The organism is Agathobaculum butyriciproducens (genome assembly GCA_003096535.1).
GTDB lineage: Bacteria > Bacillota > Clostridia > Oscillospirales > Butyricicoccaceae > Agathobaculum > Agathobaculum butyriciproducens.
The window spans coordinates 57,672-173,014 of sequence record QEKJ01000004.1 but is presented as its reverse complement, the minus strand read 5'-3'; the positions used below and the strand labels follow the sequence as shown (position 1 = coordinate 173,014).

At 56.3% G+C, this 115,343-nt stretch carries 98 protein-coding genes and 4 tRNA genes (2 of these 102 cut by a window edge); 87 read left to right on the top strand and 15 right to left on the bottom strand.

Annotated elements, in window-relative coordinates:
• The 10 genes from C7386_RS05625 to lysS form a co-directional block, all read left to right on the top strand.
• Positions 1 to 866, top strand: partial view of a magnesium transporter CorA family protein gene (locus tag C7386_RS05625; protein ID WP_116704996.1) — the 3' portion only. 76 nt of this gene lie to the left of the window's left edge; the window shows 866 of its 942 coding nt (coding positions 77-942); its start codon lies beyond the left edge, outside the window; its stop codon occupies positions 864 to 866.
• An 89-nt stretch (positions 867 to 955) separates the two neighbouring features.
• Positions 956 to 1,444, top strand: a complete 489-nt coding sequence (locus C7386_RS05620; protein WP_116704995.1) for a DUF4830 domain-containing protein — start codon at positions 956 to 958, stop codon at positions 1,442 to 1,444.
• 181 nt (positions 1,445 to 1,625) lie between these two features.
• Entirely contained in the window at positions 1,626 to 2,339 is a 714-nt protein-coding gene (locus tag C7386_RS05615) for a pseudouridine synthase (protein ID WP_207655849.1), read from the top strand.
• Between the two features lie 230 nt (positions 2,340 to 2,569).
• A complete protein-coding gene (locus C7386_RS05610; RefSeq protein WP_110437201.1) occupies positions 2,570 to 3,661 on the top strand; it encodes a PucR family transcriptional regulator in 1,092 nt (363 codons plus the stop codon).
• 208 nt (positions 3,662 to 3,869) lie between these two features.
• A complete protein-coding gene (gene ftsE / locus C7386_RS05605; protein WP_110436343.1) occupies positions 3,870 to 4,550 on the top strand; it encodes a cell division ATP-binding protein FtsE in 681 nt (226 codons plus the stop codon).
• Positions 4,547 to 5,434, top strand: coding sequence for a permease-like cell division protein FtsX (gene ftsX / locus C7386_RS05600; protein ID WP_116704994.1), 888 nt, complete (start codon positions 4,547 to 4,549; stop codon positions 5,432 to 5,434). The genes ftsE and ftsX overlap by 4 nt, the downstream gene beginning before the upstream one ends.
• 29 nt (positions 5,435 to 5,463) lie before the next feature.
• Positions 5,464 to 6,720: a murein hydrolase activator EnvC family protein gene (locus C7386_RS05595; RefSeq protein WP_116704993.1), complete on the top strand. Its 1,257-nt coding sequence runs from the start codon at positions 5,464 to 5,466 to the stop codon at positions 6,718 to 6,720.
• A 61-nt stretch (positions 6,721 to 6,781) separates the two neighbouring features.
• Positions 6,782 to 7,945, top strand: a complete 1,164-nt coding sequence (locus tag C7386_RS05590) for a S41 family peptidase (protein WP_116704992.1) — start codon at positions 6,782 to 6,784, stop codon at positions 7,943 to 7,945.
• A gap of 130 nt (positions 7,946 to 8,075) precedes the next feature.
• Positions 8,076 to 8,549, top strand: a complete 474-nt coding sequence (gene greA, locus C7386_RS05585) for a transcription elongation factor GreA (protein WP_110436347.1) — start codon at positions 8,076 to 8,078, stop codon at positions 8,547 to 8,549.
• 97 nt (positions 8,550 to 8,646) lie between these two features.
• Positions 8,647 to 10,170, top strand: coding sequence for a lysine--tRNA ligase (gene lysS / locus C7386_RS05580; RefSeq protein ID WP_417188751.1), 1,524 nt, complete (start codon positions 8,647 to 8,649; stop codon positions 10,168 to 10,170).
• A 42-nt stretch (positions 10,171 to 10,212) separates the two neighbouring features.
• Here lysS and C7386_RS13280 read toward each other — a convergent pair whose 3' ends face one another.
• Complete coding sequence (locus C7386_RS13280; RefSeq protein WP_133241576.1) at positions 10,213 to 10,533, bottom strand: hypothetical protein; 321 nt, start codon at positions 10,531 to 10,533, stop codon at positions 10,213 to 10,215.
• Positions 10,534 to 10,658: 125 nt separating this feature from the next.
• Here C7386_RS13280 and C7386_RS05575 point away from each other — a divergent pair, with 125 nt between their 5' ends.
• From C7386_RS05575 to C7386_RS05565, 3 genes are all read left to right on the top strand, one after another.
• Positions 10,659 to 10,835: a tyrosine-type recombinase/integrase gene (locus C7386_RS05575; protein WP_116704991.1), complete on the top strand. Its 177-nt coding sequence runs from the start codon at positions 10,659 to 10,661 to the stop codon at positions 10,833 to 10,835.
• Between the two features lie 14 nt (positions 10,836 to 10,849).
• A complete protein-coding gene (locus tag C7386_RS05570) occupies positions 10,850 to 11,032 on the top strand; it encodes a hypothetical protein (RefSeq protein WP_318261195.1) in 183 nt (60 codons plus the stop codon).
• A 104-nt stretch (positions 11,033 to 11,136) separates the two neighbouring features.
• Positions 11,137 to 11,937 (top strand): DUF4866 family protein, encoded by an 801-nt coding sequence (locus tag C7386_RS05565; RefSeq protein ID WP_116704990.1) that lies wholly within the window; start codon positions 11,137 to 11,139, stop codon positions 11,935 to 11,937.
• A 66-nt stretch (positions 11,938 to 12,003) separates the two neighbouring features.
• Here C7386_RS05565 and C7386_RS05560 read toward each other — a convergent pair whose 3' ends face one another.
• The 3 genes from C7386_RS05560 to C7386_RS05550 all read right to left on the bottom strand — a co-directional run bounded on the left by C7386_RS05560 (position 12,004) and on the right by C7386_RS05550 (position 17,188).
• Positions 12,004 to 13,332, bottom strand: coding sequence for a threonine/serine exporter family protein (locus C7386_RS05560; RefSeq protein ID WP_116704989.1), 1,329 nt, complete (start codon positions 13,330 to 13,332; stop codon positions 12,004 to 12,006).
• A 330-nt stretch (positions 13,333 to 13,662) separates the two neighbouring features.
• Entirely contained in the window at positions 13,663 to 13,920 is a 258-nt protein-coding gene (locus tag C7386_RS05555) for a hypothetical protein (RefSeq protein WP_116704988.1), read from the bottom strand.
• A gap of 346 nt (positions 13,921 to 14,266) precedes the next feature.
• Positions 14,267 to 17,188 carry an S-layer homology domain-containing protein gene (locus tag C7386_RS05550; protein ID WP_116704987.1) on the bottom strand — a complete coding sequence of 974 codons (2,922 nt, stop codon included), beginning with the start codon at positions 17,186 to 17,188 and terminating at the stop codon, positions 14,267 to 14,269.
• A 313-nt stretch (positions 17,189 to 17,501) separates the two neighbouring features.
• Here C7386_RS05550 and C7386_RS05545 point away from each other — a divergent pair, with 313 nt between their 5' ends.
• The 4 genes from C7386_RS05545 to C7386_RS05530 all read left to right on the top strand — a co-directional run bounded on the left by C7386_RS05545 (position 17,502) and on the right by C7386_RS05530 (position 21,136).
• On the top strand, positions 17,502 to 19,433 hold the full coding sequence (locus C7386_RS05545; protein ID WP_318261194.1) for an ATP-binding protein: 1,932 nt from the start codon (positions 17,502 to 17,504) through the stop codon (positions 19,431 to 19,433).
• 266 nt (positions 19,434 to 19,699) lie between these two features.
• Positions 19,700 to 19,852, top strand: coding sequence for a hypothetical protein (locus tag C7386_RS13685; protein ID WP_318261193.1), 153 nt, complete (start codon positions 19,700 to 19,702; stop codon positions 19,850 to 19,852).
• Positions 19,845 to 20,156: a type II toxin-antitoxin system RelE/ParE family toxin gene (locus tag C7386_RS05535; RefSeq protein WP_116704986.1), complete on the top strand. Its 312-nt coding sequence runs from the start codon at positions 19,845 to 19,847 to the stop codon at positions 20,154 to 20,156. The genes C7386_RS13685 and C7386_RS05535 overlap by 8 nt, the downstream gene beginning before the upstream one ends.
• A 662-nt stretch (positions 20,157 to 20,818) precedes the next feature.
• Positions 20,819 to 21,136, top strand: coding sequence for a DUF4866 family protein (locus C7386_RS05530; protein WP_110436412.1), 318 nt, complete (start codon positions 20,819 to 20,821; stop codon positions 21,134 to 21,136).
• A gap of 67 nt (positions 21,137 to 21,203) precedes the next feature.
• On the opposite strand, the gene C7386_RS05525 is transcribed toward C7386_RS05530, so the two are convergent.
• The 9 genes from C7386_RS05525 to C7386_RS05485 are packed head-to-tail and all read right to left on the bottom strand — an operon-like array spanning position 21,204 to position 27,778.
• Complete coding sequence (locus tag C7386_RS05525) at positions 21,204 to 21,530, bottom strand: threonine/serine exporter family protein (RefSeq protein WP_110436413.1); 327 nt, start codon at positions 21,528 to 21,530, stop codon at positions 21,204 to 21,206.
• 25 nt (positions 21,531 to 21,555) lie between these two features.
• Positions 21,556 to 21,954 carry an ATP synthase F1 subunit epsilon gene (atpC, locus tag C7386_RS05520; protein ID WP_110436414.1) on the bottom strand — a complete coding sequence of 133 codons (399 nt, stop codon included), beginning with the start codon at positions 21,952 to 21,954 and terminating at the stop codon, positions 21,556 to 21,558.
• The gene (gene atpD, locus C7386_RS05515; RefSeq protein WP_110436415.1) at positions 21,954 to 23,351 is read right to left on the bottom strand and encodes a F0F1 ATP synthase subunit beta; all 1,398 of its coding nucleotides are present in this window, start codon (positions 23,349 to 23,351) and stop codon (positions 21,954 to 21,956) included. Before atpD ends, atpC begins: the two co-directional genes overlap by 1 nt.
• Before the next feature lie 17 nt (positions 23,352 to 23,368).
• The gene (gene atpG / locus C7386_RS05510; RefSeq protein WP_110436416.1) at positions 23,369 to 24,322 is read right to left on the bottom strand and encodes an ATP synthase F1 subunit gamma; all 954 of its coding nucleotides are present in this window, start codon (positions 24,320 to 24,322) and stop codon (positions 23,369 to 23,371) included.
• On the bottom strand, positions 24,310 to 25,818 hold the full coding sequence (gene atpA / locus C7386_RS05505) for a F0F1 ATP synthase subunit alpha (protein ID WP_110436417.1): 1,509 nt from the start codon (positions 25,816 to 25,818) through the stop codon (positions 24,310 to 24,312). Before atpA ends, atpG begins: the two co-directional genes overlap by 13 nt.
• 14 nt (positions 25,819 to 25,832) lie before the next feature.
• Positions 25,833 to 26,339 carry an ATP synthase F1 subunit delta gene (gene atpH, locus C7386_RS05500; protein ID WP_110436418.1) on the bottom strand — a complete coding sequence of 169 codons (507 nt, stop codon included), beginning with the start codon at positions 26,337 to 26,339 and terminating at the stop codon, positions 25,833 to 25,835.
• The gene (gene atpF / locus C7386_RS05495) at positions 26,336 to 26,827 is read right to left on the bottom strand and encodes a F0F1 ATP synthase subunit B (protein ID WP_110436419.1); all 492 of its coding nucleotides are present in this window, start codon (positions 26,825 to 26,827) and stop codon (positions 26,336 to 26,338) included. The genes atpH and atpF overlap by 4 nt, the downstream gene beginning before the upstream one ends.
• 15 nt (positions 26,828 to 26,842) lie before the next feature.
• A complete protein-coding gene (gene atpE, locus C7386_RS05490; protein ID WP_110436420.1) occupies positions 26,843 to 27,058 on the bottom strand; it encodes an ATP synthase F0 subunit C in 216 nt (71 codons plus the stop codon).
• 33 nt (positions 27,059 to 27,091) lie between these two features.
• The gene (locus C7386_RS05485; RefSeq protein WP_116704985.1) at positions 27,092 to 27,778 is read right to left on the bottom strand and encodes a F0F1 ATP synthase subunit A; all 687 of its coding nucleotides are present in this window, start codon (positions 27,776 to 27,778) and stop codon (positions 27,092 to 27,094) included.
• Between the two features lie 197 nt (positions 27,779 to 27,975).
• On the opposite strand from C7386_RS05485, the gene C7386_RS05480 reads away from it, so the two are divergent.
• The 8 genes from C7386_RS05480 (at position 27,976) to C7386_RS05445 (ending at position 41,716) form a co-directional block, all read left to right on the top strand.
• Entirely contained in the window at positions 27,976 to 29,598 is a 1,623-nt protein-coding gene (locus C7386_RS05480; protein ID WP_165815474.1) for an ATP-binding protein, read from the top strand.
• Positions 29,599 to 29,610: 12 nt separating this feature from the next.
• Complete coding sequence (locus C7386_RS05475) at positions 29,611 to 30,285, top strand: response regulator (protein ID WP_116704983.1); 675 nt, start codon at positions 29,611 to 29,613, stop codon at positions 30,283 to 30,285.
• 422 nt (positions 30,286 to 30,707) lie between these two features.
• Complete coding sequence (locus C7386_RS05470) at positions 30,708 to 32,564, top strand: ABC transporter substrate-binding protein (protein WP_116704982.1); 1,857 nt, start codon at positions 30,708 to 30,710, stop codon at positions 32,562 to 32,564.
• Between the two features lie 6 nt (positions 32,565 to 32,570).
• The gene (locus C7386_RS05465; RefSeq protein WP_116704981.1) at positions 32,571 to 35,519 is read left to right on the top strand and encodes a hybrid sensor histidine kinase/response regulator; all 2,949 of its coding nucleotides are present in this window, start codon (positions 32,571 to 32,573) and stop codon (positions 35,517 to 35,519) included.
• Between the two features lie 229 nt (positions 35,520 to 35,748).
• A complete protein-coding gene (locus C7386_RS05460) occupies positions 35,749 to 37,623 on the top strand; it encodes a diguanylate cyclase (RefSeq protein ID WP_116704980.1) in 1,875 nt (624 codons plus the stop codon).
• Positions 37,620 to 39,299, top strand: coding sequence for a sensor domain-containing diguanylate cyclase (locus tag C7386_RS05455; protein ID WP_116704979.1), 1,680 nt, complete (start codon positions 37,620 to 37,622; stop codon positions 39,297 to 39,299). Before C7386_RS05460 ends, C7386_RS05455 begins: the two co-directional genes overlap by 4 nt.
• Positions 39,296 to 41,209 (top strand): GGDEF domain-containing phosphodiesterase, encoded by a 1,914-nt coding sequence (locus C7386_RS05450; RefSeq protein WP_116704978.1) that lies wholly within the window; start codon positions 39,296 to 39,298, stop codon positions 41,207 to 41,209. Before C7386_RS05455 ends, C7386_RS05450 begins: the two co-directional genes overlap by 4 nt.
• Before the next feature lie 129 nt (positions 41,210 to 41,338).
• Positions 41,339 to 41,716 (top strand): hypothetical protein, encoded by a 378-nt coding sequence (locus tag C7386_RS05445; RefSeq protein ID WP_110436430.1) that lies wholly within the window; start codon positions 41,339 to 41,341, stop codon positions 41,714 to 41,716.
• A 116-nt stretch (positions 41,717 to 41,832) separates the two neighbouring features.
• Here C7386_RS05445 and C7386_RS05440 read toward each other — a convergent pair whose 3' ends face one another.
• On the bottom strand, positions 41,833 to 44,202 hold the full coding sequence (locus tag C7386_RS05440) for an HD domain-containing phosphohydrolase (protein WP_110436431.1): 2,370 nt from the start codon (positions 44,200 to 44,202) through the stop codon (positions 41,833 to 41,835).
• A gap of 244 nt (positions 44,203 to 44,446) precedes the next feature.
• Here C7386_RS05440 and C7386_RS05435 point away from each other — a divergent pair, with 244 nt between their 5' ends.
• From C7386_RS05435 to C7386_RS05205, 47 genes are all read left to right on the top strand, one after another.
• Positions 44,447 to 45,259 (top strand): substrate-binding periplasmic protein, encoded by an 813-nt coding sequence (locus C7386_RS05435; RefSeq protein WP_110436432.1) that lies wholly within the window; start codon positions 44,447 to 44,449, stop codon positions 45,257 to 45,259.
• The gene (locus C7386_RS05430; protein WP_252197262.1) at positions 45,249 to 47,819 is read left to right on the top strand and encodes a hybrid sensor histidine kinase/response regulator; all 2,571 of its coding nucleotides are present in this window, start codon (positions 45,249 to 45,251) and stop codon (positions 47,817 to 47,819) included. Before C7386_RS05435 ends, C7386_RS05430 begins: the two co-directional genes overlap by 11 nt.
• A gap of 204 nt (positions 47,820 to 48,023) precedes the next feature.
• Positions 48,024 to 49,496, top strand: a complete 1,473-nt coding sequence (locus tag C7386_RS05425; RefSeq protein ID WP_165815473.1) for a sensor histidine kinase — start codon at positions 48,024 to 48,026, stop codon at positions 49,494 to 49,496.
• Positions 49,490 to 50,215 carry a response regulator transcription factor gene (locus C7386_RS05420; RefSeq protein WP_110436434.1) on the top strand — a complete coding sequence of 242 codons (726 nt, stop codon included), beginning with the start codon at positions 49,490 to 49,492 and terminating at the stop codon, positions 50,213 to 50,215. The genes C7386_RS05425 and C7386_RS05420 overlap by 7 nt, the downstream gene beginning before the upstream one ends.
• Before the next feature lie 182 nt (positions 50,216 to 50,397).
• The gene (gene dctP / locus C7386_RS05415) at positions 50,398 to 51,399 is read left to right on the top strand and encodes a TRAP transporter substrate-binding protein DctP (RefSeq protein WP_116704977.1); all 1,002 of its coding nucleotides are present in this window, start codon (positions 50,398 to 50,400) and stop codon (positions 51,397 to 51,399) included.
• Positions 51,400 to 51,491: 92 nt separating this feature from the next.
• Positions 51,492 to 52,643 carry a TRAP transporter substrate-binding protein gene (locus C7386_RS05410; RefSeq protein ID WP_116704976.1) on the top strand — a complete coding sequence of 384 codons (1,152 nt, stop codon included), beginning with the start codon at positions 51,492 to 51,494 and terminating at the stop codon, positions 52,641 to 52,643.
• 62 nt (positions 52,644 to 52,705) lie between these two features.
• Entirely contained in the window at positions 52,706 to 53,248 is a 543-nt protein-coding gene (locus C7386_RS05405) for a TRAP transporter small permease subunit (protein ID WP_110436437.1), read from the top strand.
• Positions 53,245 to 54,618, top strand: coding sequence for a TRAP transporter large permease (locus C7386_RS05400; RefSeq protein ID WP_207655848.1), 1,374 nt, complete (start codon positions 53,245 to 53,247; stop codon positions 54,616 to 54,618). Before C7386_RS05405 ends, C7386_RS05400 begins: the two co-directional genes overlap by 4 nt.
• A gap of 703 nt (positions 54,619 to 55,321) precedes the next feature.
• Positions 55,322 to 56,692, top strand: a complete 1,371-nt coding sequence (locus tag C7386_RS05395; RefSeq protein ID WP_286050330.1) for a TrkH family potassium uptake protein — start codon at positions 55,322 to 55,324, stop codon at positions 56,690 to 56,692.
• A 91-nt stretch (positions 56,693 to 56,783) separates the two neighbouring features.
• The gene (locus C7386_RS05390; protein WP_110436438.1) at positions 56,784 to 57,440 is read left to right on the top strand and encodes a potassium channel family protein; all 657 of its coding nucleotides are present in this window, start codon (positions 56,784 to 56,786) and stop codon (positions 57,438 to 57,440) included.
• The gene (locus C7386_RS05385) at positions 57,437 to 58,204 is read left to right on the top strand and encodes a TrmH family RNA methyltransferase (RefSeq protein WP_133241574.1); all 768 of its coding nucleotides are present in this window, start codon (positions 57,437 to 57,439) and stop codon (positions 58,202 to 58,204) included. The genes C7386_RS05390 and C7386_RS05385 overlap by 4 nt, the downstream gene beginning before the upstream one ends.
• A 13-nt stretch (positions 58,205 to 58,217) precedes the next feature.
• Positions 58,218 to 59,462, top strand: a complete 1,245-nt coding sequence (gene dprA, locus C7386_RS05380; RefSeq protein ID WP_110436440.1) for a DNA-processing protein DprA — start codon at positions 58,218 to 58,220, stop codon at positions 59,460 to 59,462.
• A gap of 235 nt (positions 59,463 to 59,697) precedes the next feature.
• Complete coding sequence (gene topA, locus C7386_RS05375; RefSeq protein WP_110436441.1) at positions 59,698 to 62,184, top strand: type I DNA topoisomerase; 2,487 nt, start codon at positions 59,698 to 59,700, stop codon at positions 62,182 to 62,184.
• Positions 62,181 to 63,485, top strand: coding sequence for a methylenetetrahydrofolate--tRNA-(uracil(54)-C(5))-methyltransferase (FADH(2)-oxidizing) TrmFO (trmFO, locus tag C7386_RS05370; protein ID WP_110436442.1), 1,305 nt, complete (start codon positions 62,181 to 62,183; stop codon positions 63,483 to 63,485). Before topA ends, trmFO begins: the two co-directional genes overlap by 4 nt.
• Position 63,486: 1 nt before the next feature.
• Entirely contained in the window at positions 63,487 to 64,503 is a 1,017-nt protein-coding gene (gene plsX / locus C7386_RS05365; RefSeq protein ID WP_110436443.1) for a phosphate acyltransferase PlsX, read from the top strand.
• Between the two features lie 22 nt (positions 64,504 to 64,525).
• Positions 64,526 to 65,194 (top strand): ribonuclease III, encoded by a 669-nt coding sequence (gene rnc, locus C7386_RS05360; protein WP_110436444.1) that lies wholly within the window; start codon positions 64,526 to 64,528, stop codon positions 65,192 to 65,194.
• Positions 65,195 to 65,334: 140 nt separating this feature from the next.
• Positions 65,335 to 68,910, top strand: a complete 3,576-nt coding sequence (smc, locus tag C7386_RS05355) for a chromosome segregation protein SMC (RefSeq protein ID WP_110436445.1) — start codon at positions 65,335 to 65,337, stop codon at positions 68,908 to 68,910.
• Between the two features lie 22 nt (positions 68,911 to 68,932).
• Positions 68,933 to 69,136 (top strand): hypothetical protein, encoded by a 204-nt coding sequence (locus tag C7386_RS05350; protein WP_110436446.1) that lies wholly within the window; start codon positions 68,933 to 68,935, stop codon positions 69,134 to 69,136.
• Positions 69,137 to 69,178: 42 nt separating this feature from the next.
• The gene (ftsY, locus tag C7386_RS05345; protein WP_110436447.1) at positions 69,179 to 70,147 is read left to right on the top strand and encodes a signal recognition particle-docking protein FtsY; all 969 of its coding nucleotides are present in this window, start codon (positions 69,179 to 69,181) and stop codon (positions 70,145 to 70,147) included.
• Entirely contained in the window at positions 70,134 to 70,859 is a 726-nt protein-coding gene (gene rph, locus C7386_RS05340; protein ID WP_110436448.1) for a ribonuclease PH, read from the top strand. Before ftsY ends, rph begins: the two co-directional genes overlap by 14 nt.
• Complete coding sequence (gene rdgB / locus C7386_RS05335; protein ID WP_110436449.1) at positions 70,859 to 71,434, top strand: RdgB/HAM1 family non-canonical purine NTP pyrophosphatase; 576 nt, start codon at positions 70,859 to 70,861, stop codon at positions 71,432 to 71,434. The genes rph and rdgB overlap by 1 nt, the downstream gene beginning before the upstream one ends.
• A 166-nt stretch (positions 71,435 to 71,600) precedes the next feature.
• Entirely contained in the window at positions 71,601 to 71,900 is a 300-nt protein-coding gene (locus C7386_RS05330) for a YhbY family RNA-binding protein (RefSeq protein WP_110436450.1), read from the top strand.
• Positions 71,897 to 72,490, top strand: a complete 594-nt coding sequence (nadD, locus tag C7386_RS05325) for a nicotinate (nicotinamide) nucleotide adenylyltransferase (protein ID WP_110436451.1) — start codon at positions 71,897 to 71,899, stop codon at positions 72,488 to 72,490. Before C7386_RS05330 ends, nadD begins: the two co-directional genes overlap by 4 nt.
• A 170-nt stretch (positions 72,491 to 72,660) precedes the next feature.
• Entirely contained in the window at positions 72,661 to 73,224 is a 564-nt protein-coding gene (gene yqeK, locus C7386_RS05320) for a bis(5'-nucleosyl)-tetraphosphatase (symmetrical) YqeK (protein ID WP_158557386.1), read from the top strand.
• Between the two features lie 18 nt (positions 73,225 to 73,242).
• Complete coding sequence (locus tag C7386_RS05315) at positions 73,243 to 74,751, top strand: LCP family protein (protein WP_110436453.1); 1,509 nt, start codon at positions 73,243 to 73,245, stop codon at positions 74,749 to 74,751.
• A gap of 67 nt (positions 74,752 to 74,818) precedes the next feature.
• The gene (rsfS, locus tag C7386_RS05310) at positions 74,819 to 75,184 is read left to right on the top strand and encodes a ribosome silencing factor (RefSeq protein ID WP_110436454.1); all 366 of its coding nucleotides are present in this window, start codon (positions 74,819 to 74,821) and stop codon (positions 75,182 to 75,184) included.
• A gap of 85 nt (positions 75,185 to 75,269) precedes the next feature.
• Positions 75,270 to 77,678, top strand: coding sequence for a leucine--tRNA ligase (gene leuS, locus C7386_RS05305; RefSeq protein WP_110436455.1), 2,409 nt, complete (start codon positions 75,270 to 75,272; stop codon positions 77,676 to 77,678).
• 170 nt (positions 77,679 to 77,848) lie between these two features.
• A complete protein-coding gene (rpsU, locus tag C7386_RS05300; protein ID WP_031472056.1) occupies positions 77,849 to 78,031 on the top strand; it encodes a 30S ribosomal protein S21 in 183 nt (60 codons plus the stop codon).
• 984 nt (positions 78,032 to 79,015) lie between these two features.
• The gene (locus C7386_RS05295; protein WP_116704975.1) at positions 79,016 to 79,546 is read left to right on the top strand and encodes an LOG family protein; all 531 of its coding nucleotides are present in this window, start codon (positions 79,016 to 79,018) and stop codon (positions 79,544 to 79,546) included.
• Between the two features lie 631 nt (positions 79,547 to 80,177).
• On the top strand, positions 80,178 to 82,172 hold the full coding sequence (locus tag C7386_RS05290; RefSeq protein ID WP_110436457.1) for a DNA gyrase/topoisomerase IV subunit B: 1,995 nt from the start codon (positions 80,178 to 80,180) through the stop codon (positions 82,170 to 82,172).
• 23 nt (positions 82,173 to 82,195) lie between these two features.
• On the top strand, positions 82,196 to 83,203 hold the full coding sequence (locus C7386_RS05285) for an acyltransferase (protein ID WP_165815472.1): 1,008 nt from the start codon (positions 82,196 to 82,198) through the stop codon (positions 83,201 to 83,203).
• Positions 83,203 to 85,419, top strand: a complete 2,217-nt coding sequence (locus tag C7386_RS05280) for a DNA gyrase subunit A (RefSeq protein ID WP_110436459.1) — start codon at positions 83,203 to 83,205, stop codon at positions 85,417 to 85,419. The genes C7386_RS05285 and C7386_RS05280 overlap by 1 nt, the downstream gene beginning before the upstream one ends.
• Before the next feature lie 1,182 nt (positions 85,420 to 86,601).
• A complete protein-coding gene (locus C7386_RS05275; RefSeq protein ID WP_110436460.1) occupies positions 86,602 to 86,916 on the top strand; it encodes a YerC/YecD family TrpR-related protein in 315 nt (104 codons plus the stop codon).
• Positions 86,909 to 87,646: a class I SAM-dependent DNA methyltransferase gene (locus tag C7386_RS05270; RefSeq protein WP_116704973.1), complete on the top strand. Its 738-nt coding sequence runs from the start codon at positions 86,909 to 86,911 to the stop codon at positions 87,644 to 87,646. Before C7386_RS05275 ends, C7386_RS05270 begins: the two co-directional genes overlap by 8 nt.
• 3 nt (positions 87,647 to 87,649) lie before the next feature.
• On the top strand, positions 87,650 to 88,531 hold the full coding sequence (gene hslO, locus C7386_RS05265) for an Hsp33 family molecular chaperone HslO (RefSeq protein WP_116704972.1): 882 nt from the start codon (positions 87,650 to 87,652) through the stop codon (positions 88,529 to 88,531).
• 110 nt (positions 88,532 to 88,641) lie between these two features.
• Positions 88,642 to 88,718: transfer RNA gene (locus C7386_RS05260), tRNA-Asp, on the top strand.
• Between the two features lie 30 nt (positions 88,719 to 88,748).
• Positions 88,749 to 88,824 (top strand) — tRNA-Phe (locus C7386_RS05255).
• A gap of 267 nt (positions 88,825 to 89,091) precedes the next feature.
• Positions 89,092 to 89,167 (top strand) — tRNA-Gly (locus C7386_RS05250).
• Between the two features lie 3 nt (positions 89,168 to 89,170).
• Positions 89,171 to 89,244 (top strand) — tRNA-Cys (locus C7386_RS05245).
• Between the two features lie 153 nt (positions 89,245 to 89,397).
• On the top strand, positions 89,398 to 89,979 hold the full coding sequence (locus C7386_RS05240) for an S-layer homology domain-containing protein (RefSeq protein ID WP_116704971.1): 582 nt from the start codon (positions 89,398 to 89,400) through the stop codon (positions 89,977 to 89,979).
• 134 nt (positions 89,980 to 90,113) lie between these two features.
• Complete coding sequence (locus C7386_RS05235) at positions 90,114 to 90,800, top strand: response regulator transcription factor (RefSeq protein WP_165815475.1); 687 nt, start codon at positions 90,114 to 90,116, stop codon at positions 90,798 to 90,800.
• Between the two features lie 2 nt (positions 90,801 to 90,802).
• On the top strand, positions 90,803 to 92,854 hold the full coding sequence (locus tag C7386_RS05230; protein WP_165815471.1) for a sensor histidine kinase: 2,052 nt from the start codon (positions 90,803 to 90,805) through the stop codon (positions 92,852 to 92,854).
• Between the two features lie 146 nt (positions 92,855 to 93,000).
• Positions 93,001 to 93,348: a cupin domain-containing protein gene (locus C7386_RS05225; RefSeq protein ID WP_116704968.1), complete on the top strand. Its 348-nt coding sequence runs from the start codon at positions 93,001 to 93,003 to the stop codon at positions 93,346 to 93,348.
• Between the two features lie 1,013 nt (positions 93,349 to 94,361).
• Positions 94,362 to 94,742, top strand: a complete 381-nt coding sequence (locus C7386_RS05220; RefSeq protein WP_110436467.1) for a GntR family transcriptional regulator — start codon at positions 94,362 to 94,364, stop codon at positions 94,740 to 94,742.
• Positions 94,739 to 95,587 (top strand): ABC transporter ATP-binding protein, encoded by an 849-nt coding sequence (locus C7386_RS05215; RefSeq protein WP_110436468.1) that lies wholly within the window; start codon positions 94,739 to 94,741, stop codon positions 95,585 to 95,587. The genes C7386_RS05220 and C7386_RS05215 overlap by 4 nt, the downstream gene beginning before the upstream one ends.
• Positions 95,584 to 96,240 carry an ABC-2 transporter permease gene (locus C7386_RS05210; RefSeq protein ID WP_110436469.1) on the top strand — a complete coding sequence of 219 codons (657 nt, stop codon included), beginning with the start codon at positions 95,584 to 95,586 and terminating at the stop codon, positions 96,238 to 96,240. The genes C7386_RS05215 and C7386_RS05210 overlap by 4 nt, the downstream gene beginning before the upstream one ends.
• A gap of 51 nt (positions 96,241 to 96,291) precedes the next feature.
• On the top strand, positions 96,292 to 96,741 hold the full coding sequence (locus tag C7386_RS05205; RefSeq protein WP_110436470.1) for a TspO/MBR family protein: 450 nt from the start codon (positions 96,292 to 96,294) through the stop codon (positions 96,739 to 96,741).
• 278 nt (positions 96,742 to 97,019) lie between these two features.
• Here C7386_RS05205 and C7386_RS05200 read toward each other — a convergent pair whose 3' ends face one another.
• Positions 97,020 to 97,775, bottom strand: a complete 756-nt coding sequence (locus C7386_RS05200; protein ID WP_110436471.1) for a DeoR/GlpR family DNA-binding transcription regulator — start codon at positions 97,773 to 97,775, stop codon at positions 97,020 to 97,022.
• 593 nt (positions 97,776 to 98,368) lie between these two features.
• Between C7386_RS05200 and C7386_RS05195 the strand changes: the two genes are divergently transcribed.
• The 15 genes from C7386_RS05195 to C7386_RS05125 form a co-directional block, all read left to right on the top strand.
• A complete protein-coding gene (locus tag C7386_RS05195; protein WP_110436472.1) occupies positions 98,369 to 99,220 on the top strand; it encodes a transketolase in 852 nt (283 codons plus the stop codon).
• Between the two features lie 15 nt (positions 99,221 to 99,235).
• Positions 99,236 to 100,207 (top strand): transketolase family protein, encoded by a 972-nt coding sequence (locus tag C7386_RS05190; RefSeq protein WP_110436473.1) that lies wholly within the window; start codon positions 99,236 to 99,238, stop codon positions 100,205 to 100,207.
• Between the two features lie 180 nt (positions 100,208 to 100,387).
• Positions 100,388 to 101,002: a hypothetical protein gene (locus C7386_RS05185; RefSeq protein ID WP_110436474.1), complete on the top strand. Its 615-nt coding sequence runs from the start codon at positions 100,388 to 100,390 to the stop codon at positions 101,000 to 101,002.
• Positions 101,003 to 101,038: 36 nt separating this feature from the next.
• A complete protein-coding gene (locus tag C7386_RS05180; protein WP_110436475.1) occupies positions 101,039 to 101,671 on the top strand; it encodes a hypothetical protein in 633 nt (210 codons plus the stop codon).
• A gap of 95 nt (positions 101,672 to 101,766) precedes the next feature.
• Positions 101,767 to 103,125: an MATE family efflux transporter gene (locus C7386_RS05175; RefSeq protein WP_116704967.1), complete on the top strand. Its 1,359-nt coding sequence runs from the start codon at positions 101,767 to 101,769 to the stop codon at positions 103,123 to 103,125.
• Between the two features lie 504 nt (positions 103,126 to 103,629).
• Positions 103,630 to 104,802: an NAD(P)-dependent malic enzyme gene (locus tag C7386_RS05170; protein ID WP_116704966.1), complete on the top strand. Its 1,173-nt coding sequence runs from the start codon at positions 103,630 to 103,632 to the stop codon at positions 104,800 to 104,802.
• 246 nt (positions 104,803 to 105,048) lie between these two features.
• Positions 105,049 to 105,981 (top strand): myo-inosose-2 dehydratase, encoded by a 933-nt coding sequence (gene iolE / locus C7386_RS05165; RefSeq protein WP_110436478.1) that lies wholly within the window; start codon positions 105,049 to 105,051, stop codon positions 105,979 to 105,981.
• A gap of 429 nt (positions 105,982 to 106,410) precedes the next feature.
• On the top strand, positions 106,411 to 107,133 hold the full coding sequence (gene pyrH, locus C7386_RS05160) for a UMP kinase (RefSeq protein WP_110436479.1): 723 nt from the start codon (positions 106,411 to 106,413) through the stop codon (positions 107,131 to 107,133).
• On the top strand, positions 107,133 to 107,687 hold the full coding sequence (frr, locus tag C7386_RS05155) for a ribosome recycling factor (RefSeq protein WP_110436480.1): 555 nt from the start codon (positions 107,133 to 107,135) through the stop codon (positions 107,685 to 107,687). The genes pyrH and frr overlap by 1 nt, the downstream gene beginning before the upstream one ends.
• 372 nt (positions 107,688 to 108,059) lie before the next feature.
• Positions 108,060 to 108,734, top strand: a complete 675-nt coding sequence (uppS, locus tag C7386_RS05150; RefSeq protein WP_252197265.1) for a polyprenyl diphosphate synthase — start codon at positions 108,060 to 108,062, stop codon at positions 108,732 to 108,734.
• Positions 108,735 to 108,757: 23 nt separating this feature from the next.
• Positions 108,758 to 109,576, top strand: a complete 819-nt coding sequence (locus C7386_RS05145) for a phosphatidate cytidylyltransferase (protein WP_110436481.1) — start codon at positions 108,758 to 108,760, stop codon at positions 109,574 to 109,576.
• Between the two features lie 148 nt (positions 109,577 to 109,724).
• Positions 109,725 to 110,858, top strand: a complete 1,134-nt coding sequence (locus tag C7386_RS05140; protein WP_116704965.1) for a 1-deoxy-D-xylulose-5-phosphate reductoisomerase — start codon at positions 109,725 to 109,727, stop codon at positions 110,856 to 110,858.
• 17 nt (positions 110,859 to 110,875) lie between these two features.
• Positions 110,876 to 111,916, top strand: a complete 1,041-nt coding sequence (rseP, locus tag C7386_RS05135; protein ID WP_165815470.1) for an RIP metalloprotease RseP — start codon at positions 110,876 to 110,878, stop codon at positions 111,914 to 111,916.
• A gap of 114 nt (positions 111,917 to 112,030) precedes the next feature.
• The gene (gene ispG / locus C7386_RS05130) at positions 112,031 to 113,086 is read left to right on the top strand and encodes a flavodoxin-dependent (E)-4-hydroxy-3-methylbut-2-enyl-diphosphate synthase (protein ID WP_116704963.1); all 1,056 of its coding nucleotides are present in this window, start codon (positions 112,031 to 112,033) and stop codon (positions 113,084 to 113,086) included.
• A 2-nt stretch (positions 113,087 to 113,088) separates the two neighbouring features.
• Positions 113,089 to 115,343, top strand: partial view of a PolC-type DNA polymerase III gene (locus C7386_RS05125; RefSeq protein ID WP_318261190.1) — the 5' portion only. The gene runs 2,119 nt beyond the window's last position; only the first 2,255 of its 4,374 coding nucleotides appear in the window; it begins with the start codon at positions 113,089 to 113,091; its stop codon lies off the right edge, out of view.

Genomic DNA, 115,343 nt, shown 5'->3' with positions numbered 1-115,343 from the left:
TGGTGCATCCCAGCTCGGACGAGCTGGAGCAGATCGCGCAGGCGGCTCAGGTTGAGGAAGAGTTTGTTCGCGCGGCGCTCGACCCGGAGGAAAGCTCGCGTGTCGATACCGAGGACGAGCAGCTTCTCATGATCGTCGATATCCCGATGGTGGAGAAAAGTTCGGTCGAGGACGGCGGACAGATGTTTACCACCATTCCTATGGGTATTGTCGTGGCGCAGAATGCGGTCATCACGGTTTGTCTGGAGGACAGCATCATCCTGCGCTCCATCGCGGAAGGCGCGGTAAAGGGCGTGCATACCTCACTCAAGACGCGCTTTGTGTTCCAGATTCTGCTCCGCATCGCGGGCCGGTTCCTGAAAAACCTGCGTATGATCGAGCGCGACTTTACCCGCATCGAGAAGCGCCTGTACGACTCCCTCAAAAATGAGGAGCTCATCCAGCTGCTCGGACTGAGTAAATCGCTGGTTTACTTCTCCTCGTCCCTCAAGGGCAACGAGGTTACGATGGAAAAGGTGCTGCGCGGCCGCGTGCTCAAGCTGTACGAGGACGATCGCGACATTCTGGAGGACGCGCTGATCGAGGTCCGTCAGGCCATCGAGATGGCGAATATCTATTCCAACATTATGGCGGGCACGATGGATGCTTATGCTTCCGTCGTTTCCAACAATCTGAATATCATCATGAAGGTTTTGACCATCCTGACCATCATCATGACGATTCCGAATATTGTGTTCGGCTTCTTCGGTATGAATATCGGTGAAGGACGGATACCGGGCGACTGGGTCTGGTGGATGCCGCTGGCCATTACAGTGGTCGGCTGCTTCTTTGCATGGTGGATGCTGAAGAAGAAAAATCTGGACTGATACAAGCTGCGCTTCCGAGAAATACTCGGAGGCGTTCTTTTTTGCCTTCTGTACGCATAGAATGAAGCAAAAGCAGGAGGGACAATGCCATGATCGTTTTTGCGGCAAAGGTGTCGGTGAGGAAAATCGTAGTGGGTGTGCTGGCGGTCGGGCTGGTGCTGGTCGGCGCGGCAGCGCTGCTGCCGAAAACGGCAGAGGCGGATACCGCGGTCAGCGCTGAAGGTGCAGCGCTCAGTGCAAAGCTGAAAACCAACGAGGACAGAGTAGCGCTGCTGACCGCATGCGGATGGTCGGTGGAGAGTGAACCGGTCGGCACACAGGAGGTGCAGATACCCGACACCTTCGACGAGGTATATGAGCAGTACAACGCTATCCAGCAGGCGCAGGGACTGGATCTTACGCCGTATCAGGGCAAGCGCGCTATGCTGTACACCTACGCGCTGACCGCCTATCCTACCGGAGAGCAGGGCGTGACCGCCAACCTTTTGGTGCGCAGAAACCGCCTGATCGCAGCGGATATCACATCCGCACAGACGGATGGATTTGTGCATGGCCTGCTGGATATGCCGCAGACCTGACAGCGGCGGGCAATGACTTCCGGAAACTGCATAACTGTGCAATTCAACGAAAAAGTTATCATAGGTTTATGGTATCTATTGGTAACTTTCGGGGGATTGCACTTTTTTTGCATTTAGCTATTGTGCAATTTGCGAAAAAGTGTTATCCTTATAAAAGAAATGTATTGGCGGAGGGGACAAAATGCCACAGATGCGATTGGACAAATTGCTGTCCCACCTGAACTGCGGCAGCCGCAAGGAAGTGCAGGCGCTCATTCGTGCGGGACGCGTCTCGGTGGACGGCACTGTGCACAAGGATCCGGCGTTCAAGGTCGATCCCGACCGGTCACAGACGGCGGTGGATGGCACCGTGCAGCGCTACCGCGCACAGCGGTACTACATGCTCAACAAGCCGATGGGCGTTATCACGGCAAGCCGCGATGAGCGCCATGATACCGTGCTCGAGCTGTTTCCGGACGAGCTGCGGCGCGGCCTGTTTGCGGTGGGAAGGCTGGACAAGGACACCGAGGGATTGCTGCTCATCACGGACGACGGCGCGCTCAGCCATGCGCTGATGAGTCCGAATCGCCATGTCGAAAAGGAGTACGAGGCGGTTGTGGACGGCGCGCTGGCAGCGGATGCAGTCTTGCGTTTTGAACAGGGCATGACCCTGCGGGACGGCACGGAATGCAAGCCAGCGAAGCTGGAAATCCTCGAGACTGAACCGGAGCTGCGCGTGCGTGTGACGCTTAAAGAGGGCAAATATCATCAGGTCAAGCGCATGATCGCGGCAGTCGGCGGCACGGTAACGGCGCTTAAACGTCTGCGGCTGGGTGGTCTCTGGCTGGATAAAACACTCGCGCCCGGCGAATTTCGGGAACTGACGCAGGAAGAATTGGAAAAACTTACCTCGTAAACCTGAAAAACTTAAAAAATCTACAAATTTTTTTGAATTTTTTGTACAAAAATGCGCGGACATGTGATATAATGACTTAAAATGTATAGGGAACTTTTGGCGTTCTTGTGAAGAATGTCATAGGCAGAATCACCATTAGCGGTGAGAACGCCATAAGGAGTAAGCGTTTCGGCGGACGGATGCGGAGAAAGGCGCCGGGGCGCGTGAAAAAGACGGGAAAGGTGATGGAAATGGCTTCGAGATTGTTCCAGTCGATTGTTTTGCAGATGAAGGATACGGTGGATCGTACGATCGGCATTGTTGACGCAAGCGGTGCGGTTGTAGCATGTACCGATCTGCCTCGTATCGGTGAAATGCGGGAGGAAGCAATCACTGAGCTGGGCTTCGCCGGCGAGATCGTTCGTTTCGGCGGTTATACTTATCATACAACGGGTGACCGTGCGTCGCGTCTGGAATACGCCGTATTCGTACAGGGCGAGGACGAGCTGGCGCGCAGCATCTGCTCGCTGGTTGCGGTTTCGATCAACAATATCAAGACGCTGTATGACGAAAAGCACGACAAGGCTACCTTCGTAAAGAATATCATTCTGGATAACATCCTGCCGGGCGATATTTATATCAAGTCCCGCGAGCTGCACTTCGGCAACGATGTGCCGCGCGTGGTATTCCTCGTGCGCCAGCAGGCGCCGGCCGATGTTGCTGCGATCGACGTGGTAAACGGCATGTTCCCGGACAAGCAGAAGGATTTCGTGCTGCATATCTCCGAGACGGACATCGTTGTTGTCAAGGAGGTCAAGGCAGGCAGTGAGATCAAGGATCTGATCAAGCTGGCAGACTCTATCGAGGAGACGCTGCTCAGCGAGCTGTCGGTCAAGTGCCTGATCGGCATCGGCTCGGTATCCTCCCAGATGAAGGATATCGCAAAGTCCTTCAAGGAGGCTACGACCGCAATCGAGGTCGGTGCGGTATTTGACACCGAGAAGAACATCATCAGCTTCGAGAATCTGGGCATTGGCCGTCTGATCTATCAGCTGCCGATCACGCTGTGCGAGATGTTCCTGTCCGAGGTATTCCGCAAGGGTTCGATCGACTCGCTCGATCAGGAGACGCTGTTCACGATTCAGAAGTTCTTCGAGAACAACCTGAACGTATCCGAGACCTCGCGTAAGCTGTTCGTACACCGCAATACGCTGGTGTACCGCCTTGAGAAGATCAAAAAGCTGACCGGTCTGGACCTGCGTGAGTTCGATCACGCGATCGTATTTAAGGTAGCGCTCATGGTTCGAAAATACCTTGCAAGCCGCGAAGAAGGTACCAGATAATCGTTGTCTGTTCATAAAATCTACACAGAAAAAACGTAAATTGTGCAATAATGCCACAGTTTGTCGGCTTGCGCATAAACATGATATCTGTTATAATAGACAAAGGTGTATATGTTTACACCTTTGTCTTTTTTGTTTGCTGGAAGGCGAAAATGTCCAATCCGGGGCATTCGCACGCCTTCTGCGTTGGCACCGAGGAGGATTGCCTGTGATACGAATGAGTGAAGCCACCGTGGTTTACGAAAACGGGACCCGGGCGGTGAACAAGGCGAGTCTGCGTGTAGACGAGGGAGAATTTGTCTTTCTGGTCGGCGCGTCCGGCTCGGGTAAAACCACGATCATCAAGCTGCTGACCGGTGAGGTTCGGCCGAGCGAAGGCCGCGTTATCGTCAACAACTACGATATCGGCAGAATGAAAAAGCGGCAGATTCCGTATCTGCGCCGTACATTGGGCGTTGTCTATCAGGATTTTCGCCTGATCAACACCAAAACCGTTTACGAGAACGTCGCATTTGCCATGCGCGCCATCGGCGCCAAGGGCAAGGCCATCAAGCAGCGCGTGCCGTATGTGCTCGATCTGGTCGGTCTGGCCGACAAGGCGCACGAGAAGCCGATGAATCTTTCCGGCGGTGAGCAGCAGCGTGTCGCAATCGCGCGTGCGCTGGTCAACAACCCGCGCCTCATCATCGCGGACGAGCCGACCGGCAACCTCGATCCTGCGCGTTCGCTGGAGCTGATGACCCTGTTTGAAAAGATCAACGAGCTTGGCACGACCGTGCTGATCGTAACGCACGAAAAGGGTCTGGTAGACGAATTTGAAAAGCGCGTTGTTGTGATCGACAACGGTGAAGTCATCAGTGATCAGACAGGTGGGTATTATCAGATATGAGATCAATCGCTTACTATTGGAAGGAAGGCCTGCGCAACATTTTCAAGCACGGCTTCATGTCCGTGGCGGCCGTGGTGATCATGGTCGTAAGCCTGCTGCTGACAGGTACGGTTACGCTGGTGGCCTACAACATTACGAATAACATTACGAGACTGCAGCAGTCCAACCAGATCGTAGTCTGGATCGACGATTCGCTTACCACGCGTGAGGCGAAAACGCTGCAGACGCAGTTCGAGAAGATTGACAACATTGCGTCGATCGCCTTCGAGGATCGCGATGTCGCGCTGGAGCAGTACCGCAAGGAGCTGGGCGACGACGCAGACATCCTCGATGATTACAACGCGGACAACAATCCGCTGCGCAACAGCTATGTGTTCACCCTGAGTGATTCCATGCAGGCGGACGCAACCATCAAGGAAATCGAAGCGGTTGACGGCGTTGCAAGCGTGCGTGCGGATGAGGATGTTATCCGCAAGCTGATTCAGATTCAGCGCGTGTTCAACATGATCGCGGCAGCTATGATCGTCGGTCTGGCTGTTATCTCGATCTTCATCATCTCTAATACGGTAAAGCTGGCCATGTTTGCCCGCCGTGAGGAGATCTCCATCCAGAAGATGGTCGGTGCGACCAACTGGTTTATCCGCTGGCCGTTTGTCATCGAAGGCATGGTGCTCGGTCTGGTTGCCGGCGGACTGGCCTTCCTCGCGGAATGGGGTCTGTACACCGAGCTGTACAACGTGGCAGGTACGGTTTCGCTGTCCTCGTTTCATCTGCTCTCGTTCGATGTGCTGCGCTGGTGGGTGCTCGGCGTGTACTGCGGTGCAGGCGCGTTGTTCGGCATCGGCGGCTCGGTAACGAGTATCCGCAAGTTTATGGATGTATAACGACTGCATAAAGGAGCGAATGTTTCAATATGATGAAAAAGAAAACCGTGCGCCTGATCTCCTGCATTATTGCGGGCATCCTGGTTGCAGCGATGGTGTTCTCGATGATCGCCTCCGGTCTGGTTTATGCCGGTGCGGTGAGCAGTAAGGAACTGAAAAGCAAGCTGTCCGATCTGGAGGATCAGAAGGCATCGGTCAAGGCGGAGCTGGATAGTCTGGCAGGCAAGGTGGATGAGGTTGCAAAGACCCGTGCCGCCCTGCAGAAAGAGATCAAGCTCACCAAAGAAGAAATTACGACGGTAACCGCGTATATCGACCGCCTGCAGGACCAGATCGACGTCAAGACGACCGAGCTGGATGCTGCGATCAAGGCGCTGGACAGCAAGAAGGAGCGTTTTTCTGAGACTGTCCGCACGACGTATGAGCAGGGCGAGACCAGCTATCTGGAGGTTCTGCTGAACGCGTCCAACTTCTCTGATCTTCTCAGCCGTCTGGAGATTGTTTCCGCGATCATGGATGATAATAAGAAGATCGTAGCGGAGTACACCGCTGCCAAGGAGGATATTCAGCAGAAGCGCGATGATCTGCAGGCTACCCAGGACGAGCAGGTACAGTATCAGGAAAACCTGAAGTATAAGGCTGAGGAGCTGAAATCCAGCGAGGAGCAGCAGAAGGCACTGCAGAAGAGCCTGCAGGCGTACCAGAAGGAGCAGAAGGCCGAGTACGAGCGCATCACCAGCGAGATGGACACCGTAAGTGACCAGATCGCAGAGCAGTCCCGCAAGGAAGCTGCTGCGGCAGCAGCAGCGGCAGCGGCCGCAAAGAAGAAGGGCGGCAGCTCGTCCTCGTCGAGCAGCAGTTCGGCGGGCAATCTGAGCAGCGCAACGCTGACAAGCGGCACGTTCACCTGGCCGCTTCCGGGTTACACCAATAATTCGAGTGCCTATGGCTGGCGTGTACATCCAATCTACGGTACCCGCAAGTTCCACAAGGGCGAGGATATTCCGGCACCGACCGGCACACCGATCGTAGCAGCTGCATCCGGCACGGTTACCACCGCAGGCTGGGTTTCCGGCTACGGCAACTATACCGTTATCAATCATGGCGGCGGCGTCATGACGGCTTACGGCCATCAGTCTGCCATCCATGTTTCGGTTGGCCAGAGGGTAACCGCCGGTCAGACCATCGGTCTGGTAGGCTCCACCGGCAACTCGACCGGTCCGCATCTGCACTTTGAGGTATATGTAAACGGTTCGACGCAGAACCCGATGAGCTACTTCAACTGACGCAATCATATAAAAGGGGAGAGTGTAACGCTCTCCCTTTTCTCGTGGAGGAGGACAAACCATGAAAAAACTGCGGGAGAGACAGGTCTCTCTGCGGATGGCGCTGACCATGTGTGCCGCGGCAGGCGCGATAACGGCAGTCATCTGCCTGATTTCCACCGGCTGGAACACCAACGAGGTCGGAAAAAAGCTGCGCGAGATCGACCGGCTGGTGTCGGACAAATACGTTGGTGAGCTGGATGCGGACAATGTTGCGGATTACGCTGCGGCAGGCTATATTACCGGTCTGGGAGACAAGTGGTCGTCGTATATTCCGGCGGAAAACTACGAAGCCTACCGCATGAGCGGTGAGGGCAAGGGCTGCGGCATCGGCGTTTCGGTGACGAGCACCGAGACGAGTATTCGCGTTACGCTCGTGTACGATGATTCGCCTGCGGCGAAGGCCGGCATCGAAAAGGGCGATTACATTCTCGGTACGGGAGATCTGACGACTGAAAAGGACGGCTCGAGCGCGGTTATCAGTGCGATTTCCGGCAAAGAGGGGACCGATGTGACCGTCACGGTCAAGAAGGCGGACGGCTCCGCCAAGGAGCTGACCATGCAGCGTGCCGTTGTCACGCAGAAGATGGCATGGGGCAAAATGCTGAATGATAAAATCGGCTACATCCGCATCGAGAATTTCCACGACGGCTGTGCCGATCAGTTCAAGACGGCGCTGCAGTCGCTGACCGACAGCGGCGCACAGTCGCTTGTCATTGATGTGCGCCACAACGGCGGCGGCCGTGTCAAGGAGATGAGCGCGGCACTCGACCCGCTGCTCGGCGAGGGCACCATTATGACGCTGCGCATGAAAAACGGCTCGGAGACCGTTTATACCTCGGATGCGGACTGCATCGACCTGCCGATCGCGGTGCTCATTGACGACCAGAGCATTTCGGCGGCGGAATTCTTCGCGGCAGCCCTGCAGGAGTACGACCGCGCGACGCTCGTCGGCACGCACACCACCGGCAAGGGACGCGCTCAGCGCACCTACCAGCTGAGCGACGGCTCGGCGGTCAATCTGTCTGTTGAGGAATACTTTACGCCCAAGGGCAAAAGCCTTGCAGATGTCGGCATTGCGCCGGACATTGAGGTGAAGCTGACCGATGAGCAGACACAGAACTTTTTCTTTCTGACGTCGGAAACCGATCCGCAGCTTCAAAAAGCGATGGAAACTGTGGGATAATCGAGCGCTCCGGCAGAAAATCGGACAGAAAATGGTCGAATCGCTTGACATGGCATTGGTGCTTAATTTATAATATAATGTACTGTACGGCTCGAAAGCCGATGACACTGAGTAAGAAGGGTTTGCAAACATGGCAAAAGAAATTAAACTGACACAGGAAAGTCTGGACGCATATAAGGACGAACTGGAATATCTGAAAACTACCCGTGCGGATGAGGTTGCAGAGCAGCTGAAGGAAGCACGCTCCTTCGGCGACCTGTCCGAGAACGCCGAGTACGATGAAGCCAAGAACGAGCAGGGCAAGCTGTATTCCCGCATTGCCGAGCTTGAGGAGATCATCAAGCACGCAGTCGTTGTAACCGGCGACAGCTACGCTGCAGACGAGGTTTCTCCCGGCTGCCGCTTTATTGTTAAGGATCTCGAGGAGGACGAGGAAGAGGAGTACCACTTCGTCGGCTCTCAGGAGGCCGATCCGATGGACGGCAAGATCTCTGACGAGTCTCCGTTCGGCAAGGCTATGCTGGGCAAGAAGGTCGGCGATGTTGTTGAGGTCGAGGCACCGATCGGCATTGTAAAGTACGAGATCCTCAAGATCGAGAAGTAAATTACCTTTATCGCAATTTAAAAGCGAAGTCACTATTTCAGGTAACACCAAACAATTTGATAAAGGCGAGTTGTTTGGCGCTGCCGTCAAAAATTTTATGAAAGATGGGGAAGATATGGCAGAACAGCATCAGGCGCAGGATCAGCACGAGCAGACCGCGGAGGAACTGCACGAGCTGAAGCGCATTCGCCGCGAAAAGCTGGCAGAGCTGCAGGCTGCGGGCAAGGACCCGTTCCAGCAGGTGCGCTTTGAGCGCGATCACTATACCACCGATATTCACGAGCATTTTGACGAGCTGGAAGGCAAGACCGTCCGTCTGGCAGGCCGCATGATGTCCAAGCGCATCATGGGCAAGGCTTCCTTCTCGGATATGCGCGACCGCTACGGTCGTCTGCAGCTTTACATCAAGCGCGACAACGTAGGCGAGGACGTATACAAGGGCTACAAGAAGTTCGATATCGGCGATATCATCGGTATCGAGGGCGAGGTATTCCGTACCCAGAAGGGTGAGATTTCGGTTTCCGTAACCGAGCTGACGCTGCTCTCCAAAAACCTTGCACCGCTGCCGGAGAAGTGGCACGGTCTGAAGGATACCGATATGCGTTACCGTCAGCGCTATGTTGACCTGATCGTCAACCCGGAGGTACGCGATACCTTTGAGAAGCGCTCCGCTATCGTGCGCGAGATCCGCAACTTTATGGATTCCCGCGGTTTTATGGAGGTTGAGACCCCGTGCCTGAACACCATTCCGGGCGGTGCGGCGGCTCGTCCGTTCATCACCCACCACAACGCGCTGGACATTGATATGTATCTGCGTATTGCGACCGAGCTGCACCTCAAGCGCCTGATCGTAGGCGGTCTGGAGCGCGTATACGAGATCGGCCGTATTTTCCGCAACGAGGGCATGGACACCCGTCATAACCCGGAGTTCACCACCATCGAGCTGTATCAGGCATACACCGATTACCACGGCATGATGGATATTACCGAGGACATGGTAATCCATGTCTGCGAAAAGGTCCTGGGCAGCACCAAGGTGATGTATCAGGGCGTGGAGATCGATTTCTCCAAGGGCTGGAAGCGCATGACGATGGCTGAGGCTGTCAAGGAGTACGCCGGCATCGACTTTATGGCGCTGTCGCCGGAAGAGGCACTGGAGGCCGTTAAGGCCAAGGGCCTCGAGATTGAAAAGGGCAAGGAGAGCTGGGGCGACCTGATGGCGCTGTGCTACGACGAGTACGTCGAGGCAAACCTCATGCAGCCGACCTTTATCACCGATTATCCGGTCGAGATCTCTCCGCTGGCAAAGCGCAAGCCGTCCGATCCGCGTCTGACCGAGCGCTTCGAGTGCTTTATTTACGGCCGCGAGCTGTGCAACGCATTCTCCGAGCTGAACGACCCGATCGACCAGAAGGAGCGCTTCGAGCGTCAGGTTGCTCTGCGCGCCGCAGGCGACGAGGAAGCCGGCATGATGGACGAGGATTTCATCAATGCGCTGGAATACGGTATGCCTCCCACGGGCGGCATGGGCATGGGCATCGACCGTCTGGTCATGTTCCTGACCGATGCGGCATCTATCCGCGATGTGCTGCTGTTCCCGACCATGAAGCCGCTGGACTAAAAAGTTCGAAAGTTTGCCGTGTTTGCAGGGTTTTCTGCATGATTATGATACAGAAAAGCCGGGCTGTGTGCCAACGTGTGCCAAGCGTATGCCAATCCGTGTCGAAGTCGGCAGAATGCCCCAAAAATCACACATTTGCAAAAGTTTTACCGCCGCATCAGAGTAATCTGGTGCGGCGTTTTTTGCGTTTATAACTGATTTTGGGTGCCGAAAAGTAATACAGGAAAGCGGGAAATCCCCATGCTGACAGAAGTGAGGGACACGCTGCTGGCGCTGTATGAAAGAAGAAATGATTTCAATGCAGATAATCAGATTGTCGTTGATGGCTATACGAATTTCGCCTTTCGTGATCTGTACGGTCACGTTTACTCCAACCATCGAATCAACCGTCAGCTTAAAAGAATTACGGCGAAATATAATCAAGAGGAACACGCCGAGGCAGAACAAGAAGGCCGAGAGAAAATCCCCTTCCCCCGATCACATGTCATATGTTGCGGCATACGTTCTGTACGAGGATGATTCTGGGCGGAATAGACTTGAAAACAGTTCAGATTATCATGGGGCACGCAGATGCCGAAACAACCATGCGCGTTTATGCAAACGTGACCAAAGCGCAAGCCCAGAATGAGATGATGCGAATGGAGGGAAAGATGAAGCTGAAGTAGAATTAAGTGGACTTTTGAATGAAGAAAAAGTGGATATGGGAAATGCGAAAGTGGATATTGAGAATGAAAAAGTGGACATTGAAAGCGTGCTTCCCGAGAAAGACAGTAATTTCTCAGTAAAAACGACGGTTCATATTCATAGACTCTTTTGTGAATGCTATCCTAATAGTTGGCCACAGGAGATGCGGGAGGTTTGACGGTTACGTTATAATTTGAAAAATACGATTGACATACGAGATAAACAGGGCTATGCTTGTATTGCAAAAAGCAAGCTCTTGACAGTGCATAAGGAGGAATTATCATGGCATCACTTTTTCCAAGAGAGGAACACGCCGAAGCACTGTTCCACAGAATTCTGAGCAATCCGGGTGCAGAGCAGCAGTTGTACGAAACCTTCTGCATGGAGCAGGAGAATGCATCGTTTGAGGATGGCGGCGGTGCAGAGTGCAGCTTTGCGAAAGCGCTTTTGCAGGCTTACGAGAACCGCGATATTTCCGCGCTGACGATTGCGCTATGCAATAACACGATGTTCGATCTGCTGCGCACAGCCTATCTTATTCCGTATCGCTTTCATGGCAAAAACGGCGGGAATCCCAGACTGCTGACCGATGCGAACGGTGAGGTGCGCGAGGAATACCGCAATGCCGTCTCGGCACGAGAGCTGCGCAAGTTCCACGATATTTACCGTCAGCACCTGCCTGTGCCGCGTGCGGCGCTCTATCTGGCCGATGGCAGTCATCTGCGCCACAAGTACACCAAAGACATGCAGGTGCGGGAGATGTATTCGCCGTCCCGCCGCGGCGTGCTGACGCTGTACGCGCTGCCGGATACGGTCGAGCAGGGTCTGACCGAAGCACAGGCGTACAACATCGTCTGGGACGCATTCAATGAAATCCAGCAGAGGTGTCCGACCGCGATGGTATTCTACGGTCAGGACACCGGCTACAAGTTGCAGAAAAGCCACGATGAACTGGGCGTTCTGCTGCCGCTTAAGGAGTTTGAACATAACATCCTGCACCATCTCGAGCAGGTGGACGGCATTGTGCTGCGCTGTCGTGAGGAGATGATCCATCAGGCTGGCAAGGACTCGCTGCCGCTGTAAAAAGCATAACAAAACCGCTGCTATGAGGAAAACTCACAGCAGCGGTTTTGGCTTGTCTGCAGAAAATCAGGTGCAGTAACGGAACATCTTATCCGTCATAATGCGGGCGAAGATCAGTCCGAGCGGAAGCGCGAAAATGATCAATGTGGCAGACGCGAACCACGAAGCGGAAATGCTCAGGTTCATCATACCGAGATTGTAAATTGCGCGGTAGAGATACAGGCCGGGCACCATAATCACAATAGACGGCACTGTAATCGCGATGCGCGGAAAACCGGAGTGCTTTTTGTACGCAGAAGCCAGCAGTCCGGCGATCATGGCCGCGAAAAATGCGGCAGCCGCAGGCGGCAAAGATGCAAGGTCAACCAGCTCCAGACGCAGCGTGTTGGATATTGCGCCGATAACCGCGGCGGACATCGCCAGTGGTACCGGGCTGTTGAACATGATCGAAAAGCCGAACACACCGCAGAAGCTGGTGAGCAGGCGGAATACGATATACTGCAGCATGCTGAGGTTCAGCGGCAGAAAATCTACCGGTTTGAGGTGCAGCGCGAGCGCCATCAGCCATGCGGCCATCGTGGCAATCAATACGATCATTACCGCGTAGCTGAGCCGTTCGAGACCTGACCGCATATCCAGCTTGGCCATGTCGATGCCGCTGGTGATGAACGGAAATCCGGGAATGATGAACAGCATGGAGCAGATGTAGCCGGCTTCGTGCTGGACATTGATGCCGCAGGTCATCTCGGCAATCTTGAGACAGCCCGCGTACACCAGACAGGCTGCTGCGACCGAAACAGTCGTGCAGAGCACAAGCGTCAGATGGTGCTTAGACAGCTTGCAGCGCACGGCGTTGCCGATACCCGCGCCAAAGAATGCGAGTATCATCTCGACCCAGCCGCCGCCGAGCAGAAACGTAAATGCACCGCAGGCGAGGGCAGCCGCCAGGCCGAGCATCAGTGGCGAATACAGTCCGTGCACCTGCTCGATTTCGTCAAGGTGGGTGTGCAGCTGCTCGCCGGTCATACGGGAGCAGATGTCGGTAAACTCAGCGACGAACTGCTCGAGTCGGTTGAGCTTTGAGGTGTTGACGCCTGTGCTGGTCAGCGTGAGCGTTTGCGAAAATGCCTGTTCACCGTCAAAGCAGGTGTATTCGATTGAGGTCAGGCCAATGTCTGCTGCACAGACCAGCCCCAGCTCCTCCGCGAGCGTGTTCATCGAACTGCGGACACGCCATGCACCGGTGCCGCATGAGAGCAGCATCAAGCCGGTGCGGCCGATGACGGAGGCCTTCTCGCGCAAGGGCGCGGCAGAGATCGGTAGAGTAGTATCATGTGATGTGTAATCGTGCCATGCAATGTGCATGTGGTTGGGGCGAAAAGCAGTTTGCGGCATAGTAATGCACTTCCTTATATGGCTGTATTGTAGTCGTTCTGTGCAGTAAAGTCAATAGATGAATGTAGAAAAGGATACCAAGAAACACGAATGCGTAATTGAAAAAGTGCAGAAAACGTCGTAACCGCTACAGGCTGTTGTTAAAGAGGTCTGTTTTTATACTCTCGTATTCTTGATGCCTGTAAACGGATCCGTCTATTCGATCGTCATTGTCTGGTCGCACATTTGTAAGCGTTAACCGGAGGATTTGTCTATCTTAAGCGCCAAGAAAAAATGGGTTCTGTGAGCGTTGATGCCACAGAACCCATTTTTTATTGTGTAGATAAGTGATTATGCGGAAAAGGCAGGACGAATATCTTGCTTAATACCTGTCAAAGATTCCTGTTCTTTTGCCCAAGTGACACGAGTAACTTCCTCTACAAATGCCTTTACTTTAGGCGTAGCAGAATAATACCGGATGCCGAATTGCTGGCAGATGTCGAACAACAGGTCAGTATAAGCCATGTCGTCTTGGAAAGGCATAGCAAAGTATCCGCCAGCCTGCTCTGCTAATTCATCAATTATATACATGGAATCATTTTGCTTCATCTTCGTTGACCTCCTCCACAAGATACTTTGAGAAAAGTTGCCAAGCTGCCTCATCAGCAAGCATAAAGCGCTTCGGACCACCGTTGGTTATGATCGGAATACGCATAGCACCAAAGTCTTCTGCGTAATGCTTCGCAAGTTCATCGGTTTATGCATCGAACACAACATCACCTCGGCAACCGTTGTCTATGGAATACTTGATGCCAAATGCAATTAGTGCAGCGCCGATACCGCTGTATTTGCGCTCGGATTTTTCGGTGAGGCCTGGATTGCTATGCGGAGCGCTTTCTGCATACAAGACATAGACATATGGTAGACAACAATAATGTCTGCCGTTTTGACTTTTTTACTGATACCGCGTCCAGTCGGGGACGCTCGTCAGCTTCGTCCAGCTTTCGCCGACCTCGCCCTGACGGTTGAAGTCATGGCTGTTCGTGGCCTCCTGTACGGCGAGATAGTGCCAGTCGGACGGCTTGTTGTCCGGCCACGTTACCATGCTGTCCAGCAGGTCGCTTTCGCTCTGCGGCATACGGCAGAGCACGCGGTTGATCATCGTCATAGCCTCAGCGCGGGTGATGCGGGCGTCGGGGCGGAACGTGCCGTCCGGATAGCCCGAAATCCAGCCGAACGCAGCCGCTCTCTCGATCTCGTTTTCCGCCCAGTGACCGGAAATATCGGAGAAGCTGCCGCTGTTCTCGACCGTTCTGGTGCTGAAGCGCGCACAGATCGCCGCAAACTCCGCACGGGTGATCGAGGCATTGGGGTCAAAGCTGTCCGCACGGCGGCCCTTGACGATACCGAGCTTTGCCATCGTGGAAACCGCCTTGTTGTGCCACTGGCCGTCCGAAACATCGGAAAATTCGTTGTCAGCGGTCAGATTTCCGTCGCGGATGTCCGCTTTGAGCAGTCTAAAGAAGATTGTCGCCGTTTCCGCGCGGCTGATATTGCCCTCCGGGTGTACCTTGCCGTCCGGATAGCCGATGACATAGGCGAAATGGTCATCGCCGTTGAGCTTGTCCGGCACGCCGGTCGCCTCCCATCCTGCGTAGACCGTCTTGTCGCCGTTCATCGTCACGCTTGTGATCTTCTGCGTCAGCGCCTTGTCCGCATACCAGCCGGTAAAGGTATAGCTCTCGCGTGTCGGGGTCTTGTCGAGCGTCACCTTCGTGCCGGAAGAACAGCGCTCATCCTTGTAAGCCGTGCCGCCGTTCGACTCGTAGTGCAGGGTGTACCGGGTCGAATGATGGGAGGAGGAGCTGTTTCGGGTGTTGGTAAAGACCGCCGCTGCGGTGTTATTCTTGATGATACTGCCGCTGGCGTTGACAGACGTTGTGGTGTAGCCGTCCTTATCTGCCTCCGCCTCGGTTACGGTATAGGTGATTCCTGCAGGCAGGCCGACAGCAGTCTTGCTCTCACCGTGCTTCAGAACGAAGGTTGCGACTCCATTGGCAAAAGTCATTTCACCAAATGTGCCGTTGATGCCGGTATCACCGAGCGTCACGGTGAAGTTGAACGCCTTTGAGGTATCTCCGTTGTTTCCGGCTACGGTCTTGGCAACGGACAGTTTGCCGTGCTCCGCCTCCCAGAGACCGTAAAGAACCGTATCCGTATTCAGAACAGTACCATCCACAAACGGCTGCGTGCATTCCTCATCCTTGTACCAGCCATCAAATTTCAGGTTCAGGTCCTTCCCGTCCACTGCGTTCTGCAGCGGCGAGGCAGGCTTGTACGTCGTTGCGCGCGCGACGTACTCTGGCTTGGGCGGATTAAAGTCCGGCGTCAAGGGCTTGACCCATTGATAGCTGATGCAGATCGGGCCGGTGATGGTGATGACGACCTTCTCGCCGTAATTCGCGCCCCTGATCTCGCCCGCCGGCGCCTGCGGCGGAATCGGCAGAATGTTCAGAGAGGTCTGGATGGCGTCGTCGTTGTCGTCGTCGTTGTTGTTGTTGTCGTCGATGGCCGCAAGGTTCTGTTCGGTATGGCGGTAGGGCGTCGACTTGAACTGCGGCGTTCCGCTGTTGTCGTCATAGCCGGTGAAGTGGTAATAATCCACCGACGCGACCTTGGCGGACAGGATATGGTCGACGTCCTTCAGCTGATTCCAGCTGTATGGCTCGCCCGCGCCATCGGTGAAGCTGTTCACACGAATGCTCAGCTTCTCGGCTGTGCCCTCGCCGACATTGGCGTCGATTTGGGTTATCAGCTCTTTGAGCGCATCGTTGATGTTGTTCACCTGACTGAGTCCTTTGAAATAGTCCGCGCCGTTTGTTGTAGACGCATTGCCGCAGATGGACGCCATGGTGGAGTTGAAGTTGTCCCGCTGCTTGTCGACGTCGTGCAGAGGATTACTGCTTTCCAGGTTCAGCTGGTGGAAATCGCCCAGACCGAAAATGGTCGCGTCATAGGTTTCCTTGAGCATGTTCGCCGCCTCGATCGCCGCGTTCGGGCGCAGCTGCTGATAAGTGCCGCTGTTCTGGTAGGGGAGCGAGCTGGCGGCGATGCAGACGATCAGATTTCGATCCTCACCGGTTGACTTGTGCGCCTTGGCGATCGAGGCAAGCCGCTCCGTGATGGTCAGACCGGCGTCCATGCGCGCCGCACCGGCGTACCACGGCACCATTGTATTGGCGTCGATGACCTGCTTGGCGTCGCTGACCGACAGGAACACATCCTCATAGTCATCTGTCAGATAGTTCGACGGCAGCTGCGGCAGGGACGCGTCATCTTGAAAGTCGCATTCCGTCCAGCCGCTCTGCGAATGAAAGACACCTTTGGTATCGTCTTTGGTATAATAGCCGGTGTTCAGGCTGGCATTACTGCTCGACAGCGTGCCGGGGTAGAGCGCGGCATCATAGCTGTCGCCGATGCCGGGGTTGTTGATGCGGCCGTAACCCGCGATCGCAATGCGGTGCTTGCCGCCGGTGGTCGGCTGCGGCATCCCGTCCAACAGGCGGTCTATGGCGCTCAGGATTTCCGCGCGCTCGTCGCCGGAATTGGCCGAGCCATTCTGCGTATTCATGAATTTTGACTGCTCGATCAAAAAAATGATGTCGCAGGGCTTGACCGTCCGGGTCTTGTTGGCCGGATCGGTCATGTAAGCCTCGATCTGCGCGGTGATCTGTCCGGTCTCTGCGTGCTGCACGGTGGCCTTGACGGTCGGCGCCGCGTTTTCTGCGTTTTCTACCGCCTGCGCCGGTGCCGGAAGCAGGGCGAAGATCATGCAGAATGCCAGAAAACAGGATAAAATACGTCTTTTCATATCCATATCATTCCTTTCTCAGCATGAGATATACTGTACATTTTCACAATTATAACACTGGAGCGGAGCGTATTCAAGGAATAAACTGGAACGAAACGATGCAGAAAAACCGCAGAAAGTGTATTTTTCTGCACAAATTTTATATTGATGCTATATTCTAATTTATCTGTGCGCTTTGCTTGACGATGATACATTACTTTGTTAGAAAGTAATGTGTGAATGTTGAGCGAGGTGATAGCATGAACAACATATGCTATATTGAAGACTGCATGAAAATATGCTATGATAAAATTGGTAAATTAGGATTTAGAGGATGTGAATGAGCAGCATGAAGCAACCGAAAAAAGGAGTTAATTTGAAAAAACTCCTTAGGCTGAAGAATACAGGCAGTATCTTTGTGATTGCTGGGCTTTTGATCATTTTTGTAATAGCGTTGTACACATTTATTCTGCAAAGTTCTTACACTAAGACCGCCCTTGAAACAGAAATCACACGTGACACAGCGAGTGCAGATGCAGTACACAAACTTGTGGATGGAAGAATCGGCAAAGAAGATTTTGATCAAATCAACGATCAATCTGATGAAAAGAATCCATTATATAAGGATATTTCTTCATATTTCAATGAAGTCAGAACACTGAATTCTACTCGATATATTTACACCGCTAAAAAAAATGAAGAAGGAAAACTCGTTTATGTGGTAGACGGTTTGGACCCGGATGCGGATGATGTAAGACACCCCGGAGATTATATTGAGGACGAAATGGTTCCGTATATTAATAGGGCTATTTCTGGAGAGAATGTGTACTCTCAGGATATCATTGATACAACATGGGGGCCGATTTTTACGGCTTGCTATCCTGTAACCGCAAATCATGATGGAACAGGAGAAATCATTGGCGCATTTTGCATTGAAATGGATATGCAGTCAGCTTATGGAATGGTTGAAAAGACGAATCATATTTCCATCATCTGCGGTTTAGTCGCAGGAGCTGTATTGCTTTTAATTTGTCTATATACCTATTATGTTTACCAGAAAAGCAAGGCAGAAGAGCAAAAACAAAAACAACTATTAATGAACGCCGCTGAGGAAGCAGATGCTGCCAACAAAGCAAAATCTGCGTTTCTGCTTAGTATGAGCCATGACATCAGAACGCCGATGAATGCCATTATTGGATTTACAAACATTGCGCTTCACCAGAACATGGTTTCAGATATTCATGACAGCTTGAAGAAAGTTCAACAAAGTTCGAATCATCTTCTCTCTTTGTTGAATGACGTTCTGGATTTTAGTCGCATTGAAAGCGGAAAAGTTACTATTTCGCCCGAGCCAGTGGACATGAATCAATTGGCAGATAACGTCCAGGCGATTATGAATGGACTTCTTTATAATCGAGATCTTCAGTTTGAAGTACATCGAGAAAACCTAAAGAACCCATATGTCCTTGCGGATGTTGTGCGTATCCGAGAAGTTTTGGTGAATCTTCTTGGCAATGCTGTCAAATTCACAAAGGACGGCGGAGCGATTACTTTGGATATCAGCAGTTACCCAGGAGCGGATGAGAAACATATCATAATTCGTTATGTTGTTCGAGATAACGGTATTGGCATGAGCGAAGAGTTCCAGAAAAAATTATTCGATCCGTTTTCACAAGAAGATGATGCTAATGCCAGAACCCAATATAAGGGAACCGGTCTTGGTATGGCCATCACAAAAAAATATGTGGATATGATGGACGGTTCGATTGCTGTTGAGAGCAAAAAAGGTGTAGGTGCTACATTCACAGTAGAGATCCCGCTGGAGTTGCCAGAACAGGTTATTCCATCAGAACAAAAACAACATCTGCATAGAGATTTGACGGGTATTCATGTTCTTATGGCTGAGGATAATGATCTAAATGCTGAACTTGCTACGATAATGCTGGAAGATGCTGGTATGATCGTAACACGCGCATCAGACGGAAAAGAAGTTGTGGATTTGTTTAAAAATAATCCACGAGGCACATACGATCTTATTTTGATGGATATTATGATGCCAAACATGGATGGACACCAAGCAGCAAAAGCCATTCGAGCCTTGGGTATAGAGCGGTCCGATGCAGTTACGATTCCAATTATAGCTTTGTCTGCAAATGCTTTTATAGATGATATTCAGGAATCCCTGGATTCAGGCATGAATGACCATATTTCCAAGCCGATTAACATAGAGGAATTAATCGATACGATCACTAAATACATTAAACGCGATTAGGAAAACAAAGAAGTTAATTCTGATGAAAAGTTTGCACAAGTATGCGGAATATTTGCTCGATAATGATTTACGCAGCATTTGCAGGTTATATTGATACTTTAGCATAATTGAGCTGAAATAATATCAAGGAGGTTGATGGTATGAATATGATTAGACCGGTATCGGATTTGCGAAATAATTTTGCGGACATTTCTAAGACGGTGCGCGAAACGGCTCAGCCTGTCTTTTAACCCCCAAATGGGTATGGTGATATGGTCGTTTTGAGCATGGAAGCGTTTAAAAACCTGCAATTTGAAAGTGAGGTTTACTTCAAGCTGCAAGAGGCCGAGCGAGAAGCAGAGCTGACAGATCAGCGATATTCCTCCAAAGATGTATTGAAAGCGATGAAAGTCGCTATTGGAGGGGAGCAGGGTGTATAAGCTGGAGTATCTGCTTGTTGCCCAGAGAGATATGGTTGAGATTGTGCGCTATATCAGTGGGAAGTTACAAAAACCTGATGCGGCAGATTGTTTGGTGATGGAGCTGGTGAACGTTGCGGAAAGAGTAATCACATTTTCGTATGCGCTTCCGGCGTATCAACCAATTCGCCTGTTGAAGCGTGAGTATCGAAAAATCTTAGTTCAGAATTTTTTGATGTTTTACTGGGTGGACGAAGAAAAGAAGCTGGTGACAGTCGCTCGTGTAATGTATGCTAAACGAGATATTGGCAGATTGCTGGAGTGATGAAAGGTCGAATGGCTAAGACGATTAAGGAAATTGTGGATAACTGTGGAGTGCCTGAACAGACTGTACGCGGTTGGTGTAGGTGAAACCATGTTGCGAAAGAAAGTTTCGCATTTAGTAAAAGCCCCAAAGCTCGATATAGTATCTGTCATACGGGAAGCGCCTTTTGCAATATTGAGCGAATGGGTTCAGTTGAAATTTCAAGTAGCAGAGCGCCGAAAAAGTGGTATAATGAATAAGTAAAAGAAAGACAGATGCGAACAAAGCGTAGGTGCAGGCGGTATTTCGCTGTGTATGCCGCGTATGCCAAAGCGTGTGCCAGTGAGAGGATTGTAAACAACCAGGAATCGCAGACTTTTAATCGAGGCCGATTTAACCGCTGTTGAGCGACTGTAGAGGGTCAACAGGGGGTTGCAGACCTTTGTCCGTTCAGGTCATAATTTCCCGACTTGGTTACTGTATGGTGTATATTTTCTTGTGATAGTAGTGCTGCTTATTGCTCCTAAGATGAAGAAGTGAGAAACTTCAAGTTTGTCAACTTGCTCTTTGAGAGAGGAAAAATCCTTTTCTCAAAGGGCTTTCTATTTATCCGGATATTCGCAAACTGCAAGATCAAGCTAAAACTTCATATACTCTAAGCACAAGGAGGTTGAGGTTTGGCTATGAATAACAGTTTAGCAAAAGTACACCCGGAGCTTGTTTCGGAGTGGTCGGAGAAGAATTTAACGCTTACGCCTGTAACATTACGTTCGGTTCAAATCAAAAATGAAATCCAGCAGAGGTGCCCGACAGCGATGGTATTCTACGGTCAGGACACCGGCTGCAAGCTGCAGGAAAATCACGATGAGCTGGGCGTTCTGCTGCCGCTTAAGGAGTTTGAGCATAACATCCTGCACCATCTCGAGCAGGTGGACGGCATTGTGCTGCGCTGTCGCGAGGAAATGATCCATCAGGCAGGCAAGGACTCGCTGCCGCTGTAAAACGAATAACAAAACCGCTGCTATGAGGAAAAACTCACAGCAGCGGTTGTGGCTTGTCTGCAGAAAATCAGGTGCAGTAACGGAACATCTTATCCGTCATAATGCGGGCGAAGATCAGTCCGAGCGGGAGCGCGAGAATGATCAATGTGGCAGATGCGAACCACGAAGCGGAAATACTCAGGTTCATCGTACCGAGATTGTAAATTACACGGTAGAGATACAGACCGTGCACCTGCTCGATCTCGTCAAGATGGGTGTGCAGCTGCTCGCCCGTCATGCGGGAGCAGCTGTCGGCAAACTCAGCGATGAACTGCTCGAGTCGGTTGCGTTTTGAGGTGCTGGTCAGCGTAAGCGTCTGCGAAAACGCCTGCTCCGATGTTCCATCTGACAACATCGGAGCAGGCGATTAAAAAGGGGAGTCAGCGGGTAGCCTTCAGGCGTGCCATAGCACGGGCCAGAGCCGCTTTGGAGAGATGATATTCACGAATACTCTGCTTCTGGCGCAGCCGTTCTTCCGCGCGCTCTTTGGCGCGTTCGGCACGCGCACGGTCGATTTCGTCAGGACGTTCGGCGCTGGATACCAGAAGAATGCAGTAGTCCGGCATAATTTCTGCGAAGCCGTCGCTGACAACGACCTCGTGCGGTGTGCCGTCTGTCTGGAACCGCACCGTACCCGGACGGAGTGCGGTAACGACCGGCTCATGTCCCGGCTGCACGCCGTATTCACCGTCGAGTGCAGGCATAGTCAAATTGGTTGCCGGTCCGGTGTAAAACTGCCGGTCTGGCGTGATGATCTCCAGATAGAAGGTGTTCTCCATCAGAGTGCCCCCATATCCTTGGCCTTTTTGTGGACCTCGTCTACCGTGCCGACCATGGAGAAGGCAGCCTCCGGATACTGGTCAAGTTCACCGCCGAGCAGCGCTTCAAAGCCACTGATGGTGTCCTCAAGCGTTACATAGCGCCCTTCCAGACCGGTAAACTGCTCGGCAACCGAGAACGGCTGCGAGAAATACTGCTGCATGCGGCGGGCACGATCGACAATGCGGCGGTCGTCTGCACCAAGCTCCTCCATACCGAGGATGGCGATGATGTCCTGCAGTTCGCGGTAACGCTGCAGCAGCTCCTGTGCGCCGCGTGCGACCTTGTAATGCCGCTCACCGACAATATCCGGCTCGAGGATACGCGAGGTGGAATCCAGCGGGTCAACGGCAGGGTAGATGCCCTGCTCGACAATCTTACGGGAGAGGACTGTCTTGGCGTCCAGGTGGGTAAACGTGGTCGCCGGAGCCGGGTCGGTCAGGTCATCCGCCGGAACGTAGACCGCCTGCACGGACGTGATTGCGCCGTCCTTGGTGGAGGCGATACGCTCCTGCAGAGCACCGACCTCATCAGCCAGCGTCGGCTGGTAGCCGACCGCCGAGGGCATGCGGCCCATCAGTGCGGAAATCTCCGAGCCTGCCTGTACATAGCGGAAAATATTGTCGATAAACAGCAGCACGTTCTGCTTTTTCACATCGCGGAAGTATTCCGCCATGGTCAGACCGGTCAGTGCAACGCGCATACGCGCTCCGGGCGGTTCGTTCATCTGTCCGAACACCAGCGCGGTCTTGCTCAGCACGCCGGATTCCGCCATCTCGCGCCACAGATCGTTGCCCTCGCGGGTGCGTTCGCCGACACCGGTGAAGATGGAGTAGCCGCCGTGCTCGGTGGCGATGTTGTGAATCAACTCCTGAATAAGTACGGTCTTGCCGACACCGGCGCCGCCGAACAGACCAATCTTGCCGCCCTTGGCATACGGCGCGAGCAGGTCGATGACCTTGATGCCGGTCTCGAGAATCTCGGTCGTCGGGTTCTGCTGTGCAAAATCCGGCGGCGCACGGTGGATGGACCACTTTTCCGGTGCGTTTACATCGCCCTTTTCGTCGATCGGCTGACCGAGCACGTTGAACATGCGTCCAAGGGTCGCTTCACCGACCGGCGCTTCAATCGTGTGGCCGGTGGACAGCACCTCGTCGCCGCGGCCGATGCCCTCACTCGGGGAGAGCATGATGCAGCGCACGGTGTCGCCGCCGATGTGCTGTGCGACCTCCATCATGCGCGGCTGTCCGTCCGGTGCAACGGTAAGCGCTTCATTTATCTCAGGCAGGCTGCCGCCGTCAAAAGCAACGTCCACAACCGGACCTGTTACCTGTACCACGGTACCTTTGCGTTTCATAGTAATTTCCTCACTTTCTATGCGCGTCTGCCGTCTGCGAGAAAGCGGACGGTCCGCGTCGGAATCGGACGGCGGGGCTGCGGTGTTTCCGCGGCGCTGCCCTGTGTGCCGCCGACGATCTCGGTGATCTCCTGCGTGATGGCGGACTGCCGTGCGCGGTTGTAGTGCAGTGACAGCGATTTGAGCATATCGCGTGCGTTGTCGGTCGCGGAGTCCATTGCTGTCATGCGGGCATTCTGCTCGGCACAGAAGGACTCGACCAGCGCGCCGAACAGCTCACCCTTGACATAGCCGGGCACGAGATGCTCGAGTACGCGGTCTGCCGAGGGCACATACTGCACCATCTGATGATACGGTCCGTGTTCACTCGGGCGCGGCTCCCATGGGAATGCGTCAATGTCGAGCGGCAGCAGCTTCTGCACGCGCGGCTCAAGCCGCATAGGCGTTACCATTTCGGTGTAGACGACATACACGTCGTCGAGCTGACCTTCGCGGAACAGACGGATGAAAATATCCGCAATGTCCCGCGCACGGGCAATCGTCGGGTCCTGCACGGTGAACATGAACTCGCCGTCCACGCGAATGTCGCGTTCGGCGAAGTACGCGCGGCCCATCTGACCGATGAGGAACAGCGTTGGATCGTCCTCCTGCGCAAGATGCTTCTCGGCCAGACGCAGCACGTTGTGATTGTACGCACCGGCCAGTCCCTTGTCGCCCGTGATAACGATGTAGCCGGATTTGCGGCGCTTGACCTCGGGCCGCTTGTCGAAATAAATATGCTCGATTTCAGGGGAATGGTGCAGAATATCGGCAATCGTGGAGCTGATCTTGAGAAAATACGGCTGCACATTGTTCAGCTGCTGCCTTGCCTTGCGCAGCTTGGAGGACGAGATCAGGTACATCGCGTTTGTGATCTTGAGCGTTTGCTGCACACTGTCAATGCGGGTGCGGATCTCCTTTATGCCTGCCATGCTGCACTCACCTGATCTTTATAGGTTTTCAGGGCTTCCCGGATCTGCTCGGCAGCCGTGCCGGTCAGGGTACCGGTGGACTGAATCTCTGTCAGCAGGGAATCGGGCAGACTGTCGGCAAATTTCTGCACAAAATCGCGTACCCGGTCGAGCGGAACATCGCTCAGCAGACCGTTGGTCGCCACATACAGGATAACCGCCTGCCGCCATACCGGCATCGGGTGGCACAGCGGCTGCTTGAGGATTTCCATCAGGCGTTTGCCGTGCTCGAGGGCCTGCTGAGTGTCCTTGTCCAGATCCGAGCTGAACTGGGTGAATACCTCCAGCTCGCGGAAGCGGGCAAGATCGATACGCAGCGTACCGGCGGTTTTCTTGATGGCCTTGGTCTGTGCCGCACCGCCGACACGCGATACCGACAGGCCAACGTTGATTGCCGGACGCTGACCGGCAAAGAACAGGTCGTTTTCCAGATAAATTTGACCGTCCGTGATGGAAATGACGTTGGTCGGAATGTAGGCGGAAACATCGCCTGCCAGCGTTTCGATAATGGGAAGCGCGGTCATCGAGCCGCCGCCGTACTCCGGCGTCAAGCGGCAGGCACGCTCGAGCAGACGGGAATGCAGATAGAATACATCGCCCGGATACGCCTCACGGCCGGGCGAGCGGCGCAGCAGCAGCGACAGCGTGCGGTAAGCGACCGCGTGCTTGGACAGATCATCATACACGATGAGCACATCGCGGCCCTGACTCATGAAATACTCGCCAATAGCGGCGCCGGCATACGGCGCGATATACTGCTGCGGCGCACCGTCTGCTGCGGTGGCGGAAACAATGATGCTGTAATCGAGTGCGCCGTATTTCTCGAGCGTGCCGCGCAGGCGCGCCACTGTAGATGCCTTCTGGCCGATGGCAACGTAAATGCAGATCATATCCTGCCCCTTCTGGTTCAGGATGGTGTCGATGGCAATGGACGTTTTGCCGGTCTGGCGGTCGCCGATGATCAGCTCGCGCTGACCGCGTCCGATCGGCACCATCGAGTCAATGGCAAGGATGCCGGTCTGCATCGGCTGGTTTACCGGTTCACGCGATACCACACCCGAAGCCTCTCGCTCGATCGGACGGCGCTCGGTCGTTTCAATCGGTCCAAGGCCGTCAATCGGTTCACCGAGGGCGTTGACCGTGCGGCCGATCATCGCATCGCCGACCGGAACGTCAGCCGCACGTCCGGTGCGGCTGACCGCCGAGCCTTCATGCAGGCCGTCCTCGCTGCCGAGCAGTACCACGCCGACGCTGTCACGTTTAAGGTCGAGCACGATGCCGTGCACACCGGTGTCAAACTGCACCAGTTCGCCGTATACAGCGCGGTTTAGACCGTAAACGGTGGCGATACCGTCGCCGACCTCGATGACCGTGCCGGTTTCGTCGCAGCGCGTGCGGTTGTCATATTGTTCAATCTCCTCGCGGAGAATAGATAAAATCTCATCTGAATGGTTCAATGGTTTTCACCCCTTTACAGGTCATGCGCCAGTGCGCGAAGCTGTCCGCGCACGCTTTTATCGTAGGTTACGCCGTCGATTTCGGCAGTAAAGCCGCCGAGCAGCGTGTCGTCCTGCACGATTTCAAACGTAACTGCACAATAACTGTGTCGTGCGCACAGCAGTTTGGCAAGCGAACGCAGCGATTCATCATCCGGTTCGCGGGCACAGCGAAATACGCACAGGCCCTCACCGCTGTCGCGCAGCTCAAGCAGACGAAACTGCCGGACGATCTCCGGCAGGAGCGCAAAGCGGTTTTTGTCCGCCAGCAGCAGATAGAAGTGCTTCAGCTCGCCCATCGCATCAAAATCGGGCAGGCGGGACAGCACAGCCTTTTTCTCCCGCGCGGAAACGGCAGGCGAGCACAGTGCATCCCATAACGGCGCACAATCGGTCAGATAATCGGCGGTGTGCTGCAGATCGCTCAGCGTGCAGCCGGTATGGCGCAGTGCACCGGCATACTGTACGGCGGTCGAGCTCATCGTGCGGCCTCCGTTTCTTCACGCAGAAAATCGTCGATCATGGCGCGGTCGGTGTCGCTGTTCAGCTTCTGCCGGGATACCTTGGCGGTGGTCAGCAGAACGAGAGCGGTAATTTCCTTTTTCGCCTCACGGAGCATCTGCGTCCGCTCGGATTCCCGACGGCGGGCAGCCTGCTCATCGAGCCGCTGCACAGCGGTCTGCGCCTCTGCGACAAGACGATCGTACTCCTGCTGACCGCGTGCGCGGGCCTCCTCGATGATCTGTGCGGCCTCCTGCTTTGCGGAAGCAAGCTGCGCGGCGTGCGCGGTCTGCTGCTGCTCGGCCTCGGCGAGACGCTTGTCCGCCTGATCGAGCGTGTCCGACACCTGCTGCGCACGGTCATCGAGCATTTGGGTAATGGGGCCGAACAGGAATTTCTTCATCAGCACGAACAGGATGAGCAGATCAACAAACACCCAGATAATCTGCGAATTTAGATTGAGGATCATTCGATCTCACCCCGATCAATTCATGAAAATCAGCAGGATACCGATCAGAAAACCGTAGATGGCGGTTGCCTCGGCCAGTGCACAGCCGAGGATCAGGTTTTTGCTGATCTGGCCGGAGGCCTCCGGCTGACGCGCAATGGCTTCCGAGGATTTCGCGGTTGCATAGCCGATACCAAGACCGGCACCGATGCCGGTCATAACTGCAATAGCTGCACCAATAGCAATACTCATTTTTTTGTGGTCCTTTCTCAGATAAAACAGTGCTTATTCAAGGGATTCCGACAGGAAAAGTGTTGTCAGGAATACAAATACGATCGCCTGTATCATGCCGTCGAATACATCGAAATACAGGCTCAGCGGGATGGGGACAACGACCGGAACGGCCATTTTGACCAGCTCCATGATAACGAATCCGGCGAAAATGTTGCCGAACAGTCGCATGCAGAGCGACAAAGGCCGAATGCCGATCTCCATAATGTTGAGCGGCGTGACGACCGAAACCGGTTCGCTGAACTTTTTCAGTCCGCCGCGCAGACCGTGGAACCGGAACTGCGAGCCGTAGATCAGCAGGGCGCTCATGATCGCCAGACCGGCGGTGACGTTCAGGTCTTTGGTCGGCGGCGTAACGCCGAACAGACCGGCCATGTTCGCCAGCGCCAGATACAGACCTACCGTGCCGAGGTACGGGGCGAAGGTGCGCCAGTATCGGTCGCCCAGTGTGTCGCGGCAGAAATTGTTGATGAAGCCCACCAGCATCTCTGCGGCGATCTGCTTTCGCCCGGGACGCTTGCGCAGTCCGTGCGTCAGCCAGATGGCAAGCAGGGTCAGTACAACTATGATTGCCCAGCTTACCACAGCGGATTCCGGAACCGGTATTCCGCCGAACAGCGGAATCTCGAACGCAATATGGGTTTGCAGTTCGGCATTCAATTCCGCTTTGATTTCACCCAAAGGGCATCACCTCGTTTGTCTATAAGTTGGTTTACGCGCTTATTGTAAAAACCTGTCGGAGTTTACGCAAGCTTATGAAACTAAAAAAAATTAACACGCGCAATTTGACAGATTTGCATAAATCTGCAGAGGGGATTTGATGAATGTTGACCAGTGTGTTATGATATGAAGTATCTTCTTAAAAGGAGTGGATGAATTTGATAAATGCACGTTCTTCCGGCTCACTGCACCGGCAGGTGCGCCGGATGCTGATCCTGTGCATTGCGGTGGTGGTGCTGCTGTCCACGTCGGTCGGTTTGGGCATCGGTCTGTATCAGGAGGTGCGGACGCGCGACCAGCTGCTGTCCAATGCGGCGCAGATGGCGGCAGATGCGCCGCTGCTGATCGAGGATATTCGGGCAGATAACGCACAGCAGTATTTGGCGCGGACCGTACAGCGTGTATCTGAAGTGGATATGCTCGGCGTGTATGATATTAAGGGAAAGCCGACAGTGTTTTACGATCTCGTGTCCGGTGCAGGCGACGCATCTTTGCTGCCCGAACTGAAAGCGGATACGGTCAGCCGCCTGTGCAGCGAGGAAAAGCCGGTGCTCTCGAACGATGAGATGCCGGACGGCGCGGATCGCTGTGCCTATGCTGTCATGCGCGATGAAAACGGGCAGGCGACCGGTATCGTCATGGCAGGGCTGTATCTGCGCTCCTACCATCGGACGGTGCTGCGTGTGCTGCTGTCGTATCTGCTCATCACGCTGTTCGCGCTTGGCATCGGCAGTCTGCTCAGCGTACGGTTTTCTAAGCGGGTCAAGCGGGAACTGCTGGGCTATGAGCCGGACGCGTTCCGTCAGCTGTTTCTGCAGCGCATGGATATTCTGGATGCATTGGATGAGGGCCTGATGGCGATCGACGAACACAGCATGATCACCTATATGAACCGTGCGGCAGCGGATATCCTCAAAATCAAGGTGAAGGATGCACTCGGTCAGCCGTTACAGACGGTCTATCCGCGCTCAACGATGGCGCGCGTGCTGCAGACCGGTAAAAGTGAATACAACATCGGTCTGGAGTCCATCAAGCATGTTTCGGTCATTTCTGACCGTATGCCGCTCTGGCGGGACGGCAAGGTGGAGGGGGTTATCGCTATTTTCCGCAACCGGACCGAAGTCACGCGGCTAGCGCAGGATTTGACCGGCGTGCAGCACATAGTCGGTGCGCTGCGGGCGTATACGCATGAGTTTACCAACAAGCTGCATGTGATCCTCGGTCTGCTGCAGCTGGGCGAGGACAAGCAGGCGGAGGAGTATGTGCTGCATTTGACGCAGACGCGTGCGCACTCGATCGGCTATATTTCCGAGCGTATTCGGGAGCCGTCGGTTGCGGCGCTGCTGATCGGCAAGGTATATCGTGCGGCGGAGCTGGGTATCCGGTTTGTGCTCGACCCGGCGAGTGAGCTGCATGGAGACGGACGGTATCTTCCGGCGAGCAGTCTGATCACCATTCTTGGAAACCTGATTGAGAATGCGTTCGACGCACTGCGGAACGCACCGGAGACTGCACAGAAGGAAGTGACGGTCAGCATCCGCGAGGGAGAGCACGGCATGCTCATCAGCGTGGACGACAGCGGTGCAGGCATTGCTGCCGATAAGCTGGACCGCATTTTCGAGCGCGGCTTTTCCACCAAAGGAGAGGGCAGAGGCACCGGTCTGTCACTCGTCAAGGAGACCGTGGACGCGTTCCACGGCACGATTCGCGTCGAGTCCGAGCCGGGAATCGGCAGCTCGTTCATCATTACGGTTGCGGAATCCGCAAACAGACAGCAGTAGGGAGGAAATCCGATGTACACAACGGTTATTATTGAGGATGACCCGATGATCACACGGCTCAACCGCCGGTATATCGAGCAGGACAGCCGGTTTGCCGTCGTGCAGACGTTTTCGGCGGCGCATCCGGCGCTGTTCTGGCTGCGGCGCAACCCGATCGACCTGATTATTTTAGACGTTTACATGCCGCAGATGAGCGGCACCGAGCTGCTGCTGCAGCTTCGTGCGGAAGGCGTGGACGCGGATGTCATCATGGTCACATCTGCGAATGACGCAAAAACGGTTAACGATGCCGTGCGATTGGGAGCAGTGGATTATCTGGTCAAGCCGTTCGCGTATGAGCGGTTCCGGCAGGCGCTTGATGTGTTCTGCCGCCGGCGAGAAAGCGTGCAGCGCGACAGCTTCAGTCAGGATGTGCTTGACCATACGCTGTTTCAGGCGGCTACGCCGACACCGCCTGTCACGCCGCCGAAGGGTCTGCAGAGCCAGACGCTTTCGCGCATTGAGGCATATCTGCGGGCCGCGCCGGAGACACGGCATACCAGTGATGAGATCGCATCGCATGTCGGTCTGTCGGTCGTGACCGTGCGGCGGTATATGAATTATCTGGCAGAGCAGCAGGTCATCGGCAGTGAGATGGATTACCGCACCGGCGGACGGCCGTGTCTGGTGTATTTTCTGAGAAAGTAACGATTTTCTCAAAACGAAGGATTTGTATAGCTCAAGCGTCAAGAAAAATGGATTCTGTGAGCATTGACGCCGCAGAACATCGAATTTGAACAATCGACCCGTCGAGAAATCGGCGGGTCTTTTTTGCCCATCGGAGGTGCGGCGCGGTGTGTTCCTTTCGCAGCCTTGCAGCTGCACAGCGTCTCACGCCGGTATCCCGCCTCAATCTGTTTTACAGGCACATTCGCACAAAAGCGCTCCGAATACGGCGTATAGTCTGTGTTTTCGCCTGTTTTAGCAGGAAAAAAGGCGAAATTCCTTGAAATACCGCCTGTGAAGTGCTATGCTATTCTTATATAATGCCGTTTCGCGGCGAGAAATGAGGAAAAAGAAGGGCAGTCTGTCGGGGAGAGGCGGCTGTCACGGGTAAGGAGAATTGGTTGATGAAAACGAAAAAGCGGAAGCGGGGTCTGTCCTTCCTGCTCGCGGTGCTGGTAACAGCGGCATGTCTGCTGACCGGCTGCGGCACACAAAAGAGCGAAGCGCAGGAGGATGCGGAGACCATTCAGGTCTATCTGTGGAACACCACGCTGTATGAAAATTACGCCCCCTACATCCAGTCGCAGCTTCCGGATGTGAATATTGAGTTCATTGTCGGCAACAACGATCTGGATTTTTACAAATTTCTGAACGAGAACGGCGGCCTGCCGGACATCATTACCTGCTGCCGTTTCTCGCTGCATGATGCCGCGCCGCTGAAGGACAGTCTGATGAACCTCGCCACGACCAACGAGGCAGGCGCGGTCTACAACCCCTACCTCAGCAGCTTCAAAAACGAGGACGGCAGCATCAACTGGCTGCCGGTCTGCGCGGACGCGCACGGCTTTGTGGTCAACCGCAGTCTGTTCGAGAAATACGGCATTCCGCTGCCAACCGATTACGACAGCTTTGTTTCCGCCTGCAAGGCGTTTGCAAAGCACGGTATCCGCGGCTTTGATGCGGACTATACCTACGATTACACCTGCATGGAAACCCTTCAGGGACTTTCGGTTTCCGAGCTTTCCTCGGCGGAAGGCCGCAAATGGCGCGCCGCGTACAGCGACCCGGCCAGCACCGAGAAAGTCGGTCTGGACGACACCGTCTGGCCGACCGCATTCAAGAACCTCGAGCAGTTCATCCGCGACACCGGCCTGAACGCCGCTGACCTGACACTGAACTACGACGACATCATGGACCGGATGCGCAGCGGCGAGCTTGCCATGTGCTTCGGCACCTCGGCTAACGTTAAGATCCTGCAGGATGAGGGTATCGATACGACTTTCCTGCCGTTCTTCGGTCAGGACGGGCAGCAGTGGCTGATGACTACCCCGTATTTTCAGGTTGCGCTGAACCGCGAGCTGGAACAGGACAGCGCACGCCGCGACAAGGCGATGCAGGTGCTCCATGTCATGCTCTCCGAGGAAGCACAGAACCACATCGTTTATGACGGACAGGACATCCTGAGTTACAGCCAGAACGTCAGCCTTCGTCTGACCGATTATCTGGAGGACGTGCGCCCGGTGGTCGAGCAGAACCATATGTACATCCGCATCGCCTCCAACGATTTCTTCTCGATCTCCAAGGATGTGGTCTCGCGCATGATCGCGGGCGAATACACAGCAGAGCAGGCGTATCAGGCGTTCAACGCGCAGCTGCTTGCGGACGAGCCTGCCCCGGATGCGGCTGTGCTGACCTCGGACAAGGGCTATTCGAACGTTTTCCATGCGGACAGCGGCAACGCTGCCTTCTCCGTAATGGCGAACACGCTGCGCGGCGTGTATGACACCGATGTGCTCATCGCTGCGGCGAACAGCTTTACCGGCAGCGTTCTGGCGGCAGACTACACCGAGAAGATGGCGGCCTCTATGATCATGCCGAACAGTCTGCTCGCGTATCAGCGCACGATGAACGGTGCGGAGCTGACCGAGACCGTCCGCGCCTTTGTCGAGGGCTGTGAGGGCGGCTTTACGCCGTTCAACCGCGGCTCTCTGCCGGTGGTCAGCGGCATCGCCATCGAGGTCAAGGAGGAAAACGGCGGCTTTACGCTGACCGGGATCAAGCGGGACGGCAAACCGCTCCGCGAGGACGATAGCGTAACCGTGACCTGTCTGGCGACGGCGGACGGCATGGCGCCGCTGCTCGCGGACGAGAGCCGCGCCTTTGAGGGCGGCGACACGACGGTCCGAGACACCTGGAGCGCATATGTTTCCGGGGGGAACGCCGCGCTGGCGGAGCCGGAAAACTATATCAAACTGAGGTAAACAGGAATGACTGACAAAAAACGCGGAGGAAAAACAAAATACAGCCTCCCGCAGCGCTGGCGCAGCACCGCTGCCGCCCTGCTCGTTCTGTTCGCGCTGATCGGCGGCAGCTGCGCCCGGTACGTCCTGTTCGTTTCGCAGACGGTCTATCAGGAGAGCACCTCGCATCTGTCCGAGCTTGTGCATCAATCCGACGATATGCTGAACCAGCTGTTCAGCCGCAACCGGATGATCCTGCATCTGTGGGGCGGTTTGCTGGAAATCGCCTCGAGCGAGGAGCAGATCCGCTCCGGCATGGACAAGATGCAGAAGGAGATCGATTGCGCCGCTCTCTACTTCCTCGCCTCGGACGGCAGCTGCATGACGCAGGACGGCGAAAAGAGCAGCCTTGGCTCGCAGACCGGGCTGGGCACGCATCTTTCCGACGGAGAGGACGTCGTTGTGAACGCGGCGCTGCCCGGAAAGCCGCAGATGCTCGTGTTCGTCTGCCCGGAGGCGAAAGGCACCTACCGCGGCTTCAACTACGATGCGATCGCGGTCGCCTACTATAATGATACAGTGCTGAGCGCGATCGACAGCTCCGCCTTCGACGGCGCAGCCCACAGCTATGTCATCTACTCGGACGGGCGTGTTGTGCTCGACAGCAATGCCGACAGCGACGACCCGGTCTATAACCTCCTCGCGGAGCTGCGCGGCAACTCCAATCTGTCCGAGAAAAAATTCGATGCGCTGAGCGACGATTTCGCGCAGGGCAGGAACGGCAGTATGATGCTGACACTGCGGGGAACCCGGTATTATCTGGTCTACGAGAACATGGGTATCCAGGACTGGATCATGCTCGGGCTCGTTCCGGTCAGCGTTGTTAACGCCGGCATGGATACGCTGTGGCGCCGGACGGTCGAGATCGTGGTCGTTATCGCGTGCCTGCTTATGGTGCTGCTTATCGCGCTCATCGTGCACAGAAGCCGTGACGCGCTGCGTCGGAGAGATACCGAGATTCTGTACCGGGATGAGCTGTTCACCCGGCTCTCACGCAACGTGGATGACGTTTTCCTCATGATGGACGCCGAAACCTCCCGCGTGGACTATGTCAGCCCGAACATCGAGCGGCTGCTGGGCGTGCCGCTCGAGCAGGTGCAGCAGGACATCCGAGCACTGCGGGCGCTGCACCCGAAGGATTCTCCCGACCACGATAAGAACTTCTTCGCGGGGATTCAGTGCGGCGAGCAGTGCGAATGGAACGCCGATTTTGCCCATCAGCAGAACGGTGAGCGCCGCTGGTTCCACATCGTCGCCATGGGCAGCGAGGTCGCAGGCCGGACCAAGTACATCCTCGTGATGTCCGACCGCACGGCTGACCGGAAGATCAATCAGGCGCTTTCCGAGGCGGTTGCGGCCGCCGAAGCCGCCAGCCGCGCCAAGAGCACCTTCCTGTCCAATATGTCGCACGATATTCGCACACCGATGAATGCGATCATCGGCTTTACCACCCTTGCGGTCAGCAATATCGATAATCAGAAACGGGTGAAGGACTATCTGACCAAAACCCTCTCCTCGAGCCGCCACCTGCTCGCGCTCATCAACGATATTCTGGATATGAGCCGCATTGAGAGCGGCAAGCTCCAGCTGGAGGAAACCGAGGTCAACCTCCCCGAGATGCTGCACGATATCAAGACCATCGTCAGCGGACAGATACACGCCAAGCAGCTCGAGCTTTATATGGATGCGCTTGACGTTACCGACGAGGACGTCTACTGCGACCGGACGCGCATGGGGCAGATCCTGCTCAACCTGCTGTCCAACGCCATCAAGTTCACGCCGGCGGGCGGCACGGTTTCCGTGCGTGTCCGGCAGTTTGCCGGAACCGTGCGCGACTGTGCACAGTACGAGTTCCGCGTCCGCGACAACGGCATCGGCATGAGTCCGGAGTTCGCGCAGAAGATCTTCGAGCCGTTTGAACGCGAGCGTACCTCCACGGTCAGCCGGATACAGGGAACCGGCCTCGGCATGGCCATCACCCGGAACATCGTTGAGATGATGGGCGGCACGATCAAGGTGCAGACCGAGAAGAACCGGGGCACCGAGTTTATCATCTGCCTGCCGCTGCGCGTGCAGACCGGAACCCGCCGCGAGGAAAAGATTGCGGAGCTTGCCGGCCTCAAGGCGCTGGTGGTGGACGACGATTTCAACACCTGCGACAGCGTGGCAAAGCTGCTGACCCGTGTGGGAATGCGTGCGGAGTGGACGCTTTCCGGCCGGGAGGCTGTGCTGCGTGCACGGCAGTCCATCGAGCTGGGCGACCCCTGCCGCGCCTATATCATCGACTGGCGGCTGCCGGACATGAACGGCATCGAGGTCACACGCCAGATTCGCAGCCTGAACGACGATACTCCTATTATCATCCTGACTGCCTACGACTGGTCGGATATCGAAGGGGAGGCGAAGGCGGCGGGCGTGACGGCGTTCTGCTCCAAGCCGATGTTCCTGTCCGACCTGCGCGACACCCTGCTGACAGCCATCGGACATACGCAGACGGAGGCGCAGGACATCCTGCCCGGGAAAAACGCCGACTTCCGCGGACGGCATATCCTGCTGGTCGAGGATAACGAGCTGAACCGTGAGATCGCGGTTGCAATCCTGCACGAGTACGGTTTTCTGGTCGATACCGCCGAGAACGGCGCGGTCGCGGTGGAAAAGATCTGCACCTCGGACCCGGGCCGCTATGATCTGGTGCTGATGGATGTGCAGATGCCGGTTATGGACGGCTGCACCGCCACCCAGCGCATCCGTGCGCTGGAGGACCCGGTGCGCGCCGCCGTCCCGATCGTTGCCATGACGGCTAACGTGTTCGAGGAGGAGCGAAAGCGGGCGTTTGACTGCGGCATGAACGGCTTTTTGTCCAAGCCGATCGTGATTGAGGAGCTGATCGACGCCCTGAAGGACATTATACACTGACCGCGCCATGTGGATATACAAAACCCGGAGTACTGGCCGAAAACGGCTGACGGTACTCCGGGTTTTTCGGATATGCAGAGGCCGCAGCGCGGTAAAGGATAAAAAGGTGATAAAACAGGGAAATAAATGCCGCTGCACCGCAATCTTCGCTTTCTTTTTGGGTCGGGAAATAGTATAATTGTGGTATAGGAAATGGAATGAATAAATTTCACCGAAGGAGGGGCAGAACATGAAAAAGCGATCAAGCATTGCTCTGCTGACCGCACTTCTCGCCATAGTGTTCGCGGCAGGCATTGGCGTTTACAGCAACTACATCGGAATGCAGATCTATGAGGAAAGCTCGAATCATCTGCTTGAAAGCTATGCGCAAATCTCCAAGACCTTCACGCTGTTCGTGCAGCGAAACTGGGTCGTGCTGAGCCAGTGGGACAGCCTGATGAAGAATATGCAGGAGGATGCGGATATTGACAGCATCTGGTCGGATGCGCAGAACAACAAGCTGTTGTGGCATTACAGCGACTTCTATCTGTTCAACGAGAGCACGCAGTATCTAACGGTAGATGGGCGAAAGGGCAGCGCCGACAGCATCGACGGCGTTTTTCAGGAGATGTACAGCAAGGGCGAGCCAATCGTCTCCACCTATACGGCAACCTACGGTGTGCCGAAGATCGCGTTTGCGATGCCGATGAGCCGCAGTCTGACGCTGGACGGCGTGACCTACACCGGTATCGCGGTCAGCTATGACACGGACGTGGTCGATGATCTGGTTGACGGCAGTATGTACGGCGGACAGAGCGACTGCTATGTGGTGCGCTCGAACGGCGATATCGTGCTGGAGCTTGAGCCGCAGACCGAGCTGTGCGAGGGAATGACCAACCTGTACGACCTGTCCGACCATGTTGACTGGAAATATGGCAGCATGGATGATATCAGGGACTGTATCCAGCTCGGCAAGAGCGGAAGCGCGCAGTTTACCTGCGATGGGGTGAGAAACTATCTGGTCGCGATTCCGACCGCGTTTTCGGACTGGTCGCTCGTCGGCGTCATCCAGACGGATGAGGTGGACGGCGCGATGCTCAGCGTGCAGCAGTCTACGATCATCGCGCTCGGCGCGCTCTGCATCTTCGCCGTCATCATCGTGGTGCTGGCGCTGGGCATGGAGGACCAGCTGCGCCTGCGGCGCGAGGAGGAGGAGCGGCTGAACCTCGAGCGCGAAAAGATGAAGAGCGACCGTTTCCTGCAAAGCATGAGCCGCATCGTCGATCGCTATATGGTCGTCAATCTGGATACCGGACGCTACCGCTATCATGAGCTGCGGAGCAGTGAGCCGCTCTATCCGACCTCCGGACAGTATTCGGAAATGGTCGAAATCATTTCTAAACGCTATGTCGCGCTGACCGAAACGGAAAACGCCAAGCTCTCGCGGCTGCTTACGCCGGACTATCTGCGCAGCGTGCTCCGGAAACCGGACGACAATCTCAAAATCGAGTATTGCAGCCGGACGGAAAACGCCTATATGGTGCTGACCGTCCTCCCGGTCGAGTGGCATGCGGACGGCACGGTCGCCGTGGTCATGCAGGTTGTGCAGGATATCGGACAGAAGGTCGAGCTGGAAAACATGGCAAACACGGACAGCCTGACCGGCCTGTTCAACGAGCGCTATTTCAGCAGGGTCCTGAACATCTGTGAGGCGAAAAAGCTGCCGTTCGTGCTGTATTACCTCGATCTCGACCGCTTTAAGCCGGTAAACGATACCTACGGTCACGCCATGGGCGACCGGCTGCTCAAGGAGATCAGCGCGCGGCTGCTGCGCTGCATCCGCAGCCGGGACTACGCCTTCCGCATCGGCGGCGATGAGTTCGCGCTCATCGTCAGCGCCGATATGGACGAGAAGCAGCGCAGCCGCATGACCGAGCGCATCCAGACCATGCTCTCTGCGCCTATCGTTATCGAAGAAAAAGTGCTTTCGGTCGGCGTCAGCTGCGGCTGCGCCTGCTATCCGGAGGACGGTGACGCTTCGCAGGTGCGCATCACGGCGGACAGCCGTATGTACGCGGAAAAGCAGCACCATCACGAAGACGACCGGACGGAGGAACAGTCATGAAACACAAAACCCTGCGGTGCACCGCAGAGACGGCCGCCCTGCTGCTGACCGTGGCAATGCTGGCGTTCCTCATTGCCGGACTGCATCAGCACGATCCGGACAGGGTGCTTTCCCCCCTTAATACCGGCTGGTATCAGCTGACGGACGGCGTGCGGCGCGAGATTACGCTCCCCGTCACGCTTCCGGCTGAGCCGGGGCAGACGCTTACCCTGTATAACGACACGCTGATCGCCCGCGATGCCGGAAAGATGCTGAGCGCGCGCGGCGTGGAATACGGCATCGAGATCCGTGCGGGCGAAACGCTGCTCTATCGCTACGAGGACAACGCTTTTCCGAAAAACACGCAGATGAAGGGTCGCCTGTGGGCGGATGCGGAGCTTCCGGACAATATCGGCGGACAGACGCTCAGCCTGACCTTTACGCAGCTTTCCGACCGGACCGGCAGGTTTGACGCGCCTCTGCTCGGCTCGGTGCGGAGCATCACCGGCCACCATATCCAGACCTCACTGTTTTCCCTGGTCATGATGCTCGCCATGGTCATCCTCGCTGTGCTGGCGCTGCTGATCTTCTGCTACATGAGCAGCGGCGGCATCCGTGAGCGCCGCTTCCTCGATGTGGCGGTCTTTCTGCTGCTGTGCAGCCTGTGGTGCCTGACCGATTCCGCTCTGTATCAGATTTACGGACGGGATACTGCCGCCGGAAGCGTCGTTTCCTTTTACGCCTTTATGCTGATGTCTATTCCGATGGTGCATTTTGTCCGCAACACGATAAGCGGCAGACGGCGGCTCGTTCCCGATGTATGCATTGCACTGTTCTGCGCCAACGCGCTCGCACAGGGCGCGGCGTACCGGCTTTTCGACATCCGGTTTATTGATATGCTGCCGCTGACGCACCTGCTTCTGGCGGCAGGCGTCGCAGCGATGCTGACCGTGCTGCTTCGGTCGTACCGCGAGCAGCCTTCGCAGCAGCTCCGGCTGCGTATTGCGGCGTTCGCCGCACTGGGCGTGTTCGGCGTGGCAGCGCTCGTCCTGTACGGCCTGCTGCACATCTACTGGTACGATGCAATATTCCAGTTTGGCGTGCTGCTGTTCATCATCCTGCTCTTCCGTGAGCTACTCGGACAGGCGACCGAGGATATGCGCTTTCACATGGAGCACCGCATCAGCCATCAGATGCAGCGCGAGGATCGTATGACCGGTCTGCCGAATCGCCGCGCGTTTGAGGAATACATGGAGCGCATCCGCACCGGCGAGGTCGGATGCCGCGATGCGGTGCTGACCTATATCCGGCTGGAGGGCCTGAACGAGCGCAACGACCGCCTCGGCCTTCAGGCAGGGGATGAGGCGGTCATCGCCGCCGCACGGTGCGTTGCAGACTTCTGCCGCGCGTGCGAGGACGGAGGCGAAAGCGTATCGTGCTTCCGCACCGGCGGAAACGAGTTCGCCCTCATCCGTCCCGAGCCAAGGGCAAATTCGGGGCAGCTGCACCGGCAGTTCAGCGCGATTGTCGCGCGGTACAACCGCACCTGTGCGCCACGCGCCCGCATCACGATGACCTACGGCTTCAGCCGCCTGTGCGACGAGGACGGAAAATCGCGCAGCATCAGCGCATGGAAGGCGGAGGCGGACGCCTATTTGAAGAGAAATGAAACCAAACTGGGAGGGGACACGGAATGACAACCAATCTACATTATCTGATCGCCGGGATGGCGGTGCTGCTGGTTGTTCTGTGGCAGTATTCTCATCAGCGGCAGATGGATGACCGGAACAGCCTCATGTTCCGCCGCCTGCTGACTGTCGTCAGTCTGGACGTTCTCGCTGAGCTGGTCAGTACATGCTTCATTCTGTACGCTCCGTACAGCTTCGGCGTCGGCCGCATGCTCTCGAACACCGTGTTCTATCTGTTTCAGGCGATTCTGCCGCTCATGCTGCTGTACTATGTCTGTACACTGTGCTCGAGCCGCGTGATCTCCACCGGAACCGTGCTGCGCATGGGCATTCCGACTATCGCTCTGGTCTTTATCATTCTGACCAACCCCTTCACCGAAAAGCTGTTCTATTTCGACAGCACCGGTTACTGCCACGGTCCGTGGTATCTGCTGCTGTATATCAGCGCCCTGCTGCACATCGCGGCGGCAGCGATTTTTGTCGCGGTGCACCGGGATGCGGTCAGCCGCCGCAATCTGACGGCGCTGCTTACGGTCTTTTTGCTCGCCGCCTTCGGCATCGCCGCGCAGGCCGCCAATCCCGCGGTGCTGACGACCGGCTTCGGCCTTTCGCTCAGCATTCTCGCAATGTATCTGACCATCAACAATCCCTGCGCGTGCATGGACAGCCTGACCGGACTGAATGACAAGCAGTATCTGCTGCGCCGCATGAACGAGCTGACCGACGCGCATAAGGCCTTTCACATCATCACGGTCTACGCCTACCAGCTTGACCACATGAACAAAGTCTCGGGCGTGCAGAGCGGCGACGAATTTCTGCGCCGCGCGGCCGAGCACATGCAGGAGATCGCGGGCAGGAACGTGTTCCGCGTGACAGGTAAGCGGTTTCTGCTGCTGACGTTCTCGCTGCGCGAGTACGAAACCTGCCTGACGAGCCTGCGGCAGGTGTTCCACACGCAGCCGGACGACGCGCAGGCCGCTCCCTCGCCGGTCATCCTGTGCGGCGTGGTGGGCGCGGAAAAGCTGGGAACGGGCGGTCTTGTGCTGGATTATGCGGAATATCTCGAATCTCTCGCAGCACGCAGCGGCGGGACTGAGGTCATCCAGAACGACCGCAAGAACCGGGACAGCTTTTACTACAACAAGCAGGTCGAGCAGTTCCTGCACCGCGCGATCGACGAGGATCTGTTCGAGGTCTATTATCAGCCGGTCTATTCGCTGCATCAGCAGCGCTTTGTCACCCTTGAGGCGCTCAGCCGCCTGCGGCATCCCACGCTTGGCTGGATTTCACCGGATATTTTTATCCGCCTTGCGGAGAAGAACCGCCTTATCAGCCAGATCACCGAGCTTCAGCTGCGGCGCGTCTGCCGTTTTCTGCGCGAAAACCCGGCGCTTCGCGCGAGCATTGCGAACGTCAAGATCAATCTTTCGCCGCTCGATCTTATTCACAGCGATGGCGGAAACCACTTGATCCGCATTCTGGACGAATACGGTCTGCCGTACTCCTGCTTCCAGTTTGAGATTACCGAAACGGTTGCGACCGAGTACTCCGCGAGCCTGACCCGGGTGGCGGAGAGTTTTCAGGCGGTCGGCATCGGCCTGTGCCTGGACGATTTCGGCTCGGGCTACGCCAACCTGAATACGGTCATGCAGCTGCCGTTCTCGGTCATCAAGCTCGACCGTTCGCTGCTGTTCCACATCTGCACGGACAAAAACGCCGCGCTCTTCTACCAGAGCATCGTATCCGCCTTCTGCCGTCTCGGCTACCGCATCATTGCGGAGGGTGTGGAGACGCAGGAGGAGATGGAGCTGCTGCGGAGCTGGAACGTGGACATGATTCAGGGCTATTATTTCTCCCGTCCTCTGCCGCCGGGAGACCTGCTGCGGCTGCTGACCGAGGAAGCCGTCGAACAGATGTGACCGGGTGCGGCGGACCGCCCAAAAAATCCGTGAAAAAAATTTTTCAGAAGCCGGAACCTTTTTAGACGTGCTTCGTCTAATAGAGAGAAAGAGGACAGATACTGTTCTCTTAGAAAGAAGGCTTTTTACATGAAAAAAACACTGATGGTATTTGCGTGCACGGCTCTGCTGGCTGCATCGCTTTCGGCCTGCGGCAGCAAGCCCGCCGAAAATACGGATACCGGTACAGCATCGTCTGCGGCGGCCTCGTCCTCGAGCAGCGAACAGCAGCAGGAAAACACGCTCACCGGCTCGCTCGATGAGAAGAAGAACGGCATGTTCGTTGTAACGGATGCCGAGGGTGCCGCCTATGAATTTACCTACGATCCCTCCGATACGCCGAAGGGTCTGGACGATGCCGCAGAGGGCGATTCGGTCACTGTGACTTATACGGGCACGGTATCCGAGGTCGATTCGTTTGACGGCACGGTCGTTTCGGTCGAGAAAGCTGCGGCAGCACAAAATTAAAGACGCGGCTCCTTGCGCAGGCTCCGTCGCGCTGCCGCGGCTGCCGCTTGGAAAGAACGCAAAAAATCCCCTGCCGGGGACAGATTTTCTGTCTCCCCGGCAGGGGATTTCGCTTTTCAGGACTTTTGCTCTGCCTTGTCCAGATACATCAGATAATCCGCCTTGCGGATAGCCTCTGTGATCGGATGTACACCGCAGATGCCGCCGATGCTGACCGAAAGCTGGACATCCGCAAACTCCGACATGCGGATTCCGCGCACGGCCTGCTGGATCTGCTTTTTCTTGTCGAGAAAAGCCTCCTCGGTCATGCGCGGAAACAGCAGCAGGAACTCGTCGCCGCCGTAGCGGATCAGAATATCGGTCTTGCGGATGCAGGAGCGCACCGCGTTTGCAATGTCGCGCAGCGCCGCATCGCCTGCGGCGTGGCCGCAGCGATCGTTGATGAGCTTGAAGTTGTTTACATCCATCAGCGCCACGCCCTCCATGCCCTCAAGGTGGGTGCGGTAGGTTTCAAAATAGCGGCGCGAATAGACGTTGGTCAGCGGGTCGAGGAACAGCTGCATATCCTCGCCGCGCGTGCGGTCAAGCAGAAAACGCGAGCCGTTTGCGTCAATCCAGCGGCCCTCGTTGAGCCGCGAGACCAGCTCGAGCACGCAGGGCGTGCCGTTGATCGTAATATACTTGGAGATGACGAAATACATCTCATTTCGTGTAAATTCGAGCTTGTTGAGCGTAGTATGCTCAGCAAACGCCCGTGCGGAGATGCAGTTTGCGCAGCCCGCATCGTTATCCCAGAACGCGGCGCAGCGCTCGCCTGTGTGGTGCAGAATGCCGTCCGCATCGAGATCGAGCACGGCGTATTTTGTCGGATCAACCAGACGGACGACATCAAAGACCGCGCTCAGACGCTGGATATCGTTGGTGATCGACGGCTCGTCCGTCGCGCTTTTGCCTGTGCAGCGGAAGGGCGCATAGCCGCCCTGCACCTTCTGTGCATCAGTCAGACAGCCGATCACGCCGACATAGTGACCGGGGGAGAACGGCGACCAGAGCGTGTGCATCCGGATGTTGTGCCAGTGCTGCTTGCGCCCGACCGGCAGAAGCAGGCTGAGCGAAAGCTCGTTGTTCTCGGGCGTTGTGGCCTTGAGAGCGGCTCTGAGCCGCGCAATATCGGCCGGCCGCAGCAGTCGGAGACTGTCCGTTTCATGCACGTCCAGTATCGTGCACTGCTGCTGACGCGGACGGCTTCGGTCGGCTATTATGATGGTACCGGCAGGAACGTCATACTCAAACTGCACATCGCCGCAGCAGGAGACAAAGAAATCCAGCTTTTCCTTGACATAATTCAGCTCGCGCTGGGCGCGGTCGCTGTGCGGTACAGCGCTCTTTTGCAGCAGCTCAGCAGACAGGCGCTTTGCGTCGCGGCGGAGCACTTGATCGGCGGCAAGCGTCGGCAGTGCGCTCCGGAGACGCATGCTGATCTCCTGCAGGCAGTCGAGCAGCATCGGGTTGAACGCGCCGCACTCTCCGTTGAGGATCATAGTGATGGCGGTGTCGTGGGTGTATGCCTTTTTGTAGCAGCGGTCACTGGTCAGCGCGTCAAATACGTCCGCCAGTGCGACTACCTGCGCCGAGATCGGGATCTGTTCACCGAGCAGGCCGTCCGGATAGCCGCCGCCGTCCCAGCGCTCGTGGTGCCAGCGGCAGATCTCGATGGCGACCTTGACCAGCGGCTCGTCGCGGTATTGCGTCAACCCCTCAAGCATGGATGCGCCGATGGCGGGATGGGTGCGGATGATGTTGAATTCCTCGGGCGTCAGTGCGCCCGCCTTGTTCAGAATGTTCTCGGGGATGCTGATCTTGCCGATGTCGTGCAGGGCGGACGCGGTGGTGATGAGGCGGATCTTGTCCTCGGTCAGACCGTATACATCGGTCTTTTCGGTCAGCTTGCGCAGCAGCATTTCGGTCACGGTCTGCACCTGAAGCACATGCTGTGCGCTCTCGCTGTTGCGGAACTCGACGATATGACTGAGGATGCCAATCATGACATGGCTGTCCTTCTCGTTCTGATAGATCTGGTCGGAGACCATGCCCATCAGCCGCTTCTGGTTGGCGTAGAGCGTGAGCGTGTTTTTGACGCGGCGCTGCACGATGAAGGAGTCGAACGGACGGCGGATATAGTCGGTAATGCCGAGGCTGTAACAGCGCTCGATAACCGCACGGTCCTCGGTGGCGGAGATCATGATGACTGGCAGCTCCTCGATCCAGCGGAACTGATTCAGGCGCTCGAGCACGCCGAAGCCGTCGATTTTCGGCATATTGATATCCAGCAGCAGCAGGTCGATATTCATATCCTGCTGGAGCATGAGGATGGCTTGCGCACCGTCCTCTGCCTCCGCGTAGTCATATTCCTCGCCGAGGATTGCCTTGAGCATTTCTCGGTTGAGTTCCGAGTCGTCAACAATCAGAATTTTCTGTCGGTTCATAGTCGTTCGACCGCAGCCGGGTCGCCCTCCCTCCCTTTGTTTACCGGAATTTGACCAACTTCACCATTTTATTATACTACTAATGCAATGCGGAATAAAGGAAAATTTCCGTCAGCGCCGACGGTCAGCGCCGACGGCGGAAATTTCTGTTGTGCAGGAGTGCGGCAGCGTGTATAATGAGGAGTGGATTGTGCCGATTTGCGGCACAGACAACGAGTAAGAGGGAGAGGACACCATCATCGGTATGAACAGACACAAACGGGTAAGATGCGCTCTGGCGCTTTTGACCATGCTGACGGCGGGTCTGCTGTCCGGCTGCGTCTCGGATGCGGCGTCCGACAGCACACTCCCGACGATTACCGTCGGCAGCGACACCTATCCGCCTTATGTCTATATGGACAATAACGGCGACATTACCGGTCTGGACGTGGATATTGCGGAGGAGGCATTCCGCCGCATGGGATACCGCGCGGAATTCACCACGATCGACTGGGAACAGAAAACCAAACTGGTCGATAACGGAGAAATCGACTGCATCTGGGACTGCTTTTCCATGGACGGCCGCGAGAATGACTATCAGTGGGCGGGACCGTATCTGGTAAGCCGTCAGGTCATCGCCGTCAGCGAGCAGAGCAGCATCGAGCGAATGAGCGACCTCGCCGGAAAGACTATCGCGGTGCAGTCCACCGGCAAGCCGGAGGCGATCTTTTTGAGCGGAGACGAAAACGTCCCGGCTTTCCGAAATATCATCAGCCTTGCTGAAAGCAGTGTGCAGTATGCCATGCTGGACTGCGGCTATGTGGACGCGGTCGCGGCACACGAGGAGGCCATCCGGCAGTATATGAAGGACTACGGCGCGAACTTCCGTATTCTGGATGAACCGCTGCTGACGACCGGCATCGGCGTGGCATTTTCCAAGAACGACACACGCGGCCTGGCGGCGCAGCTGACCGAGGTTTTCACGCAGATGCGCGAGGACGGCAGCATGAAACAGCTGGTCGGAAAATATCCCGAGGTCCCCGCGCGCAGTCTGGAGGTGGAGCAGCTTGAACAATAATTCCCGGCGCATCGTCTCCCGAAGGACGTTCTGGTGCCTGTGCCTCGCGGCGGGGCTTTTGTTCCTCGGTGCGGTATTCCTGCTGTCCCGGCACGCGGATATGCAGGACTGCGAGCGGCGCATGACCGAGCTGATCGACTTTGTAAAGGAGCAGTCCTCCTCCTATGTGCAGTATAACGAAATCGCCGTGGCCAAGGCACTTGTGCGCGAAACGACCGCCGTTCAGGAGCTGGACGGCGTGACGCTCGACTGCGGCGAGGACGAGCTGCGGCAGTATGTGGAGCGGCTGGGGCTGACCGGTATTTCAGTGCTGGACGCGAACGGCAGGCTGGTCTGCGAGTACAGCGCGGACAGCATCGGCTATACCCGCCTGCAAACCGATCTGGAAGTCGAGCGCGTGCTCGCCGTGATCGGTCATCCGCAGAGCACCTATGTTCGGCGCGTGCAGCTGACCGACGGCTCGTTTGCCGACGCTGCCGTGCGCAGCTGCGCGGACGGACGCGGCGCGGTGCTTGGCTGGCGGCACACCGGGGCGGCGTTCGCAAAGAAATCCGTGCTCTCCGTGCAGAATCTGCTCGACGGCTACGACGCCGAGACCACGGGAACCGTGCTCCTGTCGGATGGCAATCGCGTAACTGCGTCGGACGAGCCGTCCCTCATCGGTACGGATACCACGGAAAATGATCTGCTCCGCCGCATCCGCTCGAGCGGCCATGCCGACCGGCTGGTCTATGCCGGACGCAGGGGCCTGACCCGATATTACGGCATGTACAGCCACGGGCGCAACTTCTACTACTATATATATGTCCCGGGCAGACTGCTCTACAGGGACACGCCGATCAATTTGATCGTATCGTTCTTCGCCTGTGCGATCGTTCTAACGCTGCTCCTGTTCGTGCGGCGAGGAACGGAAAAGAGCTTCCTCCAGCAGCAGAAAACGCTCGAAAAGGAATATCAGACCTCACTTGAGCAGAAGAACGCCGAGCTTGAACGCGCTATCCGTCAGGAAACGGCGGCAAACCGCGCCAAGCGCGAATTTCTGTTCAATATGTCGCACGACATCCGCACGCCGATGAACGCGATCATCGGCTTCACCTCGCTTGCGGCCACCCATATCGACAACCGTGAGCAGGTGCTCGACTACCTGAAAAAGACCGCGACGGCGAGCCAGCATCTGCTCTCGCTCATCAACGATGTGCTCGATATGAGCCGTATCGAGAGCGGCAAGGTTTCTCTCGAACTGCGCCCGGTGCACCTGCCCGAGCTGGTGCACGACCTGCGCGATATCATCCAGTCGAGCATCACCGCCAAGCGCATTTCGCTTTTCATCGACATGGTCGATGTGGAGGATGAGGATGTTGTTGCCGACCCCATGCGTCTCAACCAGATCATGCTCAACATCCTGTCCAATGCCATCAAGTTCACCCCGGTAGGCGGCATGATCACCCTGCGCATCGTTCAGAAGCAGACCGCACCGCATGGAAGTGTGGATTATGAATTTCATATCCGTGATACCGGCATCGGCATGAGCTCGGCGTTTCAGGAGCATATCTTCGAGCAGTTTGCGCGCGAGGAGACCTCGACCGTGAGCAAAATTCAGGGAACCGGTCTCGGCATGGCGATTACGAAAAATCTGGTCGATATGATGGGCGGCAGTATTTCGGTCGAGAGCGAGCCGGGGAAGGGCTCGGAATTTACGGTTTCCCTGCGCTTTCCCATCAGCGGAGAGCAGGCCGTGCCGCAGCGTATCCCGCAGCTTGAGGGCCTGCGCGCGCTTGTGGCGGATGATGACACCAACACCTGTCTGAACGTCAGCAAAATGCTGCGCATGATCGGCATGCGGTCGGACTGGACAACCTCGGGACATGAGGCTGTCGTCCGCACGCAGGACGCGATCGAGCAGGGTGACGGCTTCGATGTCTTTATCATCGACTGGATGATACCCGATCTGAACGGTCTTGAGGTCGTGCGCCGCATTCGCAGGCTGATTGGCAGCAACACCCCGATTATCATCCTGACCGCCTACGACTGGGCGGATATCGAGGTTGAGGCAAAGGCTGCAGGCGTGACTGCGTTCTGCGCCAAGCCGCTGTTCATGTCCGAGCTGCGCCGCATACTGTCTGAGCCGTTTCTTCCGGCAGAGGCTGCGGAACAGACGGAGAAAAAGGCGGATTTCGCCGGAAAACGGCTGCTGGTCGTCGAGGATAACGCCCTCAACCGCGAAATCGCGGTGACGATGCTCGAGGAAGGCGGGTTCGAGGTGGACACGGCGGAAAACGGAAAGATCGCGGTAGACAAGGTGCGCGAGAGCGCGCCCGGGTACTATGATCTGGTGCTGATGGACATTCAGATGCCGATCATGGACGGCTATGCGGCCGCGCGTGCCATCCGCGCTCTGCCGGATGCCGAAAAGGCGGGTCTGCCCATTGTTGCCATGACGGCGAACGCCTTTGACGAGGACAGGCAGAACGCAGAGAAGGCAGGCATGAACGGCCATCTTTCCAAGCCGTTCGATATGCAGCAGCTGCTCACGATGCTCCGGGAGAAGCTGTCGCCGTAACGCTTTCATTTTCATCGCGTTATTCGATAATGAAGCCGCCGGATCAGACTGAATAGGAAACGCAGGAAGCGTCCGTTTGGGATGCCTTCCTGCGTTTTCCTTTGCACACCGCCGGTGCGGCGTTTTTTTACCTTTTCTGCCCGGAAAAGGTTTACATTGCTTATCAATTGGCTTATGATAAAATCTGACAAAGGAGGTGGGCCTGTGCACGGAGTACGTCAATGGTGGGTGCGTCTGTCCATTTTGCACAAGGCGATCGTGCTGAGCTGCGCATTCGTCATTCCCATTCTGCTGGTGGTGGGACTGTTAATGAACGATTTTTACGATTACCGCGAGAAAAGCGATGATATCCTGTCTGAATATGCACGCTGCACGGACTACATGAACGCCATGGAGCAGGAAAATGCGCTTCTGGGCGAGCTGACGTTTGCGGCGCCCGAGTCCGATACGATCGACAAATATGCGGACGCCGTGCAGGACACCGCCTCTGCGTGGGAGCGGCTGCGCAGCGCAGAGACCGACGGCAGCACGCAGAGCGAGGTGCTTAAGCAGGTCATCGACCGCACGATGAAAAGCTATCGTGTCCGTCAGGAGACGTTCATCGCGCAGCTGCATGACGGCACATTTGACGCGGTGAACTACGAAGCTCTGCGTACACAGGGCAGCTATCTGACGCAATACACCGATCAGCTGACGGCGGCGTTTCTGATGGAGGGACGCGAGGGCTATCTGGTCCTCGGTCAGCGGGGTACCTCGCAGAACATGGTATTTACCATCGTAGCCGCGATCGGCAGCGTGCTGTTTGCAGGCGCGATGCTGTACTACGCACGCAGTCTGCTGCTGCCGGTGCAGCAGATGAGCCGCGGTGCACGCCGCGTCGCGGATGGCGAATACGACATTGAGGACTTCAACTTTGCACGCTCGGACGAGATCGGTATGCTCGCCGACTCGTTCAACCACCTCAAGCACCAGATTGCGCGGACGATTCATGCACTGGAAAGCGAAGCACAGCTGGAAAAATCCCTGCGTCAGCAGGAGAGCGAGGCAGCACGCCTGCGGCAGCTGATCGAGCAGAGCCGCTTTGCGCAGCTGCAGAGCCAGATCAACCCGCATTTTCTGTTCAACACGCTGCAGAGCGTGGCCAACATGGCCGGAATCGAGCAGGCGACCGTCACCGGCGACATGGTGGTGCGGCTGGCGAACTTCTTCCGCTACACGCTCGACCATGACGACAGCGTGGTAACACTCGACCGCGAGCTTGCGCTGCTGCGCGACTACATTTCCCTGCAGGAGCTGCGGTTCGGTGAACGTATTTCGTTCGAGATGAACTGCGACAGCCGCTGTGCGGCCTGTGAACTGCCGAAATTCACACTGCAGCCGATTGTGGAAAACTCTATCGTACACGGCATGCGCAGCCGCAGTGCGGGCGGCCGCATCCGCATTGTCACTGAGAGCACACCGAATGGCTGCCGCATCCAGATTACAGACAACGGCGGCGGCTTCTCGCGCAGCAAAATGAAACAGAACACCGCCGAGGGACACCGGTCCATCGGCCTGCAGAATATCGCGGGACGCATTGCGCTGTCCGGCGGCAGCTTCCGCATTGTCAGCTGTCCCGGATTGGGCACGACAGCCCGCATCATACTGCCCATGAAAGGGGAAGAGCATATATGTTAAAGGTACTGATCGCGGAGGACGAACCGCTGAGTCTGCAGAATCTGAGCGGACAGATGCGCGATTTGCTTGGCGCGGATGCACTCATCGAGGGAGTTGCAAACGGACGGGAGGCGGTTGAACGCGCCCGTCAAATTCAGCCGCAGCTGGTGCTGATGGATATTGAAATGCCGGTGATGAACGGCCTTGATGCGGCAGCCATCATCCACAAAGCCATGCCGGAAACACACATTGTATTCCTGACTGCCTTCGACCGCTTCGATTACGCCGTAGGCGCCATGCGGGCCGGTGGAACGGATTATCTGGTCAAGCCGTTTGACAGCGCACAGATTACCGCCTGCCTGCGCAAGCTGAATCTTCTGCCGGAAAGCCGTCCGGCGGTGCGCGGGGACAAGCCGGGAAATACGTTTTGCACCCAGTTTTCCGTGTGGCTGGAGCATCATTACATGCAGGATGTGTCGCTTGATCAGGCGGCAGAGGCGATGGGCATGAGTTCGTTCTACTTCTCACGCTTTTTTCGCACTTCGTATAACCAGACCTTCCTTGAATACTTGACCGCCTACCGTATCGACCGTGCGGTTGAGCTGCTGCAGCAGACTGATATTCCGGTACGGGAAATCGCTGTTCGGGTCGGCTATACGGATGCAAACTACTTCACGAAGGTGTTCAAGCGGCATTTGGGCGTAACGCCTACCGAGTACCGCAATCATAACGCAAACTGAACGAGCCGCGCGGCAGAATTTACGGAATTTATACGGAAAATTTACTATTTATTCCAAAACATTTATGCAAATGTCATAAAAAAGAATATGAAAATTTTCAGTACGCTGTGATTTTACCTGTCTACCGCAAGTATTTACGATGTTGCCGAAACTGGTCACCCTATATAATAGGAGATGGAAAGATGAATAAACGCTTTCGGTGTGTGATCGCCGGATGGCTGCTGCTCATGCTCTGTGCATGTACCGGCGGCACGGACGAGCCGCATATCCGCTATTACCGCCTTGCCAGCGGGCAGAGCGAAAACTACCTCGCCAATCAGGCGTGTCAGCGCTTCTGCGACATGGTGCGCAAGGAAACGGACGGCGCGATACAAATTCTGCCGAGCTTTGATAACGAGCTTGGTACCGATGCATCCGCACTTGAGCAGTGCGTGTACGGCGGCATTGATTTTGTACGCACGCCAATCTCGTCTGCCGCAGCGTATGCACCGCAGCTTGCGGCGCTGCAGCTGCCGTACGAGTACACCTCGGACAAGCACCTGTTCCGGGTGCTGGACGGCGCAGTCGGTCAGCAGGTAATGGCCTCGCTCAAGGACAAGGGCCTTACCGGTTTAAGCTATTTTTATGCCGGTTACCGGTGCTTTTTCACGACAGGAAAGGCGATCACCTCACTCGATGACATGAAGGACCTGCGGCTCGGCACCGAGGATTCCTCGCAGATGAAGCAGGTCATTCCGATGTGGGGCGCCGAGGTGGTGACGCTGCCGCCGGATGAGATCGCGCTCGCGCTCCGCACTGACCGGATTGACGGCGCCGAGAGCACGCTGCCTACCTATGTGGACAGCGGCTACTATCAGCTTGCACCGTACTGGACGTATGACCGACATTCCTACAACGCGGATGTGCTGGTCGCGTCCTCGGAAACGTGGGAAACGTTCTCACAGGAGGAGCAGACCATCATTGAGCGATGCGCCGCTGAGGCGGCTTCGTGGCAGCGCGACCACTGGCAGAGCGCAGAGGTTCGAGCAATGCTGCATGCATCCCGCAGCGGCTGTTACATGGCGCTGCTCGATGAGGAGCAGGCCGAAAAGTTCCGTGCAGCGGTGCAGCCGATTTACGAACACCTTTCCGATGCGCAGAAGGAGGTCGTGCAGGCCGTACAGGCACTGGCCGACAGCGATTAGCGAGAATCCCCTTCTTGTGCAGACCAGTTTGTTCGCAAACGCCCGCAAAACGGCGTTTTCGATAGAGGAAAACGAACAAGGAGGCTAAAAAGATGAAAATCAAAAGATTGATGGCAGGTCTGCTTTGCGGTGCAGTCGGTGCGGCAACCCTTGGTTTGTCCGGCTGCGGCAATGCCGCGGACAGCGGCATGATGGATGCGGCAAACGCCAATGCAGTTGCAGGCGGCAGCAGCGATCTGCCGGTCATCACCTGGAAGATGGGTTCCACCTGGGGTGACGGCAACATTCACTTCACCTGTGACGAGCGCTTCTCCGAGCTGGTCAGCCAGCTGACCGACGGACGCTTTACCATCACCAACTATCCGGAGGGCTCGCTTTGTGCGGCAAATCAGCTGTTTGATTACGTCCAGAACGGCACCATCCAGTGCGGCGGTGACTGGGGCGGCTACTGGAGCGGCAAGGATACCGCTTTTGAGCTGCTCTCCACTACAATGGATAACTTCACCGGCATGGACTACTACATCTGGATCACCCAGGGCGGCGGCCTGAAGTGCTATCAGGATATGTACGGCAAGTACAACATGACGTATTTCCCGATTATGATCAACCACGCAGAGTCCGGTATCCGTTCGACCAAGCCGATCACTTCTATCAAGGACATGCAGAGCATGAAGATCCGCCTCGGCGGCGTTATGGCCGGCCGTGCAGCGGAAAAGCTGGGCATCAACATCACCACCGTTGCGGCAAGCGAGCTTTATGAGTCCCTGCAGCGCGGTGTTATCGACGGCGGCGAGTTCTCCACGCCGTGCTCGGATGATTCGCTGAAATTGCAGGAGGTTGCCAAGTACTGGTGCTCGCCTGCATGGTATCAGTCCGGCGGCGTCAACGGCGTTATGATCAACAAGGATGCATGGAATAAGCTCCCCGAGGAGTACCAGAACGCCATCCAGATGGCGGCTGAGATCTGCACCTCCGAGCAGCTGTCCCGCTACCTGTGGATGGATTTCGATTCCACCAAGAAGATGCTCGAGGAGGACGGCTGCGTCGTCACCAAGATGAACCAGGACGACTGGAATACCATCCGTGAGACCTGCCGTCAGGTTTACGAAGAAGAAGCTGCGAAGAATGAAAACTTCAACATGGTATACAGCTCTATGCAGGATTACCGTGAACATGCCGATACCTACCGCGCAATGCTCGGTGACTACGGCTGGGGCTTCAACTACGATGAATCCGAAAAGTGACCGACAGAGTGTTCCGTGCTCTCTTTTGAGAGCACGGAGCCTCAGAAGATGAGGTGTAATATATGAAAGTGATCAAACGCATCTGCGATGTGATCGACCTCGTCAATGACTGGATCGGCAGGATTGCTTCCTTCGCCGTTCTTGGCATTCTCGCGGTCATTGTTACCGAAGTCGTGCTGCGCCGTTTGTTCCACAGTCCGCAGATCTGGACGATGGACGTCATCTGCATGACCTTCGGCTGCTACATTATCATGGTCTGCGCCTACGGCTTCCAGAAGAAGGCCTTTGTTGCGGTTGATGTGCTGTATGCACGGCTTAAACCGCTTGCGCAGAACATTCTGCACCTGATTACCTATCTGGTGTTCTTTGTTCCGTTCGTATTCGTGCTCGTGCCCGAGAGCTTCGGATTTTTCCTTCGCTCGTATACCACGGGTGAGCGCGGCTACTCGGTATGGGCGCCGCCGGCATGGCCGGTCAAGCTGGCGCTGTTCGTTGGCATGACGCTGCTCGCACTGCAGGGCATTTCCGAGATGCTCAAGTGCGTGCGCGGCATCGGTGAAGCCGTTTCCGGCACGGATGATACGAAGGGAGGCGACGCTGCATGATGGAAATGCTGACCAATCTTGTCACGCAGTCCGGCGTGAGCGCAACACAGCTCAGCGCGATCCTGCTTGGCGTACTGTTCCTTACCATGATCATCGGTCTTGCGACCGGTCAGGAGCTTGCGTTCGTCCTCGGCGGCGCCGGTGTTATTATCGGCTATCTCGCCTGGGGCGGCCCGGGCATCACCATCGCCATGACCAAGGTGTACGACCAGATGCAAAGCTATTCCATGGTCGCCATCCCGATGTTCGTGCTGATGGCAAACTTTTTGACACATTCCAAGGTTGCGGATGGGTTGTTCCTCTCTATCCGCTACCTGCTTGGTCCTCTGAAGGGCGGTCTCGGTCTGGCAGTGATCGTGGTTTCCACCGTGTTTGCTGCCACGACCGGTATCGTCGGCGCATCCGTTGTTACCATGGGCATGCTGTCCGTACCGGTGCTGCTGAAGTGCGGCTATAAGCCGTCTCTCGCGTGCGGCATGGTGTGTGCGGGCGGTTCGCTCGGTATCCTGATTCCGCCGTCCATCATGCTGGTTTCGATGGGCTCCTATGCGAATGTATCGGTCGGCAAGATCTTCTTCGCCGCCATCGTTCCGGGTCTTGTCCTGTCGCTGTTCTACATGATCTATGTGTTCGTCATCTGCCATATCCACCCGGATTACGGTCCGGCGATGACCACCGAAGAGCTGGCTGCCATGCCGCTGAGTGAGCGCATCACCGGTTCGCTCATCAACCTGATCCCGCCGGTCATCCTGATCGTCGGCGTGCTCGGTTCCATCTTCACCGGCTGGGCGACTCCGACCGAGGCGGCAGGCGTAGGCGCGCTGTTCTCGCTCATCCTCGCCATCTTCTACAAGCAGTTCAGCTGGAAGATGCTGTACGATTCGCTGATCGACACCGCAAAGACATCTGCGATGGTATTCATCATCCTGTTCGGCGCGTCTGCCTTCACCGGCATCTTCATGTCGCTCGACGGCGACCAGCTGATTGCAACCTGGATTTCGAGCGTTGGCATCGGCAAGTGGGGCGCGTTCGCAATCATGATGGCGATCGTATTCTTTATGGGCATGTTCCTCGACTGGCTGGGCATCGTTATGATCGTATTCCCGATCTTCCTGCCGATTATGGATATGTTCGGCTTTGACCGTCTGTGGATCGTCGCAGTTACGGCTGTTATGCTGCAGACCTGCTTCATGACGCCGCCGTTCGGCTTCGCACTGTTCTACATCAAGGGCATTGTGCCGCCGTCGGTCAAAATACAGGAAATCTACCGCGGCGTTATCCCGTTCATCCTGATTATCATCGCAGTGGTAATTCTGGTAACGGTATTCCCGCAGGTTGTATATTTCCTCCCGAATCTGGTAGCATCTTAATCTTTCTCCTGAGCCTTCCGGCAGACACCTGTGCCGGAAGGCTCATCTGCTTGTTACCTATGTTATTTCGCAGTTCAATGCGGTTTTCCTCTTACCGTATTACCGTAAAATGGGAAATATGTAGATGTGTTTGAACTGCGGAATAAACTTCTGTCTGCCGGATTGTTGGAGTATTTGCCGGCGGCAGAACCCCCTCTGGGCTCTCTGATCTGTTGGAAATCAGAGAGCCCTTGCTTATTCTTGCGTGGAAAAATTCCGCAAATCGCTTGACTTCTCGAAAAATTTCGGGTATAAGATTATATTGGACAGACAAAAATTCGATGATATACTATTATATAATGCATGCCTGTTCAAAGCCTGAACGGTATGGTCAGGCTCGGTTTGTCGAAAAGGTCAATATTCATGCAGCTTCAGCCAATTCGCGCAGCAGCGCGTGTAAAATAGCATTTGCTTTGCAAATGCAAAAAAGTCGGGGCGTGTACCGCGCAGCGCGGCCGAGAAACCGCGCAAGGACAGCGCTGACTTTTTTCATTTCTGGAGGGAGAAAGTTTCTGTATTGGAACTTTCGGACGACTTTGGAACGGCCCGCGGTCCGTTCCTGCTTGTCGGCGAAACTGTAGTTTCGCCGACAGCCTAAGCCTGAACGGTGTGTTCAGGCTTTCGGTATATCATACTGCAGCATCGTTAAAGGAGGGGATTTATCGTGCAGACGCAGATTTTTATGGTGCATAAGCGGCATCTGGGACTGCGGGCGCCGACGGTACTTGCCGTCGGCTTTGCGCTGACGATTCTGGTGGGTGCGCTGGTACTGATGCTGCCGGTTTCGGCGGCAGACGGACAGATAACACCGTTTCTCGACGCGCTGTTTACAGCAGCCTCGGCGAGCTGTGTTACCGGACTCGTCACGGTCAGCACGGCGGTGCACTGGTCGGTATTCGGCAAGTGCGTCATCCTGCTGCTGATTCAGATCGGCGGACTCGGCTTTATGTCCGTCGCGGCTATTGCGTCGTTTGTCCTGCGGCGAACGATCACGCTGCACGAGCGCATGGTGATGAGCGCGGGGCTTAATCTGTCGGATGGCGGCGGCATTGTCCGTCTGACACGGCGCGTGCTGTTCGGCACGTTCATCATCGAAGGGACGGGAGCGGTTCTGCTGTCCTGCCGGTTCGTGCCGCATTACGGTTTCCCGAAGGGAATCACAATGGGCGTGTTCCACGCGGTTTCGGCATTCTGCAACGCAGGCTTTGACCTGATGGGCACACCGGACGATCCGTTTCAGTCGCTCATCGGCTGGGCGGAGGATCCGCTCGTGAACATTACGGTGATGGCGCTCATCGTGCTCGGCGGTCTCGGCTTTTTCGTGTGGAGCGACGTGTGGGACAAGCACAGTTTCTGCCGTCTGCGCCTGCACACGAAAATCGTGCTGACGGCCACGGCAGGTCTGCTGCTGTTCGGCTTTGGCTGGACGCTGCTGTTCGAGTGGAGCAATCCGGCAACGCTCGGTGCGTTTGATACTCCGCACAAGCTGCTTGCGGCGGCGTTTGAGTCCGTGACCCTGCGCACGGCAGGCTTCAACACCATCGACCTCGGCGCGCTTACCGGCCCGAGTCAGGCGGTGTCGTGCCTGCTCATGTTCATCGGCGGATCGCCCGGCTCAACAGCAGGCGGCATCAAGACCGTGACGGCGGCCGTGCTCGTGCTCACGGCCATCAGCGCCTTCTGCGGGCGCACAACGGTTTCGGCGTTCGGCCGGACGATTGCGCCGCGCAGCATCATGAACGCCGTAACCCTGCTCATGGCAGGCGGCGTGCTCTGTCTGGTCGGCGCCTGTGCGATCGCCGGAATCGAGGACGCACCGTTTCACCAGTGCCTGTTTGAAGCGGTCTCCGCGTTCGGCACGGTCGGTGTGTCCATGGGTCTGACACCGACGTTGGCGGCGGCTTCGCGCGTCATTCTGATCGTGATGATGTATATGGGCCGTGTCGGTGTGCTGACGCTTGGCGTTGCCGTTTTCATGCGCCGCAGAGAGCCGCCAAGGCTCAAATACCCGGACGCAGATGTGTTTATTGGTTGAGGCAGCATTCCGCAATTACATTTTCGGCATTTTGCGTGATGATGCCTTTATGGTGAAGTAGATTAAGCAGTTATCCAAAGGAGAGACAGATATGAAATCCTTTCTGGTGATCGGCATGGGCCGATTCGGTACCGCCGTTGCGCAGGAGCTGACCGAGCTTGGTCAGGAGGTTCTTGCCATCGACGAGAACGTCGAGAGCGTGCAGCGCATCGCGGATGATGTGACGCAGGTCATGCAGGGCGACGCGCAGGACGAAGCCGTGCTGGGGGCCATCGGCGTGCGCAACTTCGACTGCTGTATCGTTGCGGTAGGTACGGATATGGAGGCGAGCATCCTCATCACAGTCATGCTCAAGGATCTGGGCGCGCAATACATCATTGCCAAAGCGAGAAGCACTGTGCATGCCAAGGTGCTCGAGCGCGTCGGTGCGGACCGTGTTGTCCTGCCGGAGAGCGAAATGGGCTGCAAGCTGGCACAGCGCCTGGCACATGCCAACGTGGTGGATTTTATCGGCGTGTCGGACGAATACAGCATTCTGGAGATACACGCGCCGAAAAGCTGGGTCGGCAAATCGCTGGTGCAGCTTGACGTGCGGCAGAAGCATAAAGTGAATGTGCTCGCCGTCCGTCATGGTGAACAGGGTGCACTGGATGCAAGTCCTAAGCCGGATAGGGCCATCGAGCCGGATGATCTTCTGTTTATCATGGGCGAAAATAAATTTGTGAGCAGGGTGGTGGAACTGCATTGATTGAGATACAGAGCCGTCAGAATGCCGCGCTCAAGCATCTTGCGCGGCTGGGACGGGAACGAAAATACCGCCGGAGCACGGGGGAAATGCTGTGCGAGGGCGAAAAAATGCTGGGAGAAGCACTGCGTTCGGGCGCGAAGCTGAAAACCGTGCTTGTGAGAGACAGCTGGGACAGTCCACTCGTCAAAAAGGCGGAAGAGCAGGGAGCATCGCTCTATTCTGCACCGGATGCGCTGTTCAAACTCGCAAGTGAGGTGGAAACGCCGCAGAACGTCATCTTTTCCTGCGAGCAGCCGCAGTGGACGGCGGACGCGCTGGACGGAGCCGGGCAGGTGCTCCTGCTGGACGGCTTACAGGACCCGGGCAACCTTGGCACGATCTTACGCACCGCCGAAGCGTTCGCGCTCGGCGCCGTTGTGTTGTGCGAGGGCTGCGCCGATCCGTTTTCACCCAAGGTCGTGCGCTCGACGATGGGCGCGGTGTTCCGTCTGCCGTGCGTGACGCTCCCGCTTGCGGAGGCTGCCGAACGGCTGCACAAAAACGGTCTGCCGCTGTACGCCACCGCGCTGCATGAGGACAGCGTGCCGCTTTCCTCGGTTTCGCTTTCCAAAGCCGCCGCTATCATCGGCAGTGAGGGAAAGGGCGTGACCGAGCAGGCGCTCCGTCTGTCCGACAGGCGCGTGATCATTCCCATGAAGGGCCGTGCCGAATCGCTCAATGCGGGCGTTGCCGCGGCCATCGTGATCTACGAAATGACAAAATGAGGAGGCGGGCACTATGCCGTCAAGACTCAGCTATGTTTGGCTTTCGCTCAAGCGCGGACTCGGCTCGCGCACAGCCGCCGAGGTACTCGATGCCTTCGGCTCTCCGGAGGCGGTGTTCGCCGCCGACCGGCAGGCACTGACAGCTGCGCCGTGTGAGCTGCGCAAGACCCATGTCGATCTGCTGTGCGACAAGGATACGTCCGAAGCAGAGCAGGTCATCCGGTCCTGCACGGAAAAGAATATCCAGATCATTACCATCGGTGACAGCGCTTACCCGGACCGCTTGCGGGCGATCCCGGATCCGCCGACCGTGCTGTATGTGCGCGGACGCTGGCCGGATTTCGACAGTGTTCCCGCCGTAGCCGTCGTCGGCACGCGCAAGGCGACGCCGTATGGTCTGAAAGTCGCCGATCAGATCGGCACAACGCTTGCCCGAGCGGGCATGATAACCGTCAGCGGCATGGCGCTCGGCAATGACGGCGCGGCACACCGCGGTGCGCTGAAGGCGGGCGGTCTGACCGTTGCCGTGCTGGCGGGCGGACCCGATGTGTGCTATCCGCCGCAGCACCGCAGCCTGATGGGCGATATCCTGCTCATGGGTGCCATCATCAGCGAATATCCGCCCGGCACCGAGCCGCACGGACGCAATTATCATCAACGCAACCGTATCATCAGCGGTCTGTCGGTCGCGTCCGTCATCGTGGAGGCGAGCGACTGGCGTTCGGGTGCGCTCATTACCGCGCGTCACGCGCTTGATCAGGGCCGCGATGTGTACGCCGTTCCCGGTCCGATCGATGCGCCGCAGTCGCAGTCGTGCAACGAGCTGATCGCCAAGGGCGAGGCTGCGCTGCTGACCAGTCCGACCGTGCTCGTGCGTGAGTACAGCGGCATGATGCCCGAGCAGGCGGTACAGCAGGCGTTTCGGCGTCAGACCGGCGATTACCCGAAGCCTGCCGCAAAGAGCGCATGGGAGGACATCCGCCGCCGCGAAGCGCAGGCCGAACAGCGCCGCGCCGCCGTCGAAAAGGCGAAAACAGAGCCACAAGCGTCCGCACCGGCGGAAAAACCGCTGCCGGAGGGCTTAAATCAGGACGAAACGCACATCGTCACGCTCGTGCGGGACGGTGTGAGCACGCCTGAGGAGCTGATCGACCGCTGCGGTCTGCCCGCACCGCGGGTGATGAGCCTTGTCACCATGCTGGAAATGGATGGGATTTTGCGCCGTGAAAAGGGCAGACTCATCCTCGGCACATGGTAAAAGTGAGAGAAAAAAGAAAACACGCAGCAATCACGCCGTAAGGCGTGTATTCAATAGAATTTCCGCAGGAAATTCATAAAAAGGGGGAGCATGTATCACCCTTTTTATACAAGTGCGGAGAAAAGTTTCGACGAAGGAGGAACTTTTCGCAGCCTTGGCCATATCCGAACAGAGTTCGGTATGGCCTTTCGATTGCAAGCGTGGTTGCAATCGAAGTAAGTTTCTGGAGGTTTTTATGTCTAAGTTAGTCATCGTGGAGTCCCCGGCCAAGGCAAAGACGATCGGAAAATATCTCGGTTCGGACTATGTCGTCAAGGCTTCGATGGGACATCTGCGCGATCTGCCGAAAAAGAAAATGAGCATCGATATCGAGCACGATTTCCAGCCGGAATATGTGCCGATCGAGGGTAAAGATAAAATCATCAAGGAAATCCGCAGCGAAATCCGCAAGAGCGATTTCGTCTATCTCGCAACTGACCCTGACCGCGAGGGAGAAGCGATTTCGTGGCACATCAAGGAGCTGTTCAAGCTCAAGGACAAGAATTCCCGTCGCGTGACCTTTAACGAGATCACCAAGCAGGCGGTCCGCTCGGGTATCGAGAACCCGCGCGATATTGATATCGATCTGGTAAATGCACAGCAGGCACGCCGTATTCTCGACCGAATCGTTGGCTATCAGCTGTCGCCGTTCCTGTGGCGCAAGGTCAAGCGCGGTCTGTCCGCAGGCCGTGTGCAGAGCGTTGCAACCCGTCTGGTCGTGGACCGCGAGAACGAGATCCGCGCATTTGTGCCGGAGGAATACTGGTCCATCGAGGCGCTGCTGCAAACGGCGGACGGCGGCAAGTTTTCAGCGCGCTACTACGGCGACGCGAACGGCAAGGCCGAGCTGAAAAACGAAGAGCAGGCGATGGCAGTCGTGAACGCCGTTACCGGCAAGCCGTTCACCGTCGGCAATATCAAGCGCGGCAAGAAAAAGCGCACCGCCGCACCTCCGTTCATCACCTCGACGCTGCAGCAGGAAGCCAGCCGCAAGCTGAATATGACGCCGCGCCGCACGATGAGCATCGCGCAGGAGCTGTACGAAGGTATTGAACTCGGTGAATACGGTCTGACCGGCCTTATCACCTATATGCGTACCGACTCGCTCCGTCTGGCGGACGAGGCCACCGCTGCCGCTGCGGGCTTCATTCGCGGCCGCTACGGCGAGGAATATTATCCGGGCAAGCCGCGTGTGTTCAAGACCAAGGGCAACGCGCAGGACGCGCACGAAGCCATTCGTCCGTCCAACGTGCAGCTGCTGCCTGAAGAAATCCGCAAGTACCTGACGCCCGATCAGTTCAAGCTGTACCGCCTGATCTGGTCGCGCTTTGTGGCCTGCCAGATGGCAGACGCCATTCTCGATACGGTTTCCGCCGATATCGTCTGCGAGGGTCAGGTGTTCCGCGCATCCGGTCATACGGTCGCGTTCCCGGGTTTTACTGCGGTTTACGAGGAAGGCACGGACGACGAGAAAAAGCAGGATTCCGCAGGAAAGCCGCTGCCGCGCTTCGATCAGGGCGACAAGCTGACTGCCGAGAAAATCGAGCCGTCCCAGCACTTTACGCAGCCGCCGGCTCGCTACACCGAGGCATCGCTCATCCGTGCGATGGAGGAACGCGGCATCGGCCGTCCGTCCACCTATGCGCCGACTATCTCGACCATCATCGACCGCGATTACGTCACCAAGGAGAACAAGGCGCTCCGTCCGACGCCGCTCGGCGAAGGCGTTACCGGCCTGCTGGTTGACGAGTTCAAGTCGGTTGCTGATTACGAGTTCACCGCCAACATGGAGCACGAGCTGGACGAGGTCGAAGCGGGCAAGCTGAACTATATCCAGCTGCTGCACAACTTCTATGACGGCTTTGAAGCCGCGCTCAAGCAGGCAGAGATTGATCTGGAGGGCAAGCGCATCAAGATTCAGGACGAGGTGACCGACGTTATCTGCGAGAAATGCGGACGCAACATGGTCATCAAGTCCGGCCGGTTCGGTAAATTCCTTGCGTGCCCGGGTTTCCCGGAGTGCACCAACACCAAGCCCATCACCGAGGACACCGGCGCTGCGTGCCCGGTCTGCGGCGCAAAGGTCGTGAAGAAAAAGTCTGCACGCGGCTATGTGTACTACTCGTGCGACACCTATCCGACCTGCCAGTTCATGACGTGGGACAAGCCGCTCAAGACCAAGTGTCCGAACTGCGATTCCTCGCTGTTCCGCCACACCGACCGCGATTCCAAGGAGGTCACGGACGTTTGCCTGCGTGAGGGCTGCGGCTACAAGGAGCTGGTCAAGGAGGGCCTGCCGCCTGAGGAAACCGAAAAGCGCCGCAAGATGCGTGAAGCGCGTGCCGCCAAGGCTGCGGAACGTGCTGCCGCAAAGGAAGCCGCCGAGAAGAACGGCGAGACCGAGGAAAAGGTCAAGAAGGCAACGAAAAAGGCGGCTGTCAAGAAATCCACCGCGAAGAAAACCCTGCCGTGGATGACCAAGACCACCAATAAATTCAAAAAGCTGAAGGACGAGGCCGTACAGGAGCTGACTGCCAAGCAGCAGGAGCAGTACGCCAAGGCTCTGGCAAAGTATGAAGCAGAAAAGGCGGCCGAAAAGGCGAAAAAAGCCGCTGAGAAGAAAGCAGCAGCGAAAAAGCCTGCCGCTAAGAAAAAGACCACGGCAAAGGAGAGCGCCGAATGAGTGAAATGGTAACAGTAGTCGGCGCAGGACTGGCCGGCTGTGAGGCTGCATGGCAGCTGGCACAGCGCGGTATCTCCGTGCGCCTGTGTGAGATGAAGCCGGTGCAGCACACGCCTGCGCACCACTCGGACGACTTTGCCGAGCTGGTGTGCTCCAACTCGCTGCGCTCGGATGAGCTGGCGAACGCCGCCGGTCTGCTGAAGGAGGAGCTGCGCCGTCTGGACAGCCTTATCCTCTCGTGTGCGGATGCACACCGCGTTGAGGCAGGCGGCGCACTGGCGGTTGACCGCGAAGCCTTCGCGGCAGCCGTCACCGAGAAGATCAAGAACCACCCGAATATCGAGGTGGTCTACGGTGAAGTGACTGAGATTCCGGAGGGCAGAGTCGTTATCGCCTCAGGCCCGCTGACCTCGGATACGCTGTTTGACGCCATCCACGCCAAGGTCGGCGGCGATTTCCTGCACTTTTACGATGCCGCCGCGCCGATTGTCACGGCTGAGAGCATCGATATGGATTCTGCCTACGAGGCTTCCCGCTACGGCAAGGGCACGGCGGATTACATCAACTGCCCGTTCTCCCGCGAGGAGTACGAGGCGTTCTGGAACGCACTGACCACCGCCGAGGAAGCGCCGGTGCACGGCTTCGAGGACTCCAAGGTGTTCGAGGGCTGCATGCCCATCGAGGTCAACGCGCGCCGCGGCTTTGACACGCTGCGGTTCGGCATTCTTAAGCCCATCGGTCTGCCGGACCCGAAAACCGGCAAGGACCCGTATGCCGTGCTCCAGCTGCGCCGCGACAACGCGAACGGCACGCTGTACAATCTGGTCGGCTGCCAGACTCACCTCAAGTTCGGTGAGCAGAAGCGCGTGTTCTCCATGATCCCGGCGCTGAAAAACGCCGAGTTCGTGCGCTACGGTGTCATGCACCGTAACACGTTCCTGGATTCTCCGCGCCTGCTGGACGCGACTTACGCGCTCAAATCCGACCCGCGCATCCGTTTTGCGGGCCAGATGACCGGCGTAGAAGGCTATGTGGAGTCCACCGCCTCCGGCTGGGTGGCAGGCGTGGCAACGGCCATGGACGTGCTCGGAAAACCGATGCCGATACTCGACCGCCTTACCGCCACCGGCGCACTGGCAACCTATATTTCCGATCATACGGTCGCGAAATTCCAGCCGATGAACGTAAACTTCGGCATTATCGAGCCGCTCGGCTATAAAATCAAGGGCAAGCGGGAGAAGAACACCAAAATCTCCGAGCGGGCGCTCGAGCAGATCGAAAAACTGAAGGGAGAGCTTTAATATGAGGATCATCGTTGATGCGATGGGCGGCGATAACGCGCCCGAATCCGCTGTATGGGGCGGTGCGCTGGCTGCGAAGGAATACGGCGAGGAAGTGCTGCTGGTCGGCAAGCCGGAGGTCGTAGCGAATGTCCTCAAGGAGAAGGGACTTTCCGATGTCAAGGGCATTACCATCATGCCCGCAAACGATCTGGTCGATATGCACGACGATCCCGCAACGGTACTCCGCCACAAGCCGGATTCGTCCATGGCGGTAGCGTTCAAGCTGCTCAAGGCAGGGGAGGGCGACGCGCTGGTTTCCGCGGGCAACACCGGCGCACTGCTCACCGGCGCAACGCTGTACGGCGGCCGCATCAAGGGCATCCGACGCGGTGCACTGGCACCGGTTATGCCGTGCGCGAACGGTCAGGTCATGCTGTGCGATGCGGGTGCAAACACCGAATGCACCGCCGAAATGCTGCTCCAGTTCGCGTTCCTCGCTTCGCTGTATGCGGAGAAGATAAACGGTGTCGTCAAGCCGCGTGTCGGCCTTGTCAACAACGGCACGGAGGATACCAAGGGTGATCCGCTCCGCAAGGAGGCTTACGCGCTGCTGAAAAAGGCGGGCGACGAGGGCCGTCTGAATTTTGTTGGCAACGTAGAGGGCAGCATGGTGCCGCTCGGTGCGTGTGATGTTGCTGTCTGCGACGGCTTTACCGGCAATGTGCAGCTCAAGACCATCGAGGGCGTGGCGAAGTTCATGTCGAAGGAGATCAAGGGCGTGTTTATGGCGTCTGTCGGCACCAAGCTCGGCTACCTGCTGTGCAAGAAAGGCATGGACGACTTCCGCGAGGTGTTCAATCAGGACAAGATCGGCGGCGCACCGTTCCTCGGCATCGCAAAGCCGGTCATCAAGGCGCACGGCTCGTCCAACGAGATCGCGGTGATGAACGCCGTCCGTCAGGCCATTGCGTACACCAAATCCGGCATGATCGATGCAGTAAAGGAAAACATTCAGTACATGACGGTTTCCGAGTGATCCACAGGAAGAAGGAACAAAAATGCTGAAAATTGACTATAAATTCAAGGATGAAAGCCTGCTCCGGCTGGCGATGACGCATTCGTCCTACGCGAATGAGCACCACGGCACGCATTTGCAGTGCAACGAGCGCCTGGAGTTTCTGGGCGACTCGGTGCTGGGCTTTGTCACGGCGGGCTACCTGTTCACGCACTATCCCGACCTGCCCGAGGGCGACCTGACCAAGCTGCGCGCGGCAGTTGTCTGCGAGGGCGCACTGGACGAGATCGCGCATGAGATCGGTATCCCGGAAGCCATCCGTCTGGGTCACGGCGAGGAGATGGGCGGCGGACGCAAGCGTGCGTCCATTCTCGCTGACGCAACAGAGGCTTTGCTCGGCGCTATCTTTATGGACGGCGGCATCGAGCCTGCCCGTGCATTCGTGCTGCGCTTCATCCCGCACAAGGTCGAGGTTGCGCTGGCAGGCGGCGCGTTCAAGGACTACAAGACCATGCTGCAGGAGATCGTGCAGAAGAACAAGCAGGAAACGCTGGAATACCGTCTGGCAGGCCAGTCCGGACCGGACCATGACAAGCGGTTCAAGATGGAGCTGCTGCTCAACTCCAATGTGTTTGCCGAGGGCATCGGCAAGAGCAAAAAGGAAGCCGAGCAGATGGCGGCGAAGAAGGCCTTGGAAAATATGGGATGCTGACGCTTATCGTCAAACCGCAATAGAGATAAACGGCAAAGAGGTCGAGAAATCGACCTCTTTTTTCTGCGTGACGCAGTTAGTCGTTGAAAAGATACTGCCGCAGTGGTAAAATAAAACTATCTATAATAAAGAGGTGGCATATGGTTCTCAAAAGCCTGATTTTACAGGGCTTCAAGTCGTTCCCGGATCGCACCGAGATCAAATTTCTCGGCGGCATTACGGCGATCGTCGGTCCGAACGGCTCGGGAAAATCGAATATTTCGGATGCCATCCGGTGGGTTCTGGGGGAGCAGTCCTCGCGGTCTCTGCGCGGCGCGAAGATGGAGGACGTGATCTTCGGCGGCACAGCCAAGCGCGGTCCGGTCGGCTTTGCCGAGGTTTCGCTCATTCTGGACAATTCGGCGCATGTGTTCCGCTCGGAATTTACCGAAATTATGGTCACGCGTCGGTACTACCGCTCGGGCGAGAGCGAGTATTTCCTCAACAAAAAGCACTGCCGCCTCAAGGACGTGCACGAGCTGTTTATGGATACCGGTCTGGGACGCGACGGCTATTCCAGCATCGGACAGGGCCGCATTGACGAGATTCTGTCCTTTAAGAGCGAGGACCGGCGCGAAATCTTTGAGGAAGCCGCAGGCATCACCAAGTTCCGCTACCGTAAGGAGGAAGCCGAGCGCAGGCTGTCAGCCACCGAGGAAAATCTGGTGCGTATCCGCGACCTGTACGGCGAACTGGAAAACCGGCTCGAGCCGCTCGAGCAGCAGGCTGGCAAGGCGAAAAGGTTTCTGCATCTGCGGGATGAGCTGCGCGTGCTTGAGGTCTCGCTGTGGCTGCTGTCGCTCGAGCAGCTCAAGAATGACACTGCCAAGCTGAATAAAGACCGGACAACCTGCGAAAAGCAGCTTGCGGATGCAAAACAGCAGCAGGGAACGCTGTATGCGCAGTCCGAGCAGCTAGCCGAGTCACTGCGTGAGATTGACAGGGAAACCGAACGTCTGCGGAACGAGCTGCGCGAAGCCGAGCAGTTTGCCGCCGAGCAGATCAGCCGTGAGGCGGTTATTCAGGCGAACATCCGCAACTGCGAGGAGAATATCGAGCGCACACGGCAGGAGAGCGCACACCGCGCCGAGCAGGTGCAGAGCATGGATGCGCAGCTTGCCGACCGGCGCGAGCGTATTTCTGCGCTGAATGAGCAGGAGAAGGCACAGTCGGCTGAACTGGATGCACTCCGAAAACAGTCTGCCGAGCAGGAGCAGCAGCGCACACAGGCCGAGCAGGCACTTCGGCAGGCCGAGCAGGCGCAGCGCAGGCAGGAGCGCACGCTGCACGCGCTCGAACTCGACCGAACAGCCGCCGAGAGCGGTCTGACGGGCATGAACGACCGCAAAATGACGCTGGATTCCGAAATCGCAGCAGCGGCACAGCAGCTGGATACCGAAAAGCAGGCACAGGACAATCTCGAGCGGGAACTGACCGCGTGCGAGCAAACGCTTGCCGAAACGGCAAAGCAGGCGCAGACGGCCGCCGTTCAGGCGGAGACCTGCCGCCGAAAGGCCGAGCAGGCGCAGAACGACCTGCGAGCAGCGCAGTCCGCGCTGAGCGAAATGCAGAGCCGCGTGAAAATGCTGACCGACATGCAGCATGAGTACGAGGGCTTCTCACGGTCGGTGAAAGCCGTCATGCGGCAGGCTGAAAAGGGTGCGATGAACGGCGTGCACGGTCCGGTTTCCGCGCTCATCACGACCGAAAAGCGGTTCGTGACGGCAATCGACACTGCCCTCGGTGCGTCAGCGTCCTCCATCGTGGTGGACAGCACGAGCGTGGGCAAGCAGTGCATTTCGTACCTCAAGCGCACGGACGGCGGCCGCGCGACCTTCCTGCCGCTGGATACCATTCGGGCAAACAGCCTGCGGGAGACCGGCCTGGAACGGCAGAACGGCTGCTTCGGCACCGCGGATGCTCTCGTCAGATTTAATGAAAAATACAAGAATATTGTGTGCAATCTGCTGGCGCGCACGGTCATTTCGGAGAATATGGACACCGCGCTGGCACTGGCCAAGGCGTACGGACATCGGTTTCGCATTGTCACGCTGGATGGACAAATCCTGCAGGCAGGCGGTGCCATGACAGGCGGCTCGGTCTCCCGCGGCACCGGCGCACTGGCGCGGGCGGAACGCCTGCACGCCGCCGAGGCGCGCGTGCGCGCACTCGAGCAGGAGCGAAAAACGCTGGCACAGACCGAGCAGGCTGCAGGACAGGAACTGGAATCGCTTGCCGGGCAGGCGCAGGCCATCGAAACCGACCGCCGGCACGCGGAGCAGGAGAGAGCCGGACTTGCTGCTTCGGTAAAACAGCATAAATTCCTGCTGGAAAGCCTGCAGAAACGGTATGACAGCCTGATTTCTGAACAAACTAACTTCACAGCAACGCAGCAGAAGTATGAACAGACACTTGCCGCCTGCACAGAGCGCCGGTCTGCCGCAGAGCAGGCGCTTGCAGCTGCCGAGCAGGTCTGCGCCGAGTACCGTACGGCAGTGAACGCCGCTGCAGAACAGCTGACGCAGACGGCTTCGCGCATCACAGCCGCGCAGACCGCACTCGTGGAGACGCGCACGGCACAGGACAGCGAAGCACGCGCGCTCGCGGAGCTTGAGCGGCTCAAGGCCGACCTCGACGCGGGCGTGTCCGGTGCGGAGCAGACGATCGCGGGCTTTGCGGCGGAAATCGCACGCCTGACCGATGAACTTACCCAAGTCCGTGCAGCCAAGCACGGACGCGACACCACCGCCCGGCTGCTCAGCGAACAGCTTGCACGGCAGACCGGCAGACGCGAACAGACCGAGGGCGAACGGGTCCGTCTGGAAAAGGCGGCACAGAGCCGCAACGAGGAAATCCTTGAACTCGAACGCGAGACCGCCCGACTGGAAAACCGCGCGGCCCAGCTGAAAACCGAGGAAACACAGATTCTGGATAAAATGTGGGAAAGCTATGAATTAACACCCACACCGGCGGCAGAGATCGCCCGACCGATTGAAAAACTCGGTGAAACGCGCGGCCGCGTGCAGGAGCTGCGCGTGAAAATGCGGGCGCTCGGCAACGTCAATCTGGATGCGGTGGACGAATTTCAGCGTGTGCAGGAGCGGTACAGCTTCCTGCGGGAGCAGAAGGACGACCTCGAGACCGCGCAGACCGATCTGCGCAAGGTCATCGAGCAGCTGACCGTCAGCATGAAGGAGATTTTCGCGTCCGAGTTCGCCAAGCTGAATGTGTACTTCCGTGATACCTTCCGCGAGATCTTCGGCGGCGGACACGCCGAACTGCAGCTTGCCGATACTTCGGATATCCTGAACTGCGGTATCGACATCCGCGTGTCTCCGCCGGGTAAGGCGGTTAAAACGATTACGCTGCTCTCAGGCGGTGAAAAGGCGTTTGTTGCCATTGCGCTGTACTTTGCGATCCTTAAGCTGCGGCCTACGCCGTTTTGCGTGCTTGATGAGATCGAAGCCGCGCTCGATGATGTGAACGTGCAGCGGTTTGCAAAATACATTCGCCGCCTGACAGATTCGACACAATTTATTGTAATTACCCACAGACGTGGTACAATGGAAGAAGCAGATATGCTCTACGGCGTGACCATGCAGGAGCAGGGCGTCTCCAAAATGCTGATGCTCAATCTGGCTGAGGCGGAAAAACGGCTCAAAAATACCATTAAGTAATGGAAAATGGAGAATTGCGGCAATGGATATGCGAAGCGAAAAATATCCGTACCGGCTGGATGTGGAAAGACGATTGCCGAACGGCTCTCTTACGACAGACGGCTATGCGGCACGGCATCCGGTCGAGTTTCGGCACTGGGGACATGCGCGCGGCTATGTTCTCTGGGGTGAGCGGATTGACCGCACAGACTGGGAGAACTGGCGTATCAACTACTACGGTAAATAATTACTGATTCCTGATTTGCAAGATAAATATAAGGAGATAAGCATGGGATTTTTTGATAAAATTAAGCAGGGCTTAAAGAAAACATCGGATGCGGTGAACCACTCGCTGGACAGCGTGTTCGCGGCATTTGTCAAGGTGGATGATGATCTGCTCGAGGAACTGGAAGAAGCACTCATCCTGTCGGACGTCGGTGCATCCACGGCGGCGAAGATCGTCGCTGAGGTCGAAAAGCGCGCCAAGCTGCGCAAGACCACCACGGCGGACGAGCTGCGCGACCTGCTCCGCGAGGTGCTGACCGACAACATGCTCGACAATCAGCCGCTGAATACGGACGGCAAGCCGGCGGTCATTCTGGTAATCGGCGTCAACGGTGTCGGCAAGACGACCTCGATCGGCAAGCTGGCGGCCCGCTATGTCAATGAGGGTAAAAAGGTTATGCTGTCGGCGGCGGATACCTTCCGCGCAGCTGCGGCGGACCAGCTCGAAATCTGGGCAAAGCGTGCCGGTGCGGATATCGTTCGCCACGGCGAGGGCGCAGACCCGGCGGCTGTTGTGTTTGACTCCATCTCGGCGGCCAAGGCACGCGGCAGCGATATCATCATCGTGGATACGGCAGGCCGTCTGCACAACAAGGCCAACCTGATGAACGAACTGGCGAAGATCGACCGCGTTATCTCCCGTGAGCTGCCGGATGCGTCGCGCGAAACGCTGCTCGTGCTGGATGCGACCACCGGTCAGAATGCGGTTCATCAGGCTGAGGAGTTCAACAAGGCTGCCGAGCTGACCGGCATTATTCTCACCAAGCTGGACGGCACCGCAAAGGGCGGCATCGTGATCGCCATTTCGGCAGGACTGGGTGTTCCGGTCAAGCTGGTCGGCGTTGGCGAGGGCATTGACGATCTGATCGACTTTGACCGTGCGGCATTCCTGGAGGCCATCCTGCCGCCGGTTCATGAAAACGCAGAAAACGATGAGGAACAGACCGAGGAGGACGAAAATGCAGAGACCTGACGGAAGAACCAAGGGCGCAATGCGTCCGGTGAAGATTACCACTGATTACACGATGTACGCGGAAGGCTCGGTGCTGGTCGAGATGGGCAACACCAAGGTCATCTGCACCGCGTCGGTCGAGGAAAAGGTACCGCCGTTCCTCGAGGGCAAGGGCCTCGGCTGGGTAACCGCCGAGTATGCGATGCTCCCGCGTGCGACCAATACCCGCAAAAAACGCGACATCAAGTCGCTCAAGCTGGACGGCCGCTCGAGCGAGATCCAGCGTCTGATCGGCCGTGCGCTGCGTGCGGTCGTGGACCGCGAAGCACTCGGTGAGCGCCAGATCACGATTGACTGCGACGTTATTCAGGCGGACGGCGGCACGCGCTGCGCGTCCATCACCGGCGGATTTGTTGCACTGTGGCTTGCATGCAAAAAGCTGCTGGCCGATGGCGTGATCGAGAAAATGCCGCTCACCGCACAGGTTGCAGCCGTTTCGGTCGGCGTTTTTGAGGATGAAGCCGTGCTCGACCTCAACTACGCCGAGGACAGCCACGCCATTGTGGACTGCAACGTGGTTATGACGAGCAAGGGTGAGTTCATCGAGGTGCAGGGCACCGGCGAGGGCCGTCCGTTTACGGATACCGAGCTGCGCAAGCTGCTCGGACTCGGCAAGCGCGGCTGCCTGACGCTGTGCCGCAAGCAGGCCAAGGTGATGGGGGAAAGTCTGTAATGCAGTTTGTACTTGCTTCCCATAACAAGAAAAAGCTGGCAGAGCTGTCCGCTATCGTGAGCAGCCTCGGCATTGAAATCATCCCGCTGCCGGAGGGTGCCCCCGAACCCGAGGAAAACGGCAAAACCTTTGAGGAAAACGCCATCATCAAGGCAAAATCCGCCGCAGAGTTCACCGGTCTGCCCGCTCTCGCGGACGACAGCGGCCTGTGCGTAGATGCGCTGGACGGTGCTCCCGGTATCTACTCCGCGCGCTACTGCGAGGGTACGGACGAGGACCGCAATGCCTTTTTGCTGAAAAATATGCAGGATAAGGAAAACCGTGCCTGCCGGTTTGTGTGCGCGATCGCGTGTGTGCTCGCGGACGGCGAAACGCTCACCGTGCGCGGTGAATGCGAGGGCACACTGCTCCGCGAGAACCACGGCGCAGGCGGCTTCGGCTATGACCCGCTGTTCTATGTCGAGAAATACGGCTGTACCTTCGGCGAACTGCCGGCAGAGATCAAGAATACAATCTCTCATCGGGCAAATGCTTTGAATAAATTGAAAGCCATACTAAAAGATAAAGTGAATTGAAAATGGAGAATGGATAATGGAAAATGTCGCTATCCTTGCGCGGGTTCCGTCCGCGCTGCGACGAGGTGCGGCACGTAGTGCCGAATAAAATAATCGCGCAAGGCGCGATACCATAATTCTCAATTCTCCATTCTCAATTTTCCATTAAAACATAAGGAGAAATATAATGCTTAACACAAAACAACGCGCACAGCTTCGTGCAATGGCAAACCCGCTGGCGGTCACGCTGATCATCGGCAAGGAAGGCGTAACCGACGCGGTAGAACGCGAGCTGGACGCGCTGCTCGAATCCCACGAGCTGGTCAAGGGCAAGGTGCTCGAGAGTGCGATGCTGACGCCGCGCACGGTATCCGAGGCGCTCTGCGAGGCCACTGGCGCGGACGCTGTACAGTGCATCGGCTCCAAGTTTGTGCTGTACCGCCAGTCCAGCGATGAGGACAAGCGCAAGATCGTTCTGGTAAAATGAGGACGGGAATTCTCGGCGGCACATTCAATCCGCCGCATCTGGGACATCTGCATGCGGCGGAACTCGCGCACCGTGCGCTGAACTTAGATCGGGTGCTGTTCATTCCGACCAATATTCCGCCGCACAAGGCTCTGCCGGAGAACACCGCGTCCGCAGAGGACCGGTGCGAAATGGTGCGCCGCCTGACGGCAGAAAAAACGTGGGCGATGCTTGACACTATAGAGATCGACCGCGGCGGCGCAAGCTACACGGTGGACACGCTCCGCGCGCTTCATGCACGCGGCGAGACCGACCTGCACCTGATCGTCGGCACGGATATGCTGCTCTCGTTCGATAAAATCTGGCGTGCGCCGGACGAGATCGCGCGGCTGGCTTCGCTTGCTGTCTGCGCCCGCGAAAACGAGGACTGGGACGCGCTGCGTGAAAAGGCGGCGGCGCTCAAGGACTCGCTCGGTGCAACCGTAGAGCTGGTGCAGGGCGACAGCCTGACCATTTCCTCGACCGAGCTGCGGCAGGGCGGTGCACTGCGATGCTATACACCGGAATCGGTCGCGGATTACATCGAAGAAAAGCATTTGTACGGCTATTAAGCCTGTATCATACAGGTTTAACAGATAAATACAGCAGTTTGTTCAAAATCAGTATTTTTTGTATGACTTAGGAACGGACTGCGGCTCGTTCCTTCTTGTCGGAAAAACTGTAGTTTTGCGGCAGGAATTGCTGAGAAAGGCGGGGAAAAGTTATGTTATGTAATGAAGAAATGCGTAAAAGTATCCTTTCCAGACTGCAGGGCTACCGCTATGAGCACTCGCTCGGCGTGGAGCGTGCGGCGATCATGCTGGCAGAAAAGTACGGCGAGGACCCGGAAAAAGCGGGTACTGCAGGCATTCTGCATGACATAACAAAATATCTTTCTCCGCAAGAACAGTTGAATTTATGCGGGAAATACGGTATAATACCCTGTACCGTCGAAAAAAGCGAGCCGAAAATGCTGCACGGAAAGACGGCGGCAGCCATCGCGCGGGCCGAATACCACATGCCCGAGGATATCTGCGATGCCATCGCCTGCCACACCACCGGCAAGAACCATATGACGCTGCTTGACAAGATCTTGTATCTGGCGGATTACATCGAAGAAACTCGTGATTTTCCCGGCGTGGACAAGGCGCGTGAGCTGGCGCAGATCGACATCGACAGTGCCCTGCTCTACTGCTATGACCAGACGCTGACCGAGCTGGTCGCACGCGGAAAACTCATCCACAGCGATACCATTGCCGCTTATAATGATATGATCCGGCAGGGTGTCAGCTGGCGGGACAAGTAAAATGGAGGCAGGAATCGTTTGAAACTATTCGGAGGAAGCGGCGACAGGAAAAACCGCAACGGAGACAGCACTCCGGCACAGGCTCCCGCACAGCAGGCAGCGCCCAAGCCGGAAGGGAACCACCAGCCGATCTCGGCGCCCAAGCCGGGCGGCAAAAAGGGAAAGGCTCCGAAGGAGAAAAAAAAGCTGACACCCAGACAGAAGGGCAAGCGCATTGCCATCATTATGGCGGTTGTGCTGGTGCTGTTCGCGTGCGCAGCAGCTGCAGCGGTGTGGTTCGTCCGTTCGCCGCAGGCGACGATCAAGGACAAGGAAAACGGCGATAAGGTCGATGTGAGCAGCCTGCTCAACTCGGGCACCCGCATTGACGATGTGTTTACGTTCGTGGTCGGCGCAGTTGATGAGGACGAAACACGAACAGACGCTTTGATGGTCGCAACCATGGATACCAAGGACAAGACCATCAACGTCATGAACATCCCACGCGACACCATGTGCAACAACACGGCAACCGGCGCGAGCAAGAAGATCAACGCAGCCTACGGCATGGATACCGGCGGCAAGGGCGGCAACATCGAGCAGACGAGCAAGGAAATCGAGCGTCTGATGGGCTTCCGGCCGGATAAATACGTTATCGTCAACTTTGACGGCATTGCAGCCATCGTGGATGCAATCGGCGGCGTGGATTATGATGTGCCGTTCGATATGAAGTACGATGATCCGTCGCAGAATCTGCACATCGACCTGAAAAAAGGTCAGCAGCATCTGGACGGCAAGCAGACTGTCGGCTTCCTGCGCTGGAGACACAACAACGATTACACCGTACAGTACACCAACGGCGATGAAGGCCGTGTAGAGAATCAGCAGAAGTTCCTCAAGGCGCTGGCAGGTCAGGTGCTGCAGATCAAGAATGTGACCAAGATCCGCTCGATCGCAGAGGCCGTGTTCAAGAACGTCAAGACCGACTTCAGCGCCGGCGAGCTGCTGTGGATGGGCATGCAGGCCATGCAGATCGACAACAGCAGCATTCAGTTCTTTACACTGCCCGGCTACGGCAAGATGAGCACGGCGGGCACCTCGGTGCAGTATTCGTTCTTCTTCCCGTATTACGACCAGACGCTGGAGCTGGTAAACAAGTATTTCAACCCCTACGAGGAGCCGATCTCCAAGCTGGACATTGTCGGCGGACCGGATACCACTACCTACTCGGGCGGCTATGTAAGCTCGGGCGAGGAAGATAATGTATGGGGTGACACCTCCGGCTCGTACGATTACAGCGAGGATTATTACGAAGAACCGGATTACAGCTACGATGAGCCATCCTACGACAACAGCGGCTCGGACGGCGATTATTCGGATAACAATGACTACTCGGGCGGCGACAGCGGCGGAGACTATTCCGGCGGCGACTCCGGTGAGGAGAGCGGCGGCGACTCCTCCGGCGGCGATTACACCGACGGCGGCGGAGAGGACAGCGGTGCTTCCTCCGGCGGAGACGATGGCGGAACATACGATCCCGAGGCATAATAAAGGCAATATACCATAATCGGCAGAAAGGCAAACCCTTTTCTGCCGCACAAAAGGAGTTTATACTTTGACTGCAAAAGAAACTGTAAAGGCGATCTGCGAAGCGCTGATCGAGAAAAAGGCTCAGGGCATTGAGGTGCTGCATGTTGAGCGCCTGACCGAGCTGACCGAGTATTTCGTCATCTGCTCTGCGTCCTCCACTACGCAGGTTAAGGCACTGGCGGACAATGTAGAGTGGCACCTGAAGTATGACCATGACGAGATGCCGCACCACACCGAGGGCTATGAATCCGCACAGTGGATGCTGCTGGACTACGGCTGCGCTGTACTGCATGTATTCATGCCGGAGGCACGCAAGTTCTACAATCTGGAGAACCTGTGGAAGGACGGCACGCCGGTAACGCTTGAAGAGCTGGGCATCGAGGACAAGTAAAATACCGACATGCGGCGGCGCCGGGAACGACGTCCGCCGCGTTGTCGCGCTCAAAATCCAAAACTCACTTTAGGGGGAGAATCCGTTGAAGTACGATCATAAACAAGTAGAAAAGAAATGGCAGGACATCTGGGACGAGAAGCAGTGCTTCCATGCCGAGAATGACTCGGACAAGGAGAAGTTCTACGCGCTCGTAGAGTTCCCGTATCCGTCCGGTCAGGGTCTGCATGTAGGCCATCCGCGCTCCTACACCGCACTGGATATCGTTGCGCGCAAAAAGCGCATGCAGGGCTACAACGTGCTGTATCCGATGGGCTGGGATGCATTCGGTCTGCCGACTGAGAACTTTGCCATCAAGAACCATGTTCATCCGGCAGAGGTTACCAAGAAGAACATCGCACGCTTCAAGAGCCAGCTCAAGAGCCTTGGTCTGTCGTTCGACTGGTCGCGTGAGATCAATACCACCGACCCGAGCTACTACAAGTGGACCCAGTGGATTTTCCTGCAGCTGTTCAAGAAGGGCCTGGCCTACAAGAAGGAAATGAGCGTAAACTGGTGCACCTCCTGCAAGTGCGTTCTGGCGAACGAGGAGGTTGTCAACGGTGTTTGTGAGCGCTGCGGCAGCGAGGTCGTTCACAAGACCAAGAGCCAGTGGATGCTCGCCATCACCAAGTATGCACAGCGCCTGATCGACGATCTGGATGATGTGGACTACATCGAGCGCGTTAAGATTCAGCAGCGCAACTGGATCGGCCGTTCCACTGGCGCTGAGGTCGATTTCAAGACCACCGAGGGCGACACGCTGACCGTTTACACCACCCGTCCGGACACCCTGTTCGGCGCGACCTACATGGTAATCTCTCCGGAGCACCCGATGATCGAGCAGTGGGCGGACAAGCTGAACAACATCGAGGACGTTCGCGCATACCGTGAGGAGGCTGCCCGCAAGTCCGACTTCGAGCGTACCGAGCTGAACAAGGACAAGACCGGCGTTAAGCTGGACGGCGTTGCTGCAATTAACCCGGTAAACGGCAAGCAGATCCCGATCTTCGTTTCCGACTATGTTCTGATGGGCTACGGCACCGGTGCCATCATGGCTGTTCCGGCGCACGATGACCGCGACTGGGAGTTTGCTAAGAAGTTCGGCTGTGAGATCATCGAGGTTGTTTCCGGCGGCGAGGATGTCCAGAAGGCTGCGTTCACCGCAAAGGACGAAACCGGCATTCTGGTAAATTCCGATTTTCTGAACGGCAAGACCGTTAAGGACGCTATCCCGGCTATGATCGAGTGGCTGGGTGAAAAGGGCATCGGCCATGCCAAGGTGCAGTACAAGCTGCGTGACTGGGTATTCTCCCGTCAGCGTTACTGGGGCGAGCCGATTCCGATCGTCAAGTGCGACAAGTGCGGCTATGTGGCTCTGCCGGAGGATCAGCTGCCGCTTGAGCTGCCGAACGTAACCAGCTACGAGCCGACCGACAACGGCGAGTCTCCGCTGGCGCACATGACTGACTGGGTAAACACCACCTGTCCGTGCTGCGGCGGTCCGGCAAAGCGCGAGACCGATACCATGCCGCAGTGGGCCGGTTCCTCCTGGTACTTCCTGCGCTATATGGACCCGCACAATGACAAGGCGCTTGCCTCGCCGGAAGCACTGAAATATTGGTCTCCGGTTGACTGGTACAACGGCGGCATGGAGCACACCACGCTGCATCTGCTGTACAGCCGTTTCTGGCATAAGTTCCTGTATGACATCGGCGTAGTGCCGACCAAGGAGCCGTATGCAAAGCGCACCAGCCACGGCATGATCCTCGGCGAGAACGGCGAGAAGATGTCCAAGAGCCGCGGCAACGTCGTCAACCCGGACGAGATCGTTGACACCTACGGCGCAGATACCATGCGTCTGTACGAGATGTTCATCGGTGACTTTGAGAAGGCTGCTCCGTGGAGTCCGAAGTCCATCAAGGGCTGCCGCCGCTTCCTCGAGCGCGTATGGGCACTGGCTGACAAGGTGCAGGACGGCGATACCTACTCCGAGCAGCACGAGGTTCTCATGAACCGTACCATCAAAAAGGTCGGCGAGGACGCAGACAACCTCAAGGCCAACACCGCTATCGCAGCGCTGATGACCATGCTCAACGAGTTCTACGATAAGGGCGTAAACCGTGCCGAGTACAAGACCTTCCTGGCGCTGCTCAATCCGTTTGCACCGCATATCACCGAGGAGCTGTGGCAGCAGCTCGGCGAGACCGGTCTGCTCTCCGTAGCACCGTGGCCGACCTACGACGAGGCCAAGACCGTCGAGAGCACGGTAGAGCTGGCGGTACAGGTAAACGGCAAGCTGAAGTGCACCATCAAGCTGGCAGCCGACGCGGACAAGCAGACTGCGATCGATACCGCAATGGCAGAGGAAAAGGTACAGCACGCCATCGAGGGCAAGCAGATCGTAAAGCAGATCGTTGTTCCGGGCAAGATCGTAAACCTTGTCGTAAAGTAAGAAGGAATGCCGGATTTCCGCGTCAAAAAGAAAAAATCGAAAACTACGGGAAAAAGTAGTTGACATTGACGCGGAAATTCGATATAATATCCTTACGGTTTTGTGTATGGATGTATACAAACTGTGCTAAGCGATCCCCATGAGGGGAACGTGCGGAGGGAGGGAAAACTGTGTCGGAGATCCGCATCAAGGAAAATGAGTCTATTGACAGCGCACTGCGTCGCTTCAAGCGTTCGTGTGCCAAGGCGGGTACGCTTTCCGAGCTCCGCAAGCGTGAGCATTATGAAAGCCCGAGCGTAAAGCGCCGCAAGAAGTCTGAGGCTGCACGCGCAAAGAAGAAGAAGTTCCGCTAAAATAGAATTTCCAGAGAGCAGATGGTTAAACGTCTGCTCTTTTCTTTTTTCTGCACCGGCTGATCGGGGGATCTGAACCGCGCAGGCGGTTCACCCTGTCCGGGCGGCAGTCTTTTCAGCATCGGCTGAGCGGGGGACACGAACTGCGTTAGCGTGTTCGCCCCTAACGGGCGGGGAGTTTTTTGCTTGAAATCAAGCGGGGGATTCGCCGTCTGCGGACGGCGGGAGCGTGCCGCGCCCCGCGGCAGGGCAAGAGGGTAGACACCAAGGTTTCTACCCTCTTAACTCCCACTTCCTTTTATTTCTTAGTCTGGCGCAGATTGCCGACATGTGACCGCTGCGAAACAGGGGAACGGCAGAGAATTTTTTCTTCCGTGTCTTTCGCAATCTATTCGCAGGGTCGGATACATTACTGCTACACAGACCGGCTACTCTCCGCAGGCGCAACATACTCGTGTTGCGCAACTCGTAAGTCTGGAGATAACAGACGGCACCTGCGGATTTAGGCGTTTGATCGATTTATCTTCGCAGGTGCTGTCTATAATAACGTGCTTACGAATTGCGCGGCACTGCTATGCCGCGCCTGCGTAAACTAACCCACATGTGTAGCAGTACAGTATCTGACACTGCGAATGGGTTGAGAAAGACACGGAAGAAAAAATCCTCTGCCGTACCCAATTTCGGAGCGGTCACATGTAGGTAATCTGCGCCGGGCTAACAAACAAGGGAAAGGTAGGAGTTCAAAGAGGAAGGGAAACCGCAGGTGTCCCTTCCTTTTTGCCCCCGCGGCGGGTGCCGCACTCTCCCGCGCTCCGCAGAGCGCAACTCCCCGCTGAGGTTCAGCAGAAAACTCTCCGCCCGTCAGGGGCGAACCCGCTAACGCAGTTCGGGTACCCTGTTCAGCCGGTGCTGAATTCACAAATCGAAATTTCCGGCATTTCCGCCGATAACTCTGCATACACCTGTATAATGGAGGACAAAATTATGAACATAACCGTATATCTGGGTGCAAACGAGGGCCGTGAGCCTGCCCTCAAAACCGCCGTGTGCGAGCTTGGCACATGGATTGGCGAGCATGGTCATACACTGGTCTACGGCGGCTCACGGGTCGGTCTAATGGGTGCGGTCGCGGCGAGCACACTGGCCGCAGGCGGCAAGGTAATCGGCGTAGAGCCGCGCTTTTTTATCGAGCAGGAGCTGCAGCTGGACGGTCTGACCGAGCTGATCGTCACCGAGGATATGACCGATCGCAAAACCAAAATGATCGAGCTTGGAGACGCGTTCATCGCCTTTCCGGGCGGTACGGGCACGCTCGAGGAGATTGCCGAGGTGATGAGCAAGCTGGCGCTGAACCATCTGGATGCACCGTGCATTTTCTATAATCTCAACAGCTATTACGACCATATGAAGGCATTGCTCGACCACATGATCGAGATGGAGCTGTCCACCAAAGAACGGCAGAAGAAAATCTATTTTGCGAACACCTTGGAAGAGGTTACAGCACTTTTGAATTGAGAATGAACGTATCGGGTTTGCGGTCACGTCATTTTCAATTTAGAAACGGTATGTTTACGGTTTCTTCAAACTTTCTACATACTTTAGACATGGGATTCCTGTATCCTGTAATCACAGCAGGGGAACAGCAAGATGAGTGCTAAAAACCGCTTGCCATCCCTTTTGAAATAGATACTTCATAGGAAATCTTTTTCTCCGACTGTGTGAGCAGTCAATCCCCCAAAAATCTGTCTGGCCCTGTGGGACGGAATACCGCGCAGGCTCCCGGACAGTCCAAAAACAAGAGGTGCAAGACACCCATTAGGCAATACCACACAATTTCCGCAAAGTACCGCGGCAGCGCGGCCGGAGCCTGTGTAAGAAGCCGCTGCTTTAATTGCGCGGTGTTGCCCCATACAACGCGCTTTCAGCAGGAACTGAGAGCGCGCATTTTTGCGTTCGGGCAAAATGGGGGGGCAAGGCAGTGATTTGTCTGGTTTTAGCATTTCTATGGATTGCAAAAACAGAACAATTGTTCTGTTTTGTTGACATAAACAATGATATGGTGTAAAATTGATATAAATGACTATTTCATATCTGAACAGATATAATAAAGTAAGTAAAACTTCGGAAATTGGGAGTTAAAGTATATATGAGCAAAGCAAAGCCGTCATACGGCAACGAAAGCATCTCCTCGCTGAAGGGTGCGGACCGTGTGCGCAAGCGCCCGGGCGTTATCTTCGGCTCGGACGGACTGGAGGGCTGCGAGCACGCGGTCTTTGAGATTCTGTCCAACTCGATCGACGAGGCGCGAGAGGGCCACGGCACCGAGATCGTCACCACGCGCTATGCGGACGGCTCGATCGAAGTCGCTGACCATGGCCGCGGTATCCCGATCGAATGGAACGAAAACGAGCAGCGCTACAACTGGGAACTGGTCTTCTGCGAGCTGTACGCAGGCGGCAAGTACAAGAACGACACCGGCGAAAACTATGAGTTTTCACTTGGTCTCAACGGTCTCGGTACCTGCGCGACGCAGTATTCCTCGGAGTACATGGACGTCACCGTTATCCGTGACGGCTTCGAGTACGGCCTGCACTTTGAAAAGGGCGAAAACAAGACCGGCACCAAGGAAGGCTACACCAAGAAGGCGACGAACGCGCGCAAAACCGGCACGACCATCCGCTGGAAGCCCGATCTGGAGGTATTCACGGATATCAACATCCCTGTGGATTATTATCTGGATACGCTCAAGCGGCAGGCGGTTGTCAACAGCCACATCAAGTTTGTGCTGAAAAATCAGGTGGGCAGCAGGTACGAGACCACCGAATTCCTCTATCAGAACGGCATTGTGGACTATGTGACCGAGCTGGCAGGCGAGAATCCGCTGACCTCGGTGCAGTTCCTAGAGGGCGAACGACGCGGACGCGACCGCGCCGACAAGGCCGAGTACAAGGTGAAGCTGTCGTGCGCGTTCTGCTTCTCCTCGGCGGTGTCGCAGATCGAGTACTACCACAACTCCTCGTGGCTGGAGCACGGCGGTGCACCGGACAAGGCCGTTCGCTCGGCGTTCGTGTCCGCCATCGACGCGTATCTCAAGCAGAACAATAAGTACAACAAGAGCGAGAGCAAGGTCACTTATCAGGATATTTTCGACAGCCTCGTGCTTGTCACCAACTGCTTCTCCACCCAGACCTCCTACGAGAACCAGACCAAGAAGGCCATCACCAACAAGTTCATCCAGGAGGCCATGACCGAGTTCCTCAAGGAAGGACTCGAGATCTACTTTATCGAGAACAAGGCCGAGGCAGACAAGATCGCCGAGCAGATCCTGATCAACAAGCGCAGCCGCGAACAGGCGGAAAAGGCGCGTCTGAATATCAAAAAGAAGCTGTCCGGCAATATTGACCTCGCTAACCGTGTGCAGAAGTTCGTGGACTGCCGCACCAAGGATGCGTCCCGCCGTGAGCTGTATATCGTCGAGGGCGATTCTGCACTCGGTTCGGTAAAACAGGGCCGCGACAGTGAATTTCAGGCCATCATGCCGGTGCGCGGCAAGATTCTCAACTGCCTGAAAGCCGATTACGATAAAATTTTCAAGAATGACATCATCACCGACCTTCTCAAAGTCCTCGGCTGCGGTGTCGAGGTGCGCGGCAAGGCGGCAAAGGATTTGTCTGCGTTCGACCTCGAAAGCCTGCGCTGGCACCGTATCATCATCTGCACTGATGCCGATGTGGACGGCTTCCAGATCCGCACGCTCATTCTGACCATGCTGTACCGTCTGGTGCCAACGCTCATCGAACAGGGCTACGTTTATATTGCGGAGTCGCCGCTGTATGAGATCACCTACCGCGACAAAAGCTATTTTGCGTTCGATGAGAGCGAAAAAGCGGCTATCCTCAAAAAGCTGGAGGGCAAAAAGATTCTTATCCAGCGCTCCAAGGGTCTTGGCGAGAACCAGCCCGAAATGATGTGGGAGACCACCATGAACCCCGAAAACCGCCGCCTGATCCGCATTACGCCGGATGAAGCGGCTGCCACGAGCGAAATGTTCGACCTGCTGCTCGGCGACAACCTCGCCGGACGTAAGGAGTATATTGCCGAGAACGGCGCGGATTATCTCGAGCTGGCGGATATTTCGTAAGGGCAAAAATGGGGGATAGCAACATGCGGATTCGGCAAATGGACGGCCTGCGGGCAGTTGCGGCGCTGGCCGTGGTGATGATACACGTTTCGGCAGGCCGCATGAACCCGGTCGGTGTATCCTGCAATCAGATAGCGCGGTTTGCTGTGCCGCTGTTTATCATGCTGTCCGGCTATGGGCACATGTACTCGTGGCTGCAGCATAGCGGTCAGTCTGCGGTGCAGACAGCAAAGCGGCGGCTGAAACGCGTGCTGCCGGCATATCTGGTCTGGTCGGTCCTTTACCTTGCGGTGGATGCCGTGTTCGGCAAGCCGCATGCACATCCGATCAAAAACATTCTGACAGGCGGCAGTTACGTCCACCTGTATTACATATTCATACTGGTGCAGCTGATCCTGCTCAGCGAGCTGTTCTGCCGTGCGGTAGAGCGGCATCCGGCGATGACGCTGCTCCTGTCCGCAGGCCTGACCTTCGGTATGGAGATAGTCCTTTACCTGCTGACCGTCGGTCAGCTGCAGTGGCAGTTTCCGGTGGCGCCGATCGGTCTGTTCGTGTGCTGGCCGCTGTTCTACAACATCGGTGCATGGCTGGCGAAATCCGGCCTGAGCGACCGCCTGCGTCTGCGCGTCTGTCTGCCGCTGTGGGCGCTTTCGGCGGTGCTGGTGCTGCTGGCGGAAGAGCATTCTGCGGCAGCCTATAAAATGGGTCTGCGGCCTGACACAACGGTTTACACGCTGCTGACATGGGCCGTGCTGTGGTCGCTGTTCAGCAGGCTGCCGGAGATTCCGAAGCCGCTGCAGTTTATTGCGCGGCATTCGTTCGGACTGTATCTGGCACATCCGCTGGTGCTGCGCCTGTGGAACGCGTGGGCGGTACGGCAGACACCGGTTATCTATCTGCACCTGTGGCAGATGTTTGCGCTGGCGCTTGCAGGCGGACTGGCGATTGCGGTCACACTGTCTTATCTGCCGTTCGGCGAGTATCTGGGCGGCGCAAAACGTACAAAGAAAATCCTGCAAAGGAGAGCATAATGGCAAAAAAGAAAACCGACGAACCAAAAGTATATAAAGAACATCCCTCGGTCGATCAGCGCATCACGGACACGCTGCGCGAGAACTACATGCCGTACGCGATGAGCGTTATCGTATCCCGCGCGATCCCGGAGATTGACGGCTTCAAGCCGTCCCACCGCAAGCTGCTGTACACCATGTACAAGATGGGCCTACTGAACGGCAACCGCACCAAATCCGCCAACATCGTGGGTCAGACCATGAAGCTGAACCCCCATGGTGATGCGGCCATCTACGAGACCATGGTGCGCCTGACACGCGGCAACGAGGCGCTTCTCATGCCGTTTGTGGACAGCAAGGGCAACTTCGGCAAGGTGTACTCGCGCGATATGGCATACGCCGCGCCGCGTTATACCGAGGCCAAGCTGGATGCGTTCTGTGCCGAGCTGTTCCGCGATATCGACACCGACGCAGTGGATTTTGTGGATAACTATGACGGCGAGATGAAGGAGCCGACGCTGCTGCCGACGACCTACCCGAACATTCTCGTGTCCGCGAATACCGGCATTGCGGTCGGCATGGCGTCCAATTTCTGCGGCTTTAACCTCGCGGAAGTCTGCCGCACGACCATCGAGCTTATCAAAAATCCCGAGCACGACATCCTTTCCACGCTGCCCGCGCCGGACTTCACGACCGGCGGCGACCTCATCTACGATGAGGCGGAAATACGTGCCATCTACCGCACCGGACGCGGCTCGTTCAAGGTACGCGCAAAATGGGCGTACAACAAGAAGGACAACCTGATCGAGATCACGGAGATTCCGTACACGACCACCATCGAGGCCATCATCGACAAGATCGCCGAGCTGGTCAAGAACGGTAAGGTGCGCGAGATTGCCGATGTGCGCGATGAGACTGACCTTTCCGGTCTGAAGATCGCCATTGACCTCAAGCGCGGCACCGACCCGGAAAAGCTGATGGCCAAGCTGATGAAGATGACTACCCTGCAGGACAGCTTCTCCTGCAACTTCAACGTGCTGATTGCAGGCATGCCGCGCGTGCTCGGCGTAGCCGAACTGCTCGATGAGTGGACGGCGTGGCGCACCGAATGCGTTCGCCGCCGTGTGTTCTTTGACCTCAACAAGAAGAAGGACAAGCTGCATCTGCTGCTCGGTCTGCGCAAAATCCTGCTCGATATCGACAAGGCGATTAAAATCATCCGCGAGACCGAAGAGGACGCAAATGTTATCCCGAACCTGATGGAAGGCTTCGGCATCGACAAAATCCAGGCCGAATTTATTGCGGATATCCGCCTGCGCAACATCAACAAGGAGTATATCCTGAAGCGCACGCAGGAGACCGAAGCACTCGAAAACGAGATTAAAAAGCTGGAGGAAATCGTCAAATCCAAGGCGAAGATCCGCAATATCATCATCAAGGAGCTGGAGCAGATCATCAAGAAGTACCCGTCCGAGCGCCGCACGCGCATCATCACTGCGGACAACGTGCAGCAGTTCGACGAGGAGGACCACATCGAGGATTATCCGGTGCTGCTGTTCCTCACCCGCGAGGGCTACTTCAAGAAGATTACGCCGCAGTCGTGGCGCATGTCGCAGGACCATAAGCTCAAAGAGGGCGATGAGGTGTTCTGGACTGCTGAGGCGACCAACAAGAACGAAATTATCTTTTTCACCAATATGCAGCAGGCGTACAAGGCGCACCTGTACGATTTTGAGGACAGCAAGGCCTCTGTGCTCGGTGATTACCTTGCGTCCAAGCTGGAGATGGACGAGGGCGAAATGCCGGTTTATGCCGTCCTGCCGGGTGACTACAAGGGCAGTATGGTCGTTGTGTTCAAAAACGGCAAGGCAGCCCGGTTTTCGATGGAATCCTTCGAGACCAAGACCAATCGACGCCGCCTGACCGGCGCGTACTCGGATAAGGCGCCGGCTGTGGCGTTCTTCCACCCAATCGAGGAGGAGAGCGAGATTACCATGTTCTCGACTGCCAACCGTGCGCTCACGTTCCGCGCGAGCATGCTCGATGTCAAGACAACCCGTTCCACGCAGGGCGTGCAGACCATGGTGCTGCGCGGCAAGCATACCATTACGCGGGCGTGCCGCACCGAGGACGCCGCGCTCAGCGATAACGCGCGCTACCGCTGCCGCAGTATTCCGTCCATCGGCGCATTGCTTACCGATGAGGATCTGCCGGATAAGCAGCTCAAATTGCTTTAATGCGAAACGCAGAGGGTTTCCTCTGCGTTTTTTTCTTTGCACCGGCTGAGCGGGGTGCGCGAACTGCGTCAGCGTGTTCGTCCCTAACGGGCGGAGAGTTTTTCGCTGAACCTCAGCGGGGAGTTGCGCTCTGCGGAGCGCGGGGATTCGCCGCGCCCCGCGGCGGGGCAAGAGGGTAGACACCAAGGTTTCTACCCTCTTAACTCCCACTTCCTTTGGGGGAGGGTCTGGCGCAGATTACCGACATGTGACCGCTGCGAAAAGGAGTACGGCAGAGGATTTTTTCTACCGTAGGGGAGCACAGTGTGCTCCCATGCCGAGACATATTCGCAGCGTCAGATAAATTACTGCTACACATGTGATTTCATCTAAGCAGGCGCGACATACCCGTGTCGCGCAATTCTTTAACGTGTTATACCGGAAGGCACCTGCGAATGTAGGCGTTTGGTACAATTTATCTTCGTAGGTGCTGTCTATCATAACGCGCTATCGAATTGTGCGGCACTGTTATGCCGCACCCAGCGTAGAGTTGCCCATATGTGTAGCAGTACGGTATCTGATACTGCGAACAGGTTGAGAAAGACACGGAAGAAAAAATCCTCTGCCGTCCCCCTCTTTCGTAGCGGTCACATGTCGGCAATCTGCGCCAGATTAGGAAGCAAGGGAAAGGTAGGAGTTCAAAGAGGAAGGAAAACCGTAGGTTGTCCTTCCTTTTTGCCCCCGCGGCGGGCGCCGCGACGTTCCCGCCGTCCGCAGACGGCGAATCCCCCGCTGAGGTTTAGCGAAAAACTCCCCGCCCGTTAGGGGCGAACCCGCTAACGCAGTTCGTGTGCCCCGGTCAGCCGGTGCAGAGAAAGGAGCCGCCCGTCAGGGCGAACACGCTGACGCAGTTCGCGCACCCCGCTCAGCCGGTGCTGAAAAAACTGCCGCCCGGACAGGGTGAACCTCCTGCGCGGTTCAGGTGCCCCAATCGCCCGGTGCAGAAAAAAGGAGATGCCCGGACAGGGCGTAGCGCATACGCGCCTCGTGTGCACCAGAAGGCCGGTGCAGCGAAAAAGAGTGCCGCACACGGACACATGTCCACCCATGAAGATCAAATATTTTTACGCTTTACACTATAAAAGCGATGTGCTATAATACAGGGTATAAGAGCGAAAAAACGAATGTAGGGAGGGATAGACCATGAATCGAAAGTTGAAGGACGAGGATATGGACATTCTGTTCCGCGGTATTCTCAAGCTGCAGACGGTCGAGGATTGCTACGACTTTTTTGAAGATTTGTGCACGATCGCCGAACTGCGTGCCATGGTGCAGCGCTTTCAGGTGGCGCGTATGCTGGACGAGGGACGCATTTACAGCGATATCGTGCAGGAGACCGGCGCGTCCACCGCGACGATCAGCCGCGTGAACAAGTGCCTTGTGTATGGCTCGGACGGCTACCGCAAGATGCTCGACCGGCTCAAGGAGGACGAAACAGCAGAGGAGAGCCATGAATAGTTACGAAACCCTGTCGGAATACTATGACCGCTTCACGGATGACGTGGGCTACGAGGAATGGGCTGACTTTTTCGAGCGCCTATTTGAGCGGGAAGGCGTAAAGCCGTCGCTGGTGCTCGATCTGGCGTGCGGAACCGGCAGTCTGACGCGCATTCTGGCGCAGCGCGGCTATGATATGATCGGCGCGGACGCATCGCCGGAAATGCTCATGCAGGCGCTGCAGAACACGCTGGACTGCGAGCCGCGTCCGCTGCTGCTCAATCAGCGCATGGAGGAACTGGATCTGTACGGCGCGGTAGACGTGTGCCTGTGCTGTCTGGACAGCGTAAACTACGTCACCGAGCCGGAAGCACTGCAGACCGCCTTCGAGCGCGTACACACGTTCCTCAATCCGGACGGCCTGTTCGTATTCGACATCAACACACCCGAGAAATTCGCCCGCATTGACGGCGAAAGCTATGTCCGCGAGGACGACGGCGTATTCTGCGTATGGCAGGCGGCGGTCGAGGACGGCCTGTGTGCCTACCAGTTCGATATTTTCGAGCAGGAGGACGATGTGTGGCACCGTGCGCAGGAAACGCACGAGGAGCGCATCTACGAGCCTGCACAGCTGACCGCCATGCTGGAGCAGGCCGGTTTTACCGAGATCAAAACCTATGGCGACCAGTCCTTTGCGCCCGTACGGGGCGGCGAGGACCGCATTTACTTTACAGCACGAAAGAGAGATTAACTTATGAGCGATACGTTACTTCGCGCGATCGCCCGTGACGCGGGCATCCAGATTTGTGCAGCCAGCACGACCGAGCTGGTCGAGCGCGCACACGAAATCCACAATACCACGCCGCTGGCTACCGCAGCCCTCGGACGAACGCTGACCGCGACTGCCATCATGGGCAGCCAGCTCAAGGTCGAGGACGGCTCCGTGACCGTGCAGATCAAGGGCAACGGCCCGCTCGGCGCGATCGTCTGCGTCGGTGATTCGGATGGCTATGTGCGCGGCTATCTGCAGGACCCGGCTGTCGATCTGCCGCTGCGTGCGGACGGCAAGCTGAATGTAGGCGGCGGTGTCGGCCGCGGCTATCTGATGGTGATTAAGGATATTGGCTTGAAGGACCCGATCACGGGCACGGTTGCGCTCGTCAACGGCGAGATTGCCGAGGACCTGACCCGCTATTTCGCGGAGAGCGAGCAGATTCCGTCTGCGTGCGCGCTCGGTGTGCTCGTGGATACCGACTGCTCGGTCAAGTGCGCCGGCGGCTGGCTCGTGCAGCTTATGCCGGGCGTAAAGGATTCCGACATTGACAAGCTGGAGGCCAATCTGGCAAAGCTGGAGAGCATGACTGCTATGCTCGATAAGGGCATGAGCCTCGAGGACATTATTCGCGCGGTACTCGATGGCTTTGAGGTAGATTTTCTGCAGACCAGTGAAATCGGCTACCGCTGTGCGTGCAGCCGTGAAAAAGTAGAGCGCGCCCTGATCAGCATGGGAAAAACCGAACTTTGCAAGATGGCGGAAGAACAGGAAAATAGTGAGGTAACCTGCCAGTTTTGCGATAAAATCTATCGTTTCAGCCGCGCAGAGTTGCAGGAACTTTTAACACACGCAACGAAATAAAAAGAAAATAAAAAAACTTTGAAAAAAGTGTTGACATTTGGGCACAGGTTCTGTATAATAAACATCGTCGCTGAGAGATACGAACGAAAACGAAACAGCGACGACGGCCTGGCCCGGTAGCTCAGTTGGTTAGAGCGCTAGCCTGTCACGCTAGAGGCCGTGGGTTCAAGTCCCATCCGGGTCGCCATTCTTCAATCGGAAACGATTGAAGAAATATGCCTCTGTAGCTCAGTCGGTAGAGCAGGGGACTGAAAATCCCCGTGTCGGTGGTTCGATTCCGCCCGGAGGCACCATTTATTCAAATGAGTGTCTGGACACTCATTTGAATAAATCTTACCTTTCGGTTAAGGAATCGAGGCCGTAGCCCTCTAACCTCTGAAAATGTCGCTCTGCGACATTAAAATGAGAGCAGGCGGCTCTTAGAAACAATCCGGTGGATTGTTTCAACCGCCGTGGTTTTTGCCGCAGCAAAAGCGATTCCGCCCGTGAGCGTTAAACCCGAAGCGTCCGGTAACTAATCGGCACTGACAAAAATCGCGTTAGCGCGAAAAACTAAATATGCGGCTGTAGCTCATCTGGTAGAGCGCCACCTTGCCAAGGTGGAGGTAGCGAGTTCGAGCCTCGTCAGCCGCTCCACATGGTACCATAGCCAAGCGGTAAGGCGTGGGACTGCAACTCCCTGATCCCCAGTTCGATTCTGGGTGGTACCTCCAAAAGACTGATGTGAAAACATCAGTCTTTTTGTTTTGCACAAAATCACACGAATTTGCACAAATGCAGGTAAAGGTTGACAAATACTGTAGACTGTGTTATATTCCACCTATGGATGCACTACGGCGTCCATGCAATAAAAGGAGGAATTTAATATGACACTCAGAAAGCGACTGATCGCGCTGAGCATGGCGGCAGCCTGCGCAGCAACAGCCTTTGCCGGTGCAGCGTTTACTGACCAGAGCGACATTAAGGTGGACGATTATGTGCTCACCAGAATGCAGGAGCTGAACATCATCAAGGGTTACGAGGACGGCTCGTTCAAGCCGAATAAGATCGTTACCCGCGCAGAGATGGCGAAAATGATTTACGTTCTGCGTAATGGTCATGACGACGCAAGTTTATATACCAATAAGTTCGACAGTGCGTTCACGGACATCAACGACAGCTGGGCCAAGGTGTATATTGCGTATTGCGAGGCTAATCATTTTGTTCGCGGTCGGACGACCACAAAATATTGCCCGAATGAGCCAGTCACAACGGTTGAAGCGGCAAAAATGCTGTTGCTTGAGCTGCGTTACAGTCCACAGTTTCTCGCCGGACGGGAATGGAAAGACACGGTAATGGAAAAAGCGGAAAACATCGGTCTGCTGAACGGTGTTGCGGTTGGACAGGACGATCCTCTGCCGCGTCAGTACGCTGCACAGATGGTTTACACTGCACACAACACCCCGTAAAGATAGCAAAGAAAAGTCCCTCAATCGAGGGACTTTTTTTCATCTTCATAAAATCTAAAGAAATTCCCTGCGGAAAACAACAGAAACCTGTGGTAAGATAGAAGTAACGAAAGGGGGAAGGGAAAATGGAAAAGCTGACTGTTCTGGTGGTGGACGACGACCGCGAAATCGTGGAAAGCATTGCGATATTCCTGCAGGCGGACGGCTATCTGGTACGCAAGGCGTACAACGGTCTGGAGGCGCTCGACATCGTAATGACCGAGAATGTACACCTTATCATCCTTGACATTATGATGCCCGAACTGGACGGCATCAAAACCTTATTAAAGGTAAGGGAAAGTAAAAACCTGCCGATCATCCTGCTGTCGGCCAAGAGCGAGGACGCGGATAAAATCCTCGGACTGACCGCGGGTGCGGATGATTACATTACAAAGCCGTTCAACCCGTCCGAACTGGTCGCGCGCGTGAAAAGCCAGCTGCGCCGCTATACCCAGCTGGGCGCGATGCAGATAAAGGAAACGCAGATTGCTATCCGCGGACTGGTGCTCGACACCGAGAGCAAAAGCGTGACGGTGGACGGCGAAGCCGTTCGTCTCACACCGCTCGAATACAAAATACTCGAGCTGCTGTGCCGTCACCCGGGAAGGGTGTTCTCCACCGAGGAGATTTACCGACAGGTGTGGAATGACGATATTGTCAGTGACAACGCCATTGCCGTCCATGTGCGGCACATCCGCGAAAAGATAGAGATCAACCCGAAGGAGCCGCGCTACCTCAAGGTAGTATGGGGCGTCGGCTACAAGATCGAAAGGAGCGAGTGAGTATGAATATCAAGGGGATCTTACGCAGTACGGCAGCGAAGCTCATCGCGTTTGCGGGCATTGTGGGGTGCTTCGCAGGCGCGCTGTTTCTCACCGAGAACACGATAACGGATTTTGCGGCCGATAACGGAAGCAACATGGTCTATCGCTTTGAGAGCGATTTTGCCGACTCGTCCTATATGCATCAGCAGCTTGGCATAATGTGTGCTGAAATGGCGAATGCGCTTGAGGATGGCATGGACGCAGCGGAATTCAGCAGGCAGCATACGGATTTTGCGGGAAACTATTTTGGCAGAATGGGCGATAAAACGGTCGGCGATGACACGCTGACCGAAGCCGCGGCAAAAAATTCTGCGTTTTACATGATCACACGGCCGGGTGGCAATGTGCAGTCCAACGTGGGAATGTACTACGGCTATCCGCTTGCGGTTTACGATGAGGAGACGGGCAGTTACGGCTACTACACCGAGGAGGATGCGGCAGAGGGAGGTTGGAAGTTCAATAAGTTCAATCCGTACCCGTCTAACACCCTGCTGCTGGTGCGCTTCACGGACGCACAGGCTGCACCCATCAAGGCTGAGTGGGAAACGCAGAAAACGCAGATTACCGGCGTGCTCCATCGGGCGATCGTGCTGACGTGCATTGCACTGGTGCTGTTCGTGTTCCTGCTGTTCGTCACCGGACGCAAGCCGGAGGACGAGGACGTGCACCTTGTTACCATCGACCGCCTGCCGGCGGAAGTGAACGTGCTGTGCTTCTGGGCGGTGCTCGGCACGGCAGGCGGACTGAATCTGGCACTGATGGGTGAATTGCTGAACGGCACAAACGACATGTCGATATTGCTCGTACCGTCCATCCTGTTTTTCGTCGCGGCGTTTGCGTTCGCACTTGAACTTACGCTGTCGCTCGTGCGCGTGATCAAGAACCGCAGCTTCGTCAAGCAGTGCTGGTCGATTCGATTCATCCTCTGGTGCTGGCGAACCTTTATTAAGGTATGCGAGTGCATCCGGCACAGTTTCGGAAAACTGCGCCGCATGCTGTTCCGCGACTACAAAACGCGCAACGTTGTGCTGCTCTTTACGGCGTATTCGGTTGTTCTCGCGTTCCTTGCGGCGGTGTTCGGCGGAGTGGGCGGCTCGTTTTTTGCCTTCGTGTTCGGCGCAGTCTGGTTCCTCACGGCAGGTTACTTTCTCATCAAACGCATCACCGGCTTTGAACGTATCGTGGATGCGCTGCGCCGTCTGCGGGCGGGCGACCTCGGCTTCAAGCTGACCGACATGCCGGAGGGCGTGTTTGCTGAAATGGCCGAGGATATTAACTCGCTTGGTGACGGCATGCAGGCGGCGTTGCAGAACGAAGTCCGCGCGGAACGCATGAAAAGCGAACTGATCACCAACGTCAGCCACGACCTGAAAACGCCGCTGACCAGCATCCTCAACTACTCCGATCTGCTCGGCAAAATGGATTTAACGCCGGAGGAAGCCAACGATTACGCCCGCATTATCTATCAAAAGGGTCTGCGGCTCAAGAATCTGACGAGCGACCTGTTCGATATCTCCAAGGTGCAGTCGGGCGCAGAGCAGATCATCAGCGAACGGCTGGATGCGTGCACGCTCGCCCGGCAGGCGCTCGCGGAGCAGGACAAGGCCGTGCAGGAGAGCGGCTTGACCGTCAAAGCAGCCATTCCCGAGCGGGAGCTGCCCATTTGGGCGGACGGACGAAAGCTGTCCCGCGTGCTGGAAAACCTGATCGGCAACTGCGTGAAATATGCGCTCAAGGGCACGCGCGTGTTCCTCTCTGTTGCAGAGGAGAACGGTCGGGCCATTATTGAACTCAAAAACACCGCCAACTACGAGATGGACTTTGACGCCGATGAGATCACCGAACGGTTTGTCCGCGGTGACGCGGCGCGCTCGACCGAGGGCAGCGGTCTGGGTCTCGCCATCGCAAAAAGCTATACCGAGGCCTGCGGCGGCACGTTCGATGTCTCGGTGGACGGCGATCAGTTTAAGGTGCGTATCGGCTTTCCAGTGTACGGTATGACTGCAAAGTAAATTCTTCGCGGAAATGGAAATCTTATCTTGTAATTTGGATTACAACCGCTATAATAGGAATTGACAAGAAACTGCGCGAGCGGTAAGGGCAACACCGCAGCTTCAATCATGCGGTATTGCCCAGGACAAGAAAGGCGGAAAGAATTATGATTACGACTGCAAGCGAACATCAGGTAGATAAGGTAGAGCAGATGGCCGGCGGTAAGGGACACGTTATCATCGAGCACCTGCTCGGTGAGAAGGAGCTGGACGGCAAGTGCGGCCTGTATGCAAAGGTAACCATTGAGCCGAACTGCACGCTCGGCTTCCACGAGCACCACGGCGAGACCGAGACCTATTACATCCTGAGCGGTGAAGGCTCGTATAACGACGGTGAGAAGTCCTATCCGGTCAAGGCCGGCGACGTGACCTTCTGTCCGGACGGCACCGGTCATGCGCTGGATAATACCGGCGATACCGACCTCGTGTTCATGGCACTGATCATTATGAAGTAAGCGCAGAGACGCAAAGAACCCGAAGCCTTGGCTTCGGGTTCTTTTTTGTGTGTAAATTCAGCAGTAGAGTGAAGAGTGGAGAGAATATCAGATAAAGCGTATTCGCACAGAAAAATTCGCAGGTGCCGTCTGCGGCAACGCGGCAGCGAGTTGCGCGGCACGATTAGCCGCGCCTGCGTAGAGTAAACCGTATGTGTAGCAGTAGGGAATCTGGCATTGCGTAGAGGTGGGGAAAGGGGCGGCCAATGGCCGCCCCTACGGAAGAAAAAATCTTCTGCCGTACCCCATTTTCGAAGCGGTCGCCGCTCTCTGATTTTCGCCGGGCTAAGAAATAGGGGAAAGGCAGGAGTTCAAAGAGGAAGGGAAACCGCAGGTGTCCCTTCCTTTTTATCCCCGCCGCGGACGCGGCAATCTTACGCGCTCCGCAGAGCGCAGCTCTCCGCTGAGGTTCAGCGAAAATCTTCCCGCCCGGACAGGGCGTATTGCTAACGCAACTCGCGTGCCCCACAAGCCGGTGCAGAAAGGAGATGCCCGGACAGGGTGAACCGCCTGCGCGGTTCAGGGGTCCAGCCAAGTCTCTGTCGAAAAATGGGTGCCCAAAAAATTTCAGACAAAAACAAAACAGGCTCGGATAAAACCGAGCCTGCTTTGCTGTGATCGGGAGGTGTGATTCGATCACAAAGAAGAAAAGAGTAAAAAAGAAAGGAAAAAAGAGAGATAGTCAATTAGTAAAGCTGCGTTTTGCAGCGTTTGTGCTGTTTTTAAGCACTTTCTTTGAACAATTACAGTATAGCGTGATTTTCGTCGAAATGCAAGAAAAAATGTTCGGCAGTTTGTATGAAAATACTATAAAATTTTTCGGCGGGAATTGTGCTTTGCGTTGAGCGTGTGAAAAACCGCCGTCTCTCAAACCGCTTCGTTTGTGAAAAATCGCGTCTGGTGGAAATCTATCCCTTGACATATTGCTCATATTGTATATAATGAGTATATACAATAAAAGAGGGAGGGACGGCATGGACATTATAGTATCCAATATGGACAGCACGCCGATCTACGAGCAGATCACACGTCAGATCAAGGCGAAAATCCTCGGCGGAGAGCTGCAGCCGGGGGAGGCGCTGCCGTCTATGCGCCTGCTGGCGAAGGAGCTGCGCATCAGCGTTATCACGACCAAGCGTGCGTATGAGGAGCTTGAGCGCGAGGGCCTTATCACCAGCCAGACCGGACGCGGCAGCTTTGTTGCACCGGTCAGCAGCGAACGTTTGCGGGAAGCGCAGCTTCGCACGGTGGAAGACCACCTGACGGACGCTGTGCAGGCGGCAAGACTGGCCGGACTGTCTGCGGACGAGTTCGCAGAGCTGGCACGGACACTGTTTGAGGAGGAAGGATTATGAGAGAGAATGCACTGGAGCTGCACGGCGTCTGCAAGAAATACGGCGGCTTTGCGCTCCGCAATGTGGGATTTACCCTGCCGAGAGGCACGGTAATGGGTTTAATAGGAGAAAACGGTGCGGGCAAGACCACCACCATCAAGGCGGTGCTCGACCTCATCCGGCCGGACAGCGGCGAGATTACCGTGCTGGGGGAACACGGCTCGAACCCGTCCGTCCGTGAAAAAATCGGCGTGGTGCTCGAGAATGGCGGTTTCCCGAGCGCGATGAGCGCCGCACAGGTGAGCATGCTGCTCGGCAGAGCGTACAAAAACTGGAATGCGGAGCAGTTTGCGTTGTACATCGAAAAATTCGGCATTGACCGAGAGAAGGCTATCAGGGACTACTCCAAGGGCATGAAAACCAAGCTGAATATCGCGGCGGCGCTGTCGCATGGCGCGGAGCTGCTGCTGCTTGACGAGCCGACGAGCGGTCTTGACCCGGTCGTGCGGGATGAGGTACTCGATCTGCTGTACGACTTCATGCAGGACGAAAATCACGCAATCCTGCTGTCCAGCCACATCACGAGCGATCTGGACAAAATCGCGGACGAGATCACCTTCATTCACAAGGGAGAGGTGCTGCTGAGCGAGCCGCGCGATGAACTGCTCGACACCTGCGGTATACTGCGCTGCACCGCCGATCAGCTGGACGCCCTTGACCCGTCCGCCGTGCGGGCAAAGCGCGTGGGTGCGTTCGGCTGTGAGGCCTTGGTAAGACGCGACGGCGTACCGGCAAACTGGTCGGTCGAGCCGGTCAACATCGAACAGATCATGCTGTTTCTGACGAGAGGGGAGGACGCAAGATGAAAGCAATGCTGTATGCGGACTGGATGAATCTGCGCCGGTCGATGAAGGCAATGGTGATCGCAGCAGTTGTAATTGCGCTGGCCTCGATCGTCTCCGGAAACGGGCTGTCGTTTGTGCCGGCTATGCTGTGCATGCTGTCGCTTATGGTGCCCGCAACGCTTATGAGCAGCGATTATGCCTACGGATGGGATAAGCTGAGTCTGTCGCTTCCGGTCTCTCGGCGCGATGTGGTGAGCAGCAAATTTGCAATCAGCCTGCTGGTCAATCTGACGGTTGCGGCACTGGGCATGATATGCATTGCTGGCATGAATGCCTTCGGCGGTGATGCGATGGCGGAGGATATGATGGGCATGCTGGCCTGTGAGGCGGTCGGCCTGACGCTGATGGGTATTGAAATTGTACTCGTTTTACGGTTTGGTCCGGAGCGCGGTCGGTATTTACTCATTGGCGTGGTGTGGGTGCCGATCCTCCTGCTGACCGTTGTCAAAAAGCATCCGGCATTCAATAAACTTGTGCAGGCGGTCGGCGGCATGGACAGCTGGCCGGTCGGACAGCTTGCGGTGTTCTTCGGCGGACTGGTGATTGTCGGTGCTATCGTGTACGCGGTATGCTGGCGCATCGGTGTGGGCATTTACCGAAAAAGAGAGCTGTAAATGCATAAAATCCCTCTCGCTCCATATAAATAGGAACGGGAGGGACGGAAAATGAAGATTTTCAGCTTCGCACTGCCTCTGGCGGTCGGCGGACTTGCGGCATGGCTGACGATGGGCAGCATGTCGCAGTATGCGGCGCTGGTGCAGCCGCCGCTTGCACCGCCGGCGTGGATATTCCCCATTGCGTGGACGATTCTCTATGTGCTCATGGGCTGGGCGAGTCTGCGCGTGCGGCAGTCCGGCTCGCCAGAGCATAAGAACGCACTCGCGCTGTATTACACGCAGCTTGCAGTGAATTTTGTGTGGCCGCTGCTGTTTTTTCGCGTTGGACTGTACGGAACGGCGTTCTGGTGGCTGATTCTTCTGCTGGCGCTTGTGCTTGTCACCGCAAGGGCGTTTTACCGTATTGACAAGCAGGCGGGATGGCTTCTTGTGCCGTACTTGGCCTGGCTGATATACGCGGCGTATCTCAATGCCGGTGTCTGGTTCCTGAATAAATAAAAGGGAGCAAATCGTGTGATTTGCTCCCTTTACGAGGCTGTCGCGGAACTACAGTTCCGCCGACAAGCAGGAACGGACCGTAGGCCGTTCCAAAGTCGTCCGAAAGTTCCCATGCGGAAACTTTCTCCCTCTTAGGGTATAAAAATCGAGATACATGCTCCCGGTTTTTATGAATTTGCACGGCAAATTCTATTGAATATGCACTGACGTGCGAGCTGCTAAGATGATACGTTTGGAAAAATAAAAGGGAGCAAATCGAAAGATTTGCTCCCTTTATGTTACTCATATCTCAGCTTTACGTTTTCTGCATTGCACAGATCAACGTACTCCTTCGGCGGTTCGCAGTCGGTGATGAAGGCGGTCAGGTCCTTGAGGTGGCAGAACGTGACGATCGCTTCCTTGCCGATCTTGGACGAATCGACCATGCCGTAGATGTTATCCGCGCGGTGGACAACGGCACGCTTGATCTCGGCTTCAAGGAAGGTGGTATTGGTCATGCCTGCGGTCAGCGACACGCCGGTCGCGCCCATGAACGCCTTGTTAATACGCATGGAGGACAGCGCTTCGATCGCGGACAGGCCGACAAACGAATCCGTAGTCGGGCTGTAAATGCCGCCGAGCGAGATAATATTGAGGTTATCGTACTTGGAGGCCTCGCTCAGCGCACCGAGCGAGTGGGTAATGATCGTAATCCGCTTTTTTGCCACGAGAAACCGCAGCAGACACAGGGTGGTCGTGCCGGAGTCGATAAAAATGGTATCACCGTCCGCGACCTCCTCGGCGGCCAGACGGCCGATGAGAGACTTGTCGATCTGGTTAAGACCCGAACGGATGGGCGTCGGCACGGCACCCGAGGGAACCGTAGCGGTCACGCCGCCGTATACCTTGGTGATGTGGCCGCGCTGCTCAAGCTCGTTCAGGTCGCGGCGGATGGTATTCTTGGACACGCCAAAAACCTCGCACAGCTCGTCAATGCTGACGGTCTCGCGCGAGATGACATATTGCTCTATCGAATTGAGACGGCTGACTTTCATATTCACAGCTCCCACTATATAATATATCCGCCCAGTAGTATCCGAATGTATCCATAATGTTTTCTTTAGTTTATCAAATTTGTAACCAGATGTCCACCGCTCCGAAGAATGGTAAAACGGCATGGATTTGGCGAAAAAGGTCGAAAATACATGAAAACCCTCGGTGAAGGACGATGAAAAGTAAGCGAAATCCGTAAAACCGCCTCTCGAAAATAATTTCTGGCAGTGAGCGGGGAGAGGAGCGGCAACCCGTCTTCGGGGGAAGAGATACGCAGATAAACGGCGGAAACAGGGCGGGATACCCCTTTTGAAAATATATTTTTCACCGTTTGCAAGAGGTTTACCAACAAAATAAATACATATAACCAGCAGATAACCAACAAATTACCTAATTTTACTCGAAATAAATTGGATATTTTTTATAAGGCGTTTGAATGAAATTGGAATTTTGCGAACAAATGCAGGAATTTCGGTTGAAATTTCGGCGGTTTGGTGATACACTTGTATTCGTAAAACAGTGGCATTGTGCCGCTGTACGCTGGAACCTGTTCCGCGGAGAGAAAATTATATTTTGAATTAGGCAGGTGTATGCAATGCAGAAAGCAGAAAAGATGCAGGAGCTTCGTGTATTTGCTCAGGAAATCCGTGTGGAGACCCTGAAGACCGTCGGTTCGCTTGGCTTCGGCCACGTTCCGGGTGCAATGTCCGTTATTGATGCGCTGGCAGTTCTGTACGGCGAAGTAATGAAGGTTGATCCGAAGAACCCGCATTGGGAAGATCGTGACTGGTGCGTACTGTCCAAGGGCCACGCTGGTCCGGCTATGTACGCTACCCTCGGTCTGAAGGGTTTCTACCCGGTTGAGGACGCTTATACCCTCAATCAGCCGCACACCAACTTCCCGTCCCATACCGACCGTACCAAGACCCCCGGTGTTGACCTGACGACCGGTTCTCTCGGTCAGGGCATGTCCACCGCTACCGGTGCTGCTCTGGGCAACAAGCTCGACGGCCGCGACAGCCATGTATTCGTATTCGTTGGCGACGGCGAGTGCGATGAGGGCCAGGTTTGGGAGGCTGCTCAGTTCGCAGCTCACTACAAGCTGGACAACCTCGTTTGCTTCGTAGACGACAACAAGTACCAGCTCGACGGTGCTGTTGACAAGGTTATGAGCCACGGCAAGGGCATCGGTGCTAAGTTCGCAGCATTTGGCTGGAACGTTATCGAGCTGCAGGACGGCAATGACGTAGAGCAGATCTACGACGCTGTTCAGCTCGCTTACGACACCAAGGGCGTACCGACTTGCATCGTCCTGAACACCGTTAAGGGCCTGGGCGCCACCTTTGCTGAAGGCACTGGCGCGCACTCCTCTCAGCCGACTAAGGAGCAGTGGGATGAAGCCATTGCTGCTGCTGAGAAGAAGCTCGCTGAGATCAAGGCACAGTAAGGGAGGGTATTGAACATGAGCTTTACTTTGATTGGCAAGCACGAGAAGGATTCTCGTAACAACCGTGACGGTTACGTTACCGCTATGCTGGACCTGATGGAGAAGGACAGCAAGGTTATGCATGTTGACTGCGACCTCGAGAACTGCATCAATACCGGCAAGCTGGCTAAGGCTTTCCCGGAGCAGACCGTAAACGCAGGTATCGCAGAGGCTAACGCTATGGGCGTTGCTGCAGGTCTGGCTGCTACCGGCCGCACCGTATTCATGCACTCCTTCGGCTGCTTCGCTTCCCGCCGTGCATTTGACCAGGCATTCATGTCCGCAGCTTACGCTAAGCTGCCGGTACACGTTATCGGTTCCGACCCCGGCGTATGCGCTGCATACAACGGTGGTACCCATATGCCGTTCGAGGACTGCGCTCTGTACATGTCCGTACCGGAAGCAGTTGTTATCGACCCGGTTGACTTCGCTCAGATCAACTGCCTGACCAAGAAGCTGGCAGCATCCGGCAAGTTCTCCTACATGCGTATGATCCGTAAGGGCTTCACCACCGTTTACGGCGATGGCTCTGACTTCGAGATTGGCAAGGGCGTTACCCTGAAGGAAGGCAAGGACGTAGCTATCATCGCTTCCGGCATCATGGTAGACGAGGCACTGAAGGCTCAGGAGCAGCTGGCTGCTGAGGGTATTTCTGCCAAGGTTATCGATATGTTCACCTGGAAGCCGCTCGACGAGCAGCTCATCCTCGATTCCGCTGCTGAGTGCGGCGCTATCGTAACCGCTGAGAACCATCAGGTAAAGGTTGGTCTGGGTTCTGCTGTTGCTAACGTTGTTATCAAGAACAACCCGGTTCCGATGGAGATGGTAGGCGTTGAGGATCGCTTCGGCCAGGTAGGCGCTGAGTCCTTCCTGCGCGAGGAGTACGGTCTGACCGCTGCTCACATCGTAGAGGCTGCTAAGAAGGCTATTGCTCGCAAGAACGGCTAATCTTCCTCGCAGATACGCGAAGTAAAATTGCATCGAAAAGCGTTCCGACGTATGTCGGAACGCTTTTTTGTCGTTACTTTGCACAGAAGCAAACGCAGATTTTGCATGGTCTGGAAATAGACAATATCACCCAAATCTGCTACACTGTAAGCACAACAGTAAAAGGAGGAGGTGTACTGCATGAAAAAACGGTACATAGCAGGACTTGCACTGGCTCTTGTGGGGATTTTGAGCGTGTGCGGACAGCCGGCGGCAGACAACACAATCAGCCTTACACCGGTGGAGGAAACGACCGCAGACCAGAGTGGCAGACTGATTGAGTATAATTTTTCCGGCCACAGGAGCGAAGCCGAGGGCGTATTGTTTGGCTGTTATATATGGGATGGCAGCACATGGCAGAAAGATGAGGATGCCACGTTTGGGTTGCGTTGTTCGGCGACACTGGGCAGCGGCAAGGGCACGATCAAATTCGAGCGTGACGGCGATGCGGCGAATGCGAACTATAAGATTGGAATGGATTCGCCACAGCTTGGCGGATATGCACAGGTTATGGATTCGCCTGAGAGAAACAGTCTGCCGATGGAGGGATTGACGGCAACTGTTGCTGCATGGGAGGAACCTGTCAATGACTTGGCAGTCGACACGGAAATTCCGTTGCTCGTGCGTGTGTTCCGCACGGACGGTACGATCATTCCGGTATCTATTGATGCGTTTTTGGAACCGGAAAACAGCAAAGCCGTACAGGAAAGCGTGTATGCGGAAGCGTACACTGTAATTTTCTGCTATGAAATGTAAATGCTGAAACCACAACAATAAAAGGAGGTGTACCACATGAAAAAACGGTACATAGCAGGACTGGCGCTGGCTCTTATGGGAATTTTGAGCGGGTGCGGACAGGCAAAGACACAGCCGGCGGATAACACGATTTCCATCACGCCGGTGGAGCAGGCTACGACAGAGAAACAATCGGGTGCGGTTGTAGAGTATCATTTTTCCGGCAACAACACAGAAGCCAACGGAATAACATTCAACAGCTACACATGGGATGGCAATGCGTGGCAGAACATGGACAAACCTATCGGTGTGTATGGCATGGGTCTGAATAACGGCACCGGCAAAATCATTTTCCGGCATGATGCCGATACAATCAATGCGGCGTATGATATTGAGATGACGTTCCCGCGTGGCGGCGCTTCGACCCAGTATGGAGATTCGTCCGAGCTGAGCAAACTGCCAACGGACAACCTGACAGTGGCTGTCGCGGGACAGGAGAAGCCAATCGACGATTTAGCAGTCGATGTAGAGATACCGCTTGTTGTGCGTGTGTTCAACACGGATGGAGCAACGCACACGGTAGATATCAATGCGTTTATCGAACCAGATAGCAGCGAAGAATTGAAAAACTGCATCTATGCGGATGCCATTACGGCAACATTCGTATATGACGACAGCATTCCTAAATAAAACATGCAATGCCCTGACCTCTTGTCAGGGCATTTTTCTCTTTACGCCAACCGCGAATTTCACTATAATAGAGGGAGCAGAAAGGGGAGGGAACCATGTCCCAAACAGACAGCCCACTGGGCACAGCACCGGTCGGCAAGCTGGTTCTGCAGCTTGCCATACCGGCCATGCTGGCACAGTTTGTCAATATTCTATACAGCGTGGTCGATCGCATGTACGTCGGCCACATCGCGGGTGCGGGCGATGCGGCGCTGGCCGGTGTCGGCGTGTGCGCGCCTGTGGTGACCATGATTACCGCCATCGGTGCGCTCATCGGCTTCGGCGGCGGACCGCTGATGAGCATCCGCATGGGGCGGCGCGACATGGACGGCGCACGGCAGATCATCACGAACAGCTTCTACCTATTGCTGGCGCTGAGCGTGCTGGCGACCATGCCGCTGCTTATTTTCAAGCGGCAGATCCTGTTCGCGTTCGGGTGCAGCGAGCTCCTGTGGGATTACGCGCAGGCGTATTTTACGACCTACGTTTCCGGCACTGTGTTCGCATTGCTGAGCTACGGACTCAATCAAATTACAATGAGTCAGGGATTTTCCGGTACCGCAATGCGGTCGGTTATGCTCGGAGCGGCCGTAAATATCGCACTTGACCCGGTGTTCATTTTTGCGCTGCACATGGGCGTGCGCGGAGCCGCTCTTGCGACCGTGCTGTCGCAGGCGTGCTCGACGGTGTATATCCTGCGTTTTCTGATGAGTGACAGAGCCGCCGTCCGCATTACCCGTCAGCCGGTCAATTTCGGCTGGATGCGCCGTATCGTGCAGGTCGGTCTGTCGCCTGCGCTCATCATCGCGCTTGATAACGTGCTGCTCATCTCCATCAACGTCATGCTGCGAAAATACGGCGGCGCAGACAGCGATATGCTCATCGCGTGTGCCGCCATCATGCAGAGCTTCATGCTCGTCATCACCATGCCGCTCGGCGGAATTACGGCGGGCACGCAGTCTATTCTCGGCTATAACTACGGCGCGTGCGACGAAAAACGCGTCATGAAGGCGTTTCGGTGCATTGTGCTGCTGTGCCTCGTGTTCTGCGGCATCATGTTCCTGCTCGCGCAGACGGTCTCGGGCGCTTTTGTCAAAATTTTCACCAAAGACCCGGCGTATATTGATATGGCGGCATATATGATCCGCACCTACTCGCTCGGCGTGCTCGGACTGACCATCCAGTACCCGTTCGTGGACGGCATGACCGGCATGGGCCTTGTCAAATGGGGACTGACGTTTTCCATGCTCCGCAAGGGTATTTTCCTCGTCAGCGTGTTCGTTCTGCCGCCGATTTTCGGGGCAACGGCCGTTATGTTTTCCGAGCCGCTGTCCGATGTCGTGTCGGCGGTGTTCTCCGGCTGCGCGGCCATGTTCCTCTTGCCGAAGCTGGTGGCGAAACAATGCTGCAAGTAGAGTGAAGAGTTGAGAGTGAAGAGCATGAGGAGTTTAACCTTCTTCATGTTGTTACATTACACATAAAATCTAAATCGTAGGGTGCGACGACTCGGCGCACCGTCTGTAACCCGTCTGCACAGACCTAACCGTAGGGGCGAACATTGTTCGCCCAAGAACCGTTTGATTTTACGTTGTGTGGGAGCACAATGTGCTCCCCTACGGGGGTAACATGTACTAATCGTTAGATGCGGTGCGCCGAGGTCGTACCCCAGGGCACCTTCTTTTGCCCTTTGGGCAATTCACCTTGTCGCACCCTGCGGTGTACCTTTATGATAATAGGAAAAACAGGGAAAAACGATAAATCATCACGTTCATCCTCCATCCTCCATTCTCCGTTCTCAATTACTTCCCGCTCTTTGTACAAACTACCCCTTTACGAACGCATTTCTACTCTGTATAATAAGGTAAGATAGAAAACTCTTTCCGTCGAACGGAACAAGAACGATAACGGAGGAACAGAACATGGACGTTAAGGAACGCGCACTGCAGGCACACGAAAAATGGGGCGGCAAGATTGAGGTCGTAGCTCGCTGTGAGGTAAACAGCAAGGACGATCTGTCGATCGCGTACACGCCGGGTGTTGCCGAGCCGTGCCTCAAGATCAAGGACGATCCGTCTCTCAGCTACACCTATACGCGCCGTCACAATCTGGTTGCGGTCATCACGGACGGCACCGCGGTGCTCGGTCTGGGCGATATCGGTCCGATTGCCGGCATGCCGGTCATGGAGGGCAAGTGCGCGCTGTTCAAGGCGTTCGCTGACGTGGACGCGTTCCCGCTCTGTGTGGCTTCCAAGGATGTGGACGAGATTGTACGCACCATTCAGCTGATCTCCGGCTCGTTCGGCGGCATCAACCTCGAGGATATCGCGGCTCCGCGCTGCTTTGAGATCGAGCGCCGACTCAAGGAGGTCTGCGACATTCCGGTATTCCACGATGACCAGCACGGCACGGCTGTCTGCTGCGGTGCGGCTCTGCTCAACGCCTGCCGTCTGACCGGCCGCAAGGTGGATGAGATCAAGATGGTCGTCAACGGCTGCGGCGCGGCTGCTATCGCCGTTACCAAGTTCCTGATGTTCCTCGGCGTCAAGCACATCACGATGGTTGAGCGCTTCGGCATCGTCTGCGAGGGCGATGAGCGTCTGAATCCGGCACAGCAGGAGATGGCCAAGGTCACCAACCGCGAGCACATGACCGGCACGCTGGCCGATGCTGTCAAGGGTGCGGACGTATTCTTCGGCATGTCTGCTCCGCAGGTGCTTACTGCCGAGATGGTCTCCACCATGGCAAAGGACCCGATGGTATTTGCTATGGCAAATCCGGTGCCCGAAATCTGGCCGGAGGACGCCAAGAAGGGCGGCGCTGCCGTTGTCGGCACCGGCCGTTCGGACTACCCGAACCAGATCAACAACGTGCTTGCGTTCCCGGGCATTTTCCGTGGCGCACTCGATGTTCGCGCAAGCGACATCAACGAAGAGATGAAGCTGGCAGCGGCTAAGGCGATCGCGGCCTGCGTTTCCGATGAGGAGCTGAATGCGGAGTATATCATGCCGATGGCGTTCGACAAAAAGGTCATCCGTTCGGTAGCCGATGCCGTTGCACAGGCTGCCCGCGATTCCGGTGTGGCCCGTATCTGAGCGCAGCAGACGAAAAGTTACAGATAAGACAAAATCAACCGCGCGGGAACAATCTCGCGCGGTTTTTGCGCAAAAGTGCGTGCACGCACACGCACAAGTTCGCGGAATGACAAAAACAGCGGATTGCACAACTCGGCTTTGTGAAAAAATGCGTTTGACATTTACAGTGCATAAGGGTACAATAAGAATAACAAAAATGCGTTTGTTCTGCGCAGACGCAGAGAGAAGATTATGGAGGGAATAACTATGTTAGATCCGAAGAAAGTAAGACTGGGTATCTGCCCGATCGGCTGGTCCAATGATGATATGTGGGATCTCGGCGACGAGAACACCTTCCAGCAGTGCATCTCTGAGATGAAGCTCGCTGGTTTTGACGGCTGCGAAGTAGGTCACAAGTATCCGGAGGACAAGACCGTCCTCAAGCACATGCTGGACGCCCGCAACCTGACCATCGCTTCCAAGTGGTTCTCCTCTTTCCTGGTTGACAAGCCGTACGAAGAGGTAGAGGCTGAGTTCATCAAGGAGCTGGATTACCTGTCCTACGTTGGCGCTACCGCTATCAACGTATCCGAGCAGTCCGGTTCTATTCAGGGTCAGCTCGATACGCCGGTTCTGGACGACAAGAAGCGCGTTCTGACTGACGAGGAGTGGGATCGCTTCACCACCGGCCTGAACAAGCTGGGCAAGCTGTCCATGGAGAAGTACGGCATCCGCACCTGCTTCCATCATCACATGGGCACCGTATGCCAGACCGTTGAGGAGACTACCCGCCTGATGGAGAACACCGACCCGAAGTATGTATTCCTGTGCTTCGATACCGGCCACTTCACTTTCGCTGGCGAGGATCCGGTAAAGATGCTCGAGAAGTTTGCTGACCGTGTTGGCCACGTTCATCTGAAGAACATGCGCATGCCGCTGGTTGAGAAGGCTCGCGCTGAGCACTGGTCCTTCCTGGATGCAGTTCGCGCAGGCGCATTCACCGTACCGGGCGATCCGGACGGCTGCGTAGAGTTCGACGCTGTATTCGATCTGCTTGACAAGGCTGGCTACACCGGCTGGATCATGGTAGAGGCAGAGCAGGATCCGGCTAAGGCTAATCCGTTCGAGTACGCTAAGATGGGCCGTGAGTACATCACTGCACACACCGGTCTGGGCGGCGAGGTTGTTCTGAAGAAGTAATTCTTCGCATATCGCGCGATAAAACACGAAACCGAGGGCATTTGCCCTCGGTTTTTGTTTTCAGGGAATCCGCAGACTGCGGGAAGGAAAAGAGGGTCTGACCGCTAATATGTAACTGTTCCCGCGTGCATTATAACATGCGGCAGCGAAACCTCTCAATAAAACCGCCTTTCAGGGCGGTTTTTGCTTTGATACGGCATTGCAGGGGAGCGTGATGTGTTCCCCTGCAGGTATACGCATGCCGAGCGTTTACCATCATCGCATCCGCCGGAAAGCCGCGTTCATTCCTGACTCCTGATTCCTGATCCCTGATTTACAATCTGCCTGTTATCAATAGAAATTGCCGCTATATAACACTATATAAATCGTTGCAAATTCTCCGAAAATAGGGTAGAATAGTAAACAGGAATAGAATAAGGAGTGTGGAGCATGGAAGCACAGAAATATAAGCGCGTACTGATCAAGATCAGCGGCGAAGCCCTTGCGGGCGATAAGCATTTCGGCCTGAACTTTGATGTCATCGGTCCGGTATGCGATGTGATCAAAAAATGCAACGAAGAGGGCTGCGAGATCGGCATTGTTGTCGGCGGCGGCAACTTCTGGCGCGGCGTAAAGGACGGCGGCGGTAAGATGGAGCGCACCCGCGCGGACCACATGGGCATGCTGGCAACCACCATCAACGCACTGGCTCTGCAGGATGCACTGGAGCAGCGCGGCGTGGACGTTCGCGTGCAGACTGCTATCGAGATGAACAAGATCGCTGAGCCGTACATCCGTTCTCGCGCGACCCGCCATCTGGAAAAGGGCCGTGTCGTTATCTTCGGCTGCGGCACCGGCTGCCCGTTCTTCTCGACCGACACCGCAGCGGTTCTGCGTGCGGCAGAGATCGGCGCGGATGTTATCCTGCTGGCAAAGAACGTAGACGGCGTGTACGATTCTGACCCGGCTGTCAACCCGGATGCCAAGAAGTACGACCACCTGAGTTACATGGATGTGCTCAATCAGGGCCTCGGCGTTATGGATTCCACGGCAACCTCGCTGTCCATGGATAACCATATCCCGATTCTGGTATTCGCGCTTTCCGACCCCGAAAATATTCACCGCGCTGTTAACGGCGAAAAGATCGGCACGATCGTTGAGGAGGTAAAATAATGAAGGAACAGATCAAGTCCCACGAGGCAAAAATGCAGAAAACGCTGGACGTGCTCTCCAAGGAGCTGGCAGCAGTCCGCGCAGGCCGCGCAAACCCGGCGGTTCTCGATAAGATCACCGTTGAGTATTACGGTGCACCGACCCCGCTGAATCAGGTTGCGGCAATCTCTACGCCCGACCCGCGCACGCTGGCCATCCAGCCGTGGGACGGCTCGGTGCTCAAGGCCATCGAGAAGGCGATCCAGGTCTCCGACCTCGGCATCAACCCGCAGAACGACGGCAAGCAGATCCGTCTGAACTTCCCGCCGCTGACCGAGGAGCGCCGCAAGGAGCTTATCAAGGGCGTTTCCAAGACCGGTGAGGAGGCAAAGGTCGCTCTCCGCAACATCCGCCGCGATGCACTGGACAAGTTCAAGGCAGCGCAGAAGAAGAGCGAGATCACCGAGGACGAGCTGCACGACGGCGAGGACAAGATGCAGAAGCTGACTGACAAATACGTCAAGGAAGTTGATGCTATGGTAGCGAAAAAGTCTAAAGAACTCGCAGAAGTTTAATCCAGGGGGAAGTCCGCTGCCTGCAGCGGCATGAAATCGGATTTTCGCAGAAAATCCGTAAAAAGCGGGAGCATGTATCTCGCTTTTTACACAAGGGAGCATAGCTGTGTGCCGCAAAGCGGCGCGCAGATGTGCTCGCAGGACGTATCCGAGCGTATGCTCGGTACGTTCCGATCGACCGAAAACGTGTTTTCGGTCGAGGAGCGAAGCGACATTGGGGGCGGCGGATTCGTCGCCCTTTTGCATGAAATTGGCAGGAAAACCTGCCGCAAGAGGGATAAACAGGGAGGAAACAGGTTGGGTCTGTTCACACGAAAAAAGAAGGAAAACGCGCCCGAAAACCGTCCGGTGCCGCGTCATATTGCGGTCATCATGGACGGCAACGGCCGCTGGGCCAAGAAACGCGGTCTGCCGCGCAAGGCCGGTCACAAGGTCGGCGCGGAGACGTTCCGCACCATTGCCACCTACTGCAAGGACATTGGCGTGCAGTATTTCACGGTCTATGCATTCTCTACCGAAAACTGGAAGCGTCCGCAGGATGAAGTCGATGCGCTGATGAACCTGTTCCGCTCCTATCTGAAGGAAGCGGCGGAAACCATGTTCGAGCGCGGCGTAGCCGTGCGCGTGCTGGGCGACCTGACTGTTCTGCCGGAGGATATCCGCGCGCAGATCGCGGAGGTGGACGAGATTGCCGATCGGCTTGGTCCGGACGCGGCAACAGCCTCGCTGTGCATCAACTACGGCGGCCGTGACGAGATCAAAAACGCCGTCCGTGCCATCGCGCAGCGGGTGAAAAACGGAGAGCTGGCACCTGAGGATATCACTGAGGATACCATCACCGCCAACCTGTACACTGCGCATATGCCCGATCCCGACCTCATCATCCGTCCTTCGGGCGAGATCCGCACGTCCAACTTCCTGCTGTGGCAGTCTGCCTACTCGGAGTACTACTTCACCGATGTGCTGTGGCCGGATTTCAAAACTACCGATCTGGATGCGGCAATCGACAATTTTAACAACAGAAACCGTCGTTTCGGCGGCGTATAATATCCAATTAGGGTGATAAACGTATGAAAGCAAGAGTATTGTTTGGCGTGTTCGGCTTTGCCTTTGTGCTGCTGGCGCTGTATGTGTTCCCGCCGATCGTGCTGGAGCTTGTCGTGGCGGCGCTGTGCGTGTTCGCCACCTATGAGGTGCTCGGCTCGACAAAACTGGTGCGCAACCACTTGGAACTGCTGCTCGCAATGGCCGTCTCGCTGGGACTGGCTGTCGGTCATTTCAGCATCCTGCCGCTGCGGCTCGAGAGCGTGATGCAGGGCCTGGTGCTGGTGCTGCTGTTCGGTTCGTTTGCGATTGAGCTGAAATATCACGACGTCATGAAGGCTTCGCAGGTTTCGTGGGCGTTTTTCGGCGGACTTGCCGTGCCGTACCTGCTGCTCAGCCTGCTGCGCATTTTCCAGATGCACTACCACCACGGTTCGTTCATCGTGCTGCTGCCGCTGCTTGCTGCCTGGGGCGCGGACACCTGCGCTCTGTTCTCGGGCATGCTGTTCGGCAAGCATAAGCTGGCGCCGGTCGTCAGCCCGAAAAAGACGGTAGAGGGTGCCGTCGGCGGCGTGGTCGGCGGTGCTGTCCTCGTGCTCATCGCGGCTGTGATTATGAACCGGACGCTTGACCTTGAAATGCCGCTCTGGTCGGCGGTCGTGCTCGGTGCAGTCGGCGCGGTGCTTGGCGAGATCGGCGACCTGTCGTTCTCGGTCATCAAGCGCCAGACCGGCATTAAGGATTACGGACATATTTTTCCGGGACATGGCGGTGTGCTGGACCGTTTCGACAGTGTGCTGTTCGTAGCGCCTTTCGCCGAATTACTGTTCCGTATTATCTGGTGATGTAAATTGAGAATGGAGAATGGAAAATGGAAAATGAATGTATCGCGCAGAGCGCGATGATTTAATTCCGCCCGCAGGGCGGTTCCATAATTCTCCATTCTCCATTTTCAATTCTCCATTATCCAAATCGTTTAACAGGAGAAAAATAATGAAGAAGATTGCGATTTTAGGTTCAACGGGTTCGATCGGCACGCAAACGGTCGATATTCTGCCTTCGATCGACGCCGAAGTCGTCGCATTGACGACCAACCGGCGCATAAACTTATTGGAGGAGCAGGCGCGTGCCCTGCATCCGAAAATGGTCTGCGCGATGGATGAAAACGCAGCCAGGGAGCTGAAAATCAAGCTGGCAGACACCGATATTGAGGTTTTGACCGGTATGGACGGTCTGATCGCCTGTGCCGCCGAGAGCGGCGCGGACATCGTGGTAACGGCGGTTGTCGGCATGGTCGGCCTGCTGCCGACGATGGCGGCCATCAAGGCGGGCAAGGACATTGCACTGGCGAACAAGGAGACGCTCGTGTGTGCGGGTGGTCTGGTGATGAGCGCTGCAAAGCAGTACGGCGTGCGCATCCTGCCGGTGGATTCCGAGCATTCGGCTATCTTCCAGTGCGTGCAGGCGGCAAACGGCAACCCGATCGACAAAATCCTGCTGACCGCGTCCGGCGGTCCGTTCTTCGGCAAAAAGTTCGAGGAAATGCGCGGCATGACGCGCGGACAGGCGCTTGCACACCCGAACTGGAGTATGGGTGCAAAAATCACGATCGACTCTGCGACTATGATGAACAAGGGTCTGGAGCTGATCGAAGCCATGTGGCTGTATGATCTGCCGCCGGAGGACATCGAAATTGTCGTCCACCGCGAGAGCATCGTGCACTCGGCGGTGGAGTTTGCGGACGGAGCGGTAATCGCGCAGCTCGGTCTGCCGGATATGCGTCTGCCGATCCAGCTGGCGCTGACATGGCCGCAGCGTATGCCGTGCAAGGTGCCGCGCATGTCGCTCGCGGAGGTCGCAAAGCTGACGTTCTACGCACCCGACTATGAGGCGTTTCCGGCGCTGAACCTCGCCAAGCACGCCGCCTCCCTCAAGGGCGACCGCGGCGCTGTGCTCAACGGTGCAAATGAGGCCGCAGTCGGTCTGTTTTTGAACGGTAAGATCGGCTTTACCGACATCGCAGAGCGCGTTGCATACGCACTCGATACCATTCCATGCAAGAAGGACATCACGCTGGACGACGTTCTGGCGGCGGACAAAGCCGCGCGCGAGATCGTGCTCGGCTGACCGAAAGGAGCTACGCTTTGCTGCAAATCATTCTGGCAATCCTTGCCTTCGGTGTGCTGGTCATCGTGCATGAGTTCGGACATTTCATCACCGCCAAGCGCGGCGGTGTGCAGGTCAACGAATTCTGGATCGGCATGGGTCCGACCCTCCTCAAGCACGAGTACCACGGCACGCTGTACTGTCTCAAGCTGCTGCCGTTCGGCGGCGCGTGCGTTATGGAGGGCGAGGACGGTGAAAGTGAAAATGAGCACGCCTTCGGCAAGGCGAAGCTGCCGCGCCGCATGCTCATCGTGTGCGCGGGCGCGCTGATGAATTTCCTTGTGGGATTCCTTATCGTGCTGGCGGTCATGCGTCCGAACGGACCGAACGGCGGCTATATCGTCTCCACCATCAGCGAGGTCAATCCGGCGAGCACCGCCGCCGCAGACGGCGGTCTGGAGGCAGGCGACGAAATTCTGAAAATCGACGGCTACCACATCCTCGTGCGGACGGATTTCGATACCGCGCTTGCGCGCACCGGTTCGACCACGCATGAAATTACCGTGCGCCGCAACGGCGAAAAGGTAACGCTGCTAGCGGTCAAGCTCGAAGCAGCGGTCACGGACGCGAACGGCAATAAGCGCATTGGCATCACCTTTGCGGAGCTGCCCGACAGCCTTGGCATGCACCTCAGCATGAGCGTGCGCACCGCCGTCAACTACGCGCGGCTCGTCTGGTCGAGCGTGGGCATGCTCGTCAGCGGACAGGTCGGTGTGGATCAGCTTTCCGGTCCGGTCGGCGTGGCCGAGGTCATGGCGGATACCGCCAAGTACAGCATGATCTCGTTCTTCCAGCTTGTGGCATTTATCTCGATCAACCTCGGCGTGATGAACCTGCTACCGCTGCCTGCACTGGACGGCGGTCGGCTCGTGTTCCTCATCATCGAGGGTATTCGCCGCAAGCCTGTGCCGCCCAAATACGAGGGCTATGTGCACGCGGCAGGACTCATGCTTCTGCTTATGCTGATGGTGTATGTGACCGGGCAGGACGTACTGCGCATTTTTATGCGCAGTAATTGAGAATTGAGAATGGAAAATGGAAAATGAATGTGCGGCGCATAGCGCCGTTATGCAATCATCGCGCAAAGCGTGATACCACAATTCTCCATTTTCCATTTGTGAGAGGTTAGAGCTATGAAAATAACAAAGCAAATCAAGATAAGGGACGTATTGGTTGGCGGCGGCGCGCCCATCGCGGTGCAGTCCATGACCAACACGGACACGCGCGACGCGAAGGCTACTCTGGCGCAGATTCGCGCACTGGCGGACGCGGGCTGCGACATTGTTCGCTGTGCCGTGCCGGATATGCAGGCGGCGGAGGCGCTGCGCGAAATCTGCGCCGGCTCGCCGCTGCCGGTGGTTGCGGACATTCATTTTGACTACCGTCTCGCGCTGGCGGCGATTGAGTCCGGCGTGGACAAGATTCGCCTGAATCCGGGCAACATCGGCGGCGCGGACCGCGTACAGGCAGTCGTGAAGGCGGCAAAGGAACGCCATCTGCCAATCCGCATCGGCGTAAACTCCGGCTCGGTCGAGAAGCACATTCTCGAGAAATTCGGCGGGCCGACGCCCGAGGCGATGGTCGAGAGCGCGCTCTATCACGTCGGTCTGCTGAACGACTGCGATTTTGACGACATCTGCATTTCAATCAAGTCATCCTCGGTGCCGAACACCATGCAGGCCTACCTGCTGGCGAGCGAAAAGACCGATTATCCGCTGCATCTCGGCGTGACCGAGGCGGGCACTGAGTACATGGGCACGATCAAGTCGGCTGCCGGCATCGGCGGCCTGCTGGCGCTCGGCGTAGGCGACACCATCCGCGTGAGCCTGACCGATGATCCGGTCAAGGAGGTCTACGCGGCAAAGGCGATTCTCAAGGCTGTCGGCAGAGCGGAAGAGGGCATCAACGTGGTTTCCTGCCCGACCTGCGGCCGCACGCGCATCAATCTCATCGACATTGCCAAAGAGGTTGAGCAGCGCTGCCAGAGCATTCGCGGCAAGAAGATGAAGGTAGCTGTTATGGGCTGCGTGGTAAACGGTCCCGGCGAAGCGCGTGAAGCCGATCTCGGCATTGCGGGCGGCGACGGCGTCGGTCTGATCTTCCGCCGCGGCGAGATCATCAAAAAGGTGCCGCAGGAGCAGCTTGTGGATGCACTGATGGACGAAATCGCACATTATGAAGGAGAATAATCGTGGCTGGAAAGCTGATTGATATTTTTCAAAACTGCAAATGTGTAAATGAGGAGAAGCACCTTGCCGCAGGCGAGGTGCGTTCTCTGGCATTTGGGGATAATAACACGGTGATGGTCGTGGAACTCGGTCTGCACGAGGTTGTCAGCCGCAAGGTGATTGCCAAGGCGGAAAAGCAGATCGCGGACACCTACGGTCTTGACCGCGTGATGATCGAGCCGCGCTACAACATGCCGGGTGAGCTGTCGAACGCGTACATCAAGTCGCTGTATGACGACATGGCGTACCGCATGCCGTCAGCCAAGGGTCTGCTCGACCACACCAAGTGGGAATTTGCGGACGGTGCGCTCCAGATCCCGATGGACGAGGTGAGCGAAAAGCATTTCGCAAACGCACTGCGGCATCTGGAGGCGCGTATTCAGCGGGAACTGGGGAGAAGCTGTCCGGTGCACGCGGTCCGCGCGGATGCACAGGATTTTGCACCCGCACCCGAGCAGGAGGAGAGCCGCGAGGAAATTCTGCACAAGGCTGTGGAGCAGGCGGCGGCAGCCGCGGCGGAAACGCCCAAGCCGAAAAAGCCGCGTCCGGCGCCGCAGCAGCATACCGGCTATCAGCGCCCGCGCGCCGAGAAGGTGCGCGAGGACGACCTCATCTTCGGCAAGCTGATTCAGGACCCCATTGTTTCGGTCAACGAGGCGATTGCCGCCTATGATATGGTGACGATTCAGGGCGAGGTGTTCTTCACCGACAGCAAGGACATCCACAGCAAGAAAACCGGCAAGGATTACGTCAAGATTGCGTTTGATATGACCGACCGCACCAATTCCGTGCGCGTTTCCAAGTTCCTTGCGGCGGACAAAGCGGGCGATACGGCATCTAAAATCAAGAAGGGACTCTACTGCACCGTGCAGGGCAAGATGGTGTATGACACCTTTGCCAAGGAGATGGTGCTCGAGCCGACCGGCATCGTCAAGGCGAAAAAGCCGGAGCGAAAGGACACCTACGAGGGCATGAAGCGCGTGGAGCTCCATCTGCACACCAACATGAGCGCGATGGACGGCATGAGCAGCACCGCGTCTCTGCTGTGCCGCGCCGCTAAGTGGGGACACCGCGCGATGGCGATCACCGACCACGGTGTGGCGCAGGCGTTCCCCGAAGCGCTGCACGCGCAGGAGGGCAAGCAGAAGGACATCATCGGTGACATGAAGATTGTTTATGGCATCGAGGCGTACTACATCAATGACGAGAACAGCATTTCGGTCGTGCGCGGCAGGAGCGCCGAGCCGCTCGACGGCACGTTCATCGTGTTCGACCTGGAGACCACCGGACTCAATCCGGCGAGCGAGGAAATTACCGAGATTGCCGCTGTGCGCGTTGTGGAGGGCGAGATTCGCGATTCCTTCCAGACCTATGTCAACCCGCACAAGCCGATTCCGCCGGAAATCACCGAGCTGACCGGCATTTCGGACGAGACGGTAGCGGACGCGCCCGACCTCGACAAAGCCGTGCCGGAATTCCTCGCATGGGCAGGCGAGGGACAGTACCCGCTCGTGGCGCACAACGCAGGCTTCGATATGGGCTTCCTGCGGACGGCCTGCCAGAGACTGGGTATCGAGCGGGAGTTTACAAGCATTGATACCCTCGAGATGAGCCGCCTGATGCTGCCGCACATGCACAAGTTCAAGCTGAACATTCTGGCGAAGGAGCTGCAGGTCGGCCCGTTCGAGCACCACCGCGCGAGCGAGGATGCCGCCGTGCTCGGCCGCATTTACGTCAAGCTGCTGAAAAGGCTCAGGGAGGAGATGCACGCGGTTACGACTGCGGATATCAATCCGGTGCTGGCGGCGACGACCGACCGCAAGAACAAGCTGAAAAACCTGCCGCGCTATCACTTTATCATTTTGGTGAAGAATCAGGCGGGACTGCGAAACCTGTATCAGCTGATTTCCAAGAGCTTTCTGGAATATTACAACAAGCGCCCCATTATGCCGCGCAGCGAACTCATCCGTCACCGTGAGGGACTGATTTTCGGCTCGGCGTGTGAGGCGGGCGAGGTGTTCCGCGCGCTGACCAAGGGCGAGCCGTGGGAGGAGATCAAGCGGCTGGCGTCGTTTTACGACTATCTGGAGATTCAGCCGATCGGCAACAACAACTTCATGATCGCAAAGGGTATGGCGAAGGACGAGGAGCAGCTGCGCGACTGGAACCGCGATATTCTCCGTCTGGCGGATGAATTGGGGAAACCGTGCTGCGCCAC

What these genes read in the sequence shown, in the direction of transcription:
- C7386_RS05450 (WP_116704978.1), top strand. Translation starts at nt 39,296, where the DNA reads ATGACAACCAATCTACATTATCTGATCGCCGGGATGGCGGTGCTGCTG.
- hslO (WP_116704972.1), top strand. Translation starts at nt 87,650, where the DNA reads ATGAGCGATACGTTACTTCGCGCGATCGCCCGTGACGCGGGCATCCAG.
- ispG (WP_116704963.1), top strand. Translation starts at nt 112,031, where the DNA reads ATGAAAATAACAAAGCAAATCAAGATAAGGGACGTATTGGTTGGCGGC.
- smc (WP_110436445.1), top strand. Translation starts at nt 65,335, where the DNA reads ATGGTTCTCAAAAGCCTGATTTTACAGGGCTTCAAGTCGTTCCCGGAT.
- C7386_RS05410 (WP_116704976.1), top strand. Translation starts at nt 51,492, where the DNA reads ATGAAAATCAAAAGATTGATGGCAGGTCTGCTTTGCGGTGCAGTCGGT.
- C7386_RS05185 (WP_110436474.1), top strand. Translation starts at nt 100,388, where the DNA reads ATGAAAAAACGGTACATAGCAGGACTTGCACTGGCTCTTGTGGGGATT.
- ftsY (WP_110436447.1), top strand. Translation starts at nt 69,179, where the DNA reads ATGGGATTTTTTGATAAAATTAAGCAGGGCTTAAAGAAAACATCGGAT.
- ftsX (WP_116704994.1), top strand. Translation starts at nt 4,547, where the DNA reads ATGAGATCAATCGCTTACTATTGGAAGGAAGGCCTGCGCAACATTTTC.
- topA (WP_110436441.1), top strand. Translation starts at nt 59,698, where the DNA reads ATGTCTAAGTTAGTCATCGTGGAGTCCCCGGCCAAGGCAAAGACGATC.
- C7386_RS05530 (WP_110436412.1), top strand. Translation starts at nt 20,819, where the DNA reads ATGAATAACAGTTTAGCAAAAGTACACCCGGAGCTTGTTTCGGAGTGG.
- C7386_RS05350 (WP_110436446.1), top strand. Translation starts at nt 68,933, where the DNA reads ATGGATATGCGAAGCGAAAAATATCCGTACCGGCTGGATGTGGAAAGA.
- C7386_RS05575 (WP_116704991.1), top strand. Translation starts at nt 10,659, where the DNA reads ATGTTGCGGCATACGTTCTGTACGAGGATGATTCTGGGCGGAATAGAC.
- C7386_RS05200 (WP_110436471.1), bottom strand. Translation starts at nt 97,775, where the DNA reads ATGAAAGTCAGCCGTCTCAATTCGATAGAGCAATATGTCATCTCGCGC.
- C7386_RS05175 (WP_116704967.1), top strand. Translation starts at nt 101,767, where the DNA reads ATGTCCCAAACAGACAGCCCACTGGGCACAGCACCGGTCGGCAAGCTG.
- C7386_RS05445 (WP_110436430.1), top strand. Translation starts at nt 41,339, where the DNA reads ATGAAAAAAACACTGATGGTATTTGCGTGCACGGCTCTGCTGGCTGCA.
- C7386_RS05475 (WP_116704983.1), top strand. Translation starts at nt 29,611, where the DNA reads ATGTACACAACGGTTATTATTGAGGATGACCCGATGATCACACGGCTC.
- C7386_RS05240 (WP_116704971.1), top strand. Translation starts at nt 89,398, where the DNA reads ATGACACTCAGAAAGCGACTGATCGCGCTGAGCATGGCGGCAGCCTGC.
- C7386_RS05455 (WP_116704979.1), top strand. Translation starts at nt 37,620, where the DNA reads ATGAAACACAAAACCCTGCGGTGCACCGCAGAGACGGCCGCCCTGCTG.
- uppS (WP_252197265.1), top strand. Translation starts at nt 108,060, where the DNA reads ATGGACGGCAACGGCCGCTGGGCCAAGAAACGCGGTCTGCCGCGCAAG.
- C7386_RS05400 (WP_207655848.1), top strand. Translation starts at nt 53,245, where the DNA reads ATGATGGAAATGCTGACCAATCTTGTCACGCAGTCCGGCGTGAGCGCA.
- C7386_RS05220 (WP_110436467.1), top strand. Translation starts at nt 94,362, where the DNA reads ATGGACATTATAGTATCCAATATGGACAGCACGCCGATCTACGAGCAG.
- C7386_RS05555 (WP_116704988.1), bottom strand. Translation starts at nt 13,920, where the DNA reads ATGAAGCAAAATGATTCCATGTATATAATTGATGAATTAGCAGAGCAG.
- iolE (WP_110436478.1), top strand. Translation starts at nt 105,049, where the DNA reads ATGTTAGATCCGAAGAAAGTAAGACTGGGTATCTGCCCGATCGGCTGG.
- pyrH (WP_110436479.1), top strand. Translation starts at nt 106,411, where the DNA reads ATGGAAGCACAGAAATATAAGCGCGTACTGATCAAGATCAGCGGCGAA.
- C7386_RS05145 (WP_110436481.1), top strand. Translation starts at nt 108,758, where the DNA reads ATGAAAGCAAGAGTATTGTTTGGCGTGTTCGGCTTTGCCTTTGTGCTG.
- C7386_RS05275 (WP_110436460.1), top strand. Translation starts at nt 86,602, where the DNA reads ATGAATCGAAAGTTGAAGGACGAGGATATGGACATTCTGTTCCGCGGT.
- C7386_RS05280 (WP_110436459.1), top strand. Translation starts at nt 83,203, where the DNA reads ATGGCAAAAAAGAAAACCGACGAACCAAAAGTATATAAAGAACATCCC.
- C7386_RS05550 (WP_116704987.1), bottom strand. Translation starts at nt 17,188, where the DNA reads ATGGATATGAAAAGACGTATTTTATCCTGTTTTCTGGCATTCTGCATG.
- yqeK (WP_158557386.1), top strand. Translation starts at nt 72,661, where the DNA reads ATGCGTAAAAGTATCCTTTCCAGACTGCAGGGCTACCGCTATGAGCAC.
- C7386_RS13685 (WP_318261193.1), top strand. Translation starts at nt 19,700, where the DNA reads ATGGAAGCGTTTAAAAACCTGCAATTTGAAAGTGAGGTTTACTTCAAG.
- C7386_RS05270 (WP_116704973.1), top strand. Translation starts at nt 86,909, where the DNA reads ATGAATAGTTACGAAACCCTGTCGGAATACTATGACCGCTTCACGGAT.
- C7386_RS05140 (WP_116704965.1), top strand. Translation starts at nt 109,725, where the DNA reads ATGAAGAAGATTGCGATTTTAGGTTCAACGGGTTCGATCGGCACGCAA.
- rdgB (WP_110436449.1), top strand. Translation starts at nt 70,859, where the DNA reads ATGCAGTTTGTACTTGCTTCCCATAACAAGAAAAAGCTGGCAGAGCTG.
- C7386_RS05205 (WP_110436470.1), top strand. Translation starts at nt 96,292, where the DNA reads ATGAAGATTTTCAGCTTCGCACTGCCTCTGGCGGTCGGCGGACTTGCG.
- C7386_RS05195 (WP_110436472.1), top strand. Translation starts at nt 98,369, where the DNA reads ATGCAGAAAGCAGAAAAGATGCAGGAGCTTCGTGTATTTGCTCAGGAA.
- C7386_RS05615 (WP_207655849.1), top strand. Translation starts at nt 1,626, where the DNA reads ATGCCACAGATGCGATTGGACAAATTGCTGTCCCACCTGAACTGCGGC.
- C7386_RS05225 (WP_116704968.1), top strand. Translation starts at nt 93,001, where the DNA reads ATGATTACGACTGCAAGCGAACATCAGGTAGATAAGGTAGAGCAGATG.
- C7386_RS05525 (WP_110436413.1), bottom strand. Translation starts at nt 21,530, where the DNA reads ATGTTGTCAGATGGAACATCGGAGCAGGCGTTTTCGCAGACGCTTACG.
- atpD (WP_110436415.1), bottom strand. Translation starts at nt 23,351, where the DNA reads ATGAAACGCAAAGGTACCGTGGTACAGGTAACAGGTCCGGTTGTGGAC.
- C7386_RS05545 (WP_318261194.1), top strand. Translation starts at nt 17,502, where the DNA reads ATGAGCAGCATGAAGCAACCGAAAAAAGGAGTTAATTTGAAAAAACTC.
- C7386_RS05390 (WP_110436438.1), top strand. Translation starts at nt 56,784, where the DNA reads ATGAAATCCTTTCTGGTGATCGGCATGGGCCGATTCGGTACCGCCGTT.
- C7386_RS05230 (WP_165815471.1), top strand. Translation starts at nt 90,803, where the DNA reads ATGAATATCAAGGGGATCTTACGCAGTACGGCAGCGAAGCTCATCGCG.
- C7386_RS05470 (WP_116704982.1), top strand. Translation starts at nt 30,708, where the DNA reads ATGAAAACGAAAAAGCGGAAGCGGGGTCTGTCCTTCCTGCTCGCGGTG.
- C7386_RS05460 (WP_116704980.1), top strand. Translation starts at nt 35,749, where the DNA reads ATGAAAAAGCGATCAAGCATTGCTCTGCTGACCGCACTTCTCGCCATA.
- C7386_RS05215 (WP_110436468.1), top strand. Translation starts at nt 94,739, where the DNA reads ATGAGAGAGAATGCACTGGAGCTGCACGGCGTCTGCAAGAAATACGGC.
- lysS (WP_417188751.1), top strand. Translation starts at nt 8,647, where the DNA reads ATGAAAGATGGGGAAGATATGGCAGAACAGCATCAGGCGCAGGATCAG.
- C7386_RS05405 (WP_110436437.1), top strand. Translation starts at nt 52,706, where the DNA reads ATGAAAGTGATCAAACGCATCTGCGATGTGATCGACCTCGTCAATGAC.
- C7386_RS05610 (WP_110437201.1), top strand. Translation starts at nt 2,570, where the DNA reads ATGGCTTCGAGATTGTTCCAGTCGATTGTTTTGCAGATGAAGGATACG.
- C7386_RS05560 (WP_116704989.1), bottom strand. Translation starts at nt 13,332, where the DNA reads ATGCCGCAAACTGCTTTTCGCCCCAACCACATGCACATTGCATGGCAC.
- C7386_RS05420 (WP_110436434.1), top strand. Translation starts at nt 49,490, where the DNA reads ATGTTAAAGGTACTGATCGCGGAGGACGAACCGCTGAGTCTGCAGAAT.
- greA (WP_110436347.1), top strand. Translation starts at nt 8,076, where the DNA reads ATGGCAAAAGAAATTAAACTGACACAGGAAAGTCTGGACGCATATAAG.
- C7386_RS05565 (WP_116704990.1), top strand. Translation starts at nt 11,137, where the DNA reads ATGGCATCACTTTTTCCAAGAGAGGAACACGCCGAAGCACTGTTCCAC.
- C7386_RS05440 (WP_110436431.1), bottom strand. Translation starts at nt 44,202, where the DNA reads ATGAACCGACAGAAAATTCTGATTGTTGACGACTCGGAACTCAACCGA.
- C7386_RS05330 (WP_110436450.1), top strand. Translation starts at nt 71,601, where the DNA reads ATGCTTAACACAAAACAACGCGCACAGCTTCGTGCAATGGCAAACCCG.
- C7386_RS05290 (WP_110436457.1), top strand. Translation starts at nt 80,178, where the DNA reads ATGAGCAAAGCAAAGCCGTCATACGGCAACGAAAGCATCTCCTCGCTG.
- dctP (WP_116704977.1), top strand. Translation starts at nt 50,398, where the DNA reads ATGAATAAACGCTTTCGGTGTGTGATCGCCGGATGGCTGCTGCTCATG.
- rnc (WP_110436444.1), top strand. Translation starts at nt 64,526, where the DNA reads ATGCTGAAAATTGACTATAAATTCAAGGATGAAAGCCTGCTCCGGCTG.
- C7386_RS05590 (WP_116704992.1), top strand. Translation starts at nt 6,782, where the DNA reads ATGAAAAAACTGCGGGAGAGACAGGTCTCTCTGCGGATGGCGCTGACC.
- atpF (WP_110436419.1), bottom strand. Translation starts at nt 26,827, where the DNA reads ATGATCCTCAATCTAAATTCGCAGATTATCTGGGTGTTTGTTGATCTG.
- C7386_RS05170 (WP_116704966.1), top strand. Translation starts at nt 103,630, where the DNA reads ATGGACGTTAAGGAACGCGCACTGCAGGCACACGAAAAATGGGGCGGC.
- C7386_RS05435 (WP_110436432.1), top strand. Translation starts at nt 44,447, where the DNA reads ATGAACAGACACAAACGGGTAAGATGCGCTCTGGCGCTTTTGACCATG.
- atpC (WP_110436414.1), bottom strand. Translation starts at nt 21,954, where the DNA reads ATGGAGAACACCTTCTATCTGGAGATCATCACGCCAGACCGGCAGTTT.
- C7386_RS05620 (WP_116704995.1), top strand. Translation starts at nt 956, where the DNA reads ATGATCGTTTTTGCGGCAAAGGTGTCGGTGAGGAAAATCGTAGTGGGT.
- trmFO (WP_110436442.1), top strand. Translation starts at nt 62,181, where the DNA reads ATGAGTGAAATGGTAACAGTAGTCGGCGCAGGACTGGCCGGCTGTGAG.
- nadD (WP_110436451.1), top strand. Translation starts at nt 71,897, where the DNA reads ATGAGGACGGGAATTCTCGGCGGCACATTCAATCCGCCGCATCTGGGA.
- C7386_RS05595 (WP_116704993.1), top strand. Translation starts at nt 5,464, where the DNA reads ATGATGAAAAAGAAAACCGTGCGCCTGATCTCCTGCATTATTGCGGGC.
- atpE (WP_110436420.1), bottom strand. Translation starts at nt 27,058, where the DNA reads ATGAGTATTGCTATTGGTGCAGCTATTGCAGTTATGACCGGCATCGGT.
- atpG (WP_110436416.1), bottom strand. Translation starts at nt 24,322, where the DNA reads ATGGCAGGCATAAAGGAGATCCGCACCCGCATTGACAGTGTGCAGCAA.
- frr (WP_110436480.1), top strand. Translation starts at nt 107,133, where the DNA reads ATGAAGGAACAGATCAAGTCCCACGAGGCAAAAATGCAGAAAACGCTG.
- C7386_RS05285 (WP_165815472.1), top strand. Translation starts at nt 82,196, where the DNA reads ATGCGGATTCGGCAAATGGACGGCCTGCGGGCAGTTGCGGCGCTGGCC.
- C7386_RS05190 (WP_110436473.1), top strand. Translation starts at nt 99,236, where the DNA reads ATGAGCTTTACTTTGATTGGCAAGCACGAGAAGGATTCTCGTAACAAC.
- dprA (WP_110436440.1), top strand. Translation starts at nt 58,218, where the DNA reads ATGCCGTCAAGACTCAGCTATGTTTGGCTTTCGCTCAAGCGCGGACTC.
- atpH (WP_110436418.1), bottom strand. Translation starts at nt 26,339, where the DNA reads ATGAGCTCGACCGCCGTACAGTATGCCGGTGCACTGCGCCATACCGGC.
- C7386_RS05180 (WP_110436475.1), top strand. Translation starts at nt 101,039, where the DNA reads ATGAAAAAACGGTACATAGCAGGACTGGCGCTGGCTCTTATGGGAATT.
- rph (WP_110436448.1), top strand. Translation starts at nt 70,134, where the DNA reads ATGCAGAGACCTGACGGAAGAACCAAGGGCGCAATGCGTCCGGTGAAG.
- plsX (WP_110436443.1), top strand. Translation starts at nt 63,487, where the DNA reads ATGAGGATCATCGTTGATGCGATGGGCGGCGATAACGCGCCCGAATCC.
- C7386_RS05465 (WP_116704981.1), top strand. Translation starts at nt 32,571, where the DNA reads ATGACTGACAAAAAACGCGGAGGAAAAACAAAATACAGCCTCCCGCAG.
- C7386_RS05210 (WP_110436469.1), top strand. Translation starts at nt 95,584, where the DNA reads ATGAAAGCAATGCTGTATGCGGACTGGATGAATCTGCGCCGGTCGATG.
- C7386_RS05295 (WP_116704975.1), top strand. Translation starts at nt 79,016, where the DNA reads ATGAACATAACCGTATATCTGGGTGCAAACGAGGGCCGTGAGCCTGCC.